The 113921-nt window shown below is 74.2% G+C and carries 103 protein-coding genes and 3 pseudogenes (2 of these 106 only partly in view); 59 read left to right on the forward strand and 47 right to left on the reverse strand.

What is annotated here, in order from left to right:
• Positions 1–594 (reverse strand): annotated as a pseudogene (locus tag O7599_RS35935) (glycosyl hydrolase family 5); its annotated part reaches 189 nt to the left of the window's first position; the annotation flags it as partial.
• A 420-nt stretch (positions 595–1014) separates the two neighbouring features.
• On the opposite strand from O7599_RS35935, the gene O7599_RS35940 reads away from it, so the two are divergent.
• From O7599_RS35940 to O7599_RS35980, 9 genes are all read left to right on the forward strand, one after another.
• Positions 1015–2040 carry an iron ABC transporter permease gene (locus O7599_RS35940; RefSeq protein WP_281623658.1) on the forward strand — a complete coding sequence of 342 codons (1026 nt, stop codon included), beginning with the start codon at positions 1015–1017 and terminating at the stop codon, positions 2038–2040.
• 2 nt (positions 2041–2042) lie between these two features.
• Positions 2043–2843: an ABC transporter ATP-binding protein gene (locus tag O7599_RS35945; RefSeq protein ID WP_281619792.1), complete on the forward strand. Its 801-nt coding sequence runs from the start codon at positions 2043–2045 to the stop codon at positions 2841–2843.
• Complete coding sequence (locus O7599_RS35950; protein ID WP_281619793.1) at positions 2834–3835, forward strand: ABC transporter substrate-binding protein; 1002 nt, start codon at positions 2834–2836, stop codon at positions 3833–3835. The genes O7599_RS35945 and O7599_RS35950 overlap by 10 nt, the downstream gene beginning before the upstream one ends.
• Positions 3836–4431: 596 nt before the next feature.
• The gene (locus tag O7599_RS35955) at positions 4432–6021 is read left to right on the forward strand and encodes an AMP-binding protein (RefSeq protein WP_281619794.1); all 1590 of its coding nucleotides are present in this window, start codon (positions 4432–4434) and stop codon (positions 6019–6021) included.
• Positions 6018–7271: an acyl-CoA dehydrogenase family protein gene (locus O7599_RS35960; protein WP_281619795.1), complete on the forward strand. Its 1254-nt coding sequence runs from the start codon at positions 6018–6020 to the stop codon at positions 7269–7271. Before O7599_RS35955 ends, O7599_RS35960 begins: the two co-directional genes overlap by 4 nt.
• Positions 7272–7293: 22 nt before the next feature.
• Positions 7294–8037, forward strand: coding sequence for an enoyl-CoA hydratase/isomerase family protein (locus tag O7599_RS35965; RefSeq protein ID WP_281619796.1), 744 nt, complete (start codon positions 7294–7296; stop codon positions 8035–8037).
• A gap of 33 nt (positions 8038–8070) precedes the next feature.
• Positions 8071–9006, forward strand: a complete 936-nt coding sequence (locus tag O7599_RS35970) for a VOC family protein (protein WP_281619797.1) — start codon at positions 8071–8073, stop codon at positions 9004–9006.
• Positions 9006–10094, forward strand: a complete 1089-nt coding sequence (locus O7599_RS35975; RefSeq protein ID WP_281619798.1) for an acyl-CoA dehydrogenase family protein — start codon at positions 9006–9008, stop codon at positions 10092–10094. Before O7599_RS35970 ends, O7599_RS35975 begins: the two co-directional genes overlap by 1 nt.
• 160 nt (positions 10095–10254) lie before the next feature.
• Positions 10255–11559, forward strand: coding sequence for a S1 family peptidase (locus O7599_RS35980; RefSeq protein ID WP_281619799.1), 1305 nt, complete (start codon positions 10255–10257; stop codon positions 11557–11559).
• Between the two features lie 99 nt (positions 11560–11658).
• Here the strand turns inward: O7599_RS35980 and O7599_RS35985 are convergent, their stop codons facing one another.
• On the reverse strand, positions 11659–13329 hold the full coding sequence (locus O7599_RS35985) for a serine/threonine-protein kinase (RefSeq protein ID WP_281619800.1): 1671 nt from the start codon (positions 13327–13329) through the stop codon (positions 11659–11661).
• A 277-nt stretch (positions 13330–13606) separates the two neighbouring features.
• Here O7599_RS35985 and O7599_RS35990 point away from each other — a divergent pair, with 277 nt between their 5' ends.
• The 15 genes from O7599_RS35990 (at position 13607) to ung (ending at position 33218) form a co-directional block, all read left to right on the forward strand.
• On the forward strand, positions 13607–14650 hold the full coding sequence (locus tag O7599_RS35990) for a LacI family DNA-binding transcriptional regulator (protein WP_281619801.1): 1044 nt from the start codon (positions 13607–13609) through the stop codon (positions 14648–14650).
• A 348-nt stretch (positions 14651–14998) separates the two neighbouring features.
• A complete protein-coding gene (locus O7599_RS35995; RefSeq protein WP_281619802.1) occupies positions 14999–16237 on the forward strand; it encodes a sugar ABC transporter substrate-binding protein in 1239 nt (412 codons plus the stop codon).
• Between the two features lie 3 nt (positions 16238–16240).
• Entirely contained in the window at positions 16241–17239 is a 999-nt protein-coding gene (locus O7599_RS36000; protein ID WP_281619803.1) for a sugar ABC transporter permease, read from the forward strand.
• Entirely contained in the window at positions 17236–18108 is an 873-nt protein-coding gene (locus O7599_RS36005) for a carbohydrate ABC transporter permease (RefSeq protein ID WP_281619804.1), read from the forward strand. Before O7599_RS36000 ends, O7599_RS36005 begins: the two co-directional genes overlap by 4 nt.
• A 146-nt stretch (positions 18109–18254) precedes the next feature.
• Positions 18255–19724 carry a glucoamylase family protein gene (locus tag O7599_RS36010; RefSeq protein WP_281619805.1) on the forward strand — a complete coding sequence of 490 codons (1470 nt, stop codon included), beginning with the start codon at positions 18255–18257 and terminating at the stop codon, positions 19722–19724.
• Positions 19721–22276, forward strand: coding sequence for a beta-galactosidase (locus O7599_RS36015; RefSeq protein ID WP_281619806.1), 2556 nt, complete (start codon positions 19721–19723; stop codon positions 22274–22276). Before O7599_RS36010 ends, O7599_RS36015 begins: the two co-directional genes overlap by 4 nt.
• 133 nt (positions 22277–22409) lie before the next feature.
• Entirely contained in the window at positions 22410–24551 is a 2142-nt protein-coding gene (locus O7599_RS36020) for a glycoside hydrolase family 3 N-terminal domain-containing protein (protein ID WP_281619807.1), read from the forward strand.
• A 36-nt stretch (positions 24552–24587) separates the two neighbouring features.
• Positions 24588–26024: a sulfatase gene (locus O7599_RS36025; protein WP_281619808.1), complete on the forward strand. Its 1437-nt coding sequence runs from the start codon at positions 24588–24590 to the stop codon at positions 26022–26024.
• Positions 26021–27610 carry an alpha-amylase family glycosyl hydrolase gene (locus O7599_RS36030; RefSeq protein ID WP_281619809.1) on the forward strand — a complete coding sequence of 530 codons (1590 nt, stop codon included), beginning with the start codon at positions 26021–26023 and terminating at the stop codon, positions 27608–27610. Before O7599_RS36025 ends, O7599_RS36030 begins: the two co-directional genes overlap by 4 nt.
• 176 nt (positions 27611–27786) lie before the next feature.
• Entirely contained in the window at positions 27787–28611 is an 825-nt protein-coding gene (locus tag O7599_RS36035; protein ID WP_348652642.1) for a HipA family kinase, read from the forward strand.
• On the forward strand, positions 28608–29000 hold the full coding sequence (locus O7599_RS36040) for a DUF3037 domain-containing protein (RefSeq protein ID WP_281619811.1): 393 nt from the start codon (positions 28608–28610) through the stop codon (positions 28998–29000). Before O7599_RS36035 ends, O7599_RS36040 begins: the two co-directional genes overlap by 4 nt.
• A gap of 163 nt (positions 29001–29163) precedes the next feature.
• The gene (gene fabG / locus O7599_RS36045) at positions 29164–29922 is read left to right on the forward strand and encodes a 3-oxoacyl-ACP reductase FabG (RefSeq protein ID WP_281619812.1); all 759 of its coding nucleotides are present in this window, start codon (positions 29164–29166) and stop codon (positions 29920–29922) included.
• A 17-nt stretch (positions 29923–29939) separates the two neighbouring features.
• Positions 29940–30734, forward strand: a complete 795-nt coding sequence (locus tag O7599_RS36050; protein WP_281619813.1) for an SDR family oxidoreductase — start codon at positions 29940–29942, stop codon at positions 30732–30734.
• 128 nt (positions 30735–30862) lie between these two features.
• Positions 30863–32443 (forward strand): ABC transporter substrate-binding protein, encoded by a 1581-nt coding sequence (locus O7599_RS36055; protein WP_281619814.1) that lies wholly within the window; start codon positions 30863–30865, stop codon positions 32441–32443.
• 94 nt (positions 32444–32537) lie between these two features.
• Positions 32538–33218 carry a uracil-DNA glycosylase gene (gene ung, locus O7599_RS36060; protein ID WP_281623659.1) on the forward strand — a complete coding sequence of 227 codons (681 nt, stop codon included), beginning with the start codon at positions 32538–32540 and terminating at the stop codon, positions 33216–33218.
• 58 nt (positions 33219–33276) lie between these two features.
• On the opposite strand, the gene O7599_RS36065 is transcribed toward ung, so the two are convergent.
• Together O7599_RS36065 and O7599_RS36070 are read right to left on the reverse strand one after the other, a co-directional pair.
• A complete protein-coding gene (locus O7599_RS36065) occupies positions 33277–33759 on the reverse strand; it encodes a hypothetical protein (RefSeq protein ID WP_281619815.1) in 483 nt (160 codons plus the stop codon).
• 85 nt (positions 33760–33844) lie between these two features.
• Positions 33845–34483, reverse strand: coding sequence for a TetR family transcriptional regulator (locus O7599_RS36070; RefSeq protein WP_281619816.1), 639 nt, complete (start codon positions 34481–34483; stop codon positions 33845–33847).
• Positions 34484–34581: 98 nt separating this feature from the next.
• Here O7599_RS36070 and O7599_RS36075 point away from each other — a divergent pair, with 98 nt between their 5' ends.
• From O7599_RS36075 to O7599_RS36085, 3 genes are all read left to right on the forward strand, one after another.
• Entirely contained in the window at positions 34582–35799 is a 1218-nt protein-coding gene (locus O7599_RS36075) for an FAD-dependent monooxygenase (RefSeq protein ID WP_281619817.1), read from the forward strand.
• Between the two features lie 80 nt (positions 35800–35879).
• Positions 35880–36782 carry a Gfo/Idh/MocA family oxidoreductase gene (locus tag O7599_RS36080; protein ID WP_281623660.1) on the forward strand — a complete coding sequence of 301 codons (903 nt, stop codon included), beginning with the start codon at positions 35880–35882 and terminating at the stop codon, positions 36780–36782.
• Between the two features lie 106 nt (positions 36783–36888).
• Positions 36889–38058: a CapA family protein gene (locus O7599_RS36085; protein WP_281619818.1), complete on the forward strand. Its 1170-nt coding sequence runs from the start codon at positions 36889–36891 to the stop codon at positions 38056–38058.
• A 13-nt stretch (positions 38059–38071) separates the two neighbouring features.
• On the opposite strand, the gene O7599_RS36090 is transcribed toward O7599_RS36085, so the two are convergent.
• Entirely contained in the window at positions 38072–38941 is an 870-nt protein-coding gene (locus tag O7599_RS36090) for an undecaprenyl-diphosphate phosphatase (protein WP_281619819.1), read from the reverse strand.
• Positions 38942–38988: 47 nt separating this feature from the next.
• Complete coding sequence (locus tag O7599_RS36095; RefSeq protein WP_281619820.1) at positions 38989–39804, reverse strand: VTT domain-containing protein; 816 nt, start codon at positions 39802–39804, stop codon at positions 38989–38991.
• Between the two features lie 421 nt (positions 39805–40225).
• On the opposite strand from O7599_RS36095, the gene tuf reads away from it, so the two are divergent.
• The gene (gene tuf, locus O7599_RS36100; protein WP_281619821.1) at positions 40226–41395 is read left to right on the forward strand and encodes an elongation factor Tu; all 1170 of its coding nucleotides are present in this window, start codon (positions 40226–40228) and stop codon (positions 41393–41395) included.
• A 79-nt stretch (positions 41396–41474) separates the two neighbouring features.
• Positions 41475–42338 carry a fused MFS/spermidine synthase gene (locus O7599_RS36105; RefSeq protein WP_281619822.1) on the forward strand — a complete coding sequence of 288 codons (864 nt, stop codon included), beginning with the start codon at positions 41475–41477 and terminating at the stop codon, positions 42336–42338.
• On the opposite strand, the gene O7599_RS36110 is transcribed toward O7599_RS36105, so the two are convergent.
• Entirely contained in the window at positions 42269–43675 is a 1407-nt protein-coding gene (locus O7599_RS36110; protein ID WP_281619823.1) for an MFS transporter, read from the reverse strand. The two genes, O7599_RS36105 and O7599_RS36110, sit on opposite strands and share 70 nt — an antisense overlap.
• A gap of 49 nt (positions 43676–43724) precedes the next feature.
• Positions 43725–44672 carry a hypothetical protein gene (locus tag O7599_RS36115; protein WP_281619824.1) on the reverse strand — a complete coding sequence of 316 codons (948 nt, stop codon included), beginning with the start codon at positions 44670–44672 and terminating at the stop codon, positions 43725–43727.
• A gap of 63 nt (positions 44673–44735) precedes the next feature.
• On the opposite strand from O7599_RS36115, the gene O7599_RS36120 reads away from it, so the two are divergent.
• The gene (locus O7599_RS36120; protein ID WP_281619825.1) at positions 44736–45188 is read left to right on the forward strand and encodes a DUF4442 domain-containing protein; all 453 of its coding nucleotides are present in this window, start codon (positions 44736–44738) and stop codon (positions 45186–45188) included.
• Between the two features lie 104 nt (positions 45189–45292).
• Here O7599_RS36120 and O7599_RS36125 read toward each other — a convergent pair whose 3' ends face one another.
• Positions 45293–45838, reverse strand: coding sequence for a gamma carbonic anhydrase family protein (locus O7599_RS36125; RefSeq protein WP_281619826.1), 546 nt, complete (start codon positions 45836–45838; stop codon positions 45293–45295).
• 119 nt (positions 45839–45957) lie between these two features.
• Between O7599_RS36125 and O7599_RS36130 the strand changes: the two genes are divergently transcribed.
• Positions 45958–46662 (forward strand): acyltransferase, encoded by a 705-nt coding sequence (locus O7599_RS36130; protein WP_281619827.1) that lies wholly within the window; start codon positions 45958–45960, stop codon positions 46660–46662.
• A 155-nt stretch (positions 46663–46817) separates the two neighbouring features.
• On the opposite strand, the gene O7599_RS36135 is transcribed toward O7599_RS36130, so the two are convergent.
• Positions 46818–47681, reverse strand: coding sequence for a DMT family transporter (locus O7599_RS36135; RefSeq protein WP_281619828.1), 864 nt, complete (start codon positions 47679–47681; stop codon positions 46818–46820).
• A gap of 106 nt (positions 47682–47787) precedes the next feature.
• Here O7599_RS36135 and O7599_RS36140 point away from each other — a divergent pair, with 106 nt between their 5' ends.
• Both O7599_RS36140 and O7599_RS36145 read left to right on the forward strand, forming a co-directional pair.
• A complete protein-coding gene (locus O7599_RS36140) occupies positions 47788–48360 on the forward strand; it encodes an XRE family transcriptional regulator (RefSeq protein WP_281619829.1) in 573 nt (190 codons plus the stop codon).
• A gap of 20 nt (positions 48361–48380) precedes the next feature.
• A complete protein-coding gene (locus tag O7599_RS36145; protein WP_281619830.1) occupies positions 48381–48935 on the forward strand; it encodes a YbaK/EbsC family protein in 555 nt (184 codons plus the stop codon).
• Between the two features lie 17 nt (positions 48936–48952).
• Here the strand turns inward: O7599_RS36145 and O7599_RS36150 are convergent, their stop codons facing one another.
• Entirely contained in the window at positions 48953–49360 is a 408-nt protein-coding gene (locus O7599_RS36150; RefSeq protein ID WP_281619831.1) for a CoA-binding protein, read from the reverse strand.
• 76 nt (positions 49361–49436) lie between these two features.
• On the opposite strand from O7599_RS36150, the gene O7599_RS36155 reads away from it, so the two are divergent.
• The 3 genes from O7599_RS36155 to O7599_RS36165 are packed head-to-tail and all read left to right on the forward strand — an operon-like array spanning position 49437 to position 54295.
• Complete coding sequence (locus O7599_RS36155) at positions 49437–50063, forward strand: YigZ family protein (RefSeq protein WP_281619832.1); 627 nt, start codon at positions 49437–49439, stop codon at positions 50061–50063.
• 51 nt (positions 50064–50114) lie between these two features.
• Positions 50115–51284 (forward strand): exonuclease SbcCD subunit D, encoded by a 1170-nt coding sequence (locus tag O7599_RS36160; protein WP_281619833.1) that lies wholly within the window; start codon positions 50115–50117, stop codon positions 51282–51284.
• The gene (locus tag O7599_RS36165; RefSeq protein ID WP_281619834.1) at positions 51281–54295 is read left to right on the forward strand and encodes an SMC family ATPase; all 3015 of its coding nucleotides are present in this window, start codon (positions 51281–51283) and stop codon (positions 54293–54295) included. The genes O7599_RS36160 and O7599_RS36165 overlap by 4 nt, the downstream gene beginning before the upstream one ends.
• 117 nt (positions 54296–54412) lie before the next feature.
• On the opposite strand, the gene O7599_RS36170 is transcribed toward O7599_RS36165, so the two are convergent.
• Together O7599_RS36170 and O7599_RS36175 are read right to left on the reverse strand one after the other, a co-directional pair.
• Positions 54413–56098, reverse strand: coding sequence for a DUF885 domain-containing protein (locus O7599_RS36170; protein WP_281619835.1), 1686 nt, complete (start codon positions 56096–56098; stop codon positions 54413–54415).
• A gap of 57 nt (positions 56099–56155) precedes the next feature.
• Positions 56156–56626, reverse strand: coding sequence for an Lrp/AsnC family transcriptional regulator (locus O7599_RS36175; RefSeq protein ID WP_101425947.1), 471 nt, complete (start codon positions 56624–56626; stop codon positions 56156–56158).
• A gap of 60 nt (positions 56627–56686) precedes the next feature.
• On the opposite strand from O7599_RS36175, the gene O7599_RS36180 reads away from it, so the two are divergent.
• Positions 56687–57916 (forward strand): PLP-dependent transferase, encoded by a 1230-nt coding sequence (locus tag O7599_RS36180; RefSeq protein WP_281619836.1) that lies wholly within the window; start codon positions 56687–56689, stop codon positions 57914–57916.
• Here O7599_RS36180 and O7599_RS36185 read toward each other — a convergent pair.
• The 3 genes and pseudogenes from O7599_RS36185 to O7599_RS36195 form a co-directional block, all read right to left on the reverse strand.
• A pseudogene (locus O7599_RS36185) lies at positions 57858–58340 on the reverse strand (GNAT family N-acetyltransferase); the annotation flags it as partial. The gene O7599_RS36180 and the pseudogene O7599_RS36185 overlap by 59 nt on opposite strands.
• A gap of 272 nt (positions 58341–58612) precedes the next feature.
• A complete protein-coding gene (locus tag O7599_RS36190) occupies positions 58613–59122 on the reverse strand; it encodes a DUF1990 domain-containing protein (protein ID WP_281619837.1) in 510 nt (169 codons plus the stop codon).
• Positions 59123–59185: 63 nt separating this feature from the next.
• Complete coding sequence (locus O7599_RS36195; protein WP_281619838.1) at positions 59186–60757, reverse strand: alkaline phosphatase D family protein; 1572 nt, start codon at positions 60755–60757, stop codon at positions 59186–59188.
• A 186-nt stretch (positions 60758–60943) separates the two neighbouring features.
• Here O7599_RS36195 and sigJ point away from each other — a divergent pair, with 186 nt between their 5' ends.
• Complete coding sequence (gene sigJ / locus O7599_RS36200) at positions 60944–61834, forward strand: RNA polymerase sigma factor SigJ (protein WP_281619839.1); 891 nt, start codon at positions 60944–60946, stop codon at positions 61832–61834.
• A 56-nt stretch (positions 61835–61890) separates the two neighbouring features.
• Here sigJ and O7599_RS36205 read toward each other — a convergent pair whose 3' ends face one another.
• Positions 61891–62637, reverse strand: a complete 747-nt coding sequence (locus O7599_RS36205; protein ID WP_281619840.1) for an SDR family oxidoreductase — start codon at positions 62635–62637, stop codon at positions 61891–61893.
• Positions 62638–62803: 166 nt separating this feature from the next.
• Between O7599_RS36205 and O7599_RS36210 the strand changes: the two genes are divergently transcribed.
• On the forward strand, positions 62804–63538 hold the full coding sequence (locus O7599_RS36210; RefSeq protein ID WP_281619841.1) for a GntR family transcriptional regulator: 735 nt from the start codon (positions 62804–62806) through the stop codon (positions 63536–63538).
• A 121-nt stretch (positions 63539–63659) separates the two neighbouring features.
• Here the strand turns inward: O7599_RS36210 and O7599_RS36215 are convergent, their stop codons facing one another.
• The 3 genes from O7599_RS36215 to O7599_RS36225 are packed head-to-tail and all read right to left on the reverse strand — an operon-like array spanning position 63660 to position 66770.
• Complete coding sequence (locus O7599_RS36215) at positions 63660–64817, reverse strand: ROK family transcriptional regulator (RefSeq protein WP_281619842.1); 1158 nt, start codon at positions 64815–64817, stop codon at positions 63660–63662.
• A gap of 44 nt (positions 64818–64861) precedes the next feature.
• Positions 64862–65521 carry a response regulator transcription factor gene (locus O7599_RS36220; RefSeq protein ID WP_281619843.1) on the reverse strand — a complete coding sequence of 220 codons (660 nt, stop codon included), beginning with the start codon at positions 65519–65521 and terminating at the stop codon, positions 64862–64864.
• A 4-nt stretch (positions 65522–65525) separates the two neighbouring features.
• The gene (locus O7599_RS36225) at positions 65526–66770 is read right to left on the reverse strand and encodes a histidine kinase (RefSeq protein WP_281619844.1); all 1245 of its coding nucleotides are present in this window, start codon (positions 66768–66770) and stop codon (positions 65526–65528) included.
• Between the two features lie 100 nt (positions 66771–66870).
• Here O7599_RS36225 and O7599_RS36230 point away from each other — a divergent pair.
• A pseudogene (locus O7599_RS36230) lies at positions 66871–67530 on the forward strand (ATP-binding cassette domain-containing protein); the annotation flags it as partial.
• A gap of 88 nt (positions 67531–67618) precedes the next feature.
• Entirely contained in the window at positions 67619–68359 is a 741-nt protein-coding gene (locus O7599_RS36235; protein WP_281619845.1) for an ABC transporter permease, read from the forward strand.
• A 39-nt stretch (positions 68360–68398) separates the two neighbouring features.
• On the opposite strand, the gene purB is transcribed toward O7599_RS36235, so the two are convergent.
• The 11 genes from purB to bioB form a co-directional block, all read right to left on the reverse strand.
• Positions 68399–69838 carry an adenylosuccinate lyase gene (gene purB / locus O7599_RS36240; protein ID WP_281619846.1) on the reverse strand — a complete coding sequence of 480 codons (1440 nt, stop codon included), beginning with the start codon at positions 69836–69838 and terminating at the stop codon, positions 68399–68401.
• A 95-nt stretch (positions 69839–69933) separates the two neighbouring features.
• A complete protein-coding gene (locus O7599_RS36245; protein ID WP_281619847.1) occupies positions 69934–70707 on the reverse strand; it encodes an SGNH/GDSL hydrolase family protein in 774 nt (257 codons plus the stop codon).
• A 57-nt stretch (positions 70708–70764) separates the two neighbouring features.
• Positions 70765–71778, reverse strand: a complete 1014-nt coding sequence (locus O7599_RS36250) for a hemolysin family protein (protein ID WP_281619848.1) — start codon at positions 71776–71778, stop codon at positions 70765–70767.
• On the reverse strand, positions 71775–73178 hold the full coding sequence (locus tag O7599_RS36255) for a hemolysin family protein (protein WP_281619849.1): 1404 nt from the start codon (positions 73176–73178) through the stop codon (positions 71775–71777). Before O7599_RS36255 ends, O7599_RS36250 begins: the two co-directional genes overlap by 4 nt.
• 57 nt (positions 73179–73235) lie before the next feature.
• The gene (locus O7599_RS36260; RefSeq protein WP_281619850.1) at positions 73236–73664 is read right to left on the reverse strand and encodes a GNAT family N-acetyltransferase; all 429 of its coding nucleotides are present in this window, start codon (positions 73662–73664) and stop codon (positions 73236–73238) included.
• A gap of 160 nt (positions 73665–73824) precedes the next feature.
• Positions 73825–76410 carry an ABC transporter permease gene (locus O7599_RS36265; RefSeq protein WP_281619851.1) on the reverse strand — a complete coding sequence of 862 codons (2586 nt, stop codon included), beginning with the start codon at positions 76408–76410 and terminating at the stop codon, positions 73825–73827.
• A gap of 6 nt (positions 76411–76416) precedes the next feature.
• Positions 76417–77199, reverse strand: a complete 783-nt coding sequence (locus O7599_RS36270) for an ABC transporter ATP-binding protein (RefSeq protein WP_281619852.1) — start codon at positions 77197–77199, stop codon at positions 76417–76419.
• Positions 77200–77438: 239 nt separating this feature from the next.
• Positions 77439–78101, reverse strand: coding sequence for a class I SAM-dependent methyltransferase (locus O7599_RS36275; RefSeq protein WP_281619853.1), 663 nt, complete (start codon positions 78099–78101; stop codon positions 77439–77441).
• Between the two features lie 22 nt (positions 78102–78123).
• Positions 78124–78870, reverse strand: a complete 747-nt coding sequence (gene bioD / locus O7599_RS36280) for a dethiobiotin synthase (protein ID WP_281619854.1) — start codon at positions 78868–78870, stop codon at positions 78124–78126.
• A gap of 18 nt (positions 78871–78888) precedes the next feature.
• Positions 78889–80193 (reverse strand): adenosylmethionine--8-amino-7-oxononanoate transaminase, encoded by a 1305-nt coding sequence (locus O7599_RS36285; RefSeq protein WP_281619855.1) that lies wholly within the window; start codon positions 80191–80193, stop codon positions 78889–78891.
• Entirely contained in the window at positions 80186–81340 is a 1155-nt protein-coding gene (bioB, locus tag O7599_RS36290) for a biotin synthase BioB (protein WP_281619856.1), read from the reverse strand. The genes O7599_RS36285 and bioB overlap by 8 nt, the downstream gene beginning before the upstream one ends.
• Positions 81341–81485: 145 nt before the next feature.
• Here bioB and O7599_RS36295 point away from each other — a divergent pair, with 145 nt between their 5' ends.
• Positions 81486–82658 carry an 8-amino-7-oxononanoate synthase gene (locus O7599_RS36295; RefSeq protein ID WP_281619857.1) on the forward strand — a complete coding sequence of 391 codons (1173 nt, stop codon included), beginning with the start codon at positions 81486–81488 and terminating at the stop codon, positions 82656–82658.
• A gap of 24 nt (positions 82659–82682) precedes the next feature.
• On the opposite strand, the gene O7599_RS36300 is transcribed toward O7599_RS36295, so the two are convergent.
• On the reverse strand, positions 82683–82946 hold the full coding sequence (locus tag O7599_RS36300; protein WP_281619858.1) for a DUF397 domain-containing protein: 264 nt from the start codon (positions 82944–82946) through the stop codon (positions 82683–82685).
• Entirely contained in the window at positions 82943–83815 is an 873-nt protein-coding gene (locus tag O7599_RS36305) for a helix-turn-helix transcriptional regulator (protein WP_281619859.1), read from the reverse strand. The genes O7599_RS36300 and O7599_RS36305 overlap by 4 nt, the downstream gene beginning before the upstream one ends.
• A 241-nt stretch (positions 83816–84056) precedes the next feature.
• Here O7599_RS36305 and O7599_RS36310 point away from each other — a divergent pair, with 241 nt between their 5' ends.
• Positions 84057–84485, forward strand: coding sequence for an ATP-binding protein (locus O7599_RS36310; RefSeq protein WP_281619860.1), 429 nt, complete (start codon positions 84057–84059; stop codon positions 84483–84485).
• Positions 84486–84537: 52 nt separating this feature from the next.
• The gene (locus O7599_RS36315; protein WP_281619861.1) at positions 84538–85488 is read left to right on the forward strand and encodes a serine/threonine dehydratase; all 951 of its coding nucleotides are present in this window, start codon (positions 84538–84540) and stop codon (positions 85486–85488) included.
• 8 nt (positions 85489–85496) lie between these two features.
• Here the strand turns inward: O7599_RS36315 and O7599_RS36320 are convergent, their stop codons facing one another.
• The 4 genes from O7599_RS36320 to O7599_RS36335 all read right to left on the reverse strand — a co-directional run bounded on the left by O7599_RS36320 (position 85497) and on the right by O7599_RS36335 (position 87849).
• Entirely contained in the window at positions 85497–86075 is a 579-nt protein-coding gene (locus tag O7599_RS36320) for a DUF6328 family protein (protein WP_281619862.1), read from the reverse strand.
• 29 nt (positions 86076–86104) lie between these two features.
• A complete protein-coding gene (locus O7599_RS36325) occupies positions 86105–86806 on the reverse strand; it encodes a GNAT family N-acetyltransferase (protein ID WP_281619863.1) in 702 nt (233 codons plus the stop codon).
• 77 nt (positions 86807–86883) lie between these two features.
• A complete protein-coding gene (locus tag O7599_RS36330; protein ID WP_281619864.1) occupies positions 86884–87207 on the reverse strand; it encodes a hypothetical protein in 324 nt (107 codons plus the stop codon).
• A 6-nt stretch (positions 87208–87213) separates the two neighbouring features.
• Positions 87214–87849: an ATP-dependent Clp protease proteolytic subunit gene (locus O7599_RS36335; protein WP_281619865.1), complete on the reverse strand. Its 636-nt coding sequence runs from the start codon at positions 87847–87849 to the stop codon at positions 87214–87216.
• A gap of 91 nt (positions 87850–87940) precedes the next feature.
• Between O7599_RS36335 and O7599_RS36340 the strand changes: the two genes are divergently transcribed.
• From O7599_RS36340 to O7599_RS36360, 5 genes are all read left to right on the forward strand, one after another.
• Positions 87941–88249: a type II toxin-antitoxin system Phd/YefM family antitoxin gene (locus O7599_RS36340; protein ID WP_281619866.1), complete on the forward strand. Its 309-nt coding sequence runs from the start codon at positions 87941–87943 to the stop codon at positions 88247–88249.
• Between the two features lie 170 nt (positions 88250–88419).
• Positions 88420–88959 (forward strand): cupin domain-containing protein, encoded by a 540-nt coding sequence (locus O7599_RS36345; protein WP_281619867.1) that lies wholly within the window; start codon positions 88420–88422, stop codon positions 88957–88959.
• A 180-nt stretch (positions 88960–89139) separates the two neighbouring features.
• Positions 89140–91383, forward strand: coding sequence for an MMPL family transporter (locus O7599_RS36350; RefSeq protein ID WP_281619868.1), 2244 nt, complete (start codon positions 89140–89142; stop codon positions 91381–91383).
• 7 nt (positions 91384–91390) lie between these two features.
• Entirely contained in the window at positions 91391–92650 is a 1260-nt protein-coding gene (locus O7599_RS36355) for a sensor histidine kinase (RefSeq protein WP_281619869.1), read from the forward strand.
• Entirely contained in the window at positions 92647–93333 is a 687-nt protein-coding gene (locus O7599_RS36360; protein ID WP_281619870.1) for a response regulator transcription factor, read from the forward strand. The genes O7599_RS36355 and O7599_RS36360 overlap by 4 nt, the downstream gene beginning before the upstream one ends.
• A gap of 48 nt (positions 93334–93381) precedes the next feature.
• On the opposite strand, the gene O7599_RS36365 is transcribed toward O7599_RS36360, so the two are convergent.
• The 3 genes from O7599_RS36365 to O7599_RS36375 form a co-directional block, all read right to left on the reverse strand.
• Entirely contained in the window at positions 93382–94224 is an 843-nt protein-coding gene (locus O7599_RS36365; protein WP_281619871.1) for a TIGR02452 family protein, read from the reverse strand.
• Positions 94225–94360: 136 nt separating this feature from the next.
• A complete protein-coding gene (locus O7599_RS36370) occupies positions 94361–95068 on the reverse strand; it encodes a lysophospholipid acyltransferase family protein (RefSeq protein WP_281619872.1) in 708 nt (235 codons plus the stop codon).
• 84 nt (positions 95069–95152) lie between these two features.
• Positions 95153–96379, reverse strand: a complete 1227-nt coding sequence (locus tag O7599_RS36375; RefSeq protein WP_281619873.1) for an acyl-CoA dehydrogenase family protein — start codon at positions 96377–96379, stop codon at positions 95153–95155.
• A 156-nt stretch (positions 96380–96535) separates the two neighbouring features.
• Here O7599_RS36375 and O7599_RS36380 point away from each other — a divergent pair, with 156 nt between their 5' ends.
• From O7599_RS36380 to O7599_RS36400, 5 genes are all read left to right on the forward strand, one after another.
• Positions 96536–97210, forward strand: a complete 675-nt coding sequence (locus O7599_RS36380) for a TetR family transcriptional regulator (protein WP_281619874.1) — start codon at positions 96536–96538, stop codon at positions 97208–97210.
• A 176-nt stretch (positions 97211–97386) separates the two neighbouring features.
• On the forward strand, positions 97387–98625 hold the full coding sequence (locus tag O7599_RS36385) for a MurT ligase domain-containing protein (RefSeq protein ID WP_281619875.1): 1239 nt from the start codon (positions 97387–97389) through the stop codon (positions 98623–98625).
• A 28-nt stretch (positions 98626–98653) separates the two neighbouring features.
• On the forward strand, positions 98654–99382 hold the full coding sequence (locus tag O7599_RS36390) for a glutamine amidotransferase (protein ID WP_281619876.1): 729 nt from the start codon (positions 98654–98656) through the stop codon (positions 99380–99382).
• Positions 99383–99487: 105 nt separating this feature from the next.
• Complete coding sequence (locus tag O7599_RS36395) at positions 99488–100423, forward strand: cytochrome c oxidase assembly protein (RefSeq protein ID WP_281619877.1); 936 nt, start codon at positions 99488–99490, stop codon at positions 100421–100423.
• 119 nt (positions 100424–100542) lie between these two features.
• Complete coding sequence (locus O7599_RS36400; protein WP_281619878.1) at positions 100543–100713, forward strand: hypothetical protein; 171 nt, start codon at positions 100543–100545, stop codon at positions 100711–100713.
• A 22-nt stretch (positions 100714–100735) separates the two neighbouring features.
• Here the strand turns inward: O7599_RS36400 and O7599_RS36405 are convergent, their stop codons facing one another.
• Entirely contained in the window at positions 100736–100918 is a 183-nt protein-coding gene (locus O7599_RS36405) for a hypothetical protein (protein ID WP_281623673.1), read from the reverse strand.
• 360 nt (positions 100919–101278) lie between these two features.
• Between O7599_RS36405 and O7599_RS36410 the strand changes: the two genes are divergently transcribed.
• Complete coding sequence (locus tag O7599_RS36410; RefSeq protein ID WP_281619879.1) at positions 101279–102061, forward strand: hypothetical protein; 783 nt, start codon at positions 101279–101281, stop codon at positions 102059–102061.
• A 57-nt stretch (positions 102062–102118) separates the two neighbouring features.
• Here the strand turns inward: O7599_RS36410 and O7599_RS36415 are convergent, their stop codons facing one another.
• The 4 genes from O7599_RS36415 to O7599_RS36430 form a co-directional block, all read right to left on the reverse strand.
• Positions 102119–102757, reverse strand: coding sequence for a maleylpyruvate isomerase N-terminal domain-containing protein (locus O7599_RS36415; RefSeq protein WP_281619880.1), 639 nt, complete (start codon positions 102755–102757; stop codon positions 102119–102121).
• 57 nt (positions 102758–102814) lie between these two features.
• Entirely contained in the window at positions 102815–103522 is a 708-nt protein-coding gene (locus O7599_RS36420; RefSeq protein WP_281619881.1) for an RraA family protein, read from the reverse strand.
• Positions 103523–103577: 55 nt separating this feature from the next.
• A complete protein-coding gene (locus O7599_RS36425) occupies positions 103578–104483 on the reverse strand; it encodes a MarR family winged helix-turn-helix transcriptional regulator (RefSeq protein ID WP_281619882.1) in 906 nt (301 codons plus the stop codon).
• Positions 104484–104562: 79 nt separating this feature from the next.
• Positions 104563–105624 carry a LacI family DNA-binding transcriptional regulator gene (locus O7599_RS36430; protein WP_281619883.1) on the reverse strand — a complete coding sequence of 354 codons (1062 nt, stop codon included), beginning with the start codon at positions 105622–105624 and terminating at the stop codon, positions 104563–104565.
• 142 nt (positions 105625–105766) lie between these two features.
• Between O7599_RS36430 and O7599_RS36435 the strand changes: the two genes are divergently transcribed.
• Complete coding sequence (locus O7599_RS36435) at positions 105767–109000, forward strand: glycosyl hydrolase 115 family protein (protein ID WP_281619884.1); 3234 nt, start codon at positions 105767–105769, stop codon at positions 108998–109000.
• Positions 109001–109024: 24 nt separating this feature from the next.
• Here the strand turns inward: O7599_RS36435 and O7599_RS36440 are convergent, their stop codons facing one another.
• Complete coding sequence (locus O7599_RS36440; RefSeq protein WP_281619885.1) at positions 109025–109753, reverse strand: response regulator transcription factor; 729 nt, start codon at positions 109751–109753, stop codon at positions 109025–109027.
• Positions 109754–110114: 361 nt separating this feature from the next.
• On the opposite strand from O7599_RS36440, the gene O7599_RS36445 reads away from it, so the two are divergent.
• Entirely contained in the window at positions 110115–110684 is a 570-nt protein-coding gene (locus O7599_RS36445) for a snapalysin family zinc-dependent metalloprotease (protein WP_281619886.1), read from the forward strand.
• A 187-nt stretch (positions 110685–110871) separates the two neighbouring features.
• A complete protein-coding gene (locus O7599_RS36450; protein WP_281619887.1) occupies positions 110872–111726 on the forward strand; it encodes an alpha/beta fold hydrolase in 855 nt (284 codons plus the stop codon).
• A gap of 28 nt (positions 111727–111754) precedes the next feature.
• Here the strand turns inward: O7599_RS36450 and O7599_RS36455 are convergent, their stop codons facing one another.
• On the reverse strand, positions 111755–112753 hold the full coding sequence (locus O7599_RS36455) for a glycoside hydrolase family 64 protein (protein ID WP_281619888.1): 999 nt from the start codon (positions 112751–112753) through the stop codon (positions 111755–111757).
• 261 nt (positions 112754–113014) lie between these two features.
• On the opposite strand from O7599_RS36455, the gene O7599_RS36460 reads away from it, so the two are divergent.
• Positions 113015–113921, forward strand: the 5' portion of a protein-coding gene (locus O7599_RS36460) for a lectin (protein ID WP_281619889.1). The gene runs 377 nt beyond the window's last position; the window shows 907 of its 1284 coding nt (coding positions 1–907); the start codon lies at positions 113015–113017; its stop codon lies beyond the right edge, outside the window.

The raw sequence follows: 113921 nt of genomic DNA on the forward strand, positions 1-113921 counted from the left end.
GTTCGTCCCGTTGCTGCCGGTCCACACCTCCCAGGTACGGCCCGCGACCTCGGCGGTGCCGGTCCGTGACCCGATGGGCTGGATCGGCCCGACGCGGTTGAGCCAGATCATGATCTCGGTCTGGCTCACCCCGTTCGTCTGCGGCTCCGGGTCCAGCCATATGTCGAACGAGGCGTTGTAGACGGCGTTGTCGACGTAGGCGTACGAGATCTCGCCGGGGGCGCCGGAGATCGACCCGATCTGCCGCGGCAGGTTGGTGCCCGGCGAGCAGTTGGCGTAGTGGCAGCCGAGGTAGACCGACGGATACGACTTCGGAGCGCCGTCGGTGGGGGCGCTGCCGTCGGCTCGCGTGATCCGGAAACCGCTGTCAGTGGTGGTGATGCACTGCGGCTGATCCGTTCCCCAGGCGTTGTTCTGGACCACGTACTTGTTCTGGATCGTGGTGGTTCCGTACTTCTCGCAGATCTCCGCCAGGGGGACCGGTGCCCGGGCGGCCGGGGACGCCTGGGAGGCCGCCGGGAGGGCGGCCGGTGACCCGAGCGCGAGGAGCAGCGCGACTCCCAGGACGTGTGTGCGGGGCTTCCTGATTCTCATCCGGTGGCTCCTTCGGGTGGGAGGTATGGGAGCGCTCCCAGTTCGCCGGAGACCCTAGGGGGCGCCGAGGCGGTTGGCAAGACGGGGGCGTGGCCGGACGGTTCGCCGGCCCTCTCCGCCCGGGACGTCACCCGCCGCCCGGGGCCGCCGCCCGGGCGTGCTATAAAAATGGCAATCATTATCGATAACGACTTCCAGGCGGAGGAGTGCACGTGCGCGACGCAGGTCGATGGGGTTGCGGCGGTCCGGTGACCGGCCGGCTCCGGCTCGTTCGGAGAGCCCGTCGCCATGGCAGGTGACGGCTTGACGAGCACGGCGGCAGCGGATGCCGAGGCCGCGTTGCGCGGTGACGGCGCGTCCGGGGGGCCGGATCTCGAAGGGCCCCTGCGGGGCCGGGGCCGGCCGGCGTCCCGAACCGGCCTGGCGGTCGCGTGTGCCGTCCTGCTCGGTGCGCTGCTCGTGTCCGTGGTCGTGGCCATCGGCCTGGGGCCCGCGACGGTCACGCCCGGCGAGACCGGCCGGTACCTGTGGGCGGCACTCGTCGGCGGGCGCGTCGAGGCCGAGGAGGTGACGACGTACCAGATCGTCTGGCAGATCCGCACCCCCCGGGTGCTGCTCGCGGCGCTGGTGGGAGCCGGGCTCGCCGCCATGGGCGTCGCCGTCCAGGCGCTGGTGCGCAACGCGTTGGCCGACCCGTTCATCCTCGGGGTCTCGTCGGGAGCGTCGGTGGGGGCCGTGGCCGTCTCGGTCACCGGCGGTCTTGCCGCGCTCGGCATCTATGCCGTCTCCGCCGGCGCCTTCCTCGGCGCCCTGGCCGCATCCGTGTTGGTGTACGCCGCCGCCGTCGGCCGCGGTGGCGCGCTGGCCCCGCTGCGCCTGGTGCTGACCGGCGTGGCGATGGCGCTCGGCTTCCAGGCCGTGATGAGCGTGATCGTCTACTTCGCCCCGGACAGCGAGGCCACGGCGACCGTCCTGTACTGGACCATGGGCAGCTTCGGCGCGGCCACCTGGGGCGCGCTGCCGGTGGTGGCCGCCGCCGTGCTGCTGGGCGTGCTCGTGCTCTACCGCAGCGGCCGGACGCTGGACGTGCTCGCGCTGGGGGACGAGAGCGCGGCGAGCCTGGGCGTCAGTCCCGACCGGTGTCGCCGGGTGCTGCTGGTGCTGGTCGCGCTGGTGACCGGAGTCATGGTGGCGGTCAGCGGCGCGATCGCGTTCGTCGGGCTGGTCATGCCCCACGTGGTGCGGATGGTCGTCGGCGCCTCGCACGCCCGGGTGCTGGCCGTCGCGCCCCTGGCCGGGGCGGTGTTCATGGTCTGGGCGGACCTGGTCGCGCGGACGCTGGTGGCGCCCCGTGAGCTGCCGCTGGGCGTGATCACCGCGCTCGTCGGAGTGCCGGTGTTCATCGTCCTGATGCGCCGCAAGGGCTACGTGTTCGGGGGGAGCTGACGATGGAGCTGAAGCTGGACGGGCTCTCGGTGGTCACCGACGGCAGGAGTCTGGTGCACGAGCTGTCCCTGACCGCCCGCGACGGCGAGGTCGTGGGCCTGGTCGGTCCCAACGGCAGCGGCAAGTCCACGGCGCTGAAGTGCGTCTACCGGGCGCTGCGCCCCACCTCCGGCGTCGTACGCGTGGGCGGGGACGATCTGACGAAACTTGCGATGAGGCGTGGCGCCCGGCTGGTCGCCGCCACCACCCAGGACGGCGCCGTCGAGCTGGACTTCACCGTCGCCGAGGTCGTCGCTCTCGGCCGCACCCCGCACCTGCGGGGCAACCAGCCGCTCAGCCGTCGCGAACGCGAGCTGTGTGACCGCGCGATGACCCGGTTCGACGTCCGCCACCTCTCCGGACGCAGCGTGCTGACCCTCTCCGGCGGGGAGCGGCAGCGCGTCCTGCTGGCCCGGGCTCTCGTGCAGGAGCCGAAGGTCCTGGTCCTGGACGAGCCGACCAACCACCTGGACGTCCGCCACCAGGTCGAGCTGCTGTCGTACCTGAAGGGCTCCGGGCTCACCGTGCTCGTCGTGCTGCACGACCTCAACCTCGCCGCCCTGGCCTGCGACCGCCTCGGCGTGCTCTCCGAGGGGCGGCTCGTGGCCGCCGGGCCGCCCGCGGACGTGCTGACCGCGGAGCTGGCCGCGGCCGTCTTCGGCATCTCCGCCGACGTCGTCCCGCATCCGCGCACCGGCGCTCCGCAACTGCTCCACTCGCTCGATCTCCCCGTTGTGAAAGGCGGCGTCCCGTCATGTCCGTAACCCTGCCCCGCACGTCCCGCACCGTGCTCGGCCCCGCCCTCGCCGGCATGCTGCTGCTCGGCGGCTGCGGCGCCGATGTCGATTCCGGCACCGAGAACGCGCGCACGGCCACCGTCAAACGCTGCGGCGAGCCCGTCGAGTACACCCGTCCGCAACGGGCGGTCGCCTACGAGGGCGGCAGCGCGGACAAACTGTTCAGCCTGGGCCTGACGAAGCACGTACACGGCTACGTGATGCCCCCGGCCAACCCGCCCGTGACCGAGTCACCCTGGGCGTCGGAGTACGCGAAGGTGAAGATGCTCGGCGACGACCTGCTCAACAAGGAACTCGTCGTCGAGGCCGGGTCCGACTTCGTCGTCGCCGGCTGGAACTCCGGCTTCAGCGACGAGCGGGGCATCACCCCGGAGATCCTCGACAAGCTCGGCATCCAGAGCTTCATGCACACCGAGAGCTGCTACAACTACCCCGGACATCCCGAGCGCGCCACCCCGTTCGAAGCCCTCTACACCGACCTTGAGCGGCTGGGGCGGATATTCGGCGTCGAGAAGAGGGCGGAGGAGGTGGTGGCCGGCCTGAAGAAGCGCGTGCAGGCTGCCGCCGCCCGGGCGCCGGAGGGCGACCCGGTGCCCGTCTTCCTCTACGACTCCGGCACCGACCAGCCGTTCACCGCCGGCAGCCAGGTCCCGCCCACCGACATCATCGCCACCGCCGGCGGCCGCAACATCTTCGCCGACCTGGACGAACGCTGGACGCAGGTCGGCTGGGAGGCGGTCACCGAGGCCGAGCCCGAGGTCGTCGTCATCCTCGACTACGGTGACCAGCCCGCGGAAAAGAAGATCGACTTCCTGAAGTCCTCCCCCCACACCAGGCACCTTCCCGCCGTCAGGAAGGACAACTTCTTCGTCCTCGACTACAACGAGGGCATCAGCGGTCCGCGCAACATCGACGGCCTGGAGAAGTTCGCGCGGTATCTGCGAGAACTCCGGAACTGACACGGGCGCACGACCGCCGCGTGACGAGTGCCGGCCCACGACCGGCCGCGCGGCGGTCGTCGCCGGTTCGGCGTGCGGGAGTGGCCCTGCGCGCCGGGCAAGGTCGAGGTCAGGACGCGGCGGGGGTGCGCGGACGCGGTGGAGGCGGGCGGCCGGCGCGCGGCGCGCGGGCGCCCGCTGCGCGCGCGCTCACGCGCCTGCCGCAGCCGATGCGGGGGCGCTGCCTGCGGCGCACGTGGAGATGCCCGCCGGTCTCGCCGAGCGGCGCCTGCCGCAGGTCGCGGAGTACCGCATGAACCGCCTCCGGCCGACCGGCGGCGACCACCCCGCCGACGCCGCGTACGTCACGGCTTCGCGTGAGCCGCCGGCCCGGAGGATCCGTTCCGGCGCCCGGACCCGGCGTGGCCGCCCCCGCCGTAACGCCGCACGAGAGCACGCGAGTTGGGCGCCGACCGGTCCGGACGCCACCGGGCGGGCGCTCAGCACCCTTGCGAGGGGCATTCTTTCGTGGTCCGATAATTGACGACCTTGGTGGTCAAAAGCAGTTCGACTGTCGCAACCGAATCAGCGCCGCCCCCAGCGAAGCAGAGGTTCGAATGCGGAACGAAACGCTGCAGAGCCTCGTCCTCGGCGACGTACTCCGAGAGCGGGCCGCAACCCATCGAACAGAGACCTTCCTCAAATTCCGCGAGGGCGAGGTCACCTACGGCGAGGTCGACTCGATGGCCGACCGCGTGGCCCAGGGGCTGGCCACCGCGGGCATCGACCGCGGCGACCACGTCGGGGTGATGCTCCCCAACTGCGCCGACTTTATCCACATCATCTTCGCGCTGGCGCGCCTGGGCGCCGTCGCCGTGCCGATCAACATCGGCTACCGCGGCGAGCTGCTCCGGCACGTCCTGCACACCTCCGACGCCTCGGCGCTGATCATCGACGCGCCGTATGCCGAAAGGCTGCCGGCGGTGGTCGCCCACCTGCCGGATCTGGCCCGCCTCGTCGTCCGTACCGAGGGCGCCTCCGACGTCCCGCTCCACCGCCTCGGCAAGCCCGCCGTGACGCTGTCCAGTCTCCTGTCCAACGGCGCGGAGGCCCCGCGCGTGGCCGTCGGCTTCGGCGATCTCCAGGCGATCATGTACACCTCGGGCACCACGGGCCCCTCCAAGGGCGCGATGGTCCCGCACGCCCTGGCGTTGACGTGCGCGCTGGACTCGCTCGACTTCCTGGACCGGTGGGGCAAGACCACCTACTGCCCGCTGCCGCTGTTCCACGCCGCCGGGCTCTGGGACGGCGTGATGTCGGCGCTCCTCGCCGGCGGGGCCATCGCCATCGTCGAGCGCTTCAGCGCCTCGCGGTTCTGGGACGACGTGCGCAGGTTCGACGCCCAGGTCGCGATGAGCGTCTTCTCGATGATCCCCATCCTCCTCAACCAGCCGCGCACCGAGAGCGACAAGGACCACCCGCTGCAGACCTTCTACATGGGCAAGTCGAGCCTCGACGAGCCGCTCCTGGAACGTTTCGGCGTCCGCTCCGTGGAGACCTACACCAGCACGGAGGTCGGGATCGCCACCGCCAGCCCGTACGGCGAGTGGCGGCTCGGGTCGTGCGGGCAGGCCCACGAGGAGCGGTTCGAGGTGGCGGTGGTCGACGAGTGGGACCGCGAGGTCGGGGCGGACGAGCCGGGCGAGCTGGTCGTCCGGCCCCGGCAGCCGTTCGTGATCACGACGGGGTACTACGGCGCCCCCGGGGCCACGGCCGACTGCTTCCGCAACATGTGGTTCCACACCGGCGACCGCGTGTGGCGCGACGCTGACGGCTACTTCTACTTCCTCGACCGGATGAAGGACGCCATCCGGCGCCGCGGCGAGAACATCTCGGCCTTCGACCTGGAGTGCGAGGTCAACCTGCACCCGGCGATCCTGGAGTCGGCCGCCATCGGCGTGCCCTCCGACCTGGGCGACGAGGACGTCAAGCTCGCCGTCGTGCTGCGGCCGGGAGCGGAGCTGGAGCCCGCCGAGCTGGTCGCGTTCTGCGCGGAGCGGCTGCCCCGTGCGATGGTCCCGCGGTACGTCGAGTTCATCGACGCCCTGCCGCGCACGCCGACCGACAAGGTCGCCAAGTACCGGCTGCGGGCCGAGGGCGACCACGGCCTCACGCCCGCCACCTGGGACCGGGAGGATCCGTCGTGAACTGGGCGGACACCGAGGAGCAGGCGGCCTTCCGGGAAGAGGTGCGCGCCTTCGTGCGCGACCGCTTCCCACCGTCCTACGCCCCCGACCCCGAGGCCGAGCAGAGCCTCGAACCCGAGGACGTCTGGGGCTACAACTGGCCGGTCGACCGCCTCTCGGACGACCCGGCGCGCCGCGACGGGGCCCGCGCGTGGGCGGCGGCCCTCGCCGAGCGCGGCTGGATAGCGCCGCACTGGCCTGCCGAGTACGGCGGGGCGGGGCTGTCGGCCCTGGAGGAGTTCATTCTCCAGGAGGAGATGATGCGGGCCCGCGTTCCCACCGTGAACGGGATCGGCGCCTTCCTCCTCGGCCCGACGCTGCTGGAGCACGGCACCCCCGAGCAGCGCGCCCGGCACCTGCCGCCGATCGCCCGGGGCGAGGTCACCTGGGCGCAGGGCTTCTCGGAACCGGGCTCCGGGTCGGACCTCGCCTCGCTGCGCACCCGCGCGGTCCGCGAAGGCGACCAGGCGACCGGCACGTACACGGTCAACGGACAGAAGGTGTGGACCTCGCTCGGGCAGTACGCCGAGTGGCTGTTCGTGCTCGTCCGCACCGATCCGCAGGCGGCGCCGCCGCACCGCGGCATCACCTTCCTGCTCGTGGACGCGACCTCTCCCGGCGTGACCATCCGCCCGATCACCGACATCCGGGGGGCGGCCCCGTTCTGCGAGATCTTCTTCGAGGACGTACGGGTGCCGGCGGCCAACCGGGTCGGTGAGGAGAACCGCGGCTGGTACGTCGCGATGACGGCGCTCAGCTTCGAGCGGGCCGGCATCGGCGCCACGATCAAGTACGAGCAGGCGCTCTCCGAACTCGTCCGCTACCTCCGCTCGGAGGAGGGGCGCGGCTTCCTCCGGGACGACACCAGGGCCGCGCTCCGCCAGGAGATCGCCCGCCGGCACACCGAGATCCGGGTGCTGTACAACCTCGCCCGGTACACGGTGTCCAGGCGGGCCGCCGGCGGGGTGCCCGGCTACGAGGCGTCGGTCAACCAGCTCTTCGGCGCCGAGCTGCACCAGCGCCTGGCCCGTACGGGCGCCTCGGCCTTCGGCCGGTCCGCCCAGCTCTGGCAGCGCCGCGACGCCCCGCTCGGCGCGGTCTTCACCCACATGTCGCGCGACTCCGTGGCCACCACCTTCCTCGGCGGTGCGGCGGAGATCCAGCGTGATGTCATCGCCACCCGGGGCCTGAAACTGCCTCGCAGCCGCTAACGACCGAGGAGGAATCCTCTCCATGTACGAGACCCTCGACCTGAAGATCGAGGAGCGGGTGGCCTGGCTCACCCTGAACCGGCCCGAGAAGCTCAACGCGCTCACCCCGACGACGATGCGCGAACTCCGCCGGTTCTTCACCGAGGTGGACGACGACGAGGACGTCTGCGTGGTGGTGCTGCGGGGGGCCGGGGAGCGCGCCTTCTGTGCGGGGATGGACCTCGGCTGGTCGGAGCAGCTCACCAGGCAGGAGCGGGTGGAGCAGGGCCGACTCGGCGAGAAGACGTTCGCGATGATGGAGCGCCTGTCCGTCCCGGTCGTCGCGGCCGTGCACGGCTACGCCGTCGGCGGCGGGCTGGAGCTGGCGCTGGCCGCCGACTTCATCGTCGCCTCGGACAACGCGAAGATGGGCCTCGTCGAGATCACGCTGTCCGCCCGCCCGCCCTACCGGCCGAAGATGACCGAGGACGGCGACCCCGACCAGCCGGAGTTCGGCGGGTCCGCGCCCGGCTGGGGCGGCGTCAAGCGGCTCCCGCGCCGGGTCGGCAAGGCCATGGCCAAGGAACTGCTCTTCACCGGCGTCCGGCTCGACGCCGCGCGGGCACAGCGGATCGGCCTGGTCAACGACGTGTACCCGGCCGACGAATTCGACAAGCGGGTCGGCGAACTGGCCGAGCGGATCGCGGCGATGAACCGGTACAACCTGCGCCTGGTGAAGGAACTGGTCACCCACGAGTACGACTGGATCGAGCCGCACCCGAGCTGAGCCGGGCTGAACGGAAGCGAACGAGGAGGATCTGTGCGGATTTACCGGATCGACCACATCGGCCAGGTCGCGCCGGAACTGGAGCCGCAGGTGGCGCTCCTGGAGGGCTTGTTCGGGTTCCGGCGCACACGGAGCTGGGACAACCCCGCCGAGGGCTGCCGCGGCGTACGGCTGGCGCTGCCCGGGAACCCGGGGCACACCTGGGAGGTGCTGGCGCCGGCGGGGGAGGGATCCGCGATCCAGGAGTTCCTCGACGGCCAGGGCGGCCGCCCGGGGCTGCACCACGTCGCCGCCGAAGTCCCCGACATCGGCGCCGTACGCGCCGAGCTGGAGTCCCTCGGCGTCAAGCCGACGGCCGGCGGGGCCGGTGGCTGGCTGGAGGCGTCGCTGTCGCCGCCGGAGCGCGGGCCGGGCGTGCTGTTCCGGCTGCGCGGGCCGGGCGACCTCACCCTGTGCGGCGACGGGCCGGCCGCGCCGGCGACCGCCGAGCCCCCGGACGCGCCCGCTCTCGGCATCGTCGCCCTCGACCACGTGTGCCAGGCGTTCCCCGACCGGGACGAGCTGGCCCGCTGGTACGCGCGGCTCGCCGGCTTCGTCCAGGTCTGGCGGACGCCCGAGGACGAGCACCCGGACATGGCGGACCTCGTGCTGAACATCCCCGGATCGACGATCTGCTGGGAGGTCATCATGCCGCGCGGCGAGGACTCGTTCATCGAGCGGTTCTGGGACAGGAACGGCGCCGCCGCCCATCACGTGACGTTCGAGGTAGCCGACTGGGACCGGGCGCTGGCGGCCTGTGCGCACCACGAGGTGCCGACGTTCGGCGAGAACGAGGGCAGCACCGACGGCGCCGCCTGGCGTGACACGTTCATCCACCCGAAGCACACCGGAGGCGTGCTCGTGCAGCTCTTCTGGGAAGAGCGGCCCGGCGTGTGGGTGCGGTCCGACAAGATCCCGCCGGTGACCTGATGGATCTGACGCTCACCGAGGACCAGGAGCTGATCAGGACCACCGCCCGCGATCTCCTGGAGTCGCGGAGTGCGGGCGCCGGCGCCCGGGCGATGGCGGACGAGCCCGCCGGCTACTCCGCCGCGCTGTGGAAGGAGATGGTCGAACTCGGCTGGACCGGGCTCGCGCTGCCGGAGGCCCACGGCGGGGTCGGCGCCGGGTTCCTGGAGTTGTGCCTGGTCGTGGAGGAGATGGGGCGCTCCCGGGTGCCGAGCCCGTTCCTGTCCACGGCGGTGTGCTGCGGGCTGCCCCTCGCCCGGTTCGGCACCGCGGCGCAGCAGGCGCGGTGGCTCGCGGCGATCGCCCGCGGACGTGTCATGAGCGCCGTGCCGGGCCGCTGGGACGGCACGGGCGGCGAGATCGAGGCGGCCGAGCGGGAGGACGGGTTCGTGCTGGACGGCACGGCGCTGTTCGTGCCGTACGCGCACGCCGCGGAGGACCTGCTCGTCGTCCCCCGCGAGGGGCCGGCGCTGCTGGTCGACACCGCGTCGCCCGGACTCGCGCGCGAACCGCTCGACGCGATCGGCGCCGAGCGGCCGCACCGGGTCCGCTTCGACGGGGTGGCCGTGCCCCGCGACCGCGCACTGACCGCCGGCCGGCCGGTCGCCGAGGCGATCGACGCGTACGGCGCCGCCGCCACCTGCGCCGCGATGGTCGGCGCGGCGCAGCGGGTCCTCGACATGACGGTCGCGTACGCCGCGGAGCGCGAACAGTTCGGCCGGCCCATCGGCGCCTTCCAGGCCGTCCAGCACCACTGCGCGAACATGGCCGTCGACGTGCTGAGTTCGCGCTTCATGGCGTACGAGGCGATCTGGCGGCTGTCGGCCGGCCTGGACGCCGCGGCGGAGGTGTCGATGGCCAAGGCCTGGGTGAGCGAGGCGTGCCGGCGGGTCTGCGACACGGGCCACCAGGTGCACGGCGCGATCGGCTTCACCTACGAGCACGACCTGCACCTCGTCTCCGGCCAGATGGCGGCGTGGGCGCTGGCCTTCGGCGACGCCGACCACCACTGGGATCGCGTCGCCGATCACCTGGAAGAGCACGCCTGACCGCGCGCCGCCCCCCTTCTCCCGCCCGTCCGTTCAGGTTTCTTCAAGGTTTCGCCCCAGGTGTGTGCGGCAGGCTGCGCGTCCTGCCGGATACGCGGCAGGACCAGCCGTGTTCTGCGTGCCGCGCAGACAGCAGCGGCGCAAGAAGCGAGGGGGCAGGATGGCCAGGGGACGAGGCAGGTGGCGGACCACGCTCGCGCTGTCGGCGGGCGTGGCGGCCGTCGGCGGGACGCTGTACCTGACGCCGGCGGGTGCGGCCGTCTGGAACGACGGCAGCGGGACGGCAGGGGCGGACACGGCCGCCGGCCCGGCCGCGGGACGGACGGGTGCCGTCCGGGCGTTCCAGGAGAGCTTCCCCGGGGTGGGCGACGAGGAGGCGTGGCGTCGCATCCAGGCCGAGGACGGGCGGGTCGACCTCATCACCGGGCTGGCGAAGGACGACGCCGAGACGTTCGGCGGCTCCTGGTACGACGGGGCGACCGACACCCAGCACCTGCAGGCGACCACCGCCGAGGCGGCCGACCGCTTCGCCGGGCTCGCCGCGGACCGCGGCATCAAGGCCGAGGTGCATCAGGTGGAGTACAGCTACGCGCGGCTGACGGCAGAGGCCGAGCAGGCGCGCGCCGGTGCGCACCCCGTCCTCGGTGACGCCGCCGAGGGCGACGCGGCCGTGGACGTGGAGGCGAACCGGGTGGTGGCCGGGCTGGCCTCCGCCGACCTGAAGTCCGCGCGCAACGACACCATGGCGGTGCCGGACACCTTCCGGGTCAAGCCGCGCAGCACCACCGATCCGTCCGGGCTTCCGATCGTCGACGACCTCTGCGATTCGCGGGCCCACTGCAGCAAGCCGCTGCGCGGCGGCATCGCGGTGACGTCCCCCAGCAACGGTTGCTCGCTGGGTTTCACGGCCTACGCGAACGACCACCCGAAGCGGAAGTTCGCGATCACCGCGGGTCACTGTGGCAAGAAGGACGAGCGGCTCAAGCACAGCAACTGGACGATCGGGGACCTCGACCGGGTGGTCTTCGACAACGACTCCGGGACCGACGTGGCCAGGGCCCGGGTCGAGAACACGCACTGGCTGAGCTCGGATCTGGGCTGGCACTACAACCCCGACGACCACGACGATCCGTTGCCGGTGACCGGCCGGCTGACGAGCGAGTCCGGCATCCAGAACGGGCAGACCGTGTGCCTGTCCGCCCGGTTCAACCCGGAGAACGGCAACGACTGCGGCACGATCGACGGCGTCGTCGGCAACGGCTACATCCGCGTCGTGGGCCACGACGCCTGTCCCGGCGACAGCGGCGGCGGGTGGTACCGGCCGAGCGGGAACGGGCGGGTCGCGTACGGCATACACAAGGGCGGCGCCGAGAGCTGCCACGGCGACCAGGGCGGCAACTACGACTACTTCACCAGCCTCCCGCGGACCGAGGACCGCCTGGACGTGACGGTCCACACCCGCTGACCGGCACGTGCCCCGCGCGCACCCGGGTGCCGGGCGGCGGGAACCCGCGCGTGCGCGGGCGCCCGGCCCGGCAGTCGGTGGCGTCACCGACCTCCCGGGTCAACCCGCCCGCTGGGCGTCGGGGCCGAGGCGGAGGCCGGCGCTCACGTGCTCGAACACCGGCTCGTGGCGCTCCCAGTCCGCGCTGGGCGTCGAGAGGTATATCGCGTACTCCTTCTCGCCCGGCCGTCCGAAACCCAGGTCGCGGGCGCGGAACTCGCGGGCCCTGCCCTGCCAGGTGAACTCCCATATCGCCGCCGGCATGCCCCGGAAGGTCGTGCCCTGCATCCGCAGTTGGCGGTAACCGGGCAGCTTGCCCTCCCGGATCGACTTGGCCTCGTCGTCCTTCCAGTGCTGCAGGGGGTCGGTGGTCGCGTAGTCGAGGGCGACGACGCGCAGCCCGGCCATCCCGGTCGGATCGATGTAGGCGACGCCCTCGCCCTCTTCCTCCAGTACCTTGCGGGTCCAGCCGTCCGGCACGGGGAAGGCGAGGCCGTACTGCTCTTCCCGCACCAGGTGGTAGCCCTCGGGCACCGGCGCGTGCTCGGGTTCGGGAGTGCCCTCGGTGCTCGCGGGCGGCTTGTCGCCGCGGGCCGATCCGGAAGGATCCCCGCCCTGGTCGTGCAGGGCGAGGTACGTGCCGCCGAGTGCCAGCGACGCCACGACGACCCCGACGGCCGCCCACACGCCGGTACGGCGCCCCCGTCCGCGCCCGCCGCCGTGGCCGTGGCCGGCGGCGGGAACGCCGGTTCCGGCCGCCGGGGGCGCCGTCTGCGCGACAGCCGGGTACGCGGGACCGAAGCCGCGCGTGTCCGGGACGCGGGGGGCGTCCACGACGCGGGTGACGTCCGTGACGTGGGCGGTGTCCGTGTCGGAGGCGGTGTCCCCCGGCGGGGCACCCGCCAGCCGTCGCAGGCGCCGCTCCACCTCCGGCGCCGGCGGCCGGTCCGCCGGGTCCTTGGCGAGCAGCTCCGCGATCAGCGAGGCCAGCGCAGGGTCCCCCGGGGGCTGGTCGAGAGGGTCGACGGCGATGGCGTAGGCGGTCTCGATCGGCGTCGCCCGGCGGAACGGGGGCCGTCCGTGCACGGCCTGGTAGAGGGTCGCGCCCAGGGCCCACAGGTCGGACGCGGGGGCCGGATCCGCGCCCCTGAGGCGCTCCGGCGCGCAGAAGTCGACGGAGCCGACCAGCTCCCCGGTGCGCGTGAGGGTGGAGGTGTCCGCGACGACCGCGATGCCGAAGTCCGTCAGGACCACGCGCCCGTCGGCTCCCAGCAGCACGTTGCCGGGCTTCACGTCGCGGTGGAAGACACCGGCGGCGTGCGCGGCCCGGAGCGCCGCGACCATGCCGATGCCGATCCGGACCGCCTCCGCGGCCGGCAGCGGGCCCTCCTTCTTCAGGACCTCGTCCAGCGCGGGTGCGGGGACGTGCTCCATGACGATGCAGGGCAGCCCCTCGTCGTCCACGACGTCGTGCACCACGACGACGTTGGGATGAGCGATACGGGCGGCGCTGCGCGCCTCACGCCGGGTGCGCTCGAAGAGGGTGGCGCGTTCGGCGTCCTCCAGATGCGGCGCCAGGTGCAGCTTCTTGAGCGCGACGTGCCGGCCGAGGACCTCGTCCTCCGCCCGCCATACCGTGCCCATGCCGCCGCGGCCGATCCGGTCCAGCAGGCGGTAACGCCCCGCGATCAACCGCCCGGGCCCGTCCGCCGCCCCCGTGCCGTCCCCCACCTCATGCCCCTCACCCCGAGCGCGCACAGGAGTGACTCCTGTGTCGTGACCTTGCCACGATAACTGCGGGGAACCGCCCCGGTGTTGCCCATGCCCCGAAGACGCGGCATCGTCACGTGATCCAGACAATGGCCACACGGGATCGCGGGCAGAGTGCCGCTCTCGCCGGCGGCCCGCGGGAACCGGGAGCCTGCCGTCGCCCACCGCGGCCCCGGGGCTGCGGTATCCTGAATGCGCTTCCATCTGATCAGTTCCGCAGGCCGAGGACGGACTCTTCATGGGTGGTCCCACCGTGTACGACGTCGCCGAGCGCGTCGGCGTGTCCATCGCGACGGTGTCACGCGTGTACCGGAGTCCCGACAGCGTGCGCGCGGCGACCCGCGAGAGAGTCCTGTCCGCCGCCCGCGAGCTCGGGTACGTGCCCAGCGCGAGCGCGCGCGGGCTGGCCAGCCGGGTCACCGGCGTGCTCGGGCTGTGCTTCCCCGACTTCGCCGAGCCTGCCGCCGACGACTCCGCCGCCCCCCAGGACGGGGAGCTGAGCCTGTACGGCGACGAGGTCATCCGGGGCATGGAGCGAGCCGCCCGGCGGCACGGCTACGCGTTGCTGATCTCGGCGTCCCACGCCGACCGGGCGGGGGAGTCGATGGCGGAGATCGCCGGCCGCGTCGACGGGCTGGCGCTGCTCGCCCAGCAGTGGCCCGCCGAGGAACTCGACGTCGTCTCGCGCCGGCTGCCCCTGGTGGTGCTGGCCGGGGACCGGCACTCCGGGCTGGACCGGGTCGAGGTGGCCAACTTCGACGGCCAGCTCGCGCTCACCCGCCACCTCCTCGCCGACCACGGGCTGGACCGCCTCGCCTTCCTCGGCGGGCCCGAGGACTCGCCGGACGCGCAGGCCCGGTTCCGGGGCTTCCAGGCGGCCCTCCTGGAGGAGGGGCTGGACCTGCCGCGGCAGCCGGACACGCGGGGCGACCTCACGCTCGCCGCCGGCCGCAAGGCGGTGACGGAGCTGCTGGACCGGGACGGTCCGCGACCGCAGGGCTTGGTGTGCGCGAACGACCAGATGGCCGTGGGCGCCCTGCAGGTGCTGGCCGAGCGGTCGATCGAGGTCCCCGGCGAGATGGTGGTCACCGGCTTCGACGGGATTCCGCTGAGTGCGGCGGTGAGCCCCGCGCTCACCACGGTCCGGCAGCCGATGGGCCGCCTGGGCGAGGAGGCGGTGGAGGTGCTGCTCGCCAGGCTGGCGGACCGCGGCCTGCCCGCCGTGTCCCGCACCCTGCCCACGGTCCTGGTGCGCCGCGCGAGCTGCGGCTGCCCCGCCTGAGCCCGGCACGGCAGCCCCTGCCGGACGCCCCGGGAGCAGGCCCCGCGCGGGGTGGTCCGGGGCGGGCCGGCGCCCGGACGGCCTGACCGGTCCGGCGGCGCTTGCCCGGGCGAGTACCGTGTGTCCGAAAAGTAGGTGCATATCAGCGCACCGCCGGACTGTCCCGGCGGGCCCGGCGCCCGGCCGGTCCCACGGCCAGGCCGCATGCACATACCGGCCCGCCGGCCGGGACGGATGACGCTGTCGTTGCCGAAGCGTTACCGATCGGCCCTTGCGGGCGGTCATGAGTTTCCTCCAGGGTCATGTATGCGCTTACAAGACGGTGCATGTACTCAAGGAGGAGCCCGCATGGCCCGCAGAGCCCGGATCGCCAGTGCCCTAGCCGTCGTCTCCGCCCTCGGCCTCACCGCGTGCGGCGGTGACGGCGGCGGCGAGGTGGGCGCCGACGCGGAGCAGACCCTCACCGTCTGGGCCATGGGGGAGGAGGGCGCCCGCCTCCAGCAGATCGCGGAGAAGTTCAACGAGGACCACCCCCAGATAGAGCTCAAGGTGACCCCCGTCGGCTGGGACGTGGCCCACCAGAAGCTGGTCTCCGCCGCGGCCGCGGGCAAGCTGCCCGACATGGCGCAGCTCGGCTCGACCTGGCTGGGCGAGTTCATCGACCTCGGCGTCCTCGAACCGGTCGACACCGGGGCGTTCTCCGCCGACGACTTCTTCCCCGCCGCCTGGGAGGGCAACGAGCGGGACGGCGAGGTCTACGGCGTCCCGTGGTACGTGGACACCCGGGCCCTGTACTACCGCACCGACCTGGCCGAGCAGGCCGGCGTCGACGAGGCGCCCGAGAACTGGGCCGACCAGCTCGCCCTCGCCGAGGCGTACAAGGAGCTGCCCGACACCAAGTGGGCCTTCTCCCTCCCGGCCGGCGGCGACGGCGCCTGGCAGAACTGGATCCCGTACTTCTTCTCGGCGGGCGGCTCGCTGCTGGACGACGACGGCAACCTCACCCTCGACTCGCCCGAGGCGGTCGAGTCCTTCACCGAGTACCGGAAGTACTTCGACAAGGGCCTGTCCAAGAGCACCGCCGCCGCTCCCGGCTACGACGTGATCAAGGACTTCGGGGCGGACCGGGTGCCGATGTTCGCCTCCGGACCGTGGATGGTCCAGAACATCACGGACCAGGCCCCGCGGCTCGAGGGGAAGTGGGACGTCGTGCCGCTGCCGGCCGGCGACAAGCCCGCCTCCCTCATCGGCGGCGCGTCCCTCGTCACCTTCGCCGACAGCGAGCACAAGGCGGCGGCGCAGGAGTTCACCGCGTTCCTCACGGCGCCGAAGACGCAGGCCGACTGGTACGAGATGGCCAAGTCGCTGCCGGCCAACCAGGCCGCCTGGGAAGAGCCGGCGCTCCGGAACGCCGACGTCGAGGTCTTCCAGAAGTCGCTGGACACGGCCGGTACGATCCCGCCGCTGGCGCAGTGGGAGGAGATCGCCCACGAGATCGACCTCACCCTCGAAGAGCTGGGCAAGGGCGGCGACCCCGCCGAACTCGCCCGGGAGCTGCAGGAGAAGACCGAGGGCATGGCGGGCTGAGGCATGGTCTCCTCCTCCGTCAGGCCCGAGGTCGCCGACCCGCCGGCGCACCGGCCGGCGGGCGCGGCCGGCGCCGGCTCCGGCGACCGGGTGCCTGCCCCGGCGCCCGTGCGGCGTGACCGGCTGTCCCGGCACAACCTCTCCGGCTGGCTGTTCTCCACCCCGTTCCTGGCCTTCTTCTTCACCTTCATGGCGTTCCCGATCGTGGCGACGCTCCTGATGAGCTTCACCGACTTCGGGCTGCGCAACGTCACCGACCCCCTCTCCGCCGACTTCACCGGCCTGGACAACTACAGCGAGCTCTTCGGCGACGAGAAGTTCCTGCGGGCGCTGTTCAACACCGGCTACTTCGTCGTCCTCGGCGTGCCGCTGACCATCGGCGGCGGGCTCGTGGCCGCGGTGCTGCTGAACTCCGGCATCGACCGGTTCCGCACCTTCTTCCGGGTCGGCTTCTACGCCCCCGTGGTCACCGCCATCGTCGCGGTCGCCGTCGTCTGGCGCTTCGTGCTCGACCCGACCGAGGGCCTGATCGCCGGTCTGGCGACCCAGGTGGGACTCACGGCCCCCGACTTCCTCGCCTCGGAGACCCTGGCGATGCCCTCGCTGATCGTGATGGCGGTCTGGCGGAACATGGGCACGGCGATGGTGCTCTTCCTCGCCGGGCTGCAGTCCGTCCCGACCGAGGTGCGCGAGGCGGCGAAGATCGACGGAGCCGGGACGTTCCAGGAGTTCCGCCGGATCACGCTGCCGCTGCTGCGGCCCACCATGCTCTACGTCGCCGTCATGACCAGCATCGGCTTCCTCAACGTCTTCGAGGAACCGTTCGTGATGACCGACGGCGGCCCCTCGGACAGCACCCTGACGGTCTCTCTGTACATGTACCGCGAGGGCTTCGACTTCTTCCACATGGGCTACGCCAGCGCCATGGCGTACACGCTGTTCGTGATCATCCTGGCCGTCACGCTGCTGCAACTGAGGCTGCTGAAGGACAAGACGAAATGAGCACCACGACCGCACCGCGCACCGGCTACGCGAAGCGCGACGCCCGGGCCCGCCGCCGCAGGGCCCTCACCTACGTCCTCCTCGGCCTCGGCCTGCTGGTCATGGCGGCCCCGTTCCTGTGGATGGCGCTGTCCGCCTTCAAGACCGAGGAGGAGCTGTCCGCCAGCCCGCCGCAGTGGATTCCCGAGGAGTGGACGCTCGACAACTTCCGCACGCTCCTCGACCTGCTGGACGCGCCCCTCTACTTCTTCAACTCGACCGTCGTCGCGGTCTGCGTGACCCTGTGCAACCTGGTGTTCTGCTCGATGCTCGGGTACGCCCTGGCCAAGCTGAACTTCGCCGGCAAGAAGCTGGTGTTCGCCATCGTGATGGCCGCGCTGATGGTGCCCGGCAACCTCATGCTCATGCCCAAGTTCGTGATGATGAGCAAGCTGGGCCTGATCGACACCTACGCGGCGCTCATCCTGCCGTTCGCCGCCGGCGCCTTCGGCGTCTTCCTGATGCGGCAGTTCATGTCGAGCATCCCCGACGAACTGCTGGAGGCCGCCCGGGTGGACGGCGCGCGCGAGTGGTACATCTTCTGGCGCATCGTGATCCCGCAGGTGAAGCCGGCCCTCGCCACGCTCTCGATCTTCGTGTTCCTCGGCTCCTGGAACAACTTCCTCTGGCCGCTGGTCGCGACGAACGACGCCGACAAGTACACCCTGCCCGTGGCCCTCGCCACCTTCGCCACCGACCCCACCAAGGCCGACGGCTCCAACGGCGTCCTCATGGCCGGCGCCTTCCTCGTCGTGCTGCCGGTCCTCGTCGTCTTCATCCTGCTGCAGAGGTACTTCACCCAGAGCATCGCCACGGCGGGACTGAAGTAGCCGCCGCCCACGACCCGTACGGGACCGCGGGCACCTGACGCCCCGCGGTCCCGTGCGGCCCGACCCCGGAGCACCACCGCCGCCCACCGCGTCACCACGCCCCTCCCTGCCCGCAACCACCCGCTGCCCAAGGAGCCGGATCACCGATGGACCGCCGTACCTTCCTCTCCGCAGCCACAGCCGCCACCGCAGCCACCACCGGCACCGCCGCGCTCGGCGCCACCGCCGCGCCCGCCGCCGCGCGGTCCCCGCGGGATCCGCAGGCCCTGCTCACCGGCTGGTTCCGGGACACCTACCGCTCGCTGGAGGCGATGGTCGCCGACAACGGGCTGCCCGCGGACAACATCGACCTCAGCGGCGCCGGGCCCGTCCTGACCGAGAACACCTCGGTGACCAACATCGGCTGCTGGATCTGGTCCACCGTGGCCGCCGCCGGCCTCGGCGTGATCGGCGAGCGCGAGATGCACGCCCGCCTGGCGCGCACCGTGGCCACCGTCGAGCGGATGGAGCGGCTGCACGGCTTCTGGTTCAACTGGTACGACACCTTCACCGGCGAGGTGCTCGACGAGTGGCCCGGCAGCGGCGACCCCGTCGACCACCTGCTGTCCACCGTCGACAACGGCTGGCTGGACGTGGCCCTGCGCATCGCCGAGGACGCCGACCCCCTGCTGCGCGAGCGCATCCGCAGGCTCCGCAAGGACATCGACTGGTCCTTCATGTACGTCCCCCACGACCCGGCCGACCCGGTCGCGCGCCCCGGCCAGATGTCCACCGGCTTCCGGGTCGCCGACGATGCGCTGACCGGCAACTTCTACGGCGCGCTGGTCTCCGAGACCCGGATCGCCGGCTTCCTGGGCCTGGCCGACGGCACCGTGCCGGGCGAGCACTACTGGCGGATGTTCCGCACCTTCACCCCCGACCAGCACCAGGAGATGCCGCCGGGAGGCGACTGGACCGTCCGCGACGGGGTGCGGTACTTCAACGGCCACTACACCTACCGCGGCCGTCGCCACGTACCGGGCTGGGGCGGCTCGATGTTCGGCGCGCTGATGCCGGAGCTGTTCGTCCCCTCCACCCGGTGGAACGCCTCCTGGCGCACCAACCTCACCCGCCATGCGATGGCCCACCGCGACCACGGCCTGCTCGACGCCGAGTACGGCTACTGGGGCTTCTCCCCGGCCAACGTGCCCGAGGGGGGCTACCAGGAGTACGGCGTGCAGTACCTCGGGATCTCGCCCGAGGGCTACTGCTCCAACACCGACCGCACCTACGTGCCGTACGGCGAGCCGAAGCCGGATCCCTCCGCCTACACCAACGGCGTCGTCACCCCGCACGCCGCGTTCCTCGCCCTGCTCGTCACGCCGCGGGAGGCGCTCACCAACCTGCTGGCCATCGCCCGCGACTTCGACGCGTACGAAGACGGCTACGGCTTCTACGACTCCGTCAACGTCGACACGGGCACCGTCAGCGACCGGATGCTCTCCCTGGACCAGGGCATGGTCGCCGCGGCCCTCGCCCAGGTGCTCAGGCCCGGCCTGCTCCAGCGGCCGTTCCGCACCGGCGGCTTCCGCCGCACGCTGGGGCCGCTGCTGGCCAAGGAGGACTTCGGCATATGAGCACCGACCAGACCGCCACGCCCAGCCGCCGGACCGTCCTCGGCGGCCTCGGCGCCGCGGCCGTGACCACGCAGGGCGTCCTCGGCGCCGCACCGGCCGCCGGCGCCGGGTCCGCCTCCGCGTCCCCGGCGCCCGGCGCGGAGCACGCCACCGGCTCCGTCACGTACCGCGACAAGCAGATCCACATCGACGGCGAGCCCGCCCTCGTCCTCGGCGGGGAGATCCACTACTTCCGGCTCCGGCGTGCCGACTGGCAGTCCCGGCTCGACCGGGCCCGCGCGGCCGGGCTCAACGCGATCGCGACGTACGTCCCCTGGATGTGGCACGAGACCCCCGACGGCGACATCGACGTCACCGGGCGCACCCGGCCCGAGCGCGACCTCGGGGCCTTCCTCGACCTGTGCACCGACAACGGCTTCGACGTCGTCGTGCGGCCCGGCCCCTTCACCATGGCCGAGCTGAAGGGCGAGGGCGTGCCGGAGCGGGTGCGCAGGGAACACCCGGAGATCAACCCCCGGGGATGGCACGGCGCCGACGGCCCCACGCCCGCCGTGGACTACCTCGCGCCCGCCTTCCTCGAGGAGGCCCGCCGCTGGTACGACGCCGTCATGCCGGTCATCGCCCGGCGGCTGCGCCGCGACGGCCGCCCGGGTGTCGTGGCCTGCCAGCTCGACAACGAGATCGGGATGCTCGACTGGGTGAGCAACACCCCCGCGCTCACCGCTCACGTGCTGCGGGACTTCCGGGGCTGGCTGGAGCGGACGTACGGGGACGGCCTGGCCGACCGCTACCCGTTCGCCGGCGACTCCGACGACGCGTTCGACAGGGGGGTCCGGGAACCGGCCGACGGCTACTCCGCCGCCCTCATGCACGACCTCGGCGCGTTCATGCGCGGTCGCTTCGCCCGCTACGTCGACGCGCTGCGGGAGGCCGCGGAGGACAACGGGGTGCGCGGCATCCCCTTCCTCATCAACATCCACGGCACCGGCGGCGGCCGGGGGACCAACTTCCCCATCGGCATCAGCCAGCTCATGGAGACGTACTCCGGCAGGCCGGGGCTGATCTCCGGCGCCGACTTCTACCTCGGCGACCTGACCTTCAGGAACGTCACCGACCTCTACCTGGTCAACTCCTTCATGGACGCGACGAACGACCGCGACCAGCCCGTCACCGCCCTGGAGTTCGACGCCGGCCACGCGGACTACGGCAACAACCTCGACAACCAGTCCGGTGCCGAGGCCGCCGACCTGAAGACCCGGCTCTGCCTGGCGCAGGGCGCCAAGATGATCAACTACTACCTGTTCGCCGGCGGGTTCAACCCCAAGCTCGACGAGCCGCTGAACGACGGGAACGACCGCATCGGGTCCACCGGCGAGCGCCACGGCTTCGCCGCCCCGGTCGACCCCGAGGGGCGGCCGGGCCCGAGCTATCCGTCCCTGGTCCGCACGGGCCGGGCGGTACGCGCCAACGCCGCCGTGCTCGCGCCGATGCGGGCGGAGTACGACGACCTGGCGCTCGGCTTCGTACCGGACCACTACCTGACCGAGTACCACCCCGACACGGACTCCGTGCGGGCCGTACTGGGCGACGTCGAGCCGGTGCGGGGCTTCGGCCCCGGGGGCGCACTGTCCCGCGGCATGCTGCTGGGCGGCTACCGGTACCGCAGCGTCGACCTGCAGGCCGGCGACCTCGATCCAGCCCGGACCCCCGTCCTCGGGCTGGCCACCGGCGAGTACCTGGCCACAGAAGTCCAGCTACGTCTGGTGCGCTACCTCCGGGCGGGCGGCCGGCTGCTGCTCTCCGGCCTGCTGCCGGGCAGGGACATGTCCGGCAGGCCGTCGACCGGGCTGCGGGACGCGCTCGGGCTGCGGCCCGGGAAGACACTCACGGACGCCGACCGGTTCTTCCTCTCCGTGACCGCGCACGGCTGGGCCGCCCCGCGGGCCGAGATCCGGGTGCCCCGGGCCCAGTTGTGCACGGCGGGTCCCGGGAGCCGCGCGGACGTCGTGCTGCGCGAGCTGTCCACGGGGACCGGCTGCGGGTTCGACATCCCGGTCGGCAAGGGACGGGCGGTCGTCCTCACCTGTACGTACCGCTGCGACCTCGACTTCTGGGCCGCGGCGCTGCGCAGGCTCGGTGCGCGGCCGGGGCTCACCCACGACGCGCGGCTGCCGGGCGTCTTCCTGCTCACGACGGCGGACGACGACGGCGGGCGGCTGCTGCACGCCTTCAACATCTCCTCCGGCTACGGGCAGGACGTCACCGTCGCGGAGCGCGGCAAGGCCCTCTTCGGCGGGGAGCGGCTGCACCTGCCGGGGCGCGGCGCGGTGATGCTGCCGCTGGGGCTGCGCGCGGGCGGCCTGCGGATCGCGTACGCCACCGCGGAGATCACCGGGACCGCGGACGGGCAGGTGTCCTTCCGGGCGCCCGGCGACGAGGCGGTCGTGGCCGTCGACGGACCCGCGCGCTGCGCGGGGGCGAAGGTCTCCGACGAGGGCGGCCGTACGGTGCTGCGGGTGCGGCGGCGGGAGTTCACCGTGCACCGGGGCTGACCGGCCCCGCGGGCCCGTGGCACCCGAGGTGCCCGGGCCCGCGGGGGCAGGCACGACTTCCGTATGTATGCGCTTTCCCCGGCGATGACCCCGCCGGTCGGGCGCGATCAAGGCAAGAGGACTTCGGATTCACATGCGCGGACCGCACGAAGACAAGGTCAAGGACCTGCTCGGCAGGATGACCGTCGAGGAGAAGCTGGGCCAGCTCCAGCAGCTCACCTGGACCGGGGCGACGGGGCCCGGGGGCGGCCAGACGGCGGAGGTCGAGCGCGCGGCCCGGGCCGGCCTGCTCGGCTCGGTACTCAACCTGCACGGGGCGAAGCACACCAACGAGCTGCAGCGCATGGCCGTGACGGAGTCCCGGCTGGGGATCCCGCTGCTGTTCGCCCAGGACGTCATCCACGGCTTCTGGACCACCTTCCCCATCCCGCTCGCCCAGGCCGCCGCGTTCGACCCGGCGGTCGTCGTCAGCGACGCACGGGTGTCGGCCAGGGAGGCCCGCTCCAACGGAGTGCGCTGGACCTTCTCGCCGATGATGGACGTCACCCACGACCCCCGATGGGGCCGGATCGCGGAGAGTTGCGGAGAGGACCCCTACCTCAACGCCGTCCTCGCGGTCGCCAAGGTCCGGGGCTACCAGGGCGACGACCCGGACGATCTCACCGCGGCCGACACCCTCGCGGCGTGCGCCAAGCACTTCGTGGCGTACGGCGGCGCCGAGGGCGGGCGCGACTACAACACCGTCGACGTCTCCGAGCAGCGGCTGCGCAACCACTACCTGCCGCCGTTCAAGGCGGCCGTGGACGCCGGGGTGGCCACGGTGATGGCGGCCTTCAACACCGTCAGCGGGGTCCCGGCGCACGGCAACCCGCACACCCTGACCGGCATCCTCAAGGAGGAGTGGGGCTTCGACGGGCTCGTCGTCAGCGACTACACCGGCGTCGAGGAGCTGATCGCGCACGGCTACGCGGCGGACGGCCCCGACGCCGGCCGGCTGGCTCTCACGGCAGGCGTCGACATGGAGATGGTCAGCACCCGCATCGCCGGCCACGGCGCGCAGTTGCTCGGCGAGGGGCGGATCACCGCGGACCGGATCGACGACGCGGTCGCGCGGGTGCTGCACCTGAAGTTCGCGCTGGGCCTCTTCGACGACCCGTACACGGACGAGAGCGCCGCCGTCGACGCGCCGACACCCGCGTCCCGCGCGGCGGCGCGGGAGGCCGCGGCCCGCTCCATGGTGCTGATGAAGAACGACGGCGTCCTCCCGCTGGACCCCGGTCTCGGCTCCGTCGCCGTGGTCGGCCCCTTCGCCGACTCCACCGACCTGCACGGCACCTGGGCAGGACCCGGCTGCCGGCGGTTCCCCTCGGTCAGCGTGCTCGACGCCGTACGCGCCGCCGCCCCGGGCGCGCGGGTCGCCCACGCCGGAGCGGAACCGGCGCAGGCGGCGTCCGCCGCCCGGGCCGCCGACGTCACGGTCGTCGTGGTCGGCGAGGACCCGGAGCTGAGCGGCGAGGCCGCCGCGCGCAGCGACATCGCGCTGCCCGCGGGACAGCGCGAGCTGATCGCCGCGGTCGCGGCGACCGGCAGGCCGTTCGCCGTCGTGCTGGTCAACGGCCGGCCGCTGACGATCGGGGACTGGGCAGACGAGGTCCCGGCGCTGCTGGAGGCGTGGCACCCGGGCATCGAGGCCGGGAACGCCGTCGCGGACGTCCTGTTCGGCGCGGTCAACCCCGGCGGCAAGCTGCCGGTGACCTTCCCCCGCTCCGTCGGGCAGATCCCCGTCTACTACAACCGGGAGAACACCGGCCGCCCGTACGACCCGGACGAGAAGTACACGTCCAAGTACCTCGACCTGGCCGACGGACCCCGGTTCCCCTTCGGCCACGGCCTCAGCTACACCGAGTTCAGCACCGGAGACCCGAGCCTCGGCCGGGACACGGTCACGGCGGAGGCGCTGGAGCGGGGCGAGCGTGTGGAGGTCGAGGTCGCCGTCGCCAACACCGGTGACCGCGCGGGCGAGGAGGTCGTCCAGCTCTACGTGCACGATCCGGTGGCGAGTATCGTCCAGCCCCTGCGGCGGCTGCGCGGCTTCGCCCGCGTCGCGCTCGGCCCGGGCGAGAGCTGCACCGTGCGTTTTACCCTCGGAGCCGAGGACCTCGGGTTCTGGACCAACGACGCGGCCGGACGGCACGTCGTCGAGCCGGGCCGGATCGACCTCTACGCCGGTACGAGTTCCCTGACCGAGGCCCGCTGCACGCTCGTGATCGCCTGAGGCGCACGGCCCCGCCACCCACGGAGGTTCACCACCATGACCGCGCCCCGGCGGCCCAACATCATCCTCTTCATGACCGACGACCACGCCCCCGCGGCCATCGGCGCCTACGGCAGCGTGATCAACAAAACCCCCGCGGTCGACCGGCTCGCCGCCGAGGGCGCCGTCTTCGAGAACGCCTTCTGCACCAACGCGATCTGCTCCCCGGCCCGCGCGACCCTGCTGACCGGCACGTACAGCCACGTCAACGGCATGACGTCGCTCGAAGGGCCCACCCACAAGTTCGACGCCGCGCAGCCGTCGTTTCCCCGGATGCTCCAGGAGGCCGGCTACCAGACGGCCATCGTCGGCAAGTGGCACCTCGGACACGGCGAGGGACACGACCCGGAGGGCTTCGACTACTGGGAGATCCTGCCGGAGCACGGCGTCTACCACGACCCGGACTTCCTGAGCGCCGAGGGACGCAGGACGTACCCTGGATACGTCACCGACGTCATCACGGACCTGGCCCTGAACTGGCTGGACCGGCGGGACCCTGACAAGCCGTTCTGCCTGCTCGTCCAGCACAAGGCGCCGCACCGGGCGTTCGAGCCCGCGGAGCGCCACCGCAGCCTCTACGCGCACGAGGACATACCCGCGCCGCCCACCCTCCACGACGACCTCGCCGGCCGCGCCCCCGCGGCCCGCGAGGCCGAGATGACCATGGAGGACCTCACCGCGGAGGACCTCAAGGGGGAGCCGGTGCCGCCGGGGCTGTCACCGCGGCAGGAGCGCGAGTGGCGCTACCAGCGCTACATCAAGGACTACCTCCGCGTCATCGCTGCCCTCGACGAGAACGTCGGCCGGGTGCTGCACTACCTCGACGTCAGCGGACTGGACGCCGCCACCGCCGTCGCGTACACCTCCGACCACGGCTTCTTCCTCGGCGAGCACGGCTGGTTCGACAAGCGCTTCATGTACGAGGAGGGCATGCGCATCCCGCTCGTCGTCCGCTGGCCGGGCCGGATCGAGGCCGGCGTCCGGCGGCGCGAACTGGTGGCGAACGTCGACTTCGCCCCCACCCTGCTGGATCTGGCCGGAGTGCCCGCGCACCCGCGGATGCAGGGGCACTCGCTCGTGCCGCTCATGCTCGGCGAGAAGCCCGCGCGCTGGCGGGACGCGGTCTACTACCGCTACTACATGCACCTGGACGTCTGCCACAACGTCCAGGCCAGCTACGGCATCCGCACCGAAAGGCACAAGCTCATCCACTACCCCGGCCACGGTTCCGGCGCCGACGGCGCCAAGGACACGCCGCGCCCCGCCGCCTGGGAGCTCTTCGACCTCGCGGCCGACCCCCACGAGCTGCGCAACCTCTACGACGATCCGCACTACGCCGACGTCGTCCGCGAGCTCACCGACCGGCTCGCCGCGCTGCAACGCGACTTCGGCGACACCCCGGCCGGCCGGCTGCCCGCGGGAGCGGCCGCATGACCCCGCCGGCCTGGCTGGCGGACGCCGTCCTGTACCAGATCTACCCGCAGAGCTTCGCCGACTCCGACGGCGACGGCATCGGCGACCTCGCCGGCATCGAGCAGAAGCTGGACCACCTGGCCTGGCTGGGCGTCAACACCGTCTGGCTCAACCCCTGCTTCGCCTCACCGTTCCACGACGCCGGCTACGACGTGGCCGACTACTACACCGTCGCACCCCGCTACGGCACCGACGAGGACCTGGCGGCGCTCGTCGACAGCGCAGGACGGCGCGGCATCCGGGTACTGCTCGATTTGGTCGCGGGACACACCTCCGACCGGCACCCCTGGTTCACCGCCTCCGCCGGCGACCCCGGCGACCACCGCTACATCTGGGCCCCCGAGGGCCCGCGCCCGGAGGGCTTCGAGCCCTCACCGGGCACCCGCGCCGGCTGGTACAAGCCGAACTTCTTCCCCAGCCAGCCGGCCCTGAACTTCGGCTACGCGCGCACCGACCCCGCCGAGCCGTGGCGCGTGCCGGTCGACGCCGAGGGCCCGCGCGCCAACCGGCGGGCCCTGCGCGACATCATGGACCACTGGCTGCGTCTGGGCCTGGCCGGCTTCCGGGTGGACATGGCCGCCTCCCTGGTCAAGGACGACCCCGGGCACGCGGAGACGGCGAAGCTGTGGACCGAGCTGCGCGGCTGGCTGGACGCGGCGCATCCGCGGGCCGCCCTCCTGGCGGAGTGGGGCGACCCGGGGACGTCCGTCCCGGCAGGCTTCCACGGCGACTTCTTCCTGCAGTTCGGCGGCGAAGACAACGGCCTGCCCCTGCGCTCGCTCTGGCACAACGGGAGCGGCACGGTCAACGAGGAATGGGGCCCGGCGAGCGCCTACTTCGACGCCGAAGGCACGGGCACCCCGCAGACGTTCCTGGACGGCTGGCGAGCCGCGACCGAGTCGATGGGCGACGCCGGCTTCGCCGTCCTGCCCACGTCCAACCACGACTTCTCCCGGCTGGCCTGCGGGCCGCGTACGGCCGAGCAGTTGCCCGCCGCGTTCGTGTTCCAGCTCACCTGGCCCACCCTGCCGGCGATCCACTACGGCGACGAGATCGGCATGCGCTACGTACCCGGCCTGCCCGACCACGAGGGCAGCGTCCTCGGCCCGCGCTACAACCGGGCGGGTTCGCGCACCCCCATGCAGTGGGACGACGGTGTGAACGCGGGCTTCTCCTCCGCCCCCGCCGACCGGCTGTACCTCCCGCTCGACCCGGACCCGGACCGCCCCACCGTGGCCGCCCAGCGTGCCGACGAGGGCTCCCTGCTGCACCTGGTGCGGCGGCTGATCGCCCTGCGCAGGGCAGCCCCCGAACTGGGCAGCGCCGGCCGGGCGGAGGTGTGGCACGCCGGGTATCCGCTGGTCTACGTCCGCGGCGGGAGGTACCTGGTGGTGGTCAACCCGGGGCGGGCCCCCGCCACGGCCACCATGCCGGCGGACGTGCGCTGCACCGCGCTGGAGGCGTCCGGCGTCACCGTCGGGGACGGCGGCGACATCGGGGCGGCGGGCTTCGGCTACGGGGTGTTCGAGCTCTCGGAGCCGGTCTGACCGCCGCCGGCCGCCTCACCGCCGTCCGGTGGGGCGTCAGCCGGGCATTCTTCGCGGGCCATCACCCTCGGTTACTATGCTCACTTCATGCCGGAGGCGGGCGGCCGACGTTCTCGTTCTGCTCCGGGCACCCCCTCCGCCGATTGCGAGGCTGACACGTTGGACGGCCCGGGATGATGCTGCGAGAAGTCACCGCGACCCGCTACGTCACACCGCTGCGGGAAGGCGGATCGCTCCCCGGCGTCGTCGAGGCGGACGACCTCGGCACCTACGTGATGAAGTTCACCGGCGCCGGCCAGGGGCGCAAGGCGCTGGTCGCCGAGGTGATCAGCGGGGTCCTGGCCCGGCGGCTGGGGCTACGGGTGCCGGAGCTCGTGGGGCTCCAGCTCGACCCCGTCATCGGCCGCGCCGAGCCGGACGAGGAGGTCCAGGCGCTGCTGAAGGCCAGCGGGGGACTCAACCTCGGCATGGACTTCCTGCCCGGCTCGCTCGGCTTCGACCCGCTGGCCTTCCGGGTCGACGCCGCGGAGGCCGGCCGGGTGGTGTGGTTCGACGCGCTGGTCGGCAACGTCGACCGGTCGTGGCGCAACCCCAACATGCTGGTCTGGCACGGCGACCTGTGGCTCATCGACCACGGCGCCACCCTCATCTGGCACCACAACTGGCCCTCCGCCGAGGCCGCGGCCGACAAGCCGTACGACGCCTCCGACCACGCGCTCGCCGCCTTCGGCCCGGACGTGGCCGCCGCGGCGGCGGAGCTGGCGCCGCGGGTGACCGCCGAGTTGCTGGCCGAGGCGGTGGCCGAGGTGCCGGAGGAGTGGCTGGACGGCGAGCCGGGGTTCGGCTCCCCGGCCGAGGTGCGCGCCGCGTACGTCGGGACGCTGGCCGCCCGCGCCCCCCGGGTGCACGAGCGGATCGTGGTGGGCGAGCGCAGCGCGGACAGGCCGTCGAAGGCGCCGGAGTGGCTGAGGGCCAGGCCGTCGCGGAAGGAGACGCGATGAGCGGGCGCGAGGTCTTCGAGTACGCGCTGCTGCGCGTCGTGCCGCGGATCGAACGCGGCGAGCAGATCAACGCCGGAGTCCTGGTGTACTGCCGGGCGCACTCGTACCTGTGCGCACGCACCCACCTGGACGAGCGCCGGCTGCTCGCGCTCGACCCGGACGCGGACGTCGCGGGCGTACGGGCCGCGCTGCGCGCGGTGGAGGAGCTGGGCTGCGGCGGTGCGCGGGCCGGCCAGGCGGCCGGGGACGACGTCGGGCGGCGCTTCCGCTGGCTCGTCGCGCCGCGCAGCACGGTGGTGCAGCCGGGGCCGGTGCACTCGGGCCTGACCGAGGACCCCGGGGCGGAGGCGGAGCGGCTGCTGGGGCTGCTGGTGCGCGTACCCGCGTGACACGTCGTACGGGCCGGCGCGAACCCGCGTACGGGCACCACCGGCGGTGCCCCGTTGACAGGGCGGGGCCGGACTTCTAGCGTCACCTGCCTACGTACTAAGCGGTTGCTCACCGATCGTCGGGCGCCACCCCGGCCCCAGCCAGCGCGAGGAGAACACCAGGATGTCCACCACCGGAAGGGTCGCGATCGTCACCGGCGGCGCGCGCGGTATCGGCGCCGCCACCGCCGTCCGCCTGGCCCGCGAGGGGCGCGCCGTCGCCGTGCTCGACCTCGACGAGGGCGCCTGCGCGGAGACCGTCGGGAAGGTCACCGCCGCCGGCGGCACCGCCCTGGCCGTCGGCTGCGACGTCTCCGACGCCGCCGCCGTCGAGGCCGCCGTCGCCCGCGTCCACGCCGAGCTCGGCCCGCCCGTCATCCTGGTCAACAACGCCGGCGTGCTCCGCGACAACCTGCTGTTCAAGATGAGCGAGGACGACTGGGACACGGTCATGAACGTGCACCTGCGCGGCGCGTTCCTGATGTCCCGGGCCTGCCAGAAGCACATGGTCGACGCCGGCTTCGGCCGTATCGTCAACCTCTCCAGCAGCTCCGCGCTCGGCAACCGCGGCCAGGTCAACTACTCCGCGGCCAAGGCGGGCCTGCAGGGCTTCACCAAGACCCTCGCGCACGAGCTGGGCAAGTTCGGCGTCACCGCCAACGCCGTCGCGCCCGGCTTCATCGCCACCGAGATGACCGCGCAGACCGCCGCCCGGGTCGGCATGGACTTCGCCGACTTCCAGGCCGCGGCGGCCTCCCAGATCCCCGTCCGGCGCGTCGGGCAGACGGAGGACGTGGCCGGCGCGATCGCGTTCTTCGCGGGCGACGACGCCGGGTTCGTCTCCGGCCAGGTGCTGTACGTGGCCGGCGGGCCGCTCGACTGAGGCCGGAGGACGAGGACATGACGCAGCAGGAGAGCGCCGACGCGGCGGCCGGCGAGGCGCAGGGTGCGGAGAGCGGGCGGGTCGCCCTGGTCACCGGCGCCAGCCGCGGCATCGGCTACGGCATCGCGGAAGCCCTGGTCGCCCGCGGCCACCGGGTGTGCATCACCGGCCGCGGCGAGGAGGCGCTGAAGGAGGCGGTGGCGCGGCTCGGCGCCGGCCGCGTCATCGGCGTGGCCGGCAAGGCCCACGACGAGGCGCACCAGGCCGAGGCGGTGGCGCGCACCATGGAGGCGTTCGGCCGGGTGGACCACCTGGTCAACAACGCCGGCACCAACCCCGTGTTCGGTCCCATCGCGGACGTCGACCTGAACGCGGTGCGCAAGGTCTACGAGACGAACGTCCTGTCCGCCCTGGGCTTCGCCCAGCAGACGTACCGGGCGTGGCAGCGCGAGAACGGCGGCGCGATCCTCAACGTCTCCTCCGTCGCCGGCCTCTCGGCCTCGCCGTTCGTCGGCGCGTACGGGATGAGCAAGGCCGCGATGATCAACCTGACCATGCAGCTCGCGCACGAGTTCGCGCCCCTGGTCCGGGTCAACGCCATCGCGCCCGGGGTGGTGAAGACGAAGTTCGCGGTCGCCCTCTACGAGGGCCGCGAGGAGGAGGCCGCCGCCGGCTACCCGCTGGGCCGGCTCGGGGTGCCGGAGGACATCGGCGGCGCCGCCGCGTTCCTCCTCTCCGACGAGGCCGGCTGGATCACCGGGCAGACGCTCGCCATCGAGGGCGGGATCTTCCTCAACGCCGGCTGGAGCTGAACCGGAAACCACACGCGTCACAGGTGTTCCCCCGGGTCACAGCGCTGTCCCGGGGGATCCGTGATCGACCGGCCGTGGGGTAGGGTCTGCGCACCCCATCGAACAGGTGCAAGGAGGGGGACAGGCACGTGTTCTTTCGGTCGGGCCCGCGGCGGGTCGCCGCGGTGCTGATACCCGTCTCGATGCTGGCAGGGTGCGGCACCCTGGCGGCGTCGGACGACGACGAGCGGCACATCGACGTGGGTACGACGAGCGCGCCCAGCACGCTCGACCCGGCCGCCGCCTGGGACGGCAGTTGGGAGCTGTACCGCAACGTCTACCAGACGCTCATGCACTACGCCGGCACCAGCACGGTGCCGCAGCCCGACGCGGCCGAGAGCTGCGGTTTCACCGGGGCCGACAGCCGCACGTACCGCTGCAGGCTGCGCGCGGACCTCACCTTCTCCAACGGCAACCCGCTCGACGCCGCGGCCGTCAAGCACTCCTTCGACCGGGTGCTCGCCATCAACGCGGAGACCGGCCCCGCGGGACTGCTGGAGAGTCTGGAGAGGGTCGAGACCGAAGGCGACCGGACCGTCACCTTCCACCTCAAGCGACCCGACGCCACCTTCCCGTTCATCCTCGCCGCGCCGGCCACCTCGCTCGTCGACCCCGAGACGTACCCGGCGGACGAGCTGGCCGAGGACGGCGTCCTCGTCGGCTCCGGGCCGTACACGCTCGCGTCGTACGAGAAGGGGGCGCGGGCCGAGCTGGAGCGCAACGACGGCTATCGCGGCGACGCGGAGATGCGCAACGACTCGGTCGGCATCCGCTACTTCGGCGACTCCGACGCGATGACCGACGCGCTCAAGAGGGGCGACATCGACGTCACCTACCGCGGGCTGCCGCCGGACCGGGTGCCGGAGCTGGAGAAGACGGCGGACGAGAAGGGCGCCATCGCACTCAGCCGGGTGGTCCTGCCGGAGATCCACTACCTGGTCTTCAACCCCGAGCACGAGTACGCCGACAGCCTCGCCGTGCGGCAGGCCGTCGCCCAGGTGATCGACCGGGACGCGCTCGTACGCAAGGTCTACGGCCGCACCGCGGAGCCGCTGTACTCGATGATCCCGCGCGGCATCACCGGCCACACCACCCCGTTCTTCGACCGCTACGGCGAGCCGGACCCCGAGGCCGCGGCGGTGACGCTGCAGGCGGCGGGGATCACCGGGCCCGTGCCGCTGACGCTCTGGTACACCACCGACCGGTACGGCTCGGTGACGGCGCGGGAGTTCGCGGAGCTGGAGCGGCAACTGGAGGCCAGCGGGCTGTTCGAGGTCACGGTCAAGGGCCGCAAGTGGGAGCAGTTCGCCGCCGCGTACAACAAGGGCGAGTACCCGGTCTTCGGCCGTGGCTGGTCCCCCGACTTCCCCGACCCGGACAACTACATCGCCCCCTTCACGGGCGAGCGCAACGCCCTCGGCACGCCGTACGAGAACACCGAGATCACCGACGAGCTGCTGCCCACCTCGCGCCGGGAGGCGGACCGGGCCGGGGTGAACGAGCAGTTCGCGCGGGCGCAGGACATCCTCGCCGAGGACGCGCGGCTGCTGCCGCTGTGGCAGGCCCGGCAGTACATCGCCGCGGACGACGACGTCGCCGGGGTGGAGTGGAGCCTGGACGCCTCGACGATCATGCGGATGTGGGAGCTGTACAAGAAGACCAGTTGGTAGGGGCGTTGTCGGTGCCCGCCGGTACTGTCGGCTGCGCAACGACCCGCTGAACCGATCTTCTGCACCGACCGGAGGTCCCTCACCCGTGTCCCCGATGCTGCCCCCGTCCTGGCAGGACGCCCTGGGCAAGGAGCTGGAAAAGCCCTACTTCACGCGTCTGGAGTCGTTCGTCGAACAGGAGCGCGCCGACGGGCCCGTCTACCCGCCGGACGAGGAGGTCTTCGCCGCCCTCGACGCCACGCCGTACGACCGGGTGAAGGTGCTCGTCCTCGGCCAGGACCCGTACCACGGGGCGGGGCAGGGACACGGGCTGTGCTTCTCGGTGCGGCCGGGGGTGCGCGTCCCGCCGTCCCTGCGGAACATCTTCAAGGAGCTGCGCGACGACCTCGGCCACCCGGTGCCGGACAACGGGTATCTGATGCCGTGGGCCGAGCAGGGCGTGCTCCTGCTGAACGCGGTGCTGACGGTGCGGGAGGGCGAGGCGAACTCGCACAAGGGCCGGGGCTGGGAGGAGTTCACCGACGCGGTCATCCGCGCCGTGGCCCAGCGGTCGGACCCGGCGGTGTTCGTGCTCTGGGGGGCGTACGCGCGCAAGAAGCTGCCGCTCATCGACACCGACCGGCACGTGGTGGTCCAGGGGGCGCACCCCTCGCCGCTGTCGGCGAAGAAGTTCTTCGGCTCGCGGCCGTTCTCGCAGATCGACGCGGCGGTGGCGGCGCAGGGGCACACGCCGGTCGACTGGCGGATCCCGGACCTGGCCGCGGGTGACGGCTGAGGCAGGTCCCGGGGACCCGCCCCGCCGGTACGGTCCGGGCGCTGCCGGGGCGTAGCGCCTACCGCTCGAAGTACTCCGCGCACGCCGCCGCCTGACGGCTGCCGGGAGCCCAGCGGCCGTAGTCCCCGGCGACGGCGCACACGTCGACGGCCCCGCCGGTGGCGACGGCCGGAGCGGACGGCGGGGCGGGCTGTGCCGTACGGGCCGGGCGTGCCGGCGCCGGGCGGAGGGCCGGCGGCTCCGGCGCCGGAGGCGGTCCGTCCGATGCGGGTGCGTCCGGCCGCGCCCGGCCCGAGGAGGGTGCCGGTTCCGGTGTCGTGCGCCGCGGCGGCGGCACCGGGCCGATGGTCGCCAGCTCCTCCCGCCCCGGCAGCGGGGACGCGGCCGGTCCGGGTTCGGCCGGAGCCGGCCACCCGGCGCCCGGGCCGTGGGGGGTGCCGGCGCCGCCGCCGGGGTCGGGGGAGACGGCGACGCAGCCGGCGACGGCGGCGAGCGTCGTGAGGCCGGTCAGCAGGGCGCCGGCCGCGGGAGTGGAGTGCACCCCGCAACCCTGCTGTGCCCGGCGCCGCCCCGGTACTCCCCGCAGGAGTGACGCAAGCCCCGCGAGGTTGCCGTGCGCGCCGGCCTCAGCCGCCGAGCATGCCGCGCAGCAGGTCCTCGTACCCCGCGCGCAGCCGTGCCCTGCTCGGCGTGCGCGACCCTCTGACCCGGCCCGCGGTGTGCAGGAACATCATGCCGTCCGTCCAGGCGATCAGATCCTGCGCGTGCCGTTCGGGGTCGGCCGATCCCCAGGCCGCGAGCAGTCCGTGCGCGGCGTCGCCGAACGTGGCACCCGCCCGGTCGTAGATCGCCCGCAGCTCGGGGCGCCGGGTGGCCTCCAGCGCCAGCTCGTAGCGGGCCACGAGCAGGGTGCGGTGCCGGGTGAGGAAGCGGTGCAGCAGACCGGCCAGGGCGTCGGCCAGCGGCCCGGGATCCGTGCCCGACAGGGGCAGGTCGCCGATGCCGAGCACCCTGCCCTCGCGCTCCGCGAGGCGCTGGATGGTGAGTTCGAGGAGGGCGGCGCGAGTGCGGGCACGGTTGGACGTGGAGCCCTGCGGCAGGCCGGCGGCCTCGTCCACGGCGCGGTGGGTCAGACCTCGCATGCCGCGCTCGGCGAGCAGTGCGATGGCCGCGTCGGCGATGACCTCCTGCCGGGACGCCGAGGACGCGGCGGGTGCGGCGGACGTGGACGGTCCGGCGGCGGGCAGGGCGTTCGGGTCGGACACGGCCCCAACCTATCGCCTCCGCGGGCCGTCACTACATCCGTAGTGCTGCCGTGTTACTCTCGGCCGTGTAACTACAGGTGTAGTCCCAGGAGGCTCCCGTGAAACAGCCGCGCGCCCTCGTCATCGGCTCCGGCCCCGGCGGGCTCACGGCCGCCGCCGCACTGCATCGCCGCGGCTGGTCCGTCACCGTGCTGGAGCGGGTCGCCTCGATCGAGCCCGTCGGCGCGGCGATCTCCCTCGCCGCCAACGCCCAGCGCGCCCTGGACGCCATCGGCGTCGGCGACGCCGTGCGCGACCTCGCCGCCTGGGAGGGGAGCGGCGGGCTGCGTACGCCCGACGGGCGCTGGCTCTCCCGCACCGACGCCGACGCCGTGGCCGAGCGGTTCGGCGGCGGCGTCGCGCTCGTGCACCGCGCGGACCTCGCCGCGCTGCTCGCCGCCCGGCTGCCGGCCGGCGCGCTGCGCACCGAAGTCCCCGCGGAGGTCGAGGACCCCGGCGGACCCGGCTGCCCCGCGCGCGTCGCGGTGCCGGACGGGGTCATGGAGGCCGAACTCGTGGTCGCCGCCGACGGCATCGGCTCCGCCGCACGCCGCGCCCTCTTCCCCGAGCACCCCGGCCCCGCGTTCGCGGGCTTCACCACCTGGCGGCTCGTGCTGCCCGTGAGTCCCGCCGCCTTCGCCCCGCACGAGACCTGGGGCCGCGGGGAGCTGTGGGGATCGCAGCCCCTCGCGGACGGCCGCGTGTACGCCTACGCCACGGCTGTCGTGCCCGAGGGCCGGGTCTCTCCGGGCGGTGAACTCGCCGAACTGCGCCGCCGCTTCGCCGGCTGGCACGATCCGGTGCCCGCCATCCTGGCCGCCGCGGAACCCGGCCAGGTGCTGCGCCACGACGTGCGCTGGCTGGAAGAGCCGCTGCCCGCCTTCCACCTGGGCCGCGTCGCGCTCCTCGGCGACGCCGCCCACGCCATGACCCCGAACCTCGGCCAGGGCGGCAACCAGGCCATCGAGGACGGCGTCGTCCTCGCCCACCACGCCGCCGCCGACCCCACCGCCGTACCCGGGGCCCTGGAGCGCTACACCCGCGACCGCCTCCCGCGCACCCGCGCCGTGGCGCTGCGCTCCGCCCGCGCCGGCCGGCTGATCAACCTGACCGGACCGCTCGCCGTCCGCACCCGCAACGCCCTGATCCGCGGTGTCGGGCTGCTCGGCCCCCGCGTCGTGCTGCGCGGGCTGGACGGCGTCGCGGACTGGGAGCCGCCCGCCGCCGGCGCCGACCCGGGCGGCCCGTATGCTTCCCCCGCACGGGCGGCGCCCTGACGCGGGTACTCCTGCCGCGGGGGCGGCCCGCCGGGCGAAGGCTGCGGACGGGAGCGGACATGACCACGGGCGCCACGCCCCTGAAGGCCGGCGTGATCGGGCTCGGCGACATCGCGCGGAAGGCGTACCTGCCGGTGCTCGCCTCGCTGCCCGGCGTGGAGCCGCACCTGTACACCCGCACGCCCGCCACCCTCGCCCGCGTCGCCGGCGCCCACCGCATCCCGCCCGACCAGCGCCACCGCGATTTCGACGCGCTGCTCGCGGCCGGCCTCGACGCCGCGTTCGTGCACGCACCGACCGCCGCGCACGTCGAGCTGGCCAGCGCGCTGCTGGAGGCGGACGTCCCCGTCTACGTCGACAAGCCGCTGGCGTACGACCTCGCCGGCGCCGAACGCCTGGTACGGCTCGCGGACGAGCGCCGCGTCTCGCTGATGACCGGCTTCAACCGCCGCCACGCGCCCGGCTACCTCCAGTGCCTGGAGCACCCGCGCGAGCTGATCCTCCTGCAGAAGCACCGCGTCGGGCTGCCCGAGGACCCCCGCACGATGGTCTTCGACGACTTCATACACGTCGTCGACACGCTGCGCTTCCTCGCCCCCGGCCCCGTCGAGGACGTCGGCGTGCGCGCCCGGGTCCGCGACGGGCTCCTGCACCACGTCGTCCTGCAGTTGTCCGGCGACGGGTTCACCGCCGTCGGCGCGATGAACAGGCTGTCGGGCTCCGCCGAGGAGATCCTCGAAGTGTCCGGCCAGGACACCAAGCGCGAGGTCCGCAACCTCGCCGAGGTGGTGGACCACAAGGGCCAGCCCAGCGTGCGGCGGCGCGGCGACTGGGTGCCGGTGGCGCGGCAGCGCGGCATCGAGCAGGCCGTGCTGGTGTTCCTGGACGCGATACGGGCGGGGGAGCTCCTGAGCGCGCGGGACGCGCTCGCCACCCACGAGCTGTGCGAGCGGATCGTCGGCGCGGTGGGCCGCTCGGGTTGATTCCCTCACCCGTACGCCGGGCCTGACCGGAGCAATGAGCAGAAAATCATAAGAAAAAGGGCAAGCTCGTTCCCGTTCGTGCTCCGACCGTACGAAGGGGGCGCCCATGCCCCGGCGCCGCACCCGGCTCACCGCAGCCGCAGGCACCGCCACCGCGTTCGCCGCCGCCGCGGCGCTCCTCGCCGCGGGCTGCGCCCCGGCCGACCCCTCCGCCGCGCCCGCCGCGGCCGGACCCGGGCCCGAAGCCCGGCCGTTCACGCTGCTGGCGACCGGCGACGTCATCCCGTACCCCTCGATCATGGAGCAGGCGGCCGAGGACGGCGGGGGCGAGGACCACGACTTCCGGCCCATGTTCGCCGCCGTTGCGCCCACCGTGGCCGCGGCCGACCTCGCGCTGTGCCACCTGGAGACCCCCCTCGGGCCGCCGGAGGGGCCCTTCACCGGCTACCCGTCGTTCCAGTCCCCGCCCGGGCTCGCCGCCGCGCTGCGCGACGTCGGCTACGACGGCTGCTCCACCGCCTCCAACCACGCGCTCGACTCCGGCGCCGACGGCGTACGCCGCACCCTCGACGCCCTCGACGGCGCCGGCCTGCACTACGCCGGCACCGGCCGCACCCGCGCCGAGTCCGCCCGCCCCGCCCTGCTGCGCGCCGGCGGCGCCCGGGTCGCCCACCTCTCGTACACCTACGGCAGCAACGCCGCCGTCCCCGCCGACGCACCCTGGTCCGTCAGGCTTCTCGACCCCCGTGAGGTCGTCGCCGACGCCCGCGCCGCCCGCCGGGCGGGGGCCGACGTGGTCGTCGTCAGCGTGCACTGGGGAACCGAGTGGCAGCAGGAGCCGGACGCCGCCCAGCGGCGCCTCGCCGACCGGCTGACGCGCTCGCGCAGCGCCGGACGCAAGGACGTCGACCTGATCGTCGGCACCCACAACCACGTGCCGCAGCCGTACGAGAAGGTCAACGGCACCTGGGTCGTCTACGGCCTCGGCGACCAGGTCGCGAGCTTCATCCCGTCGATGTACCGCGGCAACGAGGGCTCCGCGGCCCGCTTCACCTTCACCCCCGCCCGCGACGGCTGGCACGTGACCCGCGCGGAGTTCCTCGCCCAGCACGCGGACACCGGGCCGCCGTTCCGGGTGGTGCCGGCGACACCGGAGAGGTTTCCGGAGGTCCACGCGCGGGTGCGCGCCGCCGTCCTCAGCCGCGGCGCGGCGGCGGACGGCCTGACCGAGGCGTCCTTCTCCACCGGGAGGGAAGACGACGCGGACGGCCGCTGACGGGCCCGGCGCCTCAGTGTGCGGAGTCGCCGGCCTCCGGGTCCAGCGCGCCCCCCGCGACGAGGGCGAAGATCAGGATCCCGAGCAGCACGCGGTAGATGACGAAGGGCGCGAAGCTGCGGGTCGTGATGAACTTCATGAACCACGCGATGACGGCATATCCGACGACGAAGGCGATGAGCGTGGCGACCACGGTCCCGCCCCAGTTCATGTGCGTCGCCCCGGGGACCTCCTTGAGCTCGAACAGCCCGGAGGCGAGCACCGCGGGGATGGCCAGCAGAAACGAGTAACGGGCCGCGGCCTCGCGGCTGTAGTTCAGGAACAGGCCGCCGGTGATCGTCGCGCCCGAGCGGGAGACGCCCGGCACCAGCGCGAGCGCCTGGGCGAGGCCGAAGAGCAGCCCGTCGCGGGTGTTGAGGTCCTTGAGTTCCTTCCGCTGCACCACCGCCCGGTGCCGGCCGCCGCCGCCGGAGGCGCGCCAGTCGGCGAAGCCGAGGATCAGGCCCATCACGATCAGCGTGGTGGCGATCAGCCGCAGATCGCGGAACGGGCCCTCGATCGACTCCTGGAACGTCAGCCCCAGCACCCCGATGGGGATCGAGCCGACGATCACCAGCCAGCCCATCTTCGCGTCGTGGTCGGAGCGCATCGCCTTGTCCGTCAGCGAGCGGAACCAGGCGGAGACGATCCGCGCGATGTCCTTGCGGAAGTAGATCAGCACGGCGGTCTCCGTGCCGATCTGGGTGATCGCCGTGAAGGCCGCGCCCGGGTCCTCCCAGCCGGCGAAGGCCGCCGTGAGCCGGAGGTGGGCGCTGGAGGAGATCGGCAGGAATTCCGTCAGCCCTTGGACGAGTCCGAGGATGACTGCTTCGAACCAGCTCATACGGGGCTGCACATGTCCTTGAGTTCGCTGACGGGTTGCAGGAGATGTTAAGGCCCCGGCCTGAGGCGCGTGGCCCCAGGGTCGGCTGCGGCCACAGCCCCCGGGCGGGTGGCGGGCTCGGCCGCGAGTACGTCGGAAGAGATCACTCCGCCCGGGAGGGCCGGTCCGCCGGAGCGCCGGCGGCGGCGCAGGGCGACCGCGGCGCCGCCCGCCATGCTGGCGACGATGAATCCGAGGGCGGCGAGGAAGACGGGGGAGAGGGGGTCGGAGGCCCGGCTGCCGGCGATCACGTACGCGGCGGTGTTCGGCACGCAGCCCACGGCGGTGGCCACCAGGAACGGCGTCCAGTTCATCCGGGAGACCGCGGCGGCGTAGTTCACGCCCGCGAACGGCACGCCGGGAAAGGTGCGCAGCACCAGCATCGAACGGAAGCTGTGCCGGCTGAGCTGCCGGTCCGCGGCGGTGAGCAGCCGCCCGCGCAGCAGCGGGCGCAGCGCGTCCTGGCCGAGCAGCCGGCCGATCCCGAACGCGACGCCCGCGCCCAGCACCGTGCCGGACACCGACCCGGCCAGACCCGCCTGGGCGCCGAAGAGCGTGCCGGAGGCGAGGTTGAGCAGCGGACGCGGTACGAGGGCCGCGGTGCACAGCCCGTACGCGACGGCGAAGACGAGTACCGCCGACAGGCCGGTGAACTGCGGCGGCAGGCCGTCGAGGAGCAGCCGGTGCGGCCGCCAGACGAGCACGGCGACCGCCGCGCCGGCGAGGAGCGCGAGGAGCAGACCGAGCCGGGAGCGCGGGGACAGCAGAGCCCGGCCGCAGCGCACGGCGCGGCCGACGACGGGCGCCTCGGCGGTTTCGGGCACGGTGGGAGCCTAACCGACGGGGCCGCGCCCGTACCCCGGCCTCCCCCTCAACTCCCGCCGCTGTGGTGGCGCTCACGTCCCACGAGCCCTGCGCCGCCCCCGCGGCCCCGGACGCCTCCCCGGCCCCGGGCCGGCGGCCCCGCACGCTCCTGTGACGCCTCCCCGGTCCGGGGGCTGAAAACCGTTCGACGTGCACGGGGCCCGTACCCGATCATGGTGGGCATGTTCCGGTACGCCTCCCTCGCGCACACGTCCGCCGCAGCGGACGCGCTGAAGGCTGTGCCGGCCGCACTCGCGGCAGCAACCGCAGCCGACGGCGCCCGAATCCGCCCCTTCCCGTGATCGCTCCAGCGGACCCCCGCGGGGGAGGGCCGGCGGGGTCCGGGGTCCGCGCAGCCACTGCGATCCGCGAGGAAGAACCATGCCCAAGCAGGCGTACGTGCGCACGAAGCCGCACGTCAACATCGGCACGATGGGGCACGTCGACCACGGCAAGACCACGCTGACGGCCGCGATCACCAAGGTGCTCAGCGACCGCGGCACCGGCACCTTCGTCCCGTTCGACCGCATCGACCGGGCGCCGGAGGAGGCCGCGCGCGGCATCACCATCAACATCGCGCACGTCGAGTACGAGACGGCGGCCCGCCACTACGCGCACGTCGACATGCCCGGCCACGCCGACTTCGTGAAGAACATGGTCACGGGCGCGGCCCAACTCGACGGCGCGATCCTGGTGATCTCCGCGGTCGAGGGCGTCATGCCGCAGACCGCGGAGCACGTGCTGCTCGCCCGGCAGGTGGGCGTACGGCACGTGGTCGTCGCGCTCAACAAGGCCGACGCCGGCGACCCGGAGCTGACCGACCTCGTCGAGCTGGAGGTCCGCGAGCTGCTGACCGCGCACGGGTACCCGGGCGAGGAGGTACCGGTGGTCCGCGTCTCCGGCCTGCGCGCGCTCGCGGGCGACCCGGCGTGGACCCGGGCGATCGTGGACCTGCTCGACGCGGTCGACGCGTACGTGCCCATGCCCGAGCGGCACGTGGACGCGCCGTTCCTGCTGCCCGTGGAGAACGTGCTCACCATCACCGGCCGCGGGACGGTCGTCACCGGCGCCGCCGAGCGCGGCACGGTGCGCGTGGGGGACCGGGTGCAGGTGCTCGGGGCGGAGGTCGAGACGGTCGTCACCGGGCTGGAGACATTCGGCAAGCCGATGGACGCCGCGCAGGCAGGCGACAACGTCGCGCTGCTGCTGCGCGGCGTCGCGCGCGACGCGGTGCGCCGCGGGCACGTCGTCGCCGAGCCGGGCAGCGTCGTGCCGCGGCGGCGGTTCACCGCCGAGGTGTACCTGCTGTCGGCGGCCGAGGGCGGTCGCCGTACGGCCGTCTCGACCGGCTACCGGCCGCAGTTCTACATCAGGACCGCGGACGTCGTCGGCGACGTCGACCTCGGCGCGACCGCCGTCGCCCGGCCCGGCGACACCGTCGCCATGACGGTGGAGCTGGGCCGCGAGGTGCCGCTCGAAGCGGGGCTCGGCTTCGCGATCCGCGAGGGCGGGCGCACCGTCGGCGCGGGCACCGTCACCGGGCTGGGCTGACCCCGGCCCGCCGCCGCCCGCCTTCCGTATCCGCGCATCCGGGTACGGAAGGCGGGCCTCCTCCGCCACAATGTCCGGTGTGGAGGAGCCCGTCCCCGTCGTCGCCGCCGTGGACGGCGGCACCGCGAGGCTGCTGCCGGACGTCGACCGCCCGCGCGCGTACCTGCTCACGGTCGAGGGCGCCCCGCAGTCGTACGTCGACCTCGACGACGCCACGCACCTGGAGTTCGAGTACGCGCGCCGGCTCGCGCACGTCGTGGACCTCGGCTTCCCGCCCGGACGACCGCTGGACGCCGTGCACCTCGGCGGCGGCGCGCTGACCCTGCCCCGGTACGTGGCGGCGACCCGGCCCGGCTCCCGGCAGGAGGTCGCCGAGGCCGACCGCGGGGTGATCGCCCTGGTCGCCGAGCACCTGCCGCTGCCGCCGGAGTGCGGCGTGGAGGTACGTGCCCTCGACGCCCGCACCGCGCTGGAGCGGCGCCCGGCGGCGAGCTGCGACCTGGTCATCGCCGACGTCTACGGCGGCGCCCGGGTGCCGGCGCACGTCGCGTCGCTGGAGTTCGCCGGCGCCGCCGCCCGCGCCCTGCGCCCGGACGGGCTGTACGTCGCGAACCTCGCCGACAGCGCGCCGTTCCGCTTCCTCGGCTCCCAACTGGCCACCGCCGCGGCCGTCTTCCCCGAGCTGTGCCTGATCGCGGAGCCCTCGGTGCTGCGCGGCCGGCGCTTCGGCAACATCCTGGTGGTGGCGGCGAAGCGCGACGCGGACGCCGGCCCGGCGCTGCCGCTCACCGAGCTGGCCCGGCGCACCGCCGGCGACCCGTTCCCCGCCCGCGTCGAGTACGGGCCCGCGCTGCGGCGGCTGATGGCCGGCGCTCAGCCGGTCACGGACGCCGACGCCGTGCCCTCGCCCGAGCCGCCCGACGACGCCTTCACGATCGGCTGACCCGCCGGCTGCTGCGCCGGCCGGCCCTCGTCCGCACCGGTGGACCCCGCCGCCGCGTGCTCCGTACGCCGCAACCGCCGTACGTCCGGCACGCACAGCACCGCCGCGGTCAGCAGGACGACCAGCGCCGCGCAGCCCCACAGCGCGGCCGACCGGCCCACCAGGTCCTGCATCGGCCCGGCGAGCGCCGTGGTCACGGGGATCAGCGCGATCGAGCCCAGCCAGTCGTACGACGACACGCGCGACAGCTTGTCCTCGGGGATCTCCTGGTGCAGCGCCATCATCCACGCCACCGCGAAGACCTCGACCGCCAGGCCGGACACGAACATCACCGCCGCCAGGCCCAGCGCCGGCAGCGGCACCGCCAGCCCCGCGGCGGGCAGCGCGAGCGGGAAGACGCACAGCACCCCGGCGAGCAGCATCCGCCGCGGCTTCCACCGCGTCATCACCAGCGCCCCCGCCAGCGTCCCCGCGGCGAACGCCCCCATCGCCAGACCCCAGGGCCCGGCGCCGCCGAGGTGTTCGCGGGCGACCAGCGGCCCGTACACCGCCTCGGCCGCGGCCACCACGGCGTTGACGACCGCGAACTGCAGCACGATCGACCAGAGCCAGGGCCGCCCCGTCACCTCCTGCCAGCCGACCTTCAGGTCCGTGAGGATGCTGCCGCCGGGCTGCCGCTCGGGGATGCCGCTGACGTCGAGGAACGCCCGCAGCGCCGCGGCGACGGCGAACGCGGCCGCGTCCACGGCCAGCACCCACCCCGGCCCCACCGCCGCGACCATCGCCCCGCCGAGCGCGGCCCCGCCGATGCCGGCGCCGTTGATGCCGACGCGGAAGAGCGCGAAGGCGCGGCCCGCCTGCTCGCCGGTGACCGACGAGAGCACCATGCCCTCGGCGGCGGGGGCGAAGAACGCGTGCCCCGTACCGCCGACCGCGGAGAGCACGACCATCTGCCACACGTGCGCCTCGCCGGTGATGACCAGCGCCGCGAAGAGGCCCTGCGAGGTGCAGTTGACGGCGTTCGCGACGACCATCACCCGGTGCCGCGGGATCCGGTCGGCGACCGCGCCGCCGACGAGCACGAAGACGATGAGCGCCGTCGTCCGCGCCGCCGCGACCAGGCCGACGTCGGTGGCGGAGCCGCCCGCTTCGAGCACCGCGAACGCCGAGGCGATCAGCGCGCCCGAGGCGCCGAGGCCGGTGATCACCGCGGCCAGGGACAGCAGCGTGTAGTTGCGCCCCGCCCAGCGGGGGCGGGGCGCGGGCCCGGAGGCGGCTGCGGGTTCCCGTACGGGAACCGGCGGGGGATCGGCGTCGGGCGCGGGGGGACGGGTCACCCGCGGACTATGCCGGGCTCACCGGCCCCCTGCCAAGTGGGTTCTGCGCTCAGCCCTCCAGCGGGCGCAGGCTGTCCATGATCTTGGCGATGGTGTCCTCCGGCACCTCGTCCTCCACGCCGGTGTCGCTGTACAGGACCCAGGTGGCGAACTCGCCGTTGACGTCGGTGTAGGTGAAGGCGACGATCTTGCCGTCGGCCGAGCACTTGGTCTCGCGCGGCACGCCGGTGACCGTCGCGGTGGCCATGTGCCCCTTCAGCCCGTGCTTGCTGGCGAACGGCACCGGCTCGGTCTGCTTGACGGTCGCCTTCTTGCTGGTGTTGAAGGCGGCGTTGGCCCAGGCGCCGGCCTCGTTCTCGACGGCTTCCTTGGTGTTCTTCGCGCCTATGCCGCCCTTGGTGCCGGCACCGGCGCGGCTGGCGTACTTGCAGATGCCGTCCTTGTAGAGCGCCGCCCCGGTCATCGACACCAGAGGGCCGGAGTCGTCCTCGAAGCCGATGGTCATGGTCGGGGACTGCACCTCCCACTCCGGGGGCACGTCGTAGACGTTGTGGCGCTTGGCGTTGTAGACGGCCTTCCAGCCGGAGACGACCGGTTCGATCTTCTGGTCGTCGGCGCGCCCGCGCGGGTTGTCGGGGTCGTCCTGCAGCAGGGGCTTCTTCGGCGCCGAAGGCGAGGACGAAGCCGAGGGCGAACCTCCGCCGCCTCCGGGACTCGCCTGGCCGCCGCCGTCGCCGTCGCCGTCGAGCAGCACCACGCCCGTCACGGCCGCCGCGGCGAGCACGGCGACCGCGCCGATGACGGCGACGGCGACGCGGGGGCTCGTCCCGCTCTTCGCGGGTACCGGCGCACCGGGCGGGGCCGACTGCCCCCACTGCCCCTGCTGCTGGAACTGCTGCTGTCCGTCGTAGCCCTGCGGGCCGTGCGGGGCGGGCTGTTGCTGGTACGGGTTCGGCTGCTGGTGCTGCTCGCCCCCGGGCTGCTGTCCTGGCCACATGCGGAACAACATAGCTGGCGAGAGGGAGTGGTCACACTTATTACCCGTTGGTAACGTGGTCACATGTCAGACACCATGCCGCCGCTGGGCGAGCTCCTTCAGGCATCGGTTCCCATGGTCCGCACGCTCGGCCTCGTCTACGACGAGATCACCCCGCAGGCCGCCACCGTCCGCCTCCCCGACCGGCCCGAGTACCGCAACCACGTCGGCGGCCCGCACGCCGGCGCCATGTTCACCCTCGCCGAGTCGGCGACCGGGGCCGTCGTGATCGCCGCGTTCGGCGACCAGATGGAGCGTGCCGTGCCGTTGCCGGTGCGCGCGGAGATCGACTTCCTGAAGGTCGCCAGGGGCGACGTCACCGCCAAGGCGCGGCTGGGCCGGCCCGTTGCCGAGGTCGTGGCCGAACTCGACGCCGGGCAGCGGCCGGAGTTCCCGGTCGAGGTCGACATCGTCCGCGGGGACGGCGCGGTCAGCGGGCGGATGACGGTGCTGTGGACGCTGCGCCCCAACGACTGAGCCGAGGGGAGGCTGCCGGGCGCGTCGGTACGGTACGCACCGGCGCCCCGGCTCGTGCCGGCGCCCCCGCTCGTGCCGGCGCCCCCGCTCCGGGGACCCGCGTCTCAGGAGCCGGTGTCGCCCGGGGGCTCGCGGTGCACCTGGATGAGGGCCACGTAACCCTCGCCGTTGAGGCGGATGTGTGCGCGCTCCTCGTCGGTCAGCGGGCGTTTGACCTTGGCCGGTACCCCGGCGACCAGGGAGCCCGGCGGCACCTCCATGCCCTGCGGCACCAGCGCCTGCGCGGCCACCAGCGAACCGGCCCCGATCACGGCCCCGTTGAGGACGGTGGCGCCCATGCCCACGAGCACGTCGTCGCCGACGGTGCAGCCGTGCACCACGGCGTTGTGGCCGACGGTCACGCGCTCGCCGATGACGACCGGGAAGCCGGGGTCGGCGTGGACCGTGCAGTTGTCCTGCACGTTGCTGCCCGCGCCCAGGGAGATCGACTCGCAGTCGCCGCGCAGCACCGCCTGGTACCAGACGCTGGCCTCCGCGCCCACCGTCACGTCCCCGAGCACCACCGCGGTCGGGGCCACGTACGCCTCCGGGTCCACCGCGGGTTCGCGCCCGCCCACCGCCGCGATCAGCGGCTCCGGCCGTCCTGACATGTCGTCCGCTCCCGGTGCTCGCGGCGGCCCTCGCCGCCCGCCGTCGTACGTCGTGGTGAGCCGCCGGCGCTCCGGCGCCGTCCGGGGCCGCGGCCGTGCTCGGTCAGAGCGTAGGCGAGATGCGGGAGGGGTACGGTGACCTGGTGCCGAACCAGCAGCGCAACTCCGTGACGAGCCGGCTGCTCTCGCGTGCCGTGCACCGCGGCTGGCGGTGGGTGCGCAGCACGGGCGCGGTGAGCGCCGCGCGCCCGGGCCCGTACCACTTCCGGCGGCTGGGCGCCGGCACGGTCCTCGCGTTCCCGCAGGGCACCATCTTCGGTGAGCGGCGGATCGAACTGGGCGCGCACTGCATCATCGGCGAGCAGGTGACGCTCACCGCCGGCCTCGCCCCCGGCGCCCCGCTCGGCCCGGACACGGTCGTGCGGCTCGGCGACGGCGTGGTGCTGGGCCGGGGCAGCCACGTGATCGCCGACCTGCCGGTCACCATCGGCGACGACGTCTTCTGCGGCCCCTACGTGTACGTCACCTCGACCAACCACAGCTACGACGACCCGCACGAGCCGGTCGGCAAGCAGTGGCCGCGCTCGGCGCCGGTGGAGATCGGCGCGGGCAGTTGGCTGGGCGCGGGCGCGCTGATCCTGCCGGGCGCCCGCCTGGGCCGCAACGTGGTCGTCGCCGCCGGCTCCGTGGTGCGCGGCGAGGTGCCCGACCACACGGTCGTCGCCGGCGCGCCGGCCCGGATCGTACGCCGCTGGAACCCCGAGTCCGGCTGGCACCCGCCGCTGCCCCGGGTCCCGCCCGGCACACTGGAGACGGCGACGTGACCGCGACCGCTTGGAGGGGCGCCACATGATCACGAACCGCACGCTGCGCATCGTCCTGGTCGTCGTGCTCAGCCTGCACGCCTTCGGGCTGCTGCTCTACACGATCCGCAACCACTTCTGAGCCGGACCCGGCTCGGACCCGATCGCGGATCGCCTCACCCCGACGCCAGCAGCACCGTCCCCGCCAGCGCAAGACCCGCGCCCGCCGCCTGCACCGCGCGCAGCTTCTCGCGCAGCACGCCCCGCGCGGCCAGCGCCGTGACCACCGGATACAGCGAGGACAGCACCGCCGCCAGGGTCACCGGGCCGTGCTGCGCGGCTATCGCGTACGTCCCGTTGGCGGCCACGTCCGCCAGGCCGACGAACACCAGCCCGGGCGCCGCCGCCGCTATCGTGTGCCAGCCGCCCTCCGGCAGCGCCGCGCCGCCCCGCCGGACCACCGCGTACAGCGCGGCGCCGCCCACCGCGACGTTCACCGCGCGCTGCACGAACAGCGCGAGGAACAGCCCCGTGACCGTCGTGGACGCCTCGGCGATGAAGGCGAAGACCGCGCCGAAGCCAGCCGCCGCGCCCAGCGTCAGCGCCAGCGTCCGCCGCTCCACGGGCGCGCCCCGCACCGGCCCGGACGCCAGCACCACGCCGGTCAGCGCGACGGCCCCGCCCGCGTACTGCACGGGGCCCGGCCGCTCCCCGTACGCCGCGAGGCCCACGCCGAACGGCACCAGCACAGCCAGCGAGGCGAGCGGCGAGACCACGCCCATCGGCCCGCGGGCCAGCGCGCTGTAGAAGCAGATCATCGCGACGGGCCCGGCGACGCCGGCGGCGACCGCGAACCACAGCAGGGGGCCGGCCTCGCCCCAGGCACCGGTGGCCACCACGACGGCGCCCAGCACCACCGTGGCGGCGATCTGCGAGAGCACGACCACGGCGAGCGCGGGCGTGCGCCGGCTCAGCACCCCGCCGCCGAAGTCGGCCAGCCCGTAGAGGATGCTGGTGGCCAGGGCGAATACTGCGGTCACGGCGAAGCCCCCCGAGTACACTGTGATGAACGCTGCGGTTCCTCGTAGTGTAGTTCACTGCACTGGACGGACGCATCAAAAATATTGGACGGAGTTGGACGGAGCCTTGGCGGATTTCGACCTCCTCACGAACGCGCTCGCCCGCAACCTCAAGCACTGGCGCAACGAGCGCGGCTTCACCCTGGACTCGCTGGCCGGCCGCTCCGGCGTCAGCCGCGGGATGATCATCCAGATCGAGCAGGCGCGGACGAACCCCAGCGTCGGCACGACGGTCAAGCTCGCCGACGCCCTCGGCATCAGCATCACGACGCTGCTGGACTACGAGCACGGCCCCGAGGTGCAGCTCGTGCCGCCGCACCGGGCCGTGCGGATGTGGACGACGAAGCGGGGCAGCGCCAGCCGGCTGCTCGTGGGCACGCAGAACCCCGGCCCGTTCGAGATGTGGTCCTGGCGGCTCATGCCCGGTGACGGCAGCAGCTCCGACCCCCACCCGGCGGGGACCACCGAGCTGCTGCACGTCACCGCGGGCGAGCTGACGCTCCTCGTCGCCGGCACGGCGCACGTGGTGCCGGCGGGGACGTCCGCCAGCTTCGAGGCGAGCGCCCCGCACGCGTACCGCAACGAGGGCGAGGAGCCGGTGGAGCTGGTGATGGCGGTCGCGGTACCGCCCGCGCGCTAAGGCGGGTTAGGGTCACGGACATGCGCGCACCCATCGGCAGCTTCGACGACGCCGCCCCCGCCACCGAACGCATGGATCTGCTCGCGGAGCCCGTCGCCGCGGCCCTGCGCGCCTGGCACGGCGCCGTCCCCGTGGCGGAGCTGCTGCACGTCGACTCCGAACCCGAGGTCGCCGACACCGCCGTCTTCTGCGAGACCTACGGGCAGGACCTGCTGGAGCGGTCCGCGAACTGCGTGGTGGTCGCTGGCAAGCGCGGCGGCGACGTCACCCTCGCCGCCTGCGTCGTGCTGTCCACCACCCGCGTCGACGTCAACGGCACCGTCCGCCGCCATCTCGGCGTGCGCAAGGCCTCGTTCGCGCCCGCCGGCACGGCCACCGCCGAGACCGCCATGGAGTACGGCGGCATCACCCCGCTCGGGCTCCCGGAGGGCTGGCCCGTCCTCGTCGACGCCCGGGTCGCGGACGCGCCGCACCTGGTCGTCGGGAGCGGCCGGCGGCGGGGCAAGCTCATCGTGCCCGGCAAGGCGCTGGCCGAACTGCCCGGCGCCGTCGTCCTCGACGGCCTCGGCGCCTGACGGGCCGCCGGCCCGGCTCAGGCGAGCAGGGGGATCTCGATGGCCGGGCAGCGGTTCATCACCATGTCGAGGCCGGCCGCGCGCACCCGTTCGTAGGCGTCCTCGTCGATCACGTCGAGCTGGAACCAGACCGCCTTCGCACCGACCGCGACCGCCTCGTCCGCCACCCCGCCCGCGAGGTCGCTGTTGACGAAGACGTCCACGACGTCGACCGGGAACGGGATGTCCGCGAGCGACGCGTACCCCTGCTCGCCGTGCACCGTCTCCGCCTTGGGGTGCACCGGCACGATGCGCTTGCCGAAGCGCTGGAGCACCGCCGCCACGCCGTAGGCGGGCCGTGAGGTGTTGTTCGACAGTCCGACCACCGCCCAGGTGCCGCCCGTCGAGGTCAGAATCCTGCGGATGGTCTCCCGCTCTGCGTCCATGGCCCGTACAACGCCGCCGGCCCGGCCCCGATTCCCCCGGGGCCACCGGCCACGGGAGCGCGGCTAGGGTGGCGGGATGCGCGAGGGGTACCTGACCGTGGCCCGGGAGGGCGTGCACGAGAGCGAGGTGAACCGCTCCCGGTTCGTCTGCACCCTCGCCCCCGCGGCCACCGAAGCCGAGGCGCAGGCCGTCCTCGCCCGGGTGCGCGCCGCGTACCCCGACGCCACACACCACTGCTTCGCGTACGTCATCGGCGCCGACGCCGGCGTCCAGAAGTCCGGCGACGACGGCGAGCCCGGCGGCACCGCGGGGGTGCCCATGCTGCACCTGCTGCTCCGCCGCGAGCTGCGCTACGTCGTCGCCGTCGTCGCCCGCTACTTCGGCGGCACCAAGCTCGGCGCGGGCGGGCTCATCCGCGCCTACGGCGGCGCGGTCGGCGCCGCCGTGGACGCGGTCGGCACCGTCACGCGGCTGCGGATGCGGCTGGTCACCGTCGGCGTCGACCACGCGCGCGCCGGCAGGGTGCTCGGCCACCTGCACGCCGCCGGGCGCGACGTACGCGGCGTGGCGTACGGCGCGCACGTCGAGATCGAGGTCGCCGTACCCGCCGGCGAACTCGGCGCCTTCCGCTCCTGGCTCGCCGACGCCACCGCCGGCAGCGCCCAACTGCGGCCCGGCGACGAGGTGTACGGCACCGGGTGAGACGGGCGTGACGGCACGGGTTGTCGTACCCCGCCGCTACAGTCGGGCCTCATGCGCTTCCTGCACACCTCGGACTGGCACCTGGGCCGGTCGTTCCACCGGGTGAGCCTGCTCGACGCCCAGGCCGCCTTCCTCGACCACCTCGTCGGAGTGGTCGCCGAGCGCGGGGTCGAGGCCGTGCTCGTCGCCGGGGACGTCTACGACCGCGCGGTGCCGCCGCTGGCCGCCGTGGAGCTGTTCGACCGGGCGCTGCACCGGCTCGGGGCGCTCGGCGTGCCGGTCGTCATGATCTCCGGGAACCACGACTCGGCGCGCCGCCTCGGCGTCGGCGCCGGGCTGCTGGACCGCGCGGGCGTCCATCTGCGCACCGACCCGGCGGGCGTCGGCGAGCCCGTCCTGCTGCGGGACGCCGCGGGGGACGTCGCCTGCTACGGGCTGCCCTATCTCGAACCGGCGCTGGTGCGCGAGGAGTTCGCCACCCCCCGCGGCGGCCACACCGCGGTGCTCACCGCCGCCATGGAGCGGGTACGCGCCGACCTCGCCGACCGCCCGGCCGGCACCCGCTCCGTCGTCCTCGCGCACGCCTTCGTCACCGGCGGCCAGCCCTCCGACAGCGAGCGGGACCTCACCGTCGGCGGCGTCGCCTCCGTGCCCGCCGCCGTCTTCTCCGGCGTCGACTACGTCGCGCTGGGCCACCTGCACGGCTGCCAGACCCTGGCCGAGCGCGTGCGCTACTCGGGCTCCCCCCTCGCCTACTCCTTCTCCGAAGCCGCCCACCGCAAGTCGACGTGGCTGGTGGACCTCGACGCCGACGGCGGCGTCACCGCCGAGCGCGTCGACGCGCCCGTGCCCCGGCCCCTCGCGCGGCTGCACGGCCGGCTGGCGGACCTCCTCGCCGACCCGGCCCTGACGCCCCACCAGGGCGCCTGGGTCGAGGCCACGCTCACCGACGCCGCCCGCCCGCACGAGCCGATGGCCCGCCTCGCGGAGCGCTTCCCGCACGTCGTCAGCCTCGTCTTCGCCCCCGAGCCCGCCGACGGCGCGGCCACCGGCGCGTCGTACGCCGACCGCCTCAGGGGCCGCGACGACCGCCAGATCGCCGAGGACTTCGTGGCCCACGTCAGACCCGGCGCGACGGCGACAGCGGACGAACGGGCCGTGCTGCACGCCGCGTTCGACGCCGTACGGGCCGCCGACGCGCGCGAGGAGACGGCCCGGTGAGGCTCCACCGGCTCACCGTCGCCGCCTTCGGCCCGTTCGCGGGCGCGCAGGAAGTCGACTTCGACGCCCTCTCCGGCGCCGGCATCTTCCTGCTCCAGGGCGCCACCGGCGCCGGCAAGACCTCCGTTCTCGACGCCGTCTGCTACGCGCTGTACGGCGGCGTGCCCGGCGTACGCCAGGGCGGCGCCCTGCGCAGCCACCACGCCGAGCAGCTCACCCCGACCGAGGTCGCGCTCGACTTCACCATCGCCGGCCGCCGGCTGGAGGTCACCCGCAGGCCCGCCCAGCCCCGCCCCAAGCGCAACGGCACCGGCGTCACCACCGAGCGGGCCACCAGCCTGCTGCGCGAGCGCGACCCGGCGGCCGGCGAGTGGCGCGGCCTCAGCCGCTCGCACCAGGAGATCGGCGAGGAGATCGGCCGCCTGCTGGGCATGACCCGCGAGCAGTTCTGCCAGGTCGTGCTGCTCCCGCAGGGCGACTTCGCGCGCTTCCTGCGCGCCGACGCCGAGGCCCGGGCCAAGCTGCTGGGCCGCCTCTTCGACACCGGCCGCTTCGCCGCCGTCGAGGACCACCTCGCCGAGCTGCGCCGCCGCTCCCAGGAGGCCGTCCGCGACGGCGACGAGCAGTTGCTGCACCTCGCCCACCGCATCCGGCAGGCCGGCGGCCAGGCCGCCGCCGGGGATCCGGACGGCTGGTCGCCCGACGCCGCCAAGCCGGGCGAGGCAGACCTCGCCGACGGCGTGCTCGCGTACGCCGCCGTCGCCCGCGCCACCGCGCGGGAGCTGGCGGACGCCGCGGACCTGCGGCTGCGCACCGCGGAAGCCGCCCACGCGGCGGCCGACGGCCACCTTCAGGACGTCCGCGAACTCGCCCGGCTGCAGCGGCTGTACGCCGACGCCCGGCAGCGGCAGCAGGCGCTGGCCGAGCGGCAGCGGGAGCGCGCGGCACTCGGCGAGAAGCTGCGCCGGGCGCGCGAAGCCGCCGCCGTGGCGCCCGCCCTGGAGCTGCGCGACCGGACCGCCGCCGCGGCCCGCCGCGCCGCCGCGGCCGAGGAAGCGGCCCGCGCCGCGCTGCCCGGCACCGTCGCCGGCGGCGGCCCCGAGCAGCTCGACGTGCACGAGGCCCGTGCGCGGCAGGAGCTGGGCGCCCTCGACGCGGCCCGCGCCGCCGAGGCCCGCGGCGCCGAGATCACCCGCGAACTCGCCGTGCTGGACGAGGAGTCCCGCGCCGACGAGGACGTGCTGCGCGACGCCGCGGGCTGGCTCGACGACTGGGACGCCCTGCGCGGCGACCTTCAGCGCCGCGTCGACGAGGCCCAGGGTGCGGCCACGCGCGCGGAACGACTCGCCGCGGAGCACGAGGGCACGCGCCGCCGCCTCGACGCCGCCGACCGCCGCGACGAGCTGGCCCGCCGGACGGACGAGGCCCGGCGGGCGCACCTCGACGCCGGCGAGAGCGCCGGCGCGGCGCACGAGACCTGGCTGCGGCTGAAGGAGCGGCGCCTCGACGGCATGGCGGCCGAGCTGGCCGCCCGGCTGGCGGACGGCGAGCCCTGCCCCGTCTGCGGCTCGGCCGCCCACCCCGCCCCCGCCACCGCCGACGGCGCACACGTCGGCGAGCGCGAGGAGAACGAGGCCCTGGCCGCCTACCGGGCGGCCGAGCGCGTACGCGAAGAGGCCGCCCTGCGGCTCGACTCGCTGCGTCAGGCCCGCGACGCCGCCGCCGAGGCCGCCGGCGAGGAGGGCAGGGACACGCTCGCCGCCGCCGTCGAGCGGGTGGCGGGGGAGCTGGGCCGCGCCCGGGAGCTGGCCGCCGGCGCGCTCGCCGTACGGGAGCAACTGGACCGTGCGCACGAGGAGCACGCCCGCCGCGTGCGCGGCCGGCAGCAGGCCGAGAGCCGCGCCGCCGCCCGCGCCTCCCGCGCCGACGCGCTCACCGCCGAGCGGGCGGCCCGCGACGCCGAGGTACGCGCCGCCCGCGGCGGTGCCGCCGGTGTCGAGGAGCGCGCGGCCCAACTGACGTCGCTGGCCGCCCGGCTGGCCGCCGCGTCGCGCGCCGCCCGCGAGGCCGCGGCAGCCGCCGAGCGCAGCAAGGACGCCGACTCGCGGGTCGCCGACGCCGCCTACCGCGCCCGCTTCGAGACCCCCGAGGAGGCCGCCGCTGCGCTGCTCGACCCGGCCGCGCTGGGGGACCTGGAGGCGAGGCTGGAGGCATGGCAGGCCGAGGAGGCGGCCGTCGCCGAGGCGTTGGCCGAGCCGCGCGCCGCCGCCGCAGCCGCGCGGCCCGCCGCCGCCGTCGACGAGGCCGAGGAGGCGTTCGCCGCGGCCGCCCGCGGGCTGCGTACGGCCGCGACCGCCCGCGACAGCGCGCGCGAGCGGTGCGACGCCCTCGCCGGCCTCTCCGCCGAGGCCGCCGACCGGGTGCGCCGGCTGGCGCCGCTGCGTACGGAGCACCACCGGGTCTCCCGGCTCGCCACGCTCGCGGCCGGCACGTCCGCGGAGAACGAGCGGAAGATGCGGCTGGAGTCGTACGTGCTGGCCGCCCGGCTCGAACAGGTCGCCGCCGCCGCGACGGCCCGGCTGGCACGGATGTCGTCCGGCCGCTTCACGCTGGTGCACTCCGACGAGCGCGCGAACGGCCGCGGGCGCCACGGCCTCGGGCTGCACGTCGTGGACGCCTGGACCGGCACCGAGCGGGACACCGCCACGCTCTCCGGCGGCGAGTCGTTCTTCGCCTCCCTCGCCCTGGCCCTCGGGCTGTCCGACGTCGTGGCCGAGGAGGCCGGGGGCGTCCGGCTCGACACGCTCTTCATCGACGAGGGCTTCGGCAGCCTGGACGACCAGACCCTGGACGAGGTGCTGGACGTCCTCGACGCGCTGCGCGAGCGGGACCGCACCGTGGGCATCGTCAGCCACGTGCCTGAGCTGCGCCGGCGGATCCCGGCGCAGTTGGAGGTCGTCAAGGGGCGCTCGGGATCGTACGTACGCCACCGCACGGCCGCCGACCGCTGACCGCCGCCACCCTCGGCACCTCACGCCGAGCGGACCCCGCCACCCGCGGACCGCGGCCCGTGAAGAAGCGCACGGCCGCGACCCCGCGGGGGCCGCGGCCGTCACCTCACGGCGGACTCACAGCGCCGACAGCTCGGCCTCCAGGTCGTCCAGCCCGAGGGAGCCCTGCGACAGCGCGGCCATGTGCCACGCCTTGGCGTCGAACTCGGCGCCGCGCGCCTTGCGCGCCGCGTCCCGGCCGCGCAGCCAGGCCCGTTCGCCGATCTTGTAGCCGATCGCCTGCCCCGGCATCGACAGATAGCGGGTCAGCTCGCTCTCCACGAAGTCCGCGGGCCGCCCGCTGTGCATCCCGAAGAACTCCTGCGCCAGCGCCGGCGTCCACCGCTCGCCCGGGTGGAAGGGGGAGTGGTCCGGGATCGGCAGCTCCAGGTGCATGCCGATGTCCACGATCACGCGCGCGGCACGCATCATCTGCGCGTCCAGATAGCCGAGCCGGCGCTCCGCGTCGGTGAGGAAGCCCAGCTCGTCCATGAGCCGCTCCGCGTACAGGGCCCAGCCCTCGCAGTTGGCGCTGACCCAGCCGAGCGTCGACTGGTAGCGGGAGAGCCGGTCCTTGACGTACACCCACTGCGCGAGCTGCAGATGGTGGCCGGGCACCCCCTCGTGGTACCAGGTGGAGACCAGGTCGTAGACCGGGAAGCGGGTCTCGCCCATCGTCGGCAGCCAGGTGCGCCCGGGGCGGGAGAAGTCCTCGGCGGGCGGCGTGTAGTACGGCGCGGCGGCGCCGCCGGGCGGGGCGATCCGCGACTCCACCCGGCGCACCGGCTCGGCCAGGTCGAAGTGCGTGCCGTCGAGCGCCTCGATGGCCTCGTCCATGATCCCCTGGAGCCAGTCCCGGACGGCGTCCACGCCCTCGATGTGGGTGCCGTGCTCGTCCAGGTGCTTCAGCGCCTCCCAGGGGGTGGCGGCGCCGGGCAGGATCTTCGCGGCCTCCGTCTGCATCTCGGCGAGCAGCCGGTGGTATTCGGACCAGCCGTACGCGTACGACTCGTCCAGGTCGAGGTCCGCGCCGTTGAAGAAGCGCGACCAGCGGGCGTAGCGCTCGCGCCCGACGACGTCGGGCGAGCCGGCCGCGGCGGGCGCGTACACGTCGCGCATCCAGTCGCGCAGCGCGCCCACGGCGGCGGTGGCCCCGCTCGCCGCCGTGTCCAGCTCCCCGCGCAGCGCCTCGGGTCCTGCGGCGGCCAGGTCGCCGAACCAGCCGCGGCCGTCGCCCGCCCACTCGGTGAGCTGGCCGACGAACGTCCCGGTCGCCCGCGGCCCGCCGAACAGCCCCCTGGCCACGCCCTCGGCCAGCGACCTGCGGTACCCGTCGACCGCCGCCGGGACCGCGCGCAGCCGGGCGGCGATGTCCGCCCAGTCGTCCTCGTCGCCGGTCGGCATCAGCGTGAAGCACTCGCGCATCAGGTGCACGGGGGAGTGGATGTTGCTGACCGCCCGCAGGCCCTCCTCGGCCTCGTGGACGGCGAGTTCGGCGCTCAGCCGCTCCCGCAGGAGCCGCCCGCAGCGCCGCTCCGCGTCGCTGTCCGCGCCGGGCTGCCGCTCGGCCTCGTCGAGGGCCGCAAGGGTGGCGCGGCCCAGCTCGGCGACGGCCTGCTGGCCGTCGGGGGAGAAGTCGGGGAGAGTCCGGGAGCTCTCCGGCACGCCGAGCATGGTGCCGCTGATGGGGTCGAGGTCGATGAGGTCGTCGACGTAGGCGTCCGCCACCTGCCGGGGCATTCGCTGGTTCGTGGAGTCGGGCATGCGGGCCATCCTCGTACACGGGGGCGGGCGGCGTCATCACCGAAACGGCGTCATGCCCTACGGAGGCAGCAGCGGTCCGCACTCCCAGTGCTGGAAGACCAGCCGCGTCTCCACCCGGGCCACCTCACGGCGTGAGGTGAACTCGTCCAGCACCAGCCGCTGCAGGTCCGCGGCGTCGCGTACGGCGACGTGCAGGAGGTAGTCGTCGGGGCCGGTGAGGTGGAACAGCGCGCGGGACTCGGGCAGCGAGCGGACCCGCTCGACGAACGGGCCGATCAGGTCGCGGCGGTGCGGGCGCACCTGCACCGACAGCAGGGCCTCCAGACCGCGGCCGAGCCGTGCCGGGTCGATCGCGAGCCGGTGGCCGGTGATCACGCCGGCGCGGCGCAGCCGGGCCACGCGGTCCAGGCAGGTGGAGGGTGCGACGCCCACGGCGGCGGCCAGATCGCGGTTGGTGGTCCGGGCGTCGTTCTGCAGCACCCGCAGAATCTCCAGGTCCACCGGATCGAGAGCAGGCGAATCGGGCATCGGCCGAACGTAGCACGGGGACCGACCGCCCGGCCCCGCAGGAGATTCAGCATCGGAAGCATGGAGATCCCGACGCGTTCACTCGCCACCGAGGCCGTGCACGCAGGGCGCGAAGACCTCGCCGCCCTCGGCCTGCACGCCGCCCCGCTCGACCTGTCCACGACCTACCCGTCTCCCGACAGCAGGGGCGAGGCCGCCCGCATCGACGAGTTCGCCGCCACCGGCGCCCCGCTCGAAGGACCGCAGGTCTACGGACGGCTCGGCAACCCCACCGTCGCCCGCTTCGAACGGGCCCTGGCCCGGCTGGAAGGCACCGAGTCGGCCGTCGCGTTCGCCAGCGGGATGGCGGCCCTCACCGCCTGCCTGCTGGTACGCGGCGGCCTCGGCCTGCGGCACGTCGTCGCCGTCCGGCCGCTCTACGGGTGCAGCGACCACCTGCTCGACAGCGGGCTGCTCGGCACCGAGGTGACCTGGACGGACCCGGCGGGCGTCGCCGACGCCCTGCGCCCGGACACCGGCCTGGTGCTCGTCGAGACCCCCGCGAACCCCACGCTCGCCGAGACGGACCTCCGGGCCGTCGCGTACTCCTGCGGCTCGGTCCCGCTGCTCGTGGACAACACCTTCGCCACCCCCGTCCTGCAGCGCCCCGCCGAGCACGGCGCCCGGCTCGTGCTGCACAGCGCCACCAAGTACCTCGGCGGCCACGGCGACGTGATGGGCGGCGTCGTCGCCTGCGACGAGGAACTGGCCGGCGCGCTGCGCCGGATCCGCTTCGCCACCGGCGGCGTGCTGCACCCGCTCGCCGGGTATCTGCTGCTGCGCGGCCTGTCGACCCTTCCGGTACGGGTACGGGCCCAGTCCCGGGCCGCCGCGGAACTGGCCCGCCGGCTCGCCGGCCACCCGGCCGTCACCCGGGTGCGCTACCCGCGGCTCGGCGGCGCGATGGTCGCCTTCGAGGTGCACGGCGACCCGCACGCGGTCATCGCCGCCGTGCGGCTGATCACCCCGGCGGTGAGCCTCGGCAGCGTCGACACCCTCATCCAGCACCCGGGTTCGATCAGCCACCGCATCGTCGACCCGGCCGACCGCCGCTCGGGCGGGATCGGCGAGAAGCTGCTGCGGATGTCGGTCGGGCTGGAGGACGTGGACGACCTGTGGGCCGACCTGAGCGCGGCGCTCGACGCGGGCGCGGCGGGCGCGGACCCCGCCGAGGAGGCGGACCGCGCCGCCCTCAGCAGCGTCCCGCAGGACCCGCCGCGGGGACGAGCCGCTCGTCCAGGTGCGCGGTGACGACCAACGTGGCCCCGTCCACCTGGTAGTCCAGCGGCACACCGCTCTTGCGCACGGTGGCGGCCATGGCGGCGTCCAGCGACCGCGCCACCACGTACACGCTGCCGTACCCCATGCCCGCGGCCGTCGCCAGCAGCCGCCGCAGCAGGTCCGTGCCGAGCCCGCGGCGCTGCCAGGCGTCCTCCACGAGCAGCGCCACCTCCGCCTCGTCGTCGTCCCACAGCAGGTGCCCGAGGGCCACCAGCCGGCCGCCGGCCGTCTCCACGGCCAGCGTCCGGCCGAAGTGCGGGCTCAGCAGGTGCCGCAGGTAGCCGTCGGCCTCGCCGGGCGGGCCCTGGTAGCGCATGGCCAGAGTCCGCCGGGAGCAGCGCTGGTGCATGGCCAGCGCCGCGTCGTGGTCCTCGGGCCCCGCCTCGCGGACCGTGAACGGGCTGGCCGCGCGCGGGCCCGTGGCGGGGCGGCGGTAGGGCGGGCGCGCCGCGGGGCGGCAGTCCGGCAGGGGGCGGGGCCCGGCGCCCGCCCGGCCCACGGCGGCGATCGTGTACGGGCCCGGCGCCGCGGGCGCGCGCCGCGGTCCCTTCTCCGTCGGTGCGGTGTGATCGGCCATGAACTCCAGCTTTCCGGACGGGTATTGCGTGATCAAGAACGAGTTGTGACCGGATGGTAAAGGGTGAATCGGTCCTAAGGGGGCAGTTTTCAGCCGACGTTCGCGAGCCGCCGCAGTACCCGGCCGCAGCGCCGTGCGTACCCGCGCTGGAAGACGCCGAGGAGCGGTCCCATGGTTGCCACCCACCTCGCGGCCGGACGGCTGTACGCCGTGACGGTCAGCCAGACGGCGCCGTCCTCCGCCCACTCCACGACGAACGCCTCCTCACCCGTCTCCGGGTGCCCCGCCAGCGTCCCGTACCCGAAGCCGCCGCGCCGCTCGCCCCGTTCCGCCCACACCACGCGGCAGGGGGCGAGGATGCGCAGCGGGCGCCGCCCGAGGCCGACGACCAGCCGCACGCCGGGCTCGGCGCTCGGGCCCTCCGCGTCTATGGTGACCCCGACCGCCCGGTGCATCCGGAACGTCAGCACCGCCTCCGTCGCCGCCCGGTACGCCCGCGCGCCGGAGCCGACGCGGGTACGGACCGCGAAGGCGTCGAAGCCCGCGGGCCTGCGGCCCTCGCGGGTGGCGCCGACCGGGGCATACGTGAAGTCGTCCACGTCCCGCAGCGTACGCGTCGGCCGGCGACGTGCCCGCCGCGGGACGCCCCGCGGACGCTCCCGCTACTGGCCGACGAGCCCCGGCCGCAGCACCTTCGTGAACAGCACCGCGCCGCCCTCCTCGCGCAGCCGTACCGTCAGCTCGCGGCTGCCGCCGTCGATCTGCACCTCGCCGTAGAACTGGAAGCCCTGGCTCGGCGCCACGTTGGCCGCCTCCGGCGCCTTGAGGAACACCCGCTCCGGGCCGAACGTGCCGTCCAGCGCGCTGCCCGGGAAAGCGCCCGCGTGCAGCGGCCCGGTGACGAACTCCCAGAACGGGGCGAAGTCCGTGAACGCCGCCCGGGCCGGGTCGTAGTGCTGCGCGGAGGTGTGGTGCACGTCCGCGGTCAGCCACACCGTGCCCGTGATCCTCGCGTGCTTGATGTACCGCAGCAGCTCCGCGATCTGCAGCTCCCGCCCCAGCGGCGCGCCCGGGTCGCCCTGCGCGATCGCCTCGAAGGCCGTCGTGCCGTCCGGCACGACCAGGCCGAGCGGCATGTCGGAGGCGATGACCTTCCACTCCGCGCGCGAGCGCCGCAGCTCCCGCTTCAGCCAGGCCAGTTGCTCGCGCCCGAGGATGCCGTGCACGTCGTCCGGGGCGAGCCCGTCGGAGTTGGCGTTCCGGTACGTGCGCATGTCCAGCACGAACACGTCGAGCAGCGGCCCGTACGAGACCCTGCGGTAGACCCGGCCGGCGCCGTCGGGGCGCAGCGTCGACACGGGGAAGTACTCGGCGAACGCGCGCCGGGCGCGGGCCGCGAGCACGTCGGCGCGGCGCTCCGTGTAGCGCTCGTCGGTGAGGATCTCGCCGGGGTACCAGTTGTTGACCACCTCGTGGTCGTCCCACTGCACCACGATCGGCACCTGCGCGTTGAAGCGGCGCACGTTCGCGTCGAGCAGGTTGTAGCGGAACTGACCGCGGTACTCGGCGAGCGTCTCGGCGACCTTCGCCTTCTCCTCGGTGACCAGATTGCGCCACACCGTGCCGTCGGGCAGCGGCACTTCGGCGGTCAGCGGTCCGTCCGCGTATACGGTGTCGCCGCTGTGCAGGAAGAAGTCGGGATCGAGCCGCTGCATCTCGCCGTACACGCGGTAGCCGCCGCGGTCGGGGTTGATGCCCCAGCCCTGGCCCGCGACGTCGCCGGACCAGACGAAGCGCACGTCCCCGCGGCGTCCCGGGGCCGTACGGAACGTGCCCGCGACCGGCTCGCCCGAGCGGCGCGGATCGTCCACGTCCTCCAGCACCACCCGGTAGTGCACCTGCTCCCCGGGCGGCAGCCCGTGCAGCCGTACGGTACCGGTGTAGTCGGTGCCCGGGCCGAGCAGCGGGCCGCGGCGGCGGTGCACCTTGCGGAAGGAGTCCGTCGCGGAGGTCTCCACGACCATCCGCGCCGGGCGGTCGGCCCGTACCCACACGGTGCCGCCCCCGGCCGTCACATCGCCCACCTGGACGCCCCAGGCGGCCCCCGGCCGGCCCGAAAGCGCCTGCGCGGGGGCGCCGCCCGACAGCGTGGGCACCGCCAGCGCGGCGGATGCGGCGAGGCCGCCGCGCAGCACCGACCGGCGCGCGGGGCCGCCGTTCGCTCTGTCTCCCATGTTCACCTGGGTCTCCCGTCGACGTGCGGATCGTCGTGCGCCGTCAGACCTACCGGCGTGTGTTGCCCATGACGCGAACGACAAGTGAACAACCGCCCCCGCGGCAGACGGAAGCGCGCCGCGCGGGGGGCGCCCGTCCAGCGGCCGGATTGGACAGAGGGGTGTCTCGTCAGGTGATATGTAGAGGTGGCATACGGTACCGAAGTCGACGTCTTCGAGGAGCACCGATCCGTCCTGATGGGGGTGGCGTACCGCATGCTCGGCGAGTTCGCCGATGCCGAGGACGTCGTGCAGGACGCCTGGCTGCGCTGGTCGTCCGCGGACCGCGACAACGTCCGTGACGCGCGCGGCTATCTGGTGCGCATCGTCACCCACCTCTCGCTGGACCGGCTTCGGCAGACGCAGGCGCGGCGGGAGGCGTACGTCGGCCCCTGGCTCCCCGAGCCGCTGGCCACCGACTTCCTCAGCGAGACGCTGCCGGACAGCTCGGAGCGGGCGCTGCTCGCCGAGTCGGTGACGCTGGCGATGCTCGTGGTGATGGAGTCGCTGTCGCCGCTGGAGCGGGCCGTCTTCGTGCTCCGGGAGGCATTCGGCTTCCCGTACGCGGAGATCGGCGCGATGCTCGACCGCTCCGACGAGGCCGTACGCCAGCTCGCCGGCCGCGCCCGGCGGCACGTCACGCAGCGCAAGCCGCGCTACGACGTAGACACCGCCGCGCAGCGCGACATCACGGAACGGTTCCTCGAAGCCGCCGCCGGCGGCGACATGGAGGGGCTGATGGCGCTGCTGGCCCCGGACGTGGACGTGATATCGGACACCGGCGGCAAGGCCAAGGCGCCGCGGCGCGTCGTCGAGGGCGCCGAGAACGCGGCCCGCGTCTTCATCGGCGGCGCGGACGGCAACGAGAAGGCGGCTCAGCCGCAGCTCCTCTTCCGCGAGATCAACGGCCAGCCCGGGCTGCTGGTCCTGTCGGACGGCGAGCTGGACACGGTCATGGTCCCGATGTTCCGGGACGGCCGGATCGCCCGCATCTACATCATCCGCAACCCGGAGAAGCTCGGCGGCGTGCGCGTCTAGCGGCGCCCTCGCCGCGCCGGCACGGCAAGGGCTGGTCCCCGGGTCGGGAAGAGCCGTCAGAGACCGCCGGAGACCCGCAGCACCGCGCCCGTGGTGTACGACGCCTCCTCGGACAGCAGCCACGCCACCGCGCCGGCGATCTCCTCGGGCTCCCCGGGCCGGCGCATCGGCACCCGCTCCGGGTTGCGCCACGGCCGCTCCGGGTCGCCCATCGCCGCGTGCATGTCGGTGACGGTCATTCCGGGCTGCACCGAGTTGACGCGTACGCCCTCGGGCCCCAACTCCTTGGCCAGACCGACGGACATGGCGTCCACGGCGGCCTTGCTCGCCGCGTAGTGCACGTACTCGCCGGGGCTGCCCAGGGTGGCCGCGCCCGAGGAGACGGTGACGATCGCGCCGCCGCCGCCCCCGTGCCGGGTGGACATCTCGCGCACCGCGCGCCGGGTGCAGATGAACGTGCCCATCACGTTGACGTCCAGCACCCGGCGCATCACGTCGAGGGTCGTCTCGTCGAACCGGCCCAGCGGCCCGGTGATCCCGGCGTTGTTCACCAGGCCCGTGACCGGCCCCAGGCGCTCGCGGGCGGTGTCGAACAGGGTGTCGACCTGTCCGGCGTCGCTGACGTCGGCCCGTACGGCCACGCACGCCACCCCCTCGGCGCGCACCTCGGCCGCCACTCCCTCCGCCGCGGCCTCCGCCCGCTCGTACGCCAGGGCGACGGCGTGACCGGCACGGGCCAGTCTCCGCACGATCGCCGCGCCGATGCCGCGGCTGCCCCCGGTGACCACCGTGACCTGCTTCATCGCTGCCTTTCCGCCGTCCGTCGGATGCCGGACGGACGGTACCCCAGGGCGATTGGTCTTGACCAAGTCCGGGTGGCGACCTACTGTCGGCAAGAGATACTGCAACAACCTTTCATAAACAACCGCGCATAAAGGCGGCCAGGCCGACGGGGATTGCGAGGATCAGGTGGGGACCACGCAGCCGGACACCGTGACCGAGCTGAAGTACTGGCATCTCAAGGGCGTGATCAGCGAGGCGCTGGAGTCGGAGTTCTCGGTAGGGGAGATCCTGCCCAACGAGCGCGAGCTGGCGGCCCGCTTCGGCGTCGCCCGCGCGACCCTGCGGCAGGCGCTCGATCAGTTGGAGCTGGAGGGCCGGCTGCAGCGCAGGCGGGGCGTCGGTACGACGGTCGCGCCGCCGCGCGTCGGCGTCCCGGTGGGCTCCCCGCGGCAGATGTGGCCGGGCGAGGCAGACGACGGCTGGGAGGCCGTCGACGCCGCCGCGGTCGCGGCGCCCGCGGCCATCGCGCGCATGCTCGGCACCGAAGCGACGGAGCCGGTGCACCGGGTGCACCGCTCCCGCAGCCGCAACGGGCAGCCGGTCGCGGCCGAGCTGATCTACGTGCCGGGCGTCTCCGCGCCCGGCTTCAGCCGTGGCGACGCCTCCGTGGGCGCCGTCCGCGCCCGCGCCGTGCTGCACGAGCTGCACCGGCTGCCGCTGGAAGGCCAGGACCGCACCGTCGAGCTGGGCTCGGCGCGCGCGGAGGACGCCCGCGAGCTGGACCGCCTGCCGGGCGCCCCGGTTCTCGTGGTCACCACGCGCTACGTCTCCAGGGGGCGCACCGCCGCCGTCGCGGTGTCCACGTACCGCGCGGACACCTGCCGCCTCACCCTCGACGCGGACGCGGTGCTGGCGAGCTGAGCCGCCGCCCCCGTCGTACGCACCGGGCGGGACACCCTCGTCCGGAGACGGCGACCGCGGGCAGAAGGAAACCGCGGGCAGAAGGCCGGGCCGGGAGGCCACACCCCGCCCGGCCCGCCGGTCACCGGCGCGCCGTGACCGTGCTCTCCACGGCGAACAGCTCCTCGTCGAGGTGGTCCAGGGCCAGCCGCAGCGCGCCCGTGGCCACCGCCGCCTCGCCCAGCAGCGACAGCACGACCTCCGGGGGCCTGAGGCAGTAGCGGGCCAGCTCGGCGTGGAGCGGCTCCAGTACGTCGTCCACGCCGGCCGCCCAGCCGCCGATCACCACCAGCTCCGGGTCGAGGGCCAGCACCAGCGCGGCGACGTCGTGCACCAGCCGCTGCATGAACCGGTCCACGGCCCGCCGCGCCCGCTTGTCGCCGTCCTGCGCCAGCGAGAAGACCTCCGCCACCGCCGGCTCGTCCAGCGGGTGCAGCGGCTCACCGGTGACGCTGAGCAGCTTCTCCGGCGTCGCCTCCCGGCCCAGCAGGTGCAGCGCCCCGATCTCGCCGGCCGCGCCGCCGAAGCCGCGGTGCAGCCGCCCGCCGATCAGCGACCCGGCGCCCGGGCTCAGCCCGGCGCGGACGAAGACCACGTCCGCCGAGTGCCGCGCGGCGCCCTTCCAGTGCTCGGCGACGGCCGCCGTGTTCGCGTCGTTCTCCACCAGCACCGGGCAGCGGAACGAACGGCTCAGCCGCTCCGCGAGGTTGAGGCCCGTCCAGCCGGGCAACGCCGTGCTGAGGCGCACCATGCCGTCCGCCTCCACGATGCCGGGGCTGCCGACGCCCACCGCGCGCAGCGTGCTGCGCGCCACGCCGGTCCGCCGCAGCACCTCCTGCACCACGGCCCGTACGGCCGCCAGTCGGTCGTCGGCCTCCGCGGCCTCGGCCACGGTGCGCGACGCCGAGCCGCGCAGCCGGCCGTCGAGGTCGGAGAGGAGCACGGAGACCCGGTGCGGGCCGATCTCGATGCCCAGCAGATGACCCGACTCGGCATGGAAGCGGAACTTGCGCGCTGGCCGGCCCTGGCGCCGCGTCGTGCCCTCCTCGGCCGCGGCCTCCACCACCAGACCGCTGGCGGCCAGGCCCTCCAGCACGCCGTCCAGGGTCGGCCGCGACAGCCCCGTGGTACGGACCAGGTCGGTCAGCGTCGCCGAGCCCGCGTCGCGCAGCGCGCGCAGGACGACGGCGGAGTTGATCCGCCGCAGCAGGGACGGGTCCCCGCCGGTGAGCTGCGCCAACGTCAGCCTCCCTGAGGGTGGTTCCGGATAGCGGATCGTATCCGCTATCCGGCCGCGCCGGGAGCGACGAACCCCGACTCGTACGCCGTGATCACCGCCTGCGTCCGGTCCCGGGCCCCCAGCTTCGCCAGCAGCGCACTGACGTGCGATTTGACCGTCTCGGTGCCGAGCACCAGCTCCGCGGCGATCTCGGCGTTCGTCAGTCCGCGGGCGATCAGCCGCAGCACCTCGCCCTCCCGGTCGGTCAGCCGCGCCGCGGCCACCGCCGTGCGCGCCTCCTCGTTGACGTGCCCGGCGGCCAGCGACCGCAGCGCGGCCGGGAACAGCAGCGAGCCGCCCTCGGCGACCAGGCGTACCGCGTGCACGATCTCCGCCGGCCGGGCCCGCTTGAGCAGGAAGCCGTCAGCGCCGGCGCGCAGCGCCCCGTACACGTACTGGTCCTCCTCGAAGGTGGTCACGACGAGGATCTTCGGCGGCTCCGGGAAGGCGCGGAGCACCGCCCGGGTGGCCTCGATGCCGTCCATCAGCGGCATCCGCACGTCCATCGCGACGACGTCCGGCGCCAGTCGCCGTACGAGCGGGATCACCGCCGCGCCGTCGGCCGCCTCACCGGCCACCTCGATGTCCGGCTGCGCTTCGAGGATCGCCCGCAGCCCGGCGCGGACCAGGGCGTCGTCGTCGACGAGGAGGACGGAGACGGACACGGCGTCACTGTATCGGCAGCGTGACCCGCACCCTCCACTCGCCGTCGCGGGGGCCGGCGACGGCCTCGCCGCCCAGGAGTGCGGCGCGCTCGCGGATGCCGCGAAGCCCGCTGCCGCCGGGTCCGGGAGCCGCCGCCGTCGTCGCCGCGGGCAGCTTGTTGCGTACGGACAGCTCCAGCACGTCCGCCGAGGCCGCGATGCGGACCGTGACCGGGACCGGGCCGGCGTGCCGCAGCACGTTCGTCAGGCACTCCTGCACGATGCGGTACCCCTCCCGCGACACCGGCCCCGGCACCGACTCCAGCGGCCCCTCGATCTCGGCACTGATCGCGGCGCCGGCGCCGCGCGCGGAGGCCACCAGCCGCTCCGCCTCGGCCAGCCCCGGCCGCCGGGACGGCGGGGCGGCGTCCTGGCGCAGCAGCCGCAGCACCCGCTCCAGGTCCTCCAGCGCCTCCCGGCCGGTGTCCTCGATCGCGCGCAGCGCCCGCTCGGTGAACTCGGGCGACCCCGCCGCCCGGGCGGCGCCGGCCTGCACCACGGCGACGGTCAGCGCGTGCCCGATGGTGTCGTGCAGCTCGCGGGCCAGCCGGTTGTGCTCCAGAAGACGTTCGGTGCGCTCCTCCAGCGCGGTCAGCCGCTCGGCGGCCGAGGGGCCCAGCAGCCGGGGCGCCAGGGCCGCGACCAGCGAGCCGAAGGCCCAGGCGAGCGCGAGCGACGCCGCCACCGGGACCGGGGCGAGCAGCGGGTACGCACCGTGCCATCTGCCCGGGAGGGGCAGGACGTCCGAGTCGAACCACCGCCACTGGGAGGCGGAGGTCAGCGCCACGGCGAGGAAGACGCCCTGGGCGGTGGTCACGGCGGCCACGAACCCCAGCCACATCCGCAGCACCAGCCAGGCGAAGACCCGGCCGCGGTCGCTCCAGGCGACGGCAGGCGTGTGCGCGAGCCGCGGCTCCCGCCGCTCCTCCCGGGCGTGCGGCCCCGGGAACAGCAGCAGCCGGGCCTGCATGGCCTCCAGGACCCGGGTCGCGGGGACCGCCGCGGCGACGGCGAGGAGCGGGACCGGGGCGAGGGCGAGGAAGCCGTAGCCGAGCAGGGCCGGCCCGTCGTCCGGCCCCAGGACGAACGCGCCCAGCAGGGGCAGTGCCGCGGCGATCAGCAGGTGCAGCAACCGCGTGTACGTCACCGCCCGCAGCGCCGGCCGCAGCGGGCGGGGGAGGGACCGGGTGGTTCGTGGCACGCCGTCCATCGTGCCAGCGCCGTCCGGGGCGCGGCTCCCCCGCACGGGGGAGGGCGAACCCGCGCGCGGGGGAGGCCCCGGCACCGCCCCGACCGGCAGCGTGGCCCGTATGACAGCAGCAACAGCCATCGAGGTCCGCGACCTGACCAAGGACTACGGGGACGTCCGGGCCCTCGACGCCCTGACGTTCACCGTCCGGCCCGGCCGCGTCACCGGCTTCCTCGGCCCCAACGGCGCCGGCAAGTCCACCACCATGCGCCTCGTCCTCGGCCTGGACCGGGCCACCTCCGGCACCGCCACCGTCGGCGGCCGGCCGTACCCGGAGCTGGCCGACCCCCTCCGGCACGTGGGCGCCCTCCTCGACGCGCAGGCCGCGCACGGCTCCCGCACCGGCCGCGCGCACCTGCGCGCGCTGGCCGCGAGCAACGGCCTGCCGGACGCCCGCGTCACCGAGGTGCTGCGGCTGACCGGGATCGAGTCCGCCGCGGGCCGGCGGGTACGGACGTACTCGCTCGGCATGCGCCAGCGCCTCGGCATCGCCGCCGCGCTGCTCGGCGACCCGCCCGTGCTGCTGCTGGACGAGCCGTCCAACGGGCTCGACCCCGAGGGCATCGTGTGGATCCGGGGGCTGCTGCGCCGGCTGGCCGACGACGGCCGCACCGTGCTCGTCTCCAGCCACCTGATGGCGGAGACCGCCGCGTTTGCCGACCACCTCGTGGTGCTCGGCCGCGGCCGGCTCCTCGCCGACTCGCCGCTGGCGGAGTTCGTGGCGGGCCGGACCGACCTGGAGGAGGCGTACCTCCGGCTGACCGCCTCGGCGGCGGAGTTCACCAGCGAGACGAAGGAGTCCTGAGACGATGAGTGCCACCGCCGTACTCCGCTCCGAGTGGATCAAGATCACGACGCTGCGCGGCACCGTGTGGTCGCTGGCCTGCATCCTGCTCGCCACCGCCGGCTTCGGGATCCTCGCCAACGCCACCCTCGGCGGCGCCGAGTCCGAGGAGCGCGACTTCGACCCGCTGTTCTCCGTCCTCGTGGGCATCGGCCCCGGGCAGATCGCCGCGATCGTCTTCGGCACGCTCGCGGTCTCCTCCGAGTACCAGAGCGGACTGATCCGCGCCACGCTCGCCGCGGTGCCGCGGCGCGGGCTGCTCTACGGTGCCAAGCTCGTGCACGTCGGCGGGCTCGCGCTCGCCGTCGGGCTGGTGACCACCCTCGTGTCGTTCCTCGCCGGCGGCGCCGCCCTCGGCGACCGGGCGCTCGGCCTCGGCGACGCCGCCGCCGTGCGCGGCGTCGTGGGCGGCGCGGTCTACCTGGCGCTCATGGCGCTGCTCGCCGCGGGGCTCGCCGCCGTGCTGCGCAGCGGCATCGCGGTGCTGGGCATCCTGATCCCGTTCGTGCTGGTGGTGTCCATGGTGCTCGGCACCGGGTCGTCGGCGGGCGTCGCGGACTACCTGCCGGACCGCGCGGGTCAGCAGGTGATCTACGCCGACCCGCCGACCGACGTGCCGCCGCTCGCGGGGCTGGCCGTGACCGCGCTCTGGACCGGGGCGGCCGTGCTGGCCGGCTGGTGGACGCTGCGGCGGCGGGACGCGTAGCCGCGGAGGCGGGGGCTCAGGGAGCCGGGGCGGGCGGTGTCACAGGATCGCCCCGGGCGCGTACCCCGCCGCCTCCGGGTGCCGCTTCACGACCTCCTCGACCCGCGCCGCCACCGCCGCCACCTGCTCCTCCGCCGCGCCGGTGAACGCCAGCCGGTCCGCCATCAGCGCCTCAAGACGGTCCCGGTCCAGCGGAATGCGGTCGTCGGCGGCGAGCCGGTCGAGGAGTTCGTTGCGCTCTACGCCGCGCTCGCGCATCGCCAGCGCCGCGGCGACCGCGTGCTCCTTGACCGCCTCGTGCGCCTCCTCCCGGCCGACCCCGGCCCGTACCGCCGCCATCAGCACCTTGGTGGTGGCCAGGAACGGAAGGTAGCGGTCCAGCTCGCGGGCGATCACCGCAGGGAATGCGCCGAACTCGTCCAGCACCGTCAGGAACGTCTCCAGCAGCCCGTCGAGCGCGAAGAACGCGTCCGGCAGCGCCACGCGGCGTACCACCGAGCAGGACACGTCACCCTCGTTCCAGGTGTCGCCCGCCAGCTCCGCGGTCATCGAGGCGTACCCGCGCAGGATCACCATCAGGCCGTTCACACGCTCGCAGGAGCGGGTGTTCATCTTGTGCGGCATCGCGGACGAGCCGACCTGGCCCGGCTGGAAGCCCTCGGTGACCAGCTCGTGCCCGGCCATCAGCCGGATCGTCTTCGCCAGCGACGACGGGGCGGCGGCGACCTGCACCAGCGCCGCGACCACGTCGTAGTCGAGCGAGCGCGGGTAGACCTGGCCGACGGAGGTGAAGGCGCGGGCGAAGCCCAGGTGGCCGGCGACCCGGCGCTCCAGCTCCGCCAGCCGCGCGGCGCCCTCCGTGCCGCCGCCGAGCAGGTCGAGCATGTCCTGCGCGGTGCCGACCGGGCCCTTGACGCCGCGCAGCGGGTAGCGCGCGAGCAGGTCCTCGACGCGGCCGTACGCGACCAGCAGCTCGTCGGCGGCCGTGGCGAACCTCTTGCCCAGCGTGGTGGCCTGCGCGGCGACGTTGTGCGAGCGGCCGGCCATCACCAGCCCGGCGTGCTCGCCGGCCAGCCGGCCCAGCCGCGCCAGCACCGCGACCGCGCGGTCGCGGACCAGTTCCAGGGACTGCCGCACCTGCAACTGCTCCACGTTCTCCGTCAGGTCGCGCGAGGTCATGCCCTTGTGGATCTGCTCGTGCCCGGCGAGCGCGTTGAACTCCTCGATCCGGGCCTTCACATCGTGCCGCGTGACCTTCTCGCGCTCGGCGATCGAGGCGAGGTCGACGTCTTCCAGCACGCGCTCGTAGTCCGCGGCGGCCCCCTCGGGCACGTCGATCCCCAGATCGCGCTGGGCGCACAGCACGGCGAGCCACAGGCGGCGCTCCAGGACGACCTTGTGCTCGGGGGACCAGAGGGCGGCCAGCTCGGCGGAGGCGTAGCGGGCGGCCAGGACGTTGGGGATGCGCGGCTTGTTCACGTGGGGAGATTCTACGGGGCCGGGCGGCCGGCCCGCGGCGGCGGACGGCCCGGGCGTACGGAGAGGGAGCCGGCGCCGGTGCGCCGGCTGACGCGTCAGGCGTCGTACGGCAGCAGCTCCGGGCGCTTCGGCGCGCGGCCGTCGCCGGAGGAGCGGCCGGTGAGCCGGCGGTGCACCCAGGGCAGCAGGTGCGTACGGGCGAAGCGGACGTCCGCGGTCCGGCGGGTGAGCCACGGCGGCCGCGGCGCCGGCGGCGGCAGCGGGCCCGTCCAGTCGTACCCGGGAGCCCCGCCCAGCGTCTGCCACACGGCCTCGCCGACCCGGCGGTGGCCCTCCGGCGTCAGGTGCAGCCGGTCGTCGTCCCACAGCCGTACGTCGCGGAGCACGTCGGCGCCGTAGAGGTCGACGACCAGCGCGCCGTGCCGCGCGGCGAGGTCGTCGACGTGCGCGAAGAGCCGTTCCATCCGCGGCCTGACCCGCTCCAGGACCCGGCCGTCGCGCCCCGGGCTGCGCATCAGCACGAGCTGCTTGCAACTCGGTGCCAGCCGCGCCACGGCCTCTTCGAGCACGTCGCACACCCGGTCCATGTCGCAGCGCGGCCGGATCGCGTCGTTGAGGCCGCCGACGAGGGTGATGACGTCGGCCTCCATGGCGGCGGCCCGGTCGACCTGCTCGTCGAGGATCTGGCGGATGAGCTTGCCGCGGACGGCCAGGTTCGCGTAGCGGAAGCCGGGCTGCGCCGCCGCGAGGCGGGCCGCGAGGAGGTCCGCCCAGCCGCGGTAGGAGCCGTCGGGCTGCAGGTCGGACATGCCTTCCGTGAAGGAGTCGCCGACCGCGACGAAACTGGTGTAACGGGCATTCAGGTCCATGGCGCCGCCGATCCTACCCGCCGCCGCGGCCCGTCTCCCCGGCGGCCGGGCCGCAGGTCACGACTGGCTGCCGACCAGCTCGCGGAGCACGTCCTCCATGGTCACCAGGCCCGTCACCCGGCCGTCCGCGTCGGTGACCGCGGTCAGGTGGGTGCGGCTGCGGCGCATGGCGGTCAGCACGTCGTCCAGCGGCGCGCTCGCGCGCACCCGGGCGATGCGGCGCATGGCCGTACGCGGGAACGGCGTCTCGCGGCCGGCGGCGCCGAGGGCGTCCTTGACGTGCAGATAGCCGAGGATCCGGCCGCCGTCGTCCACCACCGGGAAGCGGGAGAAGCCGGATTCCACGGCCAGGGCCTCCAGCGCCTCCGGGGTGACGCCGACGGGCGCGGTCACCACGTGCCCGGTGGGCACCACCACGTCCCCGACGGGGCGGCGGCCCAGCTCCAGCGAGTCGCGCAGCCGCTCGGCCGAGCGGTCGTCGAGCAGCGCCGCCTCCGCGGAGTCCGCCACCATGCGGGCCAGGTCGGCGTCGGAGAACGACGCCGCGACCTCGTCGCGGGTCTGCACGCGCAGCAGCCTGAGCAGCGCGTTGGCGAAGGCGTTGACCGTGAAGACGACGGGGCGCAGTCCGTGGGTGAGCGCGACCAGCGGCGGGCCGAGCAGCAGCGCGGAGCGCACCGGGTCGGCCAGCGCCACGTTCTTCGGCACCATCTCGCCGAGCAGCATGTGCAGGTACGTCGCAACGGCCAGGGCGATGGCGAACGAGATCGGGTGCACGAGACCGTGCGGCACCCCCACGGCGTCGAAGAGCGGCTCCAGCAGGTGCGCGATGGCCGGCTCGGCGACGACGCCGAGGACCAGCGTGCACAGCGTGATGCCGAGCTGGGCCGCCGCCATCAGCGTGGAGACGTGCTCCAGGCCCCAGATCACGCGGCGTGCCCGGCGGTCGCCGTCCTGGGCGTACGGCTCGATCTGGCTGCGCCGCACCGAGATGAGCGCGAACTCCGCGCCTACGAAGAACGCGTTGAGCACGAGCGTCAGCAGCCCGACGAGCAACTGGACGGCGGTCATCGGGGCTCCTCCCTCCCGGTCCCGGTGCCGGTCCCGGTGCCGGTGCCGGTGCTGCCGCGTGCGCCGCCGGGGTCGGCGTCGTCGGGCTCCGGGCCCGGCGGCGGAGCGTGCAGCAGGACGCGCGCCGCGCGCCGCCCGGCCGCGTCCACGACGTCCAGCCGCCAGCCGTCGACGTCCAGCGCGTCGCCGTCGACGGGGATGCGGCCCAGCTCGGTGGCGACCAGCCCGGCCAGCGTCTCGTACGGACCCTCCGGCACCCGCAGGCCGATCTCCGCGAGCTGGTCGGGGCGCACCCCGCCGTCGGCGTCGAAGAGCATCCGGCCGTCCGGGTCCGCACCGCTGGGCAGCAGGTCGGGCGTCTCCAGCGGGTCGTGCTCGTCCCGCACCTGGCCGATGACCTCCTCGACGACGTCCTCCATGGTGACCACCCCGGCGGTGCCGCCGTACTCGTCGATCACGACCGCCATGGAGTGCCTGTCCGTCAGCCGGTCCATCAGGTGGTCGACGGTGAGCGTCTCCGGCACCAGCACCGGGTCCCGCAGCAGCCGGTTCAGCGGGTGGCGGGCGCGGCGGCCGGCGGGGACGCCGAGGACGTCCTTGACGTGCACGTAGCCGAGGACGGAGTCCAGGCTGCCGCGGTAGACGGGGAAGCGGGACAGACCGGTGGCGCGGGAGGCGTCGACGACGTCACCGGCGCTTGCGTCCGCCTCCAGCGCGACGACCTGCATCCGGGGCGTCATCACGTTCTCCGCCGTCAGATTCGCGAGCCCCAGGGTGCGGACGAACAACTCGGCGGTGTCGGCCTCCAGCGAGCCCTTCTTCGCCGAGTGCCGGGCCAGTGCGGCGAGTTCCTGCGGGCTGCGCGCGGAGGCCAGCTCCTCCGCCGGTTCCAGGCCCATCAGCCGCAGCACCCGGTTGGCGGTGTTGTTCAGGTGGCCGATGAACGGGCGGAAGACGGCGCTGAACGTGTGCTGGAAGGCCGAGACGCGCTTGGCCATGGCCAGGGGCCGGGAGATGGCCCAGTTCTTGGGCACCAGCTCGCCGACGACCATGAGCACGACGGTCGACAGCGCCGTGCCCAGCACGAGCGCGACACCGGAGGTGGCCGAGTCCGGTACCCCCACCGCGCGCAGCGGGCCGCGGAGCAGGGCGGCGATGGACGGCTCGGCCAGCATGCCGACGACGAGGTTGGTGACGGTGATGCCGAGCTGCGCGCCGGAGAGCTGGAACGTCAGGCTGCGTACGGCCTGCAGGGCGCTGGCCGCGCCGCGCTCGCCGCGGTCCACGGCCCGCTCCAGCTCCGCTCGCTCCACCGTCGTCAGCGAGAACTCGGCGGCCACGAACAGGCCGCAGGCCAGGCAGAGCGCCAGGGCCAGGACCAGCAGCAGCACCTCGGTCATCGGGTCACCTCCGTCTCATGATCACGCAGGGTCGCGGCGGTCGCGCGGTGACGGCGGTCAGCCGGCCGCAAGCGGCTTGACCCAGCGGCTCCACTGCTCCTGGCGGACGTACCCGCCGGCGTGCCAGGCGTGGTGCGCCCGCTCGTTGCGGTCCAGCACCATCGCGTCCGCGCGCCGGCCGCCGAAGGCGGCGAACCGCCGCTCCGCCGCGGCCAGCAGCGCGGTGCCGACGCCGCGGCGGCGGTGGCCGGGGTGCACGGCCAGCCGGTACAGGTGGCAGCGCCAGCCGTCGAACCCGGCGATGACGGTGCCCGCCAGCTCCCCGCCGCGCTCGGCGAGCAGCAGCGCGCCCGGGTCCCGCTCCAGCAGCCCGGCGACGCCCGCGTCGTCGTCGCTGACGGAGGTTCCCTCCGCCGCCTCTTTCCAGAACGCGAGCACCGCCGGCACGTCCGCGGGCTCCGCGGCCCGGATGTGGAGATCGTCCATGTCCGGCATCCCATCACCGGGTCCCCGCCCGCGTCGACCGTATTCGGCTGACGCGGGGGCCCCGGCAGCCCGCGTGGGGCCGGTGCGCGCCCGGCCCGCCCGGGCGCCGCGTACGGTCGCACGCCACCCCTCGCGTACGGGCACTCCACCCGGGCCGCGGTCACTCGTGCGCGATGGCCGCCAGGACGTTGAGCCGGGACGCCCTCAGCGCCGGCAGCAGGGCGGCCAGCAGGCCGACCAGCACCGACCCGATCACCACGGCGAGCTGCACCGTCCAGTCGATCGCGAAGGCGCGCATGCCCTCCAGGGCCAGCACCTCGTGCACCCCCGCGCCCCACGCCAGCCCCAGCACCAGGCCGAGCAGCGCGCCGAACACGGCGATCACGACCGACTCCAGCCGGATCATCCGCCGCGTCTGGCGTCTGGACAGCCCGATGGCCCGCAGCATGCCGATCTCGCGCGTCCGCTCCACCACCGACAGCGCCAGCGTGTTCACCACGCCCAGCACCGCGATGACTATCGCCAGCCCGAGCAGCGCGAAGACCAGATAGAGGAGCACGATGATCTGCTCCCGGATCAGCTCCTTGAAGTCGGCCTGGTCCCGCACCTTCACCTGCGGGAAGCCTTCGAGCCCGCTCTCCAGCGACGAGCGCAGCGTGTCGACGTCGGTGCCGCTTTCCGCGTTGACGAAGACGACCGCCTCCTGGCCGCCGGGCTGGTAGTCCTCCAGGGTCTCCATGCCCAGGAAGAAGCCGCCGGCCGCACCGAACCCACCGCTGGTCTCCTGCTTGGTGAGCGCGCCGACCGTCAGCTCCGCCTTCCTGCCGTTGGAGAACTCCACCGGGAGCGTGCTGCCGACACGGATGCCGTGGTCGCGCGCGAACTGCCGCTGCAGACCCACGTGCCCGGGCGCGAGCGCGGCGCTGGTGCTCCCCTCCGCGTACTCCAGCCGGCTGACCTGGTCCAGCTCCTTGTCGAAGGCGCCGGCGCTGGTGCTGGTCTTCTCGCCGTCGGGCAGCGTCACCCGCAGCGGCGCGAACCGCTGGCGGACGACGAGGCCCACGCCGTCCGCTTCGTGGACCCGCTCGGTGACCTCGCGGGGGAACGGGCCGAAGTTGTCGCTCTGCACGAGGAAGTCGGCGCCCAGTGTCCGGTCGATCTCCTCGTCGAAGGACTTCGTCATCGACGCGGCCGCCACCGACATGCCGCCGACCAGGGCCAGGCCCACCATCAGCGCCACCGCGGTGGCGCCGGTGCGCCGCGGGTTGCGCAGCGCGTTGCGCTGGCTGAGCGCGCCGACGGAGCCGAAGAACCGCGGGAACCAGCCGCCCAGCACCCGGATCACCGGCCGCACCAGCAGCGGTCCGGCCGCCACCACGGCCAGCATCGTCAGCACCACGCCGCCCACCAGGTACACGGCGGAGTCGCGGGTCTGGTCCGCCGTCGCGCACAGGACGAACGACGCCGCCCCGACGACCCCGAGTACCGAGCCGAGCGCCGCCCGCACCCGCATCGGCCTGCCGACCTCCGTGATCTCCAGGTCGGCGAGTGCCGCCATGGGGGAGACCCGGGCCGCACGCCGGGCCGGCAGATACGCCGCGACGAAGGTGACGCCCACGCCCACCGCGTACGCGAAGACCGGCGTGACCCAGCTCACCACCATCTCGGCCGCGTCCAGGTTCATCCCCAGGAGGCCCATCGTCTCGATGAGCCCCGCGGCCAGGCCGATGCCGCTGAGCAGTCCGAGCGTGGAGCCCACCAGCCCGAGCAGCAGCGCCTCGGTGAGCACCGAGCGGCGGACCTGCCGCCGGTCCGCGCCCAGCGCGCGCATCAGCCCCAGCTCGCGGGTGCGCTGCGCGATGAGCATCGAGAACGTGTTGACGATCAGGAAGATGCCGACCAGCACGGCGATCCCGGCGAAGCCGAGCATCACGTACTTGATGATGTCGAGGAACGTACCCAGCTCCTCCGCCGCCGATTTCGCCTGCTCGTCGGCGGTCTGCACGGTGTACTTGCCGTCGAGCACCCCCTTGACGCGCTTCTTCAGCTCGGCGTCCGACACCCCCGGCGCCGCGTCCACGGACACCGACGTGGCCGCCTCGGTGCCCTTGAGCTCCGGGTCGTCGAGCAACTGGCGCTGCGCCGCCGCCGTCTCCAGGTAGATCACCGCCGCGCCCGGGTTGGTGGTGGTGAACTTCGCGATGCCGACGACCTCGACCTCGAACGTGCCGGGCTGCGCGAGGACGTTGAGCGTGTCGCCGATCTCGACGTTCTTGCGGTCGGCGGTGTCCTTGTCGAGCAGCGCCTCGCCGGCGCCGGCCGGCTCGCGGCCCTCCGACAGCTCCACCGGGCTGCGGTCGCTGACGTACCAGTTGCTGGCGATCGTCGGCGGGCCGGTGGTCCGGCCGATCGGCTCGTTCTCCGCGTCGGTGACGGTGAGGTTCTCCACCTCGACGTCGAGGTGGACGTCCTGCACCCCCGGCACCTTCGCCACGTCCCCGGCGACCGACGCGGGCAGCGTCGGCACCAGCCCGGAGCCGAACCCGCGGCCCTGGTCGAACGCCTCCTTCGGGGAGACGGCGACGTCGGCTGCGGTGGAGGCGAAGAGCCGGTCGAACGTGCGGCTGACGGTGTCGGAGAAGATGAGGCTGCCGGAGACGAACGCCACGGACAACACCACGGCCAGCGCCGAGAGCAGCATCCGCCCCTTGTGCGCGAAGAAGCTGCGCAGAGTCGCCTTGAGCACGCCGCCTCAGCTCTTCCTGATGCCGTCGAAGCGCTTCATGCGCTCCAGCACCGCCTCGGCCGTCGGCCCCGGCATCTCGTCCACGATCCGGCCGTCCGCGAGGAAGAGCACCAGGTCGGAGTGGGCGGCGGCGCCCGGGTCGTGGGTCACCATCACCACCGTCTGGCCCAACCGGTCCACGGCCTCCCGCAGGAAGCCCAGCACCTCGAGGCCGGAGCGCGAGTCGAGGTTGCCGGTGGGCTCGTCGGTGAAGATCAGCTCGGGCCGGGAGGCCAGCGCCCGCGCGCAGGCCACCCGCTGCTGCTGGCCGCCGGAGAGCTGCGAGGGCCGGTGGTCGAGCCGGTCGCGCAGGCGGAGCGTGTCGATCACCCGGTCCAGCCACTCGGGGTCGGGTTTGCGGCCCGCGATGTCCATCGGCAGCGTGATGTTCTCCAGCGCGTTCAGCGTGGGCAGCAGGTTGAACGACTGGAACATGAAGCCGATCCGGTCGCGGCGCAGCCGCGTCAGCTCCCGCTCACCCAGGCCCGTGATCTCCGTGTCGCCCAGCCAGACCTGCCCGGAGGTCACCGTGTCGAGCCCGGCGAGGCAGTGCATCAGCGTCGACTTGCCGGAGCCGGAGGGCCCCATGACCGCCGTGAAACGGGCGCGGCGGATCTCCACGTCCACCGAGTCCAGCGCGACGACCGCCGTCTCGCCGCTGCCGTACGTCTTCGTCAGCCCGCCGGCCCGGGCCGCGACCCCGGCCGGCGGTCCCGCGTCGAGTCTGTCGAGTGCCGCCGGTGTGGACAATGCCGTTCCCCCATCGGGCTGTGGGCCGGGCGCCGGGTGCGCGTTCCTGTCTCCCCGCCGTACGCCGTGCGCGCCCGGCCGGGACGTGCTGCCAGGCCACGCGACCGATCGGATCAACGCCGCCTGCCAGCGAGACTAGGCCGCCGCGCAACCACGCGCATCCCTCCCGGGTGGCACCTGTGGACAACCCACTACTCCCGGGGGAGGACGGCCCTCTCCTGTGGACGGTGGAGCGGACGTCAGCCGCGTAGCGCGGTGCCCAGGACGTGGTACGAGGCCGGGGTCGGCGGCCCCTTCTCCGGCATCCGCAGCCGCCGGTACGCGCCGAGCGTGAACCCGGCGGCGGAGAGTTCGCCGAGCACGTCGCGGCCGGAGTGGCAGCCGCCGAGCAGCAGCGGCCACACCGTGCGGTCCGCCGCCCGCTGCACCGCCCGCATCGCCCGTCCTTCGGCGCGCCCGTGCTCGTAGAACCGCAGCTCGCCGCCGGGCCGCAGTACCCGGCGCAGCTCGCCGAGCGCCCGCGGCACGTCCGCGACCGAGCAGAGCACCAGCGAGGCGACGGCGGCGTCGCACGACCCGTCGTCCAGCGGCAGCGCCTCCGCCGTTCCCGGCAGCACGTCCACGGGCACGTCCGCGCGCAGCGCCGCCGCCGCGGCGAGCTGCCGCAGGTGGCGCTCCGGCTCGATCGCGACCACCTCGGAGACGGCGGCCGGGTAGTGCACGAAGTTCAGCCCGTTGCCCGCGCCGATCTCGACGACCCGGCCGGAGAGGCCGGCCAGCAGCTCCGCGCGCAGCTCGGCGACCCCGCCGCGCTCCTCGGCGGCGACGCTGAGGCGTGCGTAGAAGCGCGCGAAGTACGGGTGGTGCACGGCGTCCTTCGCGGCGCGCGGCGATGACGGCATACCGGCCTCCTGGCGAACGGGATCAGTGCGATTGTCCCCTCTCGAACCTGCCCGGGGCCTGCCGGGCGCGGAAGTCGTCCGCGTCCCAGTGCCCGCCGAGCGCCGGCGCCAGCCACCCTGGCGCCGCCGCGCCGAACGCCTCCGGGCCGAACCCGCCGGCGCCCTCCGGCACCGCGCCCAGCAGCGGCACCCGCGCCGTGGCGGGCAGGTCCGCCAGATTGCAGCGGGCCGCCAGGTCCGGCGCCGCCGGCCAACTGCCCACCACCGCACCCGGGCATGCCAGACCGCGGCGGCGCAGCGCCTCCGTCGTCAGCTCGGTGGCGTTCAGCGTGCCGAGCCCCGCGGCGGCCACGACCAGCACCGGCGCCGCCACCAGCCGCGCCACCTCCGCCAGCGTGCCGCCCGCGTCGTCCAGCCGCACCAGCAGCCCGCCCGCGCCCTCCACGAGCACCAGGTCGTGGTCGTGCCCCAGCTTCTCCACCATCCCCGCCGCGTCCGCCGCCGTCAGCGGCGGCAGCCCCGCGCGGCGGGCGGCCGTCGCGGGCGCCAGCGGCTCGGGGAAGCGGGCCAGCTCCACCGCCCGCACGCCCGGTGCCAGGCGCGCCGCCTCGTCGGCGTCGCCGGGCTCGCCGGGCGCCACGCCGGTCTGCGCCGGCTTGAGCACGGCCACCGAGCGGCCCCGCGCCAGCGCCGCGGCGGCCACGGCGGCGGTGACGACCGTCTTGCCCACGCCGGTCGAGGTGCCGGTGACCACGAGCACGCTGCCCATCGTGTCCCCCTCCGCCCGTCAGCCCGCCGCCGCCGCGGCGCGCACGGCGGCGCAGACGCGGGTGACGTCGGCGTCGTCCGTCACGTACGGCGGCATGGTGTAGATCAGGTCGCGGAAGGGGCGCAGCCACACCCCCGCCTCGACGGCGGCCCGGGTGGCGGCGGCCATGTCCGCCGGGTGGTCGAGCTGGACGACGCCGATGGCCCCCAGCACCCGCACGTCCACCACCCCCGGCAGCTCCGCCGCCTCGGCGAGCCCCTCCCGCAGCCCGCTCTCGATGCGCTTGACGTCCTGCCGCCAGCCGCCGTCGGCCAGCAGGTCGAGCGAGGCCAGGGCGACGGCGGAAGCGAGCGGGTTGCCCATGAACGTCGGGCCGTGGGCGAGCACGGGAACCTCGCCCGCCGAGATCCCCTCCGCGACCCCGGGCGTGCAGAGCGTGGCGGCCATCGACAGATAGCCGCCGGTCAGCGCCTTGCCGACGCACATCACATCCGGTGAGACGCCCGCGTGGTCCGCGGCGAAGAACGCGCCGGTGCGGCCGAAGCCGGTGGCGATCTCGTCGAACACCAGCAGCACGCCGTGTGCGTCGCACGCCTCACGCAGCACCCGCAGATAGCCGGGGGAGGTGAAGCGCATGCCGCCCGCGCCCTGCACGACGGGCTCCACGATCACGGCGGCCAGCTCGTCCGCGTGCCGCGCCACGAGGGCGCGCAGCTCACGCTCGTACGCCTCGTCCACGGGCGCGTCGAAGCCCGCGGACGGCACGCCGGCGAACACCTGCCGCGGCAGCACGCCGGACCACAGCTCGTGCATGCCGCCGTCCGGGTCGCAGACCGACATCGGCTGCCAGGTGTCGCCGTGGTAGCCGCCGCGCCAGGTCAGCAGCCGGCGCTTGCCCGGCCGGCCGCGTGAACGCCAGTACTGCAGGCACATCTTGACCGCGACCTCGACCGACACCGACCCCGAGTCGCTGAGGAACACGTGCCGCAGCGGCTCCGGCGTGACCTCCACCAGCCGCGCCGCGAGCCGCACCGCCGGCTCGTGGGTGAGCCCGCCGAACATCACGTGGCTCATCCGGTCCAACTGCCCGCGGGCGGCGGCGTCGAGCGCCGGGTGGCGGTAGCCGTGGATCGCCGACCACCAGGACGACATCCCGTCGACCAGCTCGTCCACCCCCCACGCCGGCTCGGCCAGCCGCAGCCGTACGCCCTCCGCGGAATCGACGACGAGAGGCTCCTGCCGGCCCGGCATGGGCCCGTACGGGTGCCAGACGTGCTCGCGGTCCAGGTCGAGCAGCCGCCGGGGCGGCATCGGCTCAGGCATTGGGCGGCAGTTCCGTGCCGGCCCCGCGGCGGCGTACGGCGACGAGGTCCGTACGCGCCGCCCGCACCGGCTCGCCCGCGGGCGCGTCGTCCGGAGCGGGAACGCCGTCCGTGGGGGGACCTTCGTCCCGGACGGGCCCGTCCGCCCGGTGCGGCGGCAGCGTCGTCCGCCCCGCCTCCTCCACCTCGAACCCGGCGTCCGCGATCATCTCCAGGTCCGCCCTGCCCGCCTGCCCCTCGCTGGTCAGGTAGTCGCCAAGGAACACCGAGTTGGCCAGGTGCAGCGCCAGCGGCTGCAGCGACCGCAGGTGGATCTCCCGGCCACCCGCCAGCCGCACCTCCACGTCCGGACAGACGAACCGCACCATGGCGAGGATCTTCAGACAGCGCTGCGGGGTGAGGTCCCACTCCCCGGCCAGCGGCGTGCCCTCGAACGGGATGAGGAAGTTCACCGGCACCGAGTCCGGGTCCAGCGCGCGCAGCGCGAAGACCACGTCCACCAGGTCCTCGTCGCTCTCGCCCATCCCCGCGATGAGCCCGGAGCACGCCGACATCCCGGCCGCCTGGGCCTGCTGCACGGTCTGCACCCGGTCCTCGTAGCCGTGGGTGGTGCAGATGTCCGCGTACGTCGCCTCGGAGGTGTTGAGGTTGTGGTTGTACGCGTCCGCGCCCGCCGACTTCAGCCGCTCCGCCTGGCCGTCGGAGAGCAGCCCGAGGCAGGCGCACACCTCCACGTCCGCGTTCCGCTCCTTGATGGCGGCGATGGTCGCCGAGACCCGGTCGACGTCGCGGTCCGTGGGCCCGCGGCCGCTGGCGACCAGGCAGACCCGCTTGGCGCCGCCCGCCACCCCCGCCGCCGCGGCCTCGGCCGCCTGGTCGGCCTTCAGCCACGTGTACTTGAGGATCCCGGCCTCGGAGCCCAGCCGTTGCGAGCAGTAGGAACAGTCCTCGGGGCAGAGCCCCGACTTGAGGTTGACCAGGTAGTTGAGCTTCACCCGGCGGCCGAAGAACTCCCGGCGCACCTTCCCGGCCGCGGCGACGACGTCGAGTACGTCCTCGTCCGGGGTGCGCAGCACGGCCAGCGCCTCGTCACGGGTCGGCGCCTCGCGCCGCAGCCCCTTGTCCACCAGCGTCGAAAGCAGGTCCATGGCGCTGATCCTCGCCCACCGCACCGGCCCGGGCCAATGGGGCACCGCACAACGGCCGCCCCCGACTTGTGTGCTCATCGCCACACCGCCGCGCGCCCGCGCGCGCACTACGGTGCAGAAACAGCCCACCGAGCCGAGGAACCGCATGCCCCGTCACGCCTTCGACTGGATCGACACGCAGGCCGAGGAGCGGGGGCGCGCCGGTCTCGTCCGCGTCCTGCGCCCCCGCGCGCACGATTCCCGGCTGCTCGACCTGTGCGGCAACGACTACCTCGGCCTCGCCCGGAACCCCGAGGTCACCGCCGCCGCCGGGGCCGCGGCCCGCCGCTGGGGCGCGGGCGCCACCGGCTCCCGGCTCGTCAGCGGCAGCACCGCGCTGCACGCGGAACTGGAGGCCGAACTCGCCGCCTTCTGCGGCTTCGAGGCCGCGCTCGTGTTCTCCTCCGGATTCGCCGCAAACCTCGCCGCCGTCACCGCTTTGAGCGACCGCGGCACCCTCGTCGTCTCGGACGCGGGCAACCACGCCTCCCTCATCGACGGCTGCCGGCTCTCCCGGGCCGACGTCGCCGTCGTCCCGCACGCCGACGCCGACGCGGTGGTAAAGGCGCTGGACGGCTTCGCCGGGCGGGCGCTGGCGGTCTCCGACGGGGTCTTCTCCGTCGACGGCGACGCGGCGGACCTGCCCGCGCTGGCGGCGGCCTGCCGCGCGTACGGGGCCGGGCTGCTGGTGGACGACGCCCACGGGCTCGGCGTCCTCGGGGCCGGCGGGCGCGGCTCGCTGCACGCGGCCGGCCTGGCGGGCGCGGCCGACGTCGTCGCCACCGTCACGCTGTCGAAGGCGCTGGGCAGCCAGGGTGGCGCGGTGCTGGGCCCGGCGCGGGTGATCGAGCACCTGGTCAACACCGCGCGTACGTTCATCTTCGACACCGGCCTCGCCCCCGCCGCCGCGGGCGCCGCCCTCGCCGCGCTGCGCCTGCTGCGCCGCGAGCCGGAGCGGGCCGCGGCGGCCCGGCGGGTGGCGGCGGCGCTGCACGGCGGGCTGACGGCCGCCGGGCTGACGGCCGTACGCCCCGACGCGGCGGTGGTGTCGGTGCGGGCCCCGGCGCCGGAGGCGGCCGTCGCGTGGGCGGCGGCGTGCCGCGACGCGGGGGTGGCGGTGGGCTGCTTCCGCCCGCCGTCGGTGCCCGACGGCATCTCGCGGCTGCGCCTGACCGCCCGCGCGGACCTGACGGCACAGCAGGTGGACACCGCGATCGACACCGTCGTACGCACGGCGCCCGCGGACCCGGCGCCGCCGCGCCGGGCGCCCGCCCGGTAGGGGCCGCGTGCGGGTGTACCCGCGCTAGGTGTACGCGACCCGCGCGTCCCCGGCGAACTCCCCGTCCTTGACCGCCGCGACGAACGCCCCCCACGCCTCGGCCCGGAACAGCAGCGCCGGCCCCTCCACATGGGTGGAGTCCCGCACGGCGAGCAGTCCGGGGGATTCCGGTCCCACGGGATAAGCGGCCTCGACGCAGTTGTTCGCCCCCGTGCTGTGCGAACTGCGCCGCCAACGGAGGTCGTCGAGTGCCGTACTGGAGGAGACGTACCGAGGTGCTGCGGTCATGGTGCCTCCCTTGCGCCCGCGCCGAGCGCGGCTATGAACGCCATGGACTCCTCGTGCGAAAGGGCGCTCGCCTGCAGCGAAGCAAAGGCCGTCACATACGCCCGTAAGTCTTCTTTCCTTTCCAGGTGAAGGCTACTCATCAAATGGTCGACAACGACCACATCGAGGTCAGAACTGCGCGAATAAGAGAAGATAACGAAAGGCCCGGTGAGGCCGACGTGCTCGCCCGAGGAAAAGGGCAGGATCTGCACGCGTACGTGCGGAAGCATGCCCATCCGTCGCAAGTGCCGCAACTGCTCCGCCATCACCCCCGGTCCGCCCACGTGCCGCCGCAGCACCGCCTCGTCCAGCACCGCGTGCAGGCGCGGCGGGGGCGCGGAGCGCAGCACCGCCTGCCGGGCTATCCGCACCTCCACCAGCGTCTCCACCTCCCGCGGTCCCGCGCCGGCGACGGCGGCCCGGGTCACCGCCAGTGCGTACCGCCGCGTCTGCAGCAGCCCCGGGACCACCGACGTCTCCAGCGTGCGCACCGCGGACGCCTCCGCCTCCAGGCTGATGAAGTCCAGGTAAGCGGGCGGCAGCAGGTCGCGGTACTCGCTCCACCAGCGGTCCTCGCGACCGTCGTGCGGCGCCGTGGCCAGCGTCTCCAGCAGCGTGCGCAGCCCGGGGTCGGTGACGCGGTAGGCGTCCAGCAGCCGTGTGACGTCCGCGGCCTTGGCGGCGGACGTGCCCGTCTCTATCCGGCTGATCTTCGACTGGTGCCAGCCGACCAGCTCCGCAGCCTTCTCGCTGGTCAGCCCGGCCCTGCCGCGCATCCTGCGCAGCTCCGCGCCCAGCTTGGCGCGGCGTACCGCCGGCTCATTGCGCATGACGACCCTCCCGGCCCGCTCGGCCGAACGCGTAACAACTGGCCAGTGTGCCGCCCAAATACAGTCTCTCGGGGCAGAGTTCACCGCATTGAGCGACAGATATATGCATAACTTGGTGGCGGGCTCGCGGGCCGGGCACGATCGGTGGCACGGTGGCGCGAACAACAACCTGAAGCGGTCCTCGACTTCACCAGGCACGCGTCGGAGTCCGGCACACACGTGCGAAAGGGACGGCGTCGCAATGGCAGACCAGCACGAAGCATCCGTCACGTTGCCGAGTGAGGCTGCTTCCGTCACGCAGGCACGTAAATATGTCACTGACATTCTCGGGAAATGGGGCCTGCCGGACCGCGCGGACGCCGCGGACACCGTCTGCCTCGTCGTCTCCGAGCTGGCCACGAACGCCGTCCAGCACACCCGCGGCCAGTCGCCGACGTTCACCGTTCGGATGACGCTGGGACGGGAGCAACTGCGCGTCGGCGTCAGCGACAGCCACCCGCGCTGGCCGCGCCGGCTGCCGGCCGCCGTCCAGCAGGACAACGGGCGGGGCATGGTCATCATCCGGTGCCTCGTCGCGGAGTCGGGCGGGCGGCTGTCCGTGACGCCGGCGGCCGACGGCGGCAAGACGGTGTGGATCGACCTGCCCTGGCGATCGGCCCCCGTGTCCTGAAGCACACGCCCCCGCGGCACACCCGGGCACCCCGCTGGTCCACCCTGGAGACATGACCGACCAGCCCATCAGCCACGAGGACGTCCACGCCGCCGCCCAGCGCATCGCGGGAGGGGTCCGCCCGGTCGCCGTCGCGCCCGCGGGCGCCGAGGTGGCACCGGACGCCGAGGTGTGGCTCGCGCTCGAGTTCCTCCAGCACACCGGCTCCTTCAAGGCCCGCGGCGCGCTGAACTTCACCGCCGCCCACGCCGCCGCCGGCACCATGCCGGACGCGGGCGTGCTCATCGCCTCCGGCGGCAACGCCGGCCTCGCCTGCGCCTGGGCCGCCGCCCGCCACGGCGTTCCCGCGCACGTGTTCCTGCCCGCCACCGCGCCGGAGTTCAAGGTCGAGCGGCTACGCGGCCTCGGCGCCGACGTACGGCTGACGGGCCGCACCTACGGCGAGGCGCTGGCCGCCTCCCGCGCGATGGCCGCGGAGACCGGCGCGCTCGCCTCCCACGCCTACGACCACCCGCTGATCTCCGCCGGCGCCGGGACGCTGCTGCCGGAGATCGTCGCCGCGGTGCCCGGCGGCCTCGACACCGTCGTCGTCGCGGTCGGTGGCGGCGGGCTGTACGCGGGCGTCGCGGCGGCCGCGGCGCGGCAGGGGATCGGCGTCGTCGCCGTCGAGCCCGAGAACTGCCGTGCGCTCAACGCCGCGCTGGCGGCCGGGGAGGTCGTGGACGTCCCGGTCGACTCCGTGGCCGCGGACTCCCTCGGCGCGTCCCGTACGTCGCGCGACGCGCTGGCCTGGGCGCGGCGGCCGGGCACCACCTCGGTGCTCGTCGCCGACGCCGACATCACGGCGGCCAGGCGGCGGCTGTGGGACGAGCACCGGCTCGTCGTCGAGCACGCCGCGGGGACGGCGCTCGCGGCGCTGACCACGGGCGCGTACAAGCCGCGGGCGGGGGAGCGGGTGGCCGTCGTGCTCTGCGGCGCGAACACCGATCCCGGCACCCTCTGACGGCCCGCTCAGGCCCCCTCGTCATCCTGCCGCGCCGCATGCGGCGCGCGCAGGCTCCGGCTCAGCCCCCACGGCAGCGCCGCCCACAGCCCCGCCGTGAACACCAGCACCGACGCCCCCGCCGCGAAGCCCTCCGCCCGCCCCAGGACGACGTCCACCACGAGGGTCACCGCCCCGGACAGCGCGAACGCGAGCACGCCCAGCCCGGCCGCCGCCAGTCGGGAGGAGACGTCGACGATCCGCCGCTTCGCCCGGCGCCGGAACAGCCCCCGGTGCACCGCCGCGGGCGCCGTGAACAGCACCGCCGCTGCCACGGAGAGCAGCAGCGTCGTCACGTACGTCCCGCGCTGCAGCGAGTCCAGTTCGGTGAAGCGCTCGGTGAAGGCGAGGGTCAGCAGGAAGGCGAAGAGGATCTGTACGCCCGTCTGCGTCACCCGCAGCTCCTGGAGCAGCTCCACGAAGTTGCGGTCGTCCCGCTCCAGCGGCGTCTCACGGCGCGCGTACTCCGCGGGCGCCGCCGGATCCTCCGCCGCCCGTGCGGCAGGCGGCGTCCCGCCGCGCTCGTCCTCGTTCCGTTCTCGGTCCATGCACTTCCCGGTTGCCCGATCGGCCCGTCCTACTCCTCGTCTACCACCAGCAGCGCCTCCGCGCCCACCGGCCGGAACCCGGCGGCAAGGAACGCCCGGACGCTCGCCGCGTTGCCCGGCGCCACCTGCGCCCACAACGGCTCGCCCGGCGGCACGAGGTGGCGGGCCGCGCCCGCCAGCCGCCGCCCCAGGCCGCCGCCCCGGGCGTCCGGCGCCACCTCGACGGCGACCTCCCAGCGCCCGGCGACCCCGCGGCCGAGGAGCACCGTGGCGCCGGGGACGGTCCAGGCGCGTACGCCGTCGCGGTGGCGCAGGGCGCGGCGCAGCCGGGGGTGGGTGCCGTCCTCGTCGGGCGCGAGACGCAGCGGCGGCGGGCCGGGCAGGGGGTCCGCGACCAGCAGGGCGTCGATGTTGTTCACGGTGCGGCCGAGGCGGGCGGTGAGGGCGCCGAGGAACGGCGGGTTGAGCGGGGCGGACAGGTCGTCGGCGGGCAGCAGGGCCCGTATCCACGCGGGATCGGCGTCGGCGAAGACGACGTGGCGGCCGGTGAGGGCGAGGACGCCCGCGTCGCGCGGCGACGGCTGCGGGAGCACGGTGACCGCGCCGTCCGGCGGCGGGAAGTCGCCGCGGGCGGCGGCGGCCAGCAGCGCGGCGAGCCGGCCGCCGTCCGGTCCGCCGGTGCCGTACGCGGGCGCCGTCACGGATACGGGGTCACCGGGCTGGGGACACATGGCGGCTGGCTCCTCGGCGCGCGGCGGCGGTACGCGGCCAACCTACCCGGCCGCCCGCCGCGCGCCCCCGCCGCCGGTCACGGCGCCCCGTCGGGCTCCCGCGGTCCCGGCGGCACCGCCACCAGCCGGCTGCGCCGCTCCCCGTCGAGGACCCGCAGCGCACGCGCCATCGTCGCCGCGTGGATCGTCGTCTCGCGCCGCTCGTGCATCAGCGCCAGCGCGTCGCGCAGCCCGGCCGCGGTGCGCACGAGCGCCTGCGCGGCGCGCAACCCGGCGTAGGTGTCCGCGCCGCGCGCCGGGTTGATCCGGCCCAACTGGTCGACGGCGTCCAGATAGCGGTCGATCACCTCCGCCTCCGCGCGCGTGAGCGCGGGCAGCGGGGGCAGTTCGGGCGGCAGCACCGTCCCTCACCTCCCGTAGCGCGGCGTGCCCGTGCCCTTGCGGCTCTCGGTCAGCCGGTCGGCCAGCCCGTACGCGACGGCCGCCGGGGCGTCGAGGATCTTGTCGCGCTCGATGTCCTCGCGGATCTGCTCGATCGGCGTCCCGGAGTGCTTGGCGAGCAGTTCCTCCAGCAGCTCGCGGTGGCGCAGCAGTTCCCGCGCGTGGATCTCCAGGTCGGTCGCCTGCCCGCGCACCGGCTCGGCGAACGACGGCTGGTGGATGAGCACCCGTGCCCCGGGCAGCATGTACCGCTTGCCGGGGGTGCCCGCGGCCAGCAGCACGGCGGCGGCGGACGCGGCCTGCCCGAGGCAGACGGTCTCGATGTCGCTGGTGACGAACTGCATCGTGTCGTAGATCGCGGTCATCGCCGTGAACGAGCCGCCGGGCGAGTTGATGTACAGCGAGATGTCCTGGTCGGGCGCGGCGTGCTCCAGATGCATGAGCTGCGCCATCACGTCGTTCGCCGACGTGTCGTCGACCTGCGTGCCGAGGAAGACGATCCGCTCCTCGAGCAGCTTCGAGTACGGATCCTGCGTGCGCACCCCGCTGCTCGTCCGCTCGGTGAACTCCGGCAGCACGTAGCGCGCCGTGGGGCTGTCCATGGCCGTCGGCACCTCTCTCTCGTTGTCAGGCTCTTGTCGTCAGGATCCCAGTACAAAATGTACAGGACGTACATCCGGTTATGCTGGGAGCATGGCGTACGAAATTCCGGTGACGCAAGCCCGTGCAGAGCTGGCCGACCTGATCAACCGCGTGGTCTACGGCGGCGAGCGGGTCGTGGTCACGCGCCACGGCCGGCCCCTCGTGGCCCTCGTATCGGCCGCCGACCTGGAAAAACTCGACGACCTCGAGAACCCGCCGGCCGAGGAGCAGGTCATCACCACCGTCTCCGGCGTGCGCACGGTCCACCCCGCCGGATCTGCCACGGGCGAACGCCGCTTCGGCATCGCCGCGGAACACCGCGCCCCCGACACCCGCGCGAGCAGCGAGGGTCCCGCCTAGTCCCGCGGAGCCCCGTCCCGTCCCGTCGGGTCCCGCCGGACGGGACGACGCCGCGCCGGCCCTAGGTCCGCGGACCTGGGCCCGGCGCCGCCGAGATCATCCGGTTGCCCGATGCCGCTCACGCGCCGCCCGGGGCACGATGCTGGAGAACCGCCGGAAGGAGCGCACCCGTGTCGTACCCCGAAGACCTCGTCTACCCCGAACCCCGCTACCACGGGGAGCGGGGTGAGGTGAACGCGACGTTCCGGCCGGCCGCCACCCCGCCTGACCTCACCTCGCCCGGCGGCTTCACCCGCTACCTCGCCACCGAGGAGTCGACCGGCGGCGAGTTCGGCCTGTACGACGTCCAGCTCGGCCCGCGCTCGCCCGGGGCGAAGACGCACTTCCACAAGGCGATGTCGGAGTCCTTCTACGTGATCTCCGGCGAGCTGGAGCTGTACGACGGCGACAGGTGGGTGACGGGGCGCGGCGGGGACTTCCTGTACGTGCCCGTCGGCGGGCTGCACGCCTTCAGGAACGTCACGGACGACCCCGTCCGCGTGCTCATGCTCTTCTCCCCGGGCGCACCGCGCGAGGAGTACTTCGAGCGGGTGGCGGAGATGTCGCGGCGCGGCGGCGAGGAGCTGAAGCGGTTCCGCGTCCGGCACGACAGCTTCTTCGTCGAGGACTTCGAGGACGGCGGGGAAGGCGGGGCGGAGCAGCAGGGGTAGCCGCGGCCCGGGGCGGACCGTGGTGCGTACGCACCAGGCCGCGGCGCCGGCTGGTCCGGGCGCACCAGGCGAAGACGGCCACGGCGGACGATGCCCCGCCGGGCGCCGGCCGGGAGTGTGGGAAGCGCGTGAGATCTCGCGCGATTCCCCGTTCCTAGCGGTGTCTGGAGTGATCGAGAAGTGGCGACGTTTCTCTACCGGATCGGGCGGTGGGCCTTCCGGCGGCGCCGGCTGGTCGGCGGCACGTGGCTGGTCGCCCTGGTGATTGCCGGGGTCGCCGCCGCCGTGGCGCCTGCCGGGGAGGAAGAGGACCTCTCCATGCCGGGCACCGAGTCGCAGCAGGCGTTCGACCTGCTGGACGAGCGCTTCCCCGAGAACAACGCGCAGGGGGCCGAGGCCCGTCTGGTGTTCCAGGCCCCCGACGGGCAGCGGATGACGGCGACGGAGCACAAGACGGCCGTCGCGGACGCGCTCGGTTCGCTGGACGGCGGCGGCCAGGTCGCGTCGGCCAGCGACCCGTACGAGGCCGGTGACGTGAGCGAGGACGGCACCATCGCCTACTCCACGATCACCTACACCGCGGACGCCGTGGACCTCACCGGGCCGACGAAGAGCGCCCTCGAGGGCGCCGCGGACCAGGCCAGGGACGCGGGGCTGACCGTGGAGATCGGCGGGTCCGCCCTGGACGCGGAGGAGGAGCCGGGCGGCGCGACGGAGATGATCGGCGTGGCGGTGGCCGCGGTGGTGCTGGTCCTCGCCCTCGGTTCGCTGGTCGCCGCCGGGCTGTCGCTGCTGACCGCCTTCGCGGGCGTGGCCATCGCCTTCGGCCTGGTCTCCGCGCTGGCCGTGCCGCTCGGCCTGACGTCCACCGTCGCCATTCTGGCGCTGATGCTGGGGCTGGCGGTCGGCATCGACTACGCGCTCTTCATCACCTCCAGGTTCCGCGACGAACTCGCCCGCGGCAGCGACCCGGAGGAGGCCGCGGGCCGGGCGGTGGGCACGGCGGGGTCCGCCGTGGTCTTCGCCGGCGCGACCGTCTTCATCGCCCTGGTCGGGCTCGGGGTCGTCGGCATCCCCGAACTGACGAAGATGGGCATGGGCGGCGCGGGGGCCGTGGCCCTCGCCGTGCTCGTCGCGCTCACCCTGGTCCCCGCGATGCTCGGCTTCGCCGGCCGGCGGGTGCTGTCCCGGGCCGTGCGCAAGGCCGCCCGGCGGGCCGGCGAGCGCCCGCACGCGGTGCCCGCCGGGGCCGGCCGGCCCGGTCTCGGCGTCCGCTGGGCGCGGTTCGTCCTGCGCCGGCCGGTGGCCGTGCTGCTGGTCGCCGGACTCGGCCTCGGCGCCGTCGCCGTACCCGCGCTGAACCTCGAACTCGGCCTGCCGGGAGACGAGGCCAAGTCGGTCGAGACCACCCAGCGGCGCGCCTACGACCTGCTGTCGGAGGGATTCGGGCCCGGCTTCAACGGGCCGCTCACAGTCGTCGTGGACACGTCGAAGGCCGCGGACGCCGAGGCCGCCGGCGACCTGGTCGCCACGACCGTACGGGACGTGGACGGCGTGGCGTCCGTCGGCGACCCGGTGCTCGACGAGGCCGGGGACACGGCCGTCCTCACCGCCGTGCCGGAGACCGCGCCGAACAGCGGCGAGACCAAGGACCTGGTCCACTCGATCCGGGACGCCGCCGACGGCGTCGAGGCGGACACGGGCGCCGGTGTCCTGGTCACGGGCACCACCGCGATGAACATCGACATCTCGGAAGCCATGTCCGACGCACTCCTGCCGTATCTGACCGTGGTCATCGGCCTGGCGGTGCTGCTGCTGACGGTGGTCTTCCGCTCGATCCTGGTACCGCTCAAGGCCGCGCTCGGCTTCCTTCTGTCCGTCGGCGCCGCCTTCGGCGTCCTCGTCGCCGTCTTCCAGTGGGGCTGGGGGGCGGACCTGCTCGGCATCGAGCAGACCGGCCCCGTCATGTCGCTGATGCCGATCCTCATCATCGGCATCGTGTTCGGCCTCGCCATGGACTACGAGGTCTTCCTCCTCACCCGGATGCGGGAGACCTACGTCCACGGCGCGTCGCCCGGCGAGGCGATCGTCCAGGGGTTCCGGCACAGCGGCCGGGTGGTGGCCGCCGCGGCGATCATCATGATCAGCGTGTTCGCCGGGTTCGTCGGGATGAGCAGCCCGACGATCCAGACGATGGGCGTGGGCCTCGCCGCCGCCGTCGCCTTCGACGCCTTCGTGGTCAGGATGGCGATCGTGCCGGCGGTGCTCGCGCTGCTCGGCCACCGGGCCTGGTGGCTGCCTCGTATCCTGAACCGTGTGCTGCCGAACGTGGACATCGAGGGCGAGGCGCTGAGCAAGCGGGTCCCCGCCCCCGCGGGCGGACCCGACGCGGGGGTGCCGCGGCTGCCGGCCGGCCGGTACTGACCCGGCCATGACGAACCCGGGCGACGGCGGTCCGCGGGCGCGCCGTTCGCGGTGGCGGGAGGCGGCGGTCACGGCGACGGCGGTCACGCTCTGCCTGCTCGGCGGGGTGGTGCAGGTCGACGACACGCTGGCCGCGCCGCCCCCCGCCGCCTATCTCGTCGCCGTGGCGTCCTGTGCCGTGCTGCCCGTACGGCACAGGACGCCCCTGGCCGCCCTGGCGGCCACGACCGCGGCCGGCGTGCTGGTGCCGCCCCTGGGCCTGCTGCTGAGCCCGCCCATCATGGCCCCCGCCGTGATCGCCGCCTACGCGTACGCGCTCCACGCCCGTACCGAACGGCGCGCCGCGCTCGCGGTGTCGCTCGCCTCCGCGGCGCTGCTGCTCGCCGCCACCCCCTGGTTCGAGGACCTGTCCTGGCAGGACGCGAGCCGGATGGGCTCGGTGGCGGCGTTCCCGCTGGTGGCCGGCGTGCTGGGGCGCTCGGCACACAACCGGCGGGCGTATCTGGCGGCCGTGGAGGAGCGGGCCCGGCGGGCGGAGCAGAGCCGGGAGAGCGAGGCGCGCCGCCGGGTGGCCGAGGAACGGCTGCGTATCGCCCGGGAACTGCACGACCTCGTCGCCCACCAGATCACCCTGGCCAACGCGCAGGCCACGGTCGCCGCCCACCTCTTCGACTCCCGCCCCGAGCAGACCCGCAAGAGCCTGGCGGAGCTCGTCCAGACCACCGGCGACGCGCTCGACGACCTGCGCGCCACGGTCGGGCTGCTGCGCCAGTCCGGAGACGCGGCCGAGCCCGCGGATCCGGCGCCCGGGCTGTCCGGGCTGCCCGCGCTCCTCGACTCCTTCGGCCGCGCGGGCCTGGAGGTGTCGCTGGATCAGGAGGGCACGGCCAGGCCGCTGCCGCCGGGCGTGGACCTCACCGCGTACCGCATCGTCCAGGAGGCCCTGACCAACGTGACCAAGCACGCCGGGACCGGCAGCGCGCGGGTGCACCTCGCCTTCAGCCGCGACCGCCTGACCCTCACCGTCGCCGACGACGGCCGCGGCACCCGTACGGCACCGTCCGCCGCCGCACCCGAGCGCCCGCCCGGCTACGGTCTGATCGGGATGCGCGAACGTGCCACAGCGGTCGGCGGGCACCTCTCCGCGGGCGGCCGCCCCGAGGGCGGCTTCCTCGTCTCCGCCGAACTGCCCCTGCCGGCGGCCAAGGACACGGCGCGCGGAGCAGCCGGCGGACCCACGGGTGACGGACACCGGGAGGCGCAGTGACGCTACGGGTGCTGCTCGCCGACGACCAGGCACTGCTGCGCGGCGCGTTCCGGATGCTCCTGGACACCGCCGAGGACATCACCGTGGTCGGCGAGGCCGCCGACGGCGGGGAGGCGGTGCGCCTCACCCGCGAACTGCACCCGGACGTGGTGGTGATGGACATCCGCATGCCCGGGGTGGACGGTCTCACCGCCACGTCGGAGATCGCCGCGGACCCGGAGCTGCGCGGCAGCCGCATCCTGATCCTCACCACGTACGAGACGGACGAGTACGTCGCGCAGGCGCTGCGCGCCGGGGCCGGCGGCTTCGTCGGCAAGGGCATCGGCGCCGAGGAACTGGCGGAGGCGGTCCGTACGATCGCCGCCGGCGACACGCTGCTGTCGCCCGCGGCGACCCGCTCCCTGGTCGCCCGCTTCCTCGCCACCCCGGACGACGCCCCGCGGCACCACCCGGAGCGGCTCGCCGTGCTCACCCCGCGCGAACGCGAGATGGTGGCCCTGGTGGCCACCGGGCTGTCCAACCAGGAGATCGCCGAGCGGATGTTCCTGAGCCCGTTCACGGTCCGCGCCCACGTGCAGCGCGCGATGACGAAGCTGGAGGCCCGTGACCGTGCGCAGCTCGTGGTGATCGCATACCGGACCGGCCTGGTGCGTGCCGCGCCGGGGGACGACCGCCCGTCGTGAGGCTCACGGCCGGGCGGCGAACGTGCCCGCGCACCGTGGCCCGGTCGCTCAGCCGGTGCCGAACGCCGCCTCGAACGCCTCGCGGTTCGCCGACCGCGGCTGCCGGTCCCACACGGCGAACACCAGCCGCCCGAACCGCCCCGCGAACCGCCCGCCGGGCTCCAGGTGGGTGCGGAACGCCGCCGCCACCTGCGCCGGGTCGTTGCGGAACACCCCGCAGCCCCACGCGCCCAGCACCAGCGCCGTCACCCCGGCGACCGCCGCCACCTCCAGCACCCGCTCCGCGCGCCCGGTCAGCGCGGCGGGGATCCGGTCCGTCTCCTCGGGCGTGCGCTGGGCGATCACGCCCGCGTTGGGGGCGGGGGAGGTGAGGAAGTCGACGGCGTACGGCTCGGCCAGGAGCGCGCCCGCGTCGTCGCGGAACACCGGGACGGCGGGGGAGTGGATGACGCGGTGGGTGTAGAAGGGGCTGGGGTCGGCGCGGTGGGCGGCGTAGAACTCCGGCGCGCGCAGCAGCGCCGGGTAGAGCGCGGAGGCCCGGCACAGCTCCTCCTCCTGCGCGCGGGCGCCGTTGACGTAGCCGCCGCCGGGGTTGCGGGCGGAGGAGAAGTTCAGCACGCCTACGCGGTCGGCGCCGTCGGCGCCGTCCGCGACCAGCCGCCGGGCCGCGGCGAGCGAGGTCTCGGCGGTCACCTCGGCGGGCCGGGCCCGCGGCGCGTCCGCGGCGGCCCGCCCGGCGCCGGCGACCGGCCCCGGTCCGTACATCCGGGTGCCGTCCGCCGCCCGCGCGGCGGCCTCGCCCACCGGCACCCACCGGCCCGCGGCCTCGTACCCGCCTTCGGCGAGGATCCGGTCGTTGTCCCGCGCCACCTGACGCAGCCGCGCGCTCACCGGGCACCGCCCGGGCCGGTCCGTACCGTGCCGCCGGCCGGCTGCGCGGCGGGCTCCGCTGTCCTCGTCATGCCTGGACGGTACGCACCGGGGCCGGGCAGCGACCACCCGGTTTCCGCGCGGCGCCCGGTTTCGGTCAGGCCGCCGCGGGCGGGTTCTTCCTCGCGGCCTCCTGCTCGGCCTTGACGTCGGGCGCGTACCGGTCGACGTACTCCTGGTTCGACATGCCGAGGATGGCGTACATGATCTCGTCGGTGACGGCCCGCAGCACGGCCTTCTGGTCCTCCATCCCCTCGTACCGGGAGAACTCCAGCGGCTCGCCGAAGCGGATCGTGACCCGGCCGAGGCTGGGGATCTTCTGGCCGGGCGGCTGGACTTCGCGGGTGCCGAGCATCGCGCACGGGATGACCGGCACGCCCGCCCGCAGCGCCATCGCCGCCACCCCGACCCGGCCCTTGTACAGGCGCCCGTCGTGCGAGCGCGTGCCCTCCGGGTAGATGCCCAGCAGCTCGCCCTTGGCGAGCACGCCCAGGCCCTCCTCGATGGCCGCCTGCGCGGCCTTGCGGCCCCGGCGGTCGACCGGGATCTGGCCGATGCTGTGGAAGAACCCGGCGGTCAGCCGCCCCTTGAGGCCGGGGCCGTTGAAGTACTCGGCCTTGGCGAGGAACGTGATGCGCCGCTTCAGCATCACCGGCATGAGGAAGTGGTCGGCGAACGACAGGTGGTTGCCCGCGACGATCGCCGCCCCCTCCTGCGGTATGTGCTCCAGGCCCTCGATGCGGGGCCGGAAGAGCAGCCGCAGCAGCGGCCCGATGAACAGGTACTTCAGCAGGTGGTAGAACAACGCGGCCTCGCCCTTCCCCCGGTCGGTCGTCGTGCGCTCGCAGGGTAGCCGCGCGACGCGCGCCGGGGGAGAGGGCCGGCGAAGTCAGCGGATCGGGACGCCGGCCAGGGTGCGGGCGATCACGAGGCGCTGGATCTCGCTGGTGCCCTCGAAGATCGTGTAGATGGCGGCGTCGCGGTGCATCCGCTCCACCGGGTACTCCCGGGTGTAGCCGTTGCCGCCGAGGATCTGCATCGCCCGCGCGGTGACGTCCTTGGCCACCTCGCCCGCGTACAGCTTCGACATCGAGCCCTCCGCCGAGGTGAACCCCTTGCCGGCGCTGGCCATCCACGAGGCCCGCCAGACCAGCAGCCGGGCGGCGTCGATCTGGGTGCGCATGTCGGCGAGCTGGAAGGCGACGCCCTGGTTGTCGATGATCGGGCGGCCGAACTGGACGCGGGTCTTGGCGTACTCCAGCGCCGTCTCGTACGCCGCGCGCGCGATGCCGACCGCCTGCGCGCCCACCGCGGGGCGGGACGCCTCGAAGGTGGCCATCGCGGCGTTCTTGACCCGCTCGCCGCCCGACTTCGCCCGCTCGCGTGCCCGGGCCAGCCGCTCCTGCAGCTTCTCCCGGCCGCCGAGCAGGCACGAGCCGGGCACCCGCACGTCCTCCAGCACCACTTCGGCGGTGTGCGAGGCGCGGATGCCGTGCTTCTTGAACTTCTGCCCCTGCGACAGTCCCGGCGTGCCCGGCGGGATGATGAACGAGGCGTGCCCCTTGGTGCCCAGCTCCGGGTCGACGACGGCGACCACGACGTGCACGGCGGCGATGCCGCCGTTGGTGGCCCAGGTCTTGGTGCCGTTGAGCACCCACTCGTCCTTGGCCTCGTCGTAGACGGCACGGGTGCGCATCGCGGAGACGTCGGAGCCGGCGTCCGGCTCGGAGGAGCAGAAGGCGGCCAGTTGCACGTTGTCGACGTCGCCGTACATCTGCGGGATCCAGGTGCCGATCTGCTCCTCGGTGCCGTTGGCCAGCACGCCGACGGCGGCGAGCCCGGTGCCGACGATCGACAGGGCGATGCCCGCGTCGCCCCAGAACAGCTCCTCCATGACCACGGGGATGCTCAGCCCGGTGGGGTCGAAGTACTGCTGGGCGTAGAAGTCCAGGGAGTACAGGCCGATCTTGGCCGCCTCCTGGATCACCGGCCAGGGGGTCTCCTCGCGCTCGTCCCACTCGGCGGCGGCGGGGCGGACGACGTCGGCGGCGAAGCCGTGCACCCACTCCTGGACGGACTTCTGGTCCTCGTTGAGCTCGAACGTGAACTCAGACATTGCGCCTCCGCACCCTTTGCATTCGTTACCGTCGGTAACGTAAGTCTGTTACCCGTGAGTAGACTCTGTCAACTCCCGCACGTCCGCGGGGGCGACGTGACCGGGGTGCTAGGTTGCGCAGTCATCCGGGCATCGACCAGGCAGGGGAGCGGTTTCATGGACAACCGGCGCGGCGAGAGGGAGCAGGCGACCGAGGACCGGCGCCGCGAACTGCTCGAAGCCGCGGACCGGGTGGTCCTGCGAGACGGCCCGGGCGCCTCGATGAACGCGATCGCCGCCGAGGCCGGTATCACCAAGCCCATCCTCTACCGCCACTTCGGTGACAAGGGCGGCCTGTACCGCGCGCTCGCCGTACGCCACACCGACGCCCTGCTCGCCGCCCTGCGCGCCGCGCTCGACGCCCCCACCGGCCGGCGTGAGCGCGTCGAGGCCACCCTCGACACGTACCTCTCGGCCATCGAGGCCCGCCCGCAGGTCTACCGCTTCCTCATGCACCCGGCCGACGGCGGCGCCCTCGACGTCCCGGAACCGGCCCCGGCCGCCGAGGCCACCGAGCGCGACTTCGAGGTCGGCCGCCACTCCGCGCCGCTGCTCCGCCGCCTGGGGGAGGAGCTGGCCCAGGTCATAGCCGACCGCATCGACTTCGGCCCCGGCGGCGCGGTGATCGCCCGCGCCTGGGGCCACGGCATCGTCGGCATGATGCACGCCGCCGGCGACTGGTGGCTGCGCGAACGGCCCTGCAGCCGCGCCGAGTTGGTGCAGAGCCTCGCAGACCTGCTCTGGGGGCGGCTCGCCGCCGCCGCGGACAAGGCCGGCGGACCCGGACTGTAGGGCAGCCGCGGGAGCGGCACACGGGCGGCACGACGTGCCGGGATTCGGGGCCCGGCGCGTCTCTCGATAGGCTGGCCGCTACCGCGCCGCGCCGCAGGCCGGGCAGCGGACGAAGGACACCGGAGCACCGCGACGACGGCGCACCGCGCACGGGCACGCGAGGAGGAGCTACGACGATGGCAGGCAACACGGAACCGCTGTCGCCACGGTCCAAGCTGGCCGTCACGGCGGGCAGGGCGGCGGCGGCGGTGTCCCGCGCCGCGGGCAAGGGCAGCGGCTCCGTGATCGGCGGCAAGGTCGCGCTCAGGCTGGACCCCGACCTCCTCGGCCGGCTCGCCGGCCACCTCGACGTCGTCCTCGTCTCCGCCACCAACGGCAAGACCACCACCACCCGGCTGATCGCGGAGGCCCTGCGCGCCTCCGGGCCCGTCGTCTCCAACGCACTCGGCGCCAACATGCCCGCCGGCATCACCTCGGCGCTCGCCGGCGGCTCCGACGCGCGCTACGGCGTCATCGAGGTCGACGAGAAGTACCTCGCCACCGTCGCCCGCGACGTCACCCCCAAGGCCATCGCGCTGCTCAACCTCTCCCGCGACCAGCTCGACCGCGCCGCCGAGACCCGCATGCTCGCCGAGCGCTGGCGCGAGGGCCTGTCCGGCAACAAGGCGCTCGTCGTCGCCAACTGCGACGACCCCCTCGTCGTCTGGGCCGCCTCCTCCAGCCCGAACGTGCTCTGGGTCGCCGCCGGCCAGGAGTGGAAGGACGACGCCTGGTCCTGCCCCTCCTGCGGCGGCGTCCTCCAGCGCCCGGGCGAGGACTGGCTGTGCGCCGAGTGCGGCTTCCGCCGCCCCGTACCCAGTTGGGCGCTGTCCGGCGAGCACGTGCTCGACCCGCACGGCGCCGCCTGGCCGATCCGCCTCCAGCTCCCCGGCCGGGCCAACCGCGCCAACGCCACCACCGCCGCCGCCGTGGCCGCCGCCTTCGGCGTGCACCCGCAGACGGCGCTGGAGCGCATGTGGGAGGTCACCGCGGTCGCCGGGAGGTACGACACCGTCCAGTTCGGCGGCCGTGACCTGCGGCTGCTGCTGGCGAAGAACCCGGCGGGCTGGCTGGAGACGTTCTCCCTGATCGACCCCCCGCCCACCCCCGTGGTGCTCTCCGTCAACGCCCGCGGCGCCGACGGCACCGACACGTCCTGGCTGTGGGACGTCGACTACACCCGGCTGACCGGCCACCCGCTGTACGTCATCGGCGACCGCAAGCTCGACCTCGCCGTCCGGCTGGAGGTGGCGAACCAGAGCTTCCGCGTCTGCGAGCACGTCGACGAGGCCGTCGCCGCCGCGCCGCCCGGCCGGATCGAGGTCATCGCCAACTACACCGCGTTCCAGGACCTGCGCCGCCGCGTCGGCAACTGACCCGTACGAGACGCCAAGGAGTGACCGCATGAACGACAACAGCCTGCGCCTCGTCTGGGTCTACCCCGACCTGCTGTCCACCTACGGCGACCAGGGCAACGCCCTCGTCGTCGAGCGCCGCGCGCGGCAGCGCGGCTACGACGTCACGCGCGTCGACGTCCGCTCCGACCAGCCCGTGCCCGCCTCCGCCGACATCTACCTCATCGGCGGCGGCGAGGACCGCCCGCAGCGGCTCGCCGCCGAGCGGCTGCGCCGCGACGGCGGGCTGAACCGGGCCGCGGGCAATGGCGCGATCATCTTCTCCGTCTGCGCCGGCTACCAGATCCTGGGCCACGAGTTCATCAACGACCTCGACCGGCAGGAGCCGGGCCTCGGGCTGCTCGACGTCACCAGCGGGCGCGGCCAGGCCGGCCGCTGCGTCGGCGACGTGCTGGGCGACATCGATCCGCAGCTCGGCCTGCCCCAGCTCACCGGCTTCGAGAACCACCAGGGCGTCACCCACCTCGGCCCCACCGCCAAGCCGCTCGCCCGGGTCCGCTTCGGCCACGGCAACGGCACCGGCGACGGCACCGAGGGCGCGTGGAACGGCAACGTCTTCGGCACGTACATGCACGGCCCCGTGCTCGCCCGTAACCCGCAGATCGCCGACCTGCTGATCAGGCTGGCGCTGGAGTCCTCCGGCCTGCCGCCGGTCGACGACCGCTGGTACGAGGCCCTGCGCAACGAGCGCATCGCCGCCGCCAGCGCCTCCCGCTGACGCCGCCGCGGCCGGCCCGCTCCCGCGGGGTACCCCGGCGAGGTGCCGGAACCGGGCGGGTCTAGCCTGAGTGAGGGCATCACCGGCACGAGGAGCAGCACCGACATGGACCACGGCGGGCACGGCAGCCATCTCGACCTTCCGCCGTTCACCCTGGGGCGCGGCCTGGAGTGGACCGGCGAGCCCGTCTTCCTCATCGGTTCCCTCGCCGCCCTCGCCCTCTACGGCTACGGGGTCCTCCGGCTGCGCCGCCGCGGGGACGCCTGGCCGGTGGGGCGGACCGTCGCCTTCACTCTCGGTGTGCTGACCATCGTCCTCGTCATGTGCACGGGCCTGAACGACTACGGCATGGTCATGTTCAGCGTGCACATGGTGCAGCACATGGTGATCAGCATGCTGTCGCCGATCCTGCTGCTCCTCGGCGCTCCCGTGACACTGCTGCTGCGTGCCCTGCCCACGGGCAGGCCCCGCTCCGCGGTGGTCTCGCTGCTGCACAGCCGCTACCTGATGGTGATCACGCACCCCGTGTTCACGATCCCGCTGTTCATCGCGAGCCTGTACGCGCTCTACTTCACCCCGCTCTTCGACACGCTGATGGAGAGCAAGGCCGGGCACGTCGGGATGATGATCCACTTCCTGGTTGTGGGCCTGGTCTTCTTCTGGCCGATCATGGGCGTCGACCCGGGCCCGAACCGGCCCACGCACGTGATGCGGATGCTGACGCTCTTCGCGGGCATGCCGTTCCACGCCTTCTTCGGCATCGCGCTGATGATGGGCAGCGAGCCGATGGTGGACGTCTACAGCAACCCGCCCGCCTCCCTGGGCATCGACGCCCTGGACGACCAGCAGGCCGCCGGCGGCATCGCCTGGGCGTTCAGCGAGATCCCCTCGGTGCTGGTCCTCGTCGCGCTGGTCTACCAGTGGTACAACTCCGAGCAGCGCCGCGCGAAGCGCGGCGACCGCACCGCCGACCGCGACGGAGACCGGGAGCTGGCGGCGTACAACGCCTATCTGGCCTCCCTCCAGGCTCGCAAGCCGTAACCGCGCGGACACCCGGCGCTCCTTCGACTATCGCGCTGGTCCCCGGCGAGGGACCATGGGGAGAAGGTTGCGTGCGGTCGCGCGGGGACGGCCGTCGGCTGACGGCTGGTGGAGGCGGCATGGACAAGCCCGGTTCTGCGAAGGCCATGGTCGTGAGTACCGTGGCCGGTCTCGTGGTCATCACGGCGTACACGGTGTCGGTGGGCAGCAGCGGATGGCTCTGGTTCGGCTGGGTCGTCCTGGGGCTGGCCGCGCTCGGCGTGGTGCTCACCGGAGGCTCCTGGAGATAGGCGGGTAGCCCGCGGGCCCGCTTCAGCCGGTGAGGAGCGTGCCGCAGCGGGCGCAGCGGACCGGGGGTGTGGTGTCGGCCAGCCGCCCGCACTCCGGGCAGACGCGTTCCAGCCAGCACGCAGACTCCCCGCCCTCGGGCTCCGCGGCGCCGGTGGCGGCGGGCCCGGCCGTCGGCGCGGGCTCCTTCTCGTCCTCGTCGCTCATCAGCGCCCCTCCGGTTCCGTACGGGATCACCTGCCCGATCCCGCCTGCCGCCATTCACACCCTTCTCGCGGGAAGCGGCCAATTTTCGAGGCCGGTTCGACTTCAATTCGTTACGGTACCGTAATCTGAGCACGTGTCTGCGACTGCATGCAACGACTCAGGTTGCCCAACCCCGCCGCGCCGCGGCGGGGTTGGGGTGTGGCCCGGTCCGCGGCGGCCCGCAGAGCCCAGTGCTTCTCGGCGTGAGGACAGGGGTGGCGGATGGCGGTTGGCACGGCAACTCTGGAGCGACCCACCGCACCGGCGGCCCCGGCAGAACGCCCGGCCCGGGCGAGGCCGGTCGAGCGCAGAGCCGTCTGGTTGGCGGCCTGCCTGATCTGCGGCGGGGTCGTCGGTCTGCTCCTCGCGGCCGTGGGCACGCGCCGCGGCGCGCGCCCGTCGCGGCGCCGGGTGCTGATCGTCGTGTGGGGCACGGTGGTGCAGGCGGCGCTGGCGGGCGCCTTCGCCGTCCTCGGCCCGGGCGCCCAGATGCGGCCGTGCGGGGCGGCGGGGGAGGGCGGCGGGGTGTGGCAGACGGCTCGCACGGTGGTCAACGCGCCCGTCTCCGGGGCCGCGTTGCTCTTCGCCGCGGGGGAAGGGGGCGAGATGTTCCACTGCGCGGCGAACGGCACCACGGCGGTCGTCCTCGACGACGGGTTCGCCCGCGCGGGCACGATGTACGGCACCGTCTTCCTCACGGACCAGCGCGCCGAGACCCAGTCGCCGCGGATGCGGCGGCTCTCCGAGCACGAGGCGCGCCACTCCGACCAGTGGGCGCTCGGGTCGCTGCTCGCGGGCCCGGCCGCGTTCCCCGCGCTGTACGCGGCGGACGAGCTGGTCTTCCCCGGCGCGTACAACCACTTCGAGCGGGCGGCGGGCCTGGAGGACGGGGGCTACGACCCGCCGCCGGACAGCCCGCCGGTCGCGGGACGGCTGGCGATCCTGTCGGTGGGTGTGCTCGTCGGCTACATTCTGGCCGTCAGCCCGACCCGCCGCCGCAGGCCACCGCGCGCGCCCGTGCGACCGGAGCCGGAGCCGGAGCAGGCCCCCAAGCCGGAGCCGGAGCCGGAGCAGGCTCCGGCCTCGGTCCCGGCTCCGCGGTGAGGGCCGGCGCCCGTCCGACGGCTGCTTTCTCCGGTTCTCCGGTGTGCGGGGCGGCGCTCAGAACGCGGCGAAGGTGTCCGGTGCCCGCTCGGCGCGGCTGAACGCCCGCAGCACCGCCGTCGGCCCGTGGCGGCGCACCGAGAGCCGCGACAGCAGGTCGACCACCGCGTCCACCGCGCCCTCCGGCAGCGCGGGGGTGGCGACGTGCACGCTGACCGCTAGGTCGTCGGAGTGCACGGCGAGTTCCCTCATCCGCGTGATCAGGAAGTCCTCCAGGCCCAGCGACCAGGGTCCCCAGAACGGCAGCCGCACCGGGCGCTCCTGCGCCGCCGGCAGTCGTGCGGCCAGGTCCCGTACGGCCTCGTCCGCGCGGTCCGCGAGGTCCTCCGGCCCGCCCGCGGCGACCTCGTCGCCGGTACGGCGGATGCGCCGGTTGACCTCGTCGTCCGGTCCGGAGCCGACCCAGTCGATCCGGACGTAGTGCCCGAGCAGCGGAACGACGGGCTCGGCGGGCCGGGGGGAGTCGAGGACCTCCGGCACGAGCAGGATGTTGTACGCGGTGTGGCCCGCGAGGCCGGCCACACCGAACTCCCGCAGCGCGCTGGGCCGGTCCCACGCCGCGGCCGCCTCCGGCGCCCGCAGCAGTCCGGCCGCCACGCGTGCCGTCTCCAGGAGGTCGCGTCTGACATCGCTCATCCGCACACCCTCGCCTTCACCTGTCGTGCCCGCGTCGTCGCGTCCGGCCCACCGTGCTCACTCCTCGATCGCTCCGCCGACCCCGCGCAGGTGCTCGCGGAACGTCAGTGCGGGGTCCTCTCCGCGCCGCCGCAGGAAGTCGTCGAACCGCACCTGACCGCGCAGCGAGTCGCCCGCCGCGATCCGCTCGGCCTGCCGCCGCTCGGTGTCCCGGATCCCCTCCGCCAGGGCGAGCAGTTCCCCGGCACGGTCGGCCGGCAGGAACAGCACGCCGTCGTCGTCACCGACGACCAGGTCGGCGCGGTCCACCGTCCAGTCGCCGGCGCGGGCGGAGGCCAGGGCGCCGGGGGCGCGTTCGTCCAGGCGCTGCGGGCCGGTGGGCAGCGCGCCGCCGCTGAAGACCGGCAGGCCGATGGCGCGGATGTCCGCGGTGTCGCGGTGCAGACCCCAGATGACGATCCCCGCGAGCCCCGCGGCCTTCGCCTCCAGCACCACCAGGTCGCCCACGCACGCCTCGTCCCGGCGACCGGCGTTGTCGACCACCAGCACGTCCCCGGGCTCGGCCGACTCCAGCGCCTCCAGGAAGACGTCGACGCTGCCCGCGTGCCGCGCCGGCAGGACCCGCCCGGCGACCCGGTCCCGCGGCTCCACCGCGTGCGTGCCGGGCGGCGCGCAGCGCACCGGTACGCGGGCGCGGATGCAGGCGTCCGCGAGGTGGGCGGTGGTGAGCGCCGCGCAGCGGCGGGTGAACTCGGCGCGGTCCATGCGGTGCCGCCTCCCCTTGTGCTCCGACGTGGGTTCCGTCGTGTCGTCGTTTCCGTTACGGCGTCCGCTCGCCGCGGTCGCCGAGGCCCTTTTCGAACCAGTGGTGCGCGTACGGCTCGTCGTTGAAGGGGGCCACCTCGTCGTACCCGGACGAGCGGTACAGCCCCACGGCCTCGCCGAGGGCGCGGTTGGTCTCCAGCCGGAGGGTGCGCACGCCGCGCGCGGCGGCGCGCTCCTCCAGCTCCGTCAGCAGCCGCCGCCCGAGCCCGAGGCCGCGCACCGCCGGTGACACCCACATCCGCTTGACCTCCGCCCGGCGCTCCGGCCGGAACTTCAGTGCGCCGCAGCCGACCGGATCGGAGTGCAGCGTCGCGACGAGTATCAGCCCGGCCGGGCGGGTGAGCTCGGCGTCCTCGGCGGAGATGCTGCGGGCCGGGTCGAAGCCGCCGTCGAAGCGGCGCCCCAGCTCGGCGGCGTACGCCCGCATGCACTGGCGCGCGTCGGGGTGCCGCGGGTCGACGACCGCGACGCGGACCATGGAGGCGACGAGCAGCCGCTCGACCTCCGCCATCGCGGCCGTCAGCCGGCTGCGGTGCCCGCTGCTCAGCGGGCGCAGGATCGAGGCGGCCAGGTCGTCGGAGAGCCGGTCCAGCTCGGCCCGCTCGGCGCGGCCCGCCGCGGTGAGCCGGGCGGTGCGCACCCGGGCGTCGGCGTCGTCGGGGCCGACCTCGACGAGCCCGGCGTCCTGCAACGCGCGCAGCAGGCGGCTGAGATAGCCGGAGTCCAGGTCGAGACGGGAGCGCAGGGCGCGCAGCTCGCAGCCCTGCTCGCCGATCTCCCACAGCACCCGGGCCTGCCCGAGGGGGCGACCGCGGGCGAGATACGCGTCGTCGAGCGCGCCGACGCGCTGAGTGACGGTGCGGTTGAACCGCCGCACCTGGTCGACCAGCGCCGGATCCATTCTCTGACCTTAGTCAGACAATGTCGCCGCACGCCAGCCTCGGCGCGTTCGAAAGTTTCGACCTCCTGGGAGTGGTTCCTCAGCGCTCGGGCGGCGGGGCGGTGCTGTTGCGGGTGACCAGGCTCGTCGCCAGCTCGACGCGGCGCGTCACCGGCTCGTTGCCCCGGCCCAGGTCGAGCACCAGCCGGGCCGCCGCCTCGGCCATCTCCGTCAGCGGCTGCCGCACGGTCGTCAGCGGCGGGCCGATCCAGCGGGCCACGGGCAGGTCGTCGAAGCCGACGACGCTGAGGTCGTCGGGGATGCGCAGGCCCAGCTCGCGGGCGGCCTCGTACAGGCCGAGGGCCTGGAGGTCGTTGCCCGTGAAGACCGCCGTGGGGCGGTCGGGCAGGGTGAGCAGCTCGCGGCCGGCCGCGTAGCCGGCCTCGTGGTGGAAGTCGCCCTCCCGGATCAGCTCGGGATCCACCGGCAGCCCCGCCACGCCGAGCGCCGCGCGGTAGCCGTCGATGCGGGCCCGGCTGCACATCATCGCCGGCGGCCCGCCCACGACGGCGATCCGGCGGTGGCCCAGGCCCACCAGGTGGCGCGTGGCGGCCAGCCCGCCCTGCCAGTTGGTGGCCCCGATGGACGGCACGTCCTCGGCGAGGTCGCCGGCGGGGTCCAGCACCGCGAACGGTATGCCGCGCCCGGTGAACTGCGCCCGCTGGTCGGCGGAGAGGTCCGACAGCACCAGGATGACGCCCGCCGGCCGGCGCGCGAGCACGTCCTCCACCCACGTCTGCCCCGGAGTCAGCCGTCCGGCGCTCTCGGAGAGCACCACGCCCAGCCGCTCCGCCCTGGCCACGTTCTCCACGCCCCGGATGACCTCCATCGCCCAGGCGCTCTCCAGCTCGTGGAAGACCAGGTCGAGCAGCGGGGCCTGGCGCGCGCCGCCGCCGCGGCGCCGGTAGCCGTGCTCGCGCAACAGGTCCTGGACCCGGGCGCGGGTACCGGGGGAGACGTCGGATCGGCCGTTGAGGACCTTCGAAACTGTCGAGGACGACACGCCGGCGGCCTCCGCGATCGCCGCAAGCGTGGCGGTGGCCTGCGGCTCCTCGCCCGCCGCGGGGGCCTCTCCGTCGAACTGGACTCCAGCACCACTCATGCCCGGATGGTAGCCCCGCCGCCCGCCGCTGCGCGATGTCTTGACCCGTCCCGAGCCCCACCCTAGGTTGCGCAGAAATATTCGCGATGCTTTACGAAACATTGCCGCCTGCTCGGTGCATGCTCGGCGAAGGAAGGTCCGCATGGACAGCAACGACCCCCTGCACGACCCGTCTTCCGCGTCCGGCTCCCCGGCCGGCGAGGCGCCCCCGGCGGGCACGGCCGGCGACGGCGTCAGCAGGCGCCGCGTCCTCGGTGCGGGCCTGGGTTTCGGCGCGCTCTCCGCCGGCGGGATCCTCGCGCTGCCGGGCCCGGCCGCCGCCGTGCCGCCGGCGGACCCGCCGCGGCCGACGGACCCCGGCGCGTACATCGCCCACGGCCCGGGCCCCGGCCGGTTCCCGCTGGTCGCCGGCGGCCGGGCCGCACCGCTGGTGGCCGACGGCGACGACTTCCCCGGCGTGCTGCGCGCGCTGGGCGATCTGCGCACGGACCTGGAACGGGTCACGGGCGTACGCCCCGCGCTCACCCGGGGCCGTGCGCCCGCCGGGCGCACCGCGGTGCTCGTCGGCACCATCGGCCGCAGCCCGCTCATCGACGGCCTGATCGCCGCCGGCAAGTTCGACGTGACCGGCGTCGAGGGCCGCTGGGAGACCTCGCTGCAGCAGGTCGTGGCCGACCCGCTGCCCGGCCTCGACCGCGCCTTCGTCATCGCCGGCAGCGGCCAGCGCGGCACCATCTTCGGCATCTACGACGTCTCCCGCGGCATCGGCGTCTCCCCCTGGCACTTCTGGGCCGACGTCCCGCCCCGCCGCCACGACGCGCTCTACGTGCTGCCCGGCCGGTTCTCGCAGGGCACCCCCGCGGTGAAGTACCGCGGCATCTTCATCAACGACGAGAACCCCGCTCTCGGCCGCTGGGCGCCCGGCTTCTTCGGCCCCGGCCACGCCGAGGGCCACCCCGGCGGCTTCAACAGCGCCTTCTTCGCCAAGGTCTTCGAGGCCATGCTGCGGCTCAAGGCCAACTACCTGTGGCCGGCCGTCTGGGGCCGCGCCTTCGCCGAGGACGACCCCGCCAACCACGCCACCGCCACCGCGTACGGCATCGTCATGGGCACCTCGCACGAGGCGCCCATGATGCGCGGCATCGAGGAGTGGAACCGGCACGCCGTCCCCGCCGTCCGCGACGAGGACGGCACCATCGTCACCGAGGGCCACGACCCGTACGGCGGCACGGGGGAGTGGAGCTTCGTACGCAACGAGGAGGCGATCCGCGCGTACTGGCGCGACGGCATCCGCCGGATGGCCGCCGAGGGCTTCGAGGGCGTGGTGACCCTCGGGATGCGCGGCAACGGCGACACCTCGCTGCCCGACGGCGACGGCATCGAGCTGATGGAACGCATCATCGCCACCGAGCGCGCCGTCATCGCCGAGGAACTGGGCGACGCGGCCGGGGTGCCGCAGGTGTGGACGATGTACAAGGAGGTCCAGCACTACTGGGACAGCGGCATGCAGGCACCCGACGACGTCACCGTCGTCTTCACCGACGACAACTGGGGCAACATCCGGCGCGTACCGGACGCCTCCCTGCCGCCCCGCTCCGGCGGCTACGGGCTGTACTACCACTTCGACTACGTCGGCGGCGGGCGCAACTACAAGTGGGTCGACACCGCCAACCTCGCCAACACCTGGGAGCAGTTGCACCAGACGTACGCGTACGGCATCCGGAACCTGTGGGTCGCCAACGTCGGGGACCTGAAGTCCAACGAGCTGCCCACCCAGTTCTTCCTCGACTACGCCTGGAACCCCGACCGCTGGCCGGCAGAGGACCTGCCCGCGTGGGAGCGCCGCTACGCCGCCGAGAACTTCGGCCCCCGGCACGCCGCGGAGATCGCCGAGGTCCTGCACGAGTACGGCCGGCTCCAGGCCAGGCGCAAGCCGGAGCTGCTCAACCGCCGCATCACCCTCGACCCGTCCATGGACCCGGCCACCGACGCCGCCGCCGTCGTCTACGACGACCAGGCCACCCCCTTCAGCCGCGTCAACTACCACGAGCTGGACCGCGTCACCGACGAGTGGCAGGAACTGGCGCGTACCGCCGACCGCATCGAGGCCAGGCTGGACCGCGCCGACCGGGCGGCCTACTTCCAGCTCGTACGCTACGCCGTGCGCGGCACCGCCGTCGTCTACGCGCTGCGCCGCGCCGAGTTCACCAACCTCCTGTACGCCGCGCAGGGCCGCGCCGCCGCCAACCAGCTCGCCGCCGAGACCGACGCCCTCTTCGCCGAGGACCAGGCGCTCGCCGACTACTACAACCACACGCTCTCCGGCGGGAAGTGGCAGGGCTTCCAGACCCAGCCGAAGATCGGCTACGGCGACGTCGAGCGCTACGGCCCCAACGCCCCCTGGCAGCAGCCCGAGAAGGACAACGAGGCGCTGCCGGACGAGGTCTTCCCCGCCGTCAAGCGCGTCGACCCCGCCGCGGGCGCGGTGCTCGGCGTGGCCGTGGAGGGCTCCGAGAGGTGGTGGCCGGATGCCGCAGGACCCGCGGTGCTGCCGGTGGTCAGTCCGTACGACAGCGGCCCCGCCCCGTACATCGAGGTCTTCAACCGGGGCCGCAGCCCCTTCGGCTACGAGATCGAGCCCGCCGTGTCCTGGATGCGCGTCGACCGCCCGCGCGGGCGCGTCACCACCCAGATCCGCGCCCGGCTGCGCGTCGACTTCGAGCGGGCCCCGCGGGGCGCCACCACCGTGCCCGTCCTCGTCAGGGGCGCCGGCCGCACCGTGGAGGTGCACGCCCGGGTGCACCGCCCGTCCGTGCGCCACGCCGCGCTCGCCGGCTCGGTGGAGGCCGGCGGCTGCGTCTCGGTGGAGGCCGACCGCCACACCCGTGCCGTCCCCGCCGCGGGCGTCGCCTGGCGCCGCATCCCGGACATCGGACGCACCGGCAGCGGCATGGCACCGTTCCCCGTCACGGCCGCACCGATGCCGGCCGGCGAGGGGCCGCGGCTGGAGTACACGATGACCCTGTTCACGACCGGCACCCTCCGGGTGGCCGCGTACCTGTCGCCGCGCAACAGCGTCCTCACCCCCGACGGGCTGCGCTACGCCGTCGCCTTCGACGACGACGCCCCGCAGACGGTGAACGTCACGCGGGTCACCGGCGCCGACGACGGCCGGATGAACCGCCAGTGGGAGCGCAACACCTCCGACAACGCCACCGTCACCGTCACCGAGCACCGGGTGACCAGGCCGGGCGTGCACGTGCTCAAGCTGTGGATGGTGGACCCGACGGTGGTGGTGCAGAAGCTGGTCGTCGACACCGGCGGCGTACGCCACAGCTACCTCGGCCCGCCGCCCAGCGTGTTCGTGAAGCGCTGAGCCGCGCCCGGGCGCCCGGCCGCGTCACGGCGCGGGCGGGGGCTGCCGGGACCCGGGGGTGATCAGGCCCGTTTCGTACGCCGCGATGACGGCCTGGGCGCGGTCACGGAGCTGGAGCTTGGCGAGGATGCGGGCCACGTGCGTCTTGACCGTCGCCTCGCTGAGCCGGAACCGGGCGGCCAGCTCCGCGTTGCTGTGGCCGCGCGCCAGCGACTCCAGCACCTCCAGCTCGCGCGGGGTGAGCGCGGAGAGGTCGCGGTGCAGCCTCGCCGCGTGGTCGTCGCGGGTGGCGAAGCGCTCCACGAGGCGACGGGTGATGGACGGCGCGAGGAGCGCGTCGCCGGAGCGGACGAGGCGGACGGCGGCGGCCAGATGCTCGGGCGTGACGTCCTTGAGCAGGAAGCCGCTGGCGCCGGCCGCCAGCGCCGCGTACACGTACTGGTCGAGGTCGTACGTGGTGAGGATGACGACCCGCGGCGCGCCCGGCCCCGGCGTCCCACCGTCCGGGCCGAGGAGGCGGCGGGTGGCCTCCAGGCCGTCCATGCCCGGCATGCGGATGTCCATCAGCACCACGTCGGGCAGGGTGCGCCGGACCGCGGCCACCGCCTCCTCGCCGTCGGTCGCCTCGCCGACGACGTCGATGCCGTCCGCGGTGAGGATCATGCCGAAGCCGGTGCGCACCAGCGCCTGGTCGTCGGCGATCACCACCCGCGGCGGCCGGTCCGCCCCGCCGGGTCCTGCCTGCGTGCCCACGTCCCCTCCACGGCAGTCCTCGCGGAAACCGCGGGCCCCCGCCCGCCCGCGGTCAGCGTACCGGTGCAGTCTGACAAGACGTCCGGCGCGGCGGATCGGCCGAGAGGCGCAATACGTCTCGACTTCCCGACTACACCGCAGGAATGACCCGCGGCGCGCGACCGGATTCCGCCGGCACGAAAGCCGCCGTGTACGCCGCGGTGCGGAATACCGCGAGCGGCGCCGAGATGCCGTAAGAAGGTGAAATCTACGGCCATTGCCGCCTCTTGTGGCCCCGGAAGGCCGCTCCTACACTCGGGCCGACCCTTACCGGGGTCGCGCAGTAGTGCTCGATTCTCACACCAAGAGGAGGGCTCCCCGCATGCTGCGAAAGTTGGGTATCGGCGTTATGGCCGCTGCCGCAATCGTCACTCTGTCCTCGGCCCCCGGGGCCACCGCCGCCCCCGCTCCCGCACCGGAGCGAACAGCCGCCACCACGCTGTACTACGACGACAGCCAGGCCGGCGAATTCAAGGGCGCCGTGGCCGCTGGCGCCGAGCAGTGGAATTCCACCGTGGAGAATGTCACGTTGGTGAAAGCCCCGGCCGGCACCCGTGCCGAGATCAGGATCATCGCCGACAACGGCTGGCCGCGCGCGACCCTCGGCCCGGTCCGCCCCGGCGGCAGTGCCACGGTCTGGTTCGGCCGCCAGGCGGTCGACCAGGGCTACAACACCACCCGCATCGCCGCGCACGAACTGGGCCACAGCCTCGGTCTGCCCGACGTGAAGCCCGGCCCGTGCTCGTCGCTCATGTCCGGTTCCACCGGCGGCGTGAGCTGCACCAACGCCACCCCGAACGCTGCCGAACAGGCGGGGGTGGAGGCCAACTACGGCGGCGGCGCCGCGAGCCGCACCCCGATGGACGGACGCATCATCGTCGACGCGCCCTGAGCATCGGACCGCACGTACGACACACCCCCGTGGCCGGGAGCGACCTCCCGGCCACGGGGCCGCGGTCCGAAGGAGCGCAGCGCCTTTCCGGAAGCCGGGGAGGGCCACCGCGAACGCCCCGCTCCGCAGGCGCCCGGTGGCGCCCCCGTCCGCACCCCGCCCGGTCGCCGTGTGTGAGGGTGGCACCATGACCAACACGCCGACCTTCGTCCTCGTCCACGGGGCGTTCGCGAACTCCTTCTCCTTTGCACCCCTGCAGGCGGAACTCGCCCTGCGCGGACACCGCTCGCTCGCCGTCGACCTGCCGGGCCACGGATTCGCGGCCACGTTCCCCGCGGCCTATCAGGTCCCGCAGGATCTCGACGCGCTCGCCACCGCCCCCGGGAGCATCAAGGGCGTCACGCTCGCCGACAACGCGGCCCACCTCGTCGGCGTCCTGGAGCGGGCGAAGCGGAACGGCCCGACGATCGTCGTCGCGCACAGCCGGGGCGGCATCACCGCCACCGCCGCAGGCAACGCCCGCCCCGACCTGATCGACCGCATCGTCTACGTGTCCGCCTGGTGCCCGGTCGAACTCGACGTGGGCGACTACTACGGCGAACCGGAGATGGCCGGCGTCGACGCGGCCGGCCTGGCCCGCGCCCTCGCCGGCGATCCGGCTGCGCTCGGCCTGATCCGTACCAACTTCCGCACCGCGGACCCCGACGCGCTCGCCTCCTTCCGGCAGGCGTTCGCCGAGGACCTCACCGACGACGAGTTCCGGGCTTTCCTCAACACCTTCCAGCCCGACGAGAACCTGGACGTCGGCTCGTCCGCGGACCGCGCGCAGGCGGCCACCTGGGGCCGGATCCCGCGCAGTTACGTGCGACTGGCGGACGACACCAGCATTCCCGCCGCCATGCAGGACCGGCTGATCCGCGAGGCCGACGCGCTCACCCCCGGCAACCGGTTCGACGTGCACACCGTGCCCGGCAGCCACCTGCGCTGGCTGGTGCACCCCGAAGCGGCCGCCGACGTCCTGTCCGGGCTGGCGGCGGGCTGACCGGCCCTGACAACCGTCCGGCCGGATCTCACCAGCCGACGGCCACCACCATCCACTGCGGGTTCTGGACCGACACGAACGACGACTGATCGGCCACGTCGTCGTACGGGAAGCCGTACGCCAGGTTGTCGATGGCGTGCTCGTGCCAGAACGCGGCGTAGTAGTTCGCCGGTCCCTGCCGGTAGAAGCGGCTCGGGTCGTTCCACTGGTCCTGCGGCAGCTCGGCGACGTGCCGGTTGAGCGCCGCACAGCCGGGGGCGTCGCCCGCGAGCGGGCCGGAGCAGCCGAAGATCTCCTGGGTCGTGGCGTTCCTTCCGACCGACGCGGCGTAGTCGCTCATGTAGCCGGCGTGCTGCCCGCCCGGCCGGAAGTCGGGCACATGGCCGGGGGAGGGGATGCGGTACGGGGCCTGCACCTCCGCCAGCGACGCGAACTCCGGCGGCATGGCGGCCGCGAACTTCTGCCAGGTGGCCTCGCGGGACTCCTGGAACGTCGGGTAGTCCTCGCCGACCTGCCGGTCGGTGCCGTCGTGGCCGTGCACCCGCATCGCGAGCTTGAGCGCGAAGGCGTCGACGCGGGTGGTGTTGCCGTGGAAGGCGTCGGGGCCGACGGTGAACTCGATGAAGTCGGAGTACTGACTGTCGGGCGAGCCGAGGTGGAAGTACATCCGCCCGGCGGAGTTGGCCGGCATGTCCAGGTACGGCTGCTCCGCGATGGAGTGGGTCTGGCCGCCGAAGGACCAGAAGACCTGGTCGTCGGGGTACTGACCGTTGGTGCGGTTGACGATCTGAACGGTCAGCACGTTCTGCGCGGGCGGGATGGAGCCCGTGTCGCCCCAGAAGGAGTCCGGCGGCGGGTCGCCCGCGGTCGCCGCCGCGGCGGCCGGGCCGGGCGCGGGCGGCACCGCGCCGTGGGCCGCCGCACCGGTGCGGTCGGCGAACACGTGGCAGGCGAGCAGCAGCAGGGCGACGGCGGCCGTCAGCAGGCCGCGGCGGTGGCTGAGGCGCGTCGGGTACGCGGGGGACATGCGGTGCTCCTTCGCTGTGGGGGCGAACGCGGCCCGAGGCGGGAGCTGCCCGGCGGGCCGGGCGTGCAGAGAGCGCTCTCAGAGCGTCGTGAGGGACGCGTGCGTTGTCAAGGGGCGCGGTCGTACGACCTCCGGGAGTTGAACACCGCGGGTGCCCGCCGGACCCATTGACTGCATGACATGAAGGGAGTTCACTCAGCTCGCGCAATGGTATGGACCATGCTCCACGCTCGACCCCACCACGCATCGAGGTGAGCTTCCATGTTCGTACGACGACGCAGACATCCGCTCCGCAGAGCCGTGCTCGTGGCGACGGCACTGGCCGCCGTCCTGGCCGTGCCGCTGCCGGGCACCGCCGGCGCGGCACCGGCCCCCGAACCCGGCACGGAGGCCGAAGCCGCGCCCTACGCCGTCACGTTCGAGGACAACTTCGACGGCCCGGCCGGCTCGGCGGTCAACGGCGGCAAGTGGCTGATCGAGACCGGCGACAACGTCAACAACCACGAGCGGCAGTACTACACCGCGGGCAACGCGAACGCCGCGCTGGACGGCCAGGGCAACCTGGTCATCACCGCCCGCAGGGAGAACCCCGGCAACTACCAGTGCTGGTACGGCCGGTGCGAGTACACCTCCGCCCGGCTCAACACCTCCGGGCGGTTCACCACCACGTACGGCCACGTCGAGACCCGGATGAAGCTGCCGCGCGGACAGGGCATGTGGCCCGCGTTCTGGATGCTCGGCAACGACATCGGGCAGGTCGGCTGGCCCGCCAGCGGCGAGATCGACGTGATGGAGAACGTCGGCTTCGAGCCCAGCACCGTCCACGGCACCCTGCACGGACCCGGCTACTCCGGCTCGGGCGGCATCGGCGGCGGCTACACGCTGCCCGGCGGGCAGCAGTTCGCGGACGCCTTCCACACCTTCGCCGTCGACTGGTCGCCCAACGAGATCACCTGGTCCGTGGACGGCAACGTCTACCAGCGGCGCACGCCGGCGGACCTCGGCGGCCGGCAGTGGGTGTTCAACAAGCCCTTCTTCCTGATCCTCAACCTCGCGGTCGGCGGCTACTGGCCGGGCGACCCGGACGGCAGCACCGTCTTCCCGCAGCGGCTCACCGTCGACTACGTCCGCGTCAGCACCTCCGACGGCGGCGGCGGAAACTCCGGCA

The organism is Streptomyces sp. WMMC500, from assembly GCF_027497195.1.
Lineage (GTDB): Bacteria > Actinomycetota > Actinomycetes > Streptomycetales > Streptomycetaceae > Streptomyces.

What these genes read in the sequence shown, in the direction of transcription:
- O7599_RS36275 (WP_281619853.1), bottom strand. Translation starts at nt 78,101, where the DNA reads ATGCCGTCATCGCCGCGCGCCGCGAAGGACGCCGTGCACCACCCGTAC.
- O7599_RS36400 (WP_281619878.1), top strand. Translation starts at nt 100,543, where the DNA reads ATGGACAAGCCCGGTTCTGCGAAGGCCATGGTCGTGAGTACCGTGGCC.
- O7599_RS36450 (WP_281619887.1), top strand. Translation starts at nt 110,872, where the DNA reads ATGACCAACACGCCGACCTTCGTCCTCGTCCACGGGGCGTTCGCGAAC.
- O7599_RS36040 (WP_281619811.1), top strand. Translation starts at nt 28,608, where the DNA reads ATGAGCGGGCGCGAGGTCTTCGAGTACGCGCTGCTGCGCGTCGTGCCG.
- O7599_RS36335 (WP_281619865.1), bottom strand. Translation starts at nt 87,849, where the DNA reads ATGGACAGCCCCACGGCGCGCTACGTGCTGCCGGAGTTCACCGAGCGG.
- O7599_RS36320 (WP_281619862.1), bottom strand. Translation starts at nt 86,075, where the DNA reads ATGGACCGAGAACGGAACGAGGACGAGCGCGGCGGGACGCCGCCTGCC.
- O7599_RS36115 (WP_281619824.1), bottom strand. Translation starts at nt 44,672, where the DNA reads ATGTGGCCAGGACAGCAGCCCGGGGGCGAGCAGCACCAGCAGCCGAAC.
- O7599_RS36295 (WP_281619857.1), top strand. Translation starts at nt 81,486, where the DNA reads ATGCCCCGTCACGCCTTCGACTGGATCGACACGCAGGCCGAGGAGCGG.
- tuf (WP_281619821.1), top strand. Translation starts at nt 40,226, where the DNA reads ATGCCCAAGCAGGCGTACGTGCGCACGAAGCCGCACGTCAACATCGGC.
- O7599_RS36455 (WP_281619888.1), bottom strand. Translation starts at nt 112,753, where the DNA reads ATGTCCCCCGCGTACCCGACGCGCCTCAGCCACCGCCGCGGCCTGCTG.
- O7599_RS36025 (WP_281619808.1), top strand. Translation starts at nt 24,588, where the DNA reads ATGACCGCGCCCCGGCGGCCCAACATCATCCTCTTCATGACCGACGAC.
- O7599_RS36395 (WP_281619877.1), top strand. Translation starts at nt 99,488, where the DNA reads ATGGACCACGGCGGGCACGGCAGCCATCTCGACCTTCCGCCGTTCACC.
- O7599_RS36315 (WP_281619861.1), top strand. Translation starts at nt 84,538, where the DNA reads ATGACCGACCAGCCCATCAGCCACGAGGACGTCCACGCCGCCGCCCAG.
- O7599_RS36175 (WP_101425947.1), bottom strand. Translation starts at nt 56,626, where the DNA reads ATGCCCGATTCGCCTGCTCTCGATCCGGTGGACCTGGAGATTCTGCGG.
- O7599_RS36405 (WP_281623673.1), bottom strand. Translation starts at nt 100,918, where the DNA reads ATGAGCGACGAGGACGAGAAGGAGCCCGCGCCGACGGCCGGGCCCGCC.
- O7599_RS36160 (WP_281619833.1), top strand. Translation starts at nt 50,115, where the DNA reads ATGCGCTTCCTGCACACCTCGGACTGGCACCTGGGCCGGTCGTTCCAC.
- O7599_RS36425 (WP_281619882.1), bottom strand. Translation starts at nt 104,483, where the DNA reads ATGGATCCGGCGCTGGTCGACCAGGTGCGGCGGTTCAACCGCACCGTC.
- O7599_RS35950 (WP_281619793.1), top strand. Translation starts at nt 2,834, where the DNA reads ATGTCCGTAACCCTGCCCCGCACGTCCCGCACCGTGCTCGGCCCCGCC.
- O7599_RS35975 (WP_281619798.1), top strand. Translation starts at nt 9,006, where the DNA reads ATGGATCTGACGCTCACCGAGGACCAGGAGCTGATCAGGACCACCGCC.
- O7599_RS36390 (WP_281619876.1), top strand. Translation starts at nt 98,654, where the DNA reads ATGAACGACAACAGCCTGCGCCTCGTCTGGGTCTACCCCGACCTGCTG.
- O7599_RS36300 (WP_281619858.1), bottom strand. Translation starts at nt 82,946, where the DNA reads ATGACCGCAGCACCTCGGTACGTCTCCTCCAGTACGGCACTCGACGAC.
- O7599_RS36205 (WP_281619840.1), bottom strand. Translation starts at nt 62,637, where the DNA reads ATGAAGCAGGTCACGGTGGTCACCGGGGGCAGCCGCGGCATCGGCGCG.
- fabG (WP_281619812.1), top strand. Translation starts at nt 29,164, where the DNA reads ATGTCCACCACCGGAAGGGTCGCGATCGTCACCGGCGGCGCGCGCGGT.
- O7599_RS36310 (WP_281619860.1), top strand. Translation starts at nt 84,057, where the DNA reads ATGGCAGACCAGCACGAAGCATCCGTCACGTTGCCGAGTGAGGCTGCT.
- O7599_RS36125 (WP_281619826.1), bottom strand. Translation starts at nt 45,838, where the DNA reads ATGTCAGGACGGCCGGAGCCGCTGATCGCGGCGGTGGGCGGGCGCGAA.
- bioD (WP_281619854.1), bottom strand. Translation starts at nt 78,870, where the DNA reads ATGGGCAGCGTGCTCGTGGTCACCGGCACCTCGACCGGCGTGGGCAAG.
- O7599_RS36010 (WP_281619805.1), top strand. Translation starts at nt 18,255, where the DNA reads ATGGACCGCCGTACCTTCCTCTCCGCAGCCACAGCCGCCACCGCAGCC.
- O7599_RS35955 (WP_281619794.1), top strand. Translation starts at nt 4,432, where the DNA reads ATGCGGAACGAAACGCTGCAGAGCCTCGTCCTCGGCGACGTACTCCGA.
- O7599_RS36145 (WP_281619830.1), top strand. Translation starts at nt 48,381, where the DNA reads ATGCGCGCACCCATCGGCAGCTTCGACGACGCCGCCCCCGCCACCGAA.
- O7599_RS36195 (WP_281619838.1), bottom strand. Translation starts at nt 60,757, where the DNA reads ATGGGAGACAGAGCGAACGGCGGCCCCGCGCGCCGGTCGGTGCTGCGC.
- O7599_RS36305 (WP_281619859.1), bottom strand. Translation starts at nt 83,815, where the DNA reads ATGCGCAATGAGCCGGCGGTACGCCGCGCCAAGCTGGGCGCGGAGCTG.
- O7599_RS36180 (WP_281619836.1), top strand. Translation starts at nt 56,687, where the DNA reads ATGGAGATCCCGACGCGTTCACTCGCCACCGAGGCCGTGCACGCAGGG.
- O7599_RS35995 (WP_281619802.1), top strand. Translation starts at nt 14,999, where the DNA reads ATGGCCCGCAGAGCCCGGATCGCCAGTGCCCTAGCCGTCGTCTCCGCC.
- O7599_RS36250 (WP_281619848.1), bottom strand. Translation starts at nt 71,778, where the DNA reads ATGACCGCCGTCCAGTTGCTCGTCGGGCTGCTGACGCTCGTGCTCAAC.
- O7599_RS35990 (WP_281619801.1), top strand. Translation starts at nt 13,607, where the DNA reads ATGGGTGGTCCCACCGTGTACGACGTCGCCGAGCGCGTCGGCGTGTCC.
- O7599_RS36015 (WP_281619806.1), top strand. Translation starts at nt 19,721, where the DNA reads ATGAGCACCGACCAGACCGCCACGCCCAGCCGCCGGACCGTCCTCGGC.
- O7599_RS36050 (WP_281619813.1), top strand. Translation starts at nt 29,940, where the DNA reads ATGACGCAGCAGGAGAGCGCCGACGCGGCGGCCGGCGAGGCGCAGGGT.
- O7599_RS36120 (WP_281619825.1), top strand. Translation starts at nt 44,736, where the DNA reads ATGTCAGACACCATGCCGCCGCTGGGCGAGCTCCTTCAGGCATCGGTT.
- ung (WP_281623659.1), top strand. Translation starts at nt 32,538, where the DNA reads ATGCTGCCCCCGTCCTGGCAGGACGCCCTGGGCAAGGAGCTGGAAAAG.
- O7599_RS36085 (WP_281619818.1), top strand. Translation starts at nt 36,889, where the DNA reads ATGCCCCGGCGCCGCACCCGGCTCACCGCAGCCGCAGGCACCGCCACC.
- O7599_RS36245 (WP_281619847.1), bottom strand. Translation starts at nt 70,707, where the DNA reads ATGGACCTGAATGCCCGTTACACCAGTTTCGTCGCGGTCGGCGACTCC.
- O7599_RS36380 (WP_281619874.1), top strand. Translation starts at nt 96,536, where the DNA reads ATGGACAACCGGCGCGGCGAGAGGGAGCAGGCGACCGAGGACCGGCGC.
- O7599_RS36035 (WP_348652642.1), top strand. Translation starts at nt 27,787, where the DNA reads ATGCTGCGAGAAGTCACCGCGACCCGCTACGTCACACCGCTGCGGGAA.
- O7599_RS36260 (WP_281619850.1), bottom strand. Translation starts at nt 73,664, where the DNA reads ATGGACGATCTCCACATCCGGGCCGCGGAGCCCGCGGACGTGCCGGCG.
- O7599_RS35965 (WP_281619796.1), top strand. Translation starts at nt 7,294, where the DNA reads ATGTACGAGACCCTCGACCTGAAGATCGAGGAGCGGGTGGCCTGGCTC.
- O7599_RS35945 (WP_281619792.1), top strand. Translation starts at nt 2,043, where the DNA reads ATGGAGCTGAAGCTGGACGGGCTCTCGGTGGTCACCGACGGCAGGAGT.
- O7599_RS36355 (WP_281619869.1), top strand. Translation starts at nt 91,391, where the DNA reads ATGACGAACCCGGGCGACGGCGGTCCGCGGGCGCGCCGTTCGCGGTGG.
- O7599_RS36340 (WP_281619866.1), top strand. Translation starts at nt 87,941, where the DNA reads ATGGCGTACGAAATTCCGGTGACGCAAGCCCGTGCAGAGCTGGCCGAC.
- O7599_RS36235 (WP_281619845.1), top strand. Translation starts at nt 67,619, where the DNA reads ATGAGTGCCACCGCCGTACTCCGCTCCGAGTGGATCAAGATCACGACG.
- O7599_RS36020 (WP_281619807.1), top strand. Translation starts at nt 22,410, where the DNA reads ATGCGCGGACCGCACGAAGACAAGGTCAAGGACCTGCTCGGCAGGATG.
- O7599_RS36375 (WP_281619873.1), bottom strand. Translation starts at nt 96,379, where the DNA reads ATGTCTGAGTTCACGTTCGAGCTCAACGAGGACCAGAAGTCCGTCCAG.
- O7599_RS36150 (WP_281619831.1), bottom strand. Translation starts at nt 49,360, where the DNA reads ATGGACGCAGAGCGGGAGACCATCCGCAGGATTCTGACCTCGACGGGC.
- O7599_RS36285 (WP_281619855.1), bottom strand. Translation starts at nt 80,193, where the DNA reads ATGCCTGAGCCGATGCCGCCCCGGCGGCTGCTCGACCTGGACCGCGAG.
- O7599_RS36445 (WP_281619886.1), top strand. Translation starts at nt 110,115, where the DNA reads ATGCTGCGAAAGTTGGGTATCGGCGTTATGGCCGCTGCCGCAATCGTC.
- O7599_RS36030 (WP_281619809.1), top strand. Translation starts at nt 26,021, where the DNA reads ATGACCCCGCCGGCCTGGCTGGCGGACGCCGTCCTGTACCAGATCTAC.
- O7599_RS36385 (WP_281619875.1), top strand. Translation starts at nt 97,387, where the DNA reads ATGGCAGGCAACACGGAACCGCTGTCGCCACGGTCCAAGCTGGCCGTC.
- O7599_RS36420 (WP_281619881.1), bottom strand. Translation starts at nt 103,522, where the DNA reads ATGGACCGCGCCGAGTTCACCCGCCGCTGCGCGGCGCTCACCACCGCC.
- bioB (WP_281619856.1), bottom strand. Translation starts at nt 81,340, where the DNA reads ATGGACCTGCTTTCGACGCTGGTGGACAAGGGGCTGCGGCGCGAGGCG.
- O7599_RS36415 (WP_281619880.1), bottom strand. Translation starts at nt 102,757, where the DNA reads ATGAGCGATGTCAGACGCGACCTCCTGGAGACGGCACGCGTGGCGGCC.
- O7599_RS36255 (WP_281619849.1), bottom strand. Translation starts at nt 73,178, where the DNA reads ATGACCGAGGTGCTGCTGCTGGTCCTGGCCCTGGCGCTCTGCCTGGCC.
- O7599_RS36000 (WP_281619803.1), top strand. Translation starts at nt 16,241, where the DNA reads ATGGTCTCCTCCTCCGTCAGGCCCGAGGTCGCCGACCCGCCGGCGCAC.
- O7599_RS36155 (WP_281619832.1), top strand. Translation starts at nt 49,437, where the DNA reads ATGCGCGAGGGGTACCTGACCGTGGCCCGGGAGGGCGTGCACGAGAGC.
- O7599_RS36430 (WP_281619883.1), bottom strand. Translation starts at nt 105,624, where the DNA reads ATGAGTGGTGCTGGAGTCCAGTTCGACGGAGAGGCCCCCGCGGCGGGC.
- O7599_RS36130 (WP_281619827.1), top strand. Translation starts at nt 45,958, where the DNA reads ATGCGGGAGGGGTACGGTGACCTGGTGCCGAACCAGCAGCGCAACTCC.
- O7599_RS36090 (WP_281619819.1), bottom strand. Translation starts at nt 38,941, where the DNA reads ATGAGCTGGTTCGAAGCAGTCATCCTCGGACTCGTCCAAGGGCTGACG.
- O7599_RS36005 (WP_281619804.1), top strand. Translation starts at nt 17,236, where the DNA reads ATGAGCACCACGACCGCACCGCGCACCGGCTACGCGAAGCGCGACGCC.
- O7599_RS36435 (WP_281619884.1), top strand. Translation starts at nt 105,767, where the DNA reads ATGGACAGCAACGACCCCCTGCACGACCCGTCTTCCGCGTCCGGCTCC.
- O7599_RS35980 (WP_281619799.1), top strand. Translation starts at nt 10,255, where the DNA reads ATGGCCAGGGGACGAGGCAGGTGGCGGACCACGCTCGCGCTGTCGGCG.
- O7599_RS36325 (WP_281619863.1), bottom strand. Translation starts at nt 86,806, where the DNA reads ATGTGTCCCCAGCCCGGTGACCCCGTATCCGTGACGGCGCCCGCGTAC.
- O7599_RS36225 (WP_281619844.1), bottom strand. Translation starts at nt 66,770, where the DNA reads ATGGACGGCGTGCCACGAACCACCCGGTCCCTCCCCCGCCCGCTGCGG.
- O7599_RS36170 (WP_281619835.1), bottom strand. Translation starts at nt 56,098, where the DNA reads ATGCCCGACTCCACGAACCAGCGAATGCCCCGGCAGGTGGCGGACGCC.